This is a genomic window from Desulfofundulus sp. TPOSR, assembly GCF_011393055.1.
GTDB classification, from domain to species: Bacteria; Bacillota; Desulfotomaculia; order Desulfotomaculales; family Desulfovirgulaceae; genus Desulfofundulus; species Desulfofundulus kuznetsovii.
The window spans coordinates 1,302,975-1,392,500 of record NZ_JAAOEF010000001.1; the positions used below are offsets into that span (position 1 = coordinate 1,302,975).

Genomic DNA, 89,526 nt, shown 5'->3' on the forward strand with positions numbered 1-89,526 from the left:
GAAATACGTTCTGCCGGGCGCGGCATGGGAGTTCGCTTCATCCTCAACCTCGCGGTAAAGGTTTTCTCCACCGATCTGGTAGGCGATCTCGCCCCAGAGGGTGTAGGGCACTAAAGCCCTGCCCTTCGGCTTATGCACCGGAATTTCATCACCCGCCACGCCAACGACGGCGATCTCGCCGGGCTCGGGGAGAAGCTCCGGGTCGAGGATGTCCCGGGTGATGCTGCGCAGCTCCTTACCTTTGTGGGCGATGTGCGTACAGGCGATCAGCGTGTGGGTCTTGCCGCCGCCAAAAGCCGTCTCCAGCCGGTGGATGGCCGGAACGGTCATATCACCCGCAATCCGGCCGAAAACTTCCGCCAGGGTCAGCCGCAAGCCCTGGGTCGGGTAAGTAGCTTCCCGGAAAAAGAGCTCCGCATTGGTATAAATACTATCGATGACACCCCGGCCGCTGCGGTAAAACTCGATGACCGGGCTGAGCGACGCCGTAAAAACCTCGGGGTTGAAAGTACCGGCCAGGATCTCGGGCCGCGGCTTGCACGCATCCAGCACTGATTTCACTTTCCAATATCCTCCCGTTCTTAGCTCCCGGTTTGCCGTACGGACTTCGTTCTTATCCCCCGGCCTGATCTTTGCAGGGTTAAGCTGGTTGCCGGGCAAAGAGTGCTATATAAAGTTAATCATGTTCAATTACAGCCAGTTCTGGCATGGGAAAGTGCCGCACGTTCTTCGTAACCAGAGTCAGGGAATTTTCCACCGCCACCGCGGCAATAATGGTATCCGAAATGCTCAGGGTGATGCCTTTTTTCCCGTATTCCCTCCGGTACAAACCGGCCCGGCGGGCCGTTTTGTATCCAACAGGATAAAAAAGCAGGGCTTCGAAAAATTCTTCTATTTTAGGCAGTTCCTCGGGCCTTGCTCCCGAAAAAACCTCGGCCACTGTAACCGGACAGCATGCCAGGGGGCCTGCTTCAACCAGTCTGTTAAGCATATCTATTGCTTCTTTTCTGCCGCGTAAAAAATCTATTAAAATCGTGGTATCCAGTAAAAAACCATTAGTGGCCAAAAATCTCCCTCCTCCGGGCTTCCGCTTCCTCCCTCAACCGGCGAACCCAGGAGGAAACATCTTCCGGCCCGGCAAAACCGGGGTAATCCTCTTTCTTGAAAACTCCGGCAGCCGACTGTAAAGCCTTCTTTTGTTTTAACCGGAGCAACTCCTTTTGCGTGGCTTCAATAATAAACTTGCTCCTCTGCCCCTGACCGACAAACCTGTCCAGCTCAAGCAGCAGGTCGACCGGAAACCGGATTGGGGTTAGTCTGGTTTTTTCCAAGCCATCACCCCCTTGTATATACCCTGTGTATATTATATAAATATATATCACTGAACACAACTGCATTTTCCTGTTCCATAAAAAACTCCTTATAATGGGAATGTGCAGGTAGTCCTGTCCAACTGTTTTCTACCTCCCATAATAAGGAGATTGAGCATGGCTTTTGTATCCACCACCAGAATCCCCTGCTTCATTTAAGCGGCCCCTCTATAAGGTCAAAAAATATTCTTCAGGCTTATTACAAGATCCGGAAATATACTCACTTTTATTTCATCGCCTTCTGTGTAAATATCCGGCCTGCCGTATCTATTATTGTCGCCCTGCACAAATACGCTGACCAGCTTTTCTTCCGGCTCCACGATCCAGTATTCTTTCACACCGGCTTTCTCATATTTATAAAACTTTTCCAGCCTGTCCTTCCTCGCCGAAGATGGCGGAGTAATCTCAACTATCATATCGGGGGCGCCTATACATCCCCGCCCGTCTAATTTGGATTGGTCGCAGACAATGCTTATGTCGGGTTCCACCACTGTTTTGATATCCTCATCGCTTTTTTCATCACCATCCGGCAGCCTTACGCAAAATGGCGCCGGGTAGACTTTACATGGCTTACCCGCCAGATAATTTGCTATCTGCCTTGAAAGTTCCATCAAGATTTCCTGGTGAATCCTGGATGGAGCGGCCTGCATATACAGCACGCCATCAATGATTTCACACCTTTCTTCTTCCGGCAATGAAGCATAATCCGCATAAGTATAATAAATTTTCGTTTGCCTTTTATGCTGAAACGGCATGGAATGCACTCCCTTTCCACAACTCTAGCGCTTGCTCAATAAGCATGATATCAATTTTCAGACATTTTGTAAACAATTGCTGGAAATAAAACGGTTTTTCATTGCCGGCCAGCAGATGATGGGCACCCCTCGCCATTGTTTATGCTAACAGGAAATGGTATAATTGACTTATGCAAATTCCGAGCATTTTCCTGAACCCCGCTGTTGAACTGCAAACGGCAACTTCCCTGCAGCCGGGGCAAATGGTGCAGGTGGAGGTCCTGAGGGCGGAAAACGGTCTCGCCACGGTGCGCATAGGCGGCCAGATCTTTACGGCCACGGGGGAGATACCTTCCCCGCCGGCTACGTTCTGGGCCCTGGTGCGTGAGGTTACCCCCGAGACCCTGCACCTGCAGCACCTCATCGGCACACCGGACCAGAACGTAGCACTGACAACCATGGCCAAAGTCCTGGGCATGCCCGCCGGCCCCGAAATCACAAAGCTGCTGCAGGAAATGGTCAAGTGGCAGCTGCCCCTGGACCGCTCCCTGGTGGAGATGCTTTTCTCTGCAGCCAGGGATCTACCTCCCCGGGAGCGGGCGGCCTTCTGGGCCGCCCGGGTGTGGCTGGAAACCCTGGATTTACGCTTTGACCCGGGCAAGGTGAAGCAGGCCCTGGACTACCTCCTGGGAAGCAAAGAAGCTACACCCCGGGGGCAGGAGGTGTTGAACCAGGCGGCACCCCTTTTCCCGGACCAGGAAATGGTGAGCTTTTTCACCTTTCGCGGGAAGGGAATGCACGGCGAGCTGTATATGGTGGACAGCCGGGCCGGTAAGAAAGGTGAGCAGGACTTCCCCCTGGCCCTGGTGGTGCGGGTGGAAACCCCGGTTCTGGGGGAAACCTGGGTTTACCTGACCCGGGGCAGGGCGGGGCTTACGGCCAGGGTGGCCGTGGCAGAAGAAAACTTCGTCTCCCTTTTTAAAAAGGCCGCCGGGGAGTTAAGGGACAGGCTGGCCGCCCTGGGGTATTCCATTGATGATATTCAGGTCACCGCACGAAAGATCTCCTGTATCTGCGAACTGCTGCGCCCCCACGAACCGCCGCCCTACCGGCCCGTAAACGCGCTGGTGTAAAAGCGAAAGGAGCTGCCGCCATGTCCCAGGATAAACCAAAGGCTGCAGCCGCCCTGGCCTACGACCCGGAAAAGGATGCCGCTCCCCGGGTGGTGGCAGCCGGGCGGGGTTATCTGGCCGGGTTAATTGAAAAGCTGGCGCGGGAAAACAATGTGCCCGTTTACCGCCATGAAGAGCTGGCCCTGACCCTCACCGGCCTGGGCGCCGGCCGGGAAATACCGCCCGGGTTATACCAGGTGGTGGCTGAGATCATTGCCTGGGTATACAGGACGGAGAAGAAATTGAACCTCTCCTGACTGAAGTTATCCGGGCTTCTATTGCTAAAAATTCAGTTATATCAGGGATTCGTTGATTTCCGGCGTTTCTCGAAAAAATAAAAAGCCCGGTTCCCCCGGACAGCTCTATAAAGACTTCCAGAATTCCTCTTCGGTTATTTTTAACTGGTATTTAAGAATCTTCCTCCACAAGTTAGCGGGAATTTCCTTTGCCGTCGCATGGCTGACCCTGGTACGCAGAACTTCACCCGTTGTCAGAACCTTTTCATAGTACCAGTGGTCGGTATTCCTTATCATGTACCAGCTGTTCTTTTCGCAATATCGTTTTAACTGGCCAAACGTCGGAGGCATGACAACTTACAACTCCAAAAGAGACTTGATATCCTGGTCGTTATTGCACAACCATACCCGCAAAATGTAAGGAAAATGGGCCTTTCGGTTAGGAGCGTTTAAAAATAGTTCAGGACGCTTCATATAGTCTTCCGCGTATATCTTTATTTCCCGAACAAGCTCCCCGACTGCTTCTTCGAAAGTCGCCGCGTTGACTGCTATTCCCAGTTCATCCAGAGCCAGAGTCACGGAGCCATCTTCTTCAGGCAGAATTTCGGGTTTAAACCTGTACGCACGCAAGATGTCCTCCTGCAGATCCCGGCGAACCAGCAACACCTCTTCTGCCTGCCGGCGCTTGATCAGCGCGGGTAAAAAACGGTGCCAGACGTTATCAAATATTTCGGTTAGAGATTTGCGTGCTGCGGTAAATTGGACTTCGGCCAGCATACCCATCTCACCTTCCGCCTCCAGCATATCAGATAATGTACATTCTGTACAACCCAGTATATGCCGGACGCGAAGAAATTATAACGACAAGAACAAATTAGACTGCCGGGAGTTGCAATTTTATAGATTTTTGGATGAAAATGTGGTCAAATCAAAATCCGCCGCCCCTTCATATCATGATGTGGAGGTGCAAATTCCGGGATTACGAGGAGGGGCGACAAATATGTCAGGCAAAGGAGTCACTGCCGGTACCCACCTGCTGGTGGAAACGGCCCTCAGGCGGCTGCATCATTTCCAGGGCGATACCCTGGTGCGCACCTACCCGGTGGCCGTGGGTAAACCGGAAACTCCCACACCCACCGGGGACTACCACGTGATAAACAAAATGATCAACCCCGGCGGGGTACTGGGTACCCGCTGGATGGGACTGGATATTCCCGGCGGTAATTACGGCATTCACGGGACAAATAACCCCGGCTCCATTGGCAAGGCCGTTTCCAACGGCTGTATCCGCATGTATAACCACCACATTGAGGAACTCTTCCCCCAGGTGCAGATCGGCACCCCTGTACGCATTGTAACGGGGGCAAACGCTGCCCAGAGCAACCCCGGGGAAACATACGTGGTCCAGCCGGGGGACACCCTGTGGCAGATTGCCCGCCGCTTTGACGTACCCCTTTCCACCCTCATTGAATTGAACGGCCTGGCCAACCCCCATGAAATTTATCCGGGGCAGGTGATCGTCATCCCGGGCCGGTAAACGGCCATTTATTTCCTCTGGTATTATCCGCCTGCCAGATTTAATATAATTTAGCAGTGGAAAACTTTGGGCGGCGCTCATCCATTCTGCCCTTCCGAAATGACAGCCGCCGCCCACATTTTAAATTATACCCCAGGAACTCGATCTGGCAGGTGAACATTTTGGTCACGGTACTGTTAATGGCCCTTTTTGCCGGTTTGAGCACCTGCCTGGGTGCAGCGCTGGTGCTGATCTGGGGCCGCCCGGGGCGGCGATCCTTTTCCTTTTTTCTGGGGCTGGCGGCGGGAGTAATGCTGGCGGTGGTGCTCCTGGATTTAATCCCGGCAGCACTGGCATACGGAAGCTTACTCCAGGCCATTCTGGGATTTGCCGCCGGCCTTTTATTGATGACTGCCCTGAACCTTATTTTTAGCCCGGAAAACCGGGCCTGTGTCCACGATTACCGGTATTTAAAAATGGGCTACCTCATTGCCGCAGGCATTGCCCTGCATGATTTGCCGGAAGGGCTGGCCATTGCCGCCGGGTTTGGCGAACCTGCCCACCTGGGCCCCCTGCTGGCCCTGGCCATCGCCCTGCACAACATCCCCGAAGGCATGGCCACCGCCGCCCCCCTGTCGGCCGGGGGGCTTGCCCCGGGGCAGGTGCTGGCCTTAAACGGCCTGGTAAGCCTGGTTACTCCTTTCGGCTGCTGGCTGGGCCTGCTGTTGATTAAGGCCTCCCCGGCTTTTCTTTCTTCCCTCCTGGCCCTGGCCGCGGGGGCCATGGCCTACATCGTTAAAGCGAAACTGCTGCCAGAATGCCTGCGCCTGCACCCGCCCATGGCCTATCTGGGACTTTTTGGGGGAATTGTCCTGGTGGCCTTTTTAAATTTAAAGGCATCTATCTTCCCGCTATAACCTTTTCCGGCCAAAAATTTGCCGGCTCATTGTTGCTATCCAGTTCCAGTGAAGGTAGATATGCAGTACCACTAACACCATAATTACTACCGCTAACCACTGGTGGATCTCCGTCCAGGTATGGCGGGCGAAAATAAAGACCGCCTCTTCGCCGCGAAATCCTCCCCGACCTCCTCCGGGAAGGATTAACCACTTCACAAGCCCGGATACGGCGAGCCCCAGTCCTGCCAGGAAAAGAAGCCACCCGAGCCAATAGTTGAGCCATGCCCGCAACAAATTTAGCCCCTCCCGTCAATCCTGTGCCCGGCCCATGATACCAACTTTGTACCCTCGTTCAGGCACCCCGGCCGGCATTACGACCAGCGCTGCCGGAACGGTTTGGCCCTACCGTCGTACGGCTGACATTTGCCTTTATTCGCTCAGCCATGATCTGCTTGCACTGGTCGGCCTGCGCTTGTGTAATCCTGCCATCCTTAAGCAGTTGGTCGATTTGAGAGCTTCGCTGGCTGACTATAAAGTTGATCAGCTGTTCCTCACTTATACCTTTTTCGGCTGCAATCTCAACCAGCGACTTGCCGGAGTGACGTGCAGTAATTAACGCAGATACATCCATTCCCAGGAACTGCGCCACCGACGTATTCATCGTGCCTGCTGTCCGCCCCAGAGCCGCACCAGCCATTATGCCTGCACCGGTGGTATTTGGTCCGGCTACCTGCACATTATACTTGCCTGCCCATGCTGGCGGACCGCCCGCAGCCATTGCTTTCCCGGCAGGTAACCCCGCCAGAAGCATCCCACTGAACAACCCCGCTGCACTTACCACTGCCATCCACTTTTTAATTTTCATGATTGGTCCCCCTTTCAGGTTAGCTTTACCAGAAATTATATCAAGCAGGATTTACGAATCTGTGACTAAAATATTACGAATTTGTTACATCTGGTTCACTTTTTTAACAAAAACCACGCTCCCCCGGCCATGAGCAGGGTGCCCACCACACGGTGCCATGTGAAGGGAAGCCTTTCCAGGCCGAACAGGCCCAGGTGATCAATTAAGCTGGCGGTGAGTACCTGCCCGATAATAATCGCCGTGGTGGCCGGCGCCACTCCCACCCTGGGAATGCTGCGCATTACCAGATAGACGATCGCAACCCCAAGGATACCACCCAGGTAGTAATACCACGGCGCCTGGGCGTAGTCGGCCAGCCGGCCGTCCCCCAGGCGAAAGCCAAACAAAAGCACTGTTACCAGAGCTAAACCCACCAGATGAACCACAAAGGTGGTTTCCAGCAAGCCGAGCACTTTGCCCAGAGCCGCATTTAAAGACCCCTGCACGGCCATGGTCACCCCGGAGAGGGCGGCAATAGCCAGGGCCAGCAACCTGACGCTCAATTAAGATCCCCTCCACCTTCATATCTTTCAGGGCGGGACCGGTGGTCCTTAAACCCGCATACTTTCAGCTCCCCTGGACCGTACCGACCGTAGCATGGTTCAACGCACGTACGGTGAGTAACCCAGGGAGTCCAGGGTGCGTTCCAGGTATTCCCGGCGAATGACCTCCGGATCATAACGCACATCCACGGTGCCATTTTCCAGGAAAACGCGCACCTCTTTCACCCCGTCGAGCTGGATCAGGTTATGTTCAATTTCTTTACTACCCTGCTCGTCCCACAACCCGCCAACCCGAAAAGTGGTCATAACGGAATTCCCCATGAAATTTCGCCCCCCTTTAGATACTGTCGAATAACTATCGGGGCGGCGGTCGTCCCCCGTCGCTCCGTGCTCCGGGCCGGACGAAACATCGGCTTGCCTCGGAGCAAACCTGGCAGCGCTGCATATGCGCCGGAAGTATACTTTTCTTATGAATAGTAACAGCCTAAGTAACCCAATCATTATATCGATACTGGTACCAGCGCGATTCGCGCTGCCGGTTTGCTAACCTCGGCAGCGCCGTGTTTCGTATCCGGCCCTCCGCAATGTCGCTCCTTAAGGGACGACCGCCGCCCATCTAATTTCTGGTTTTGCAACAGTATCCTTTAAGATACTGTCGCATAACTAACCGGGGCGGCCCAGCACTATATACACCCACGTTGTTAATGTTCTTCCCCGGGGCAAAAAATATGTGCGGCCGGCACCATGTGGAGCCGGCCGACTTATCTGGATCAGGCCCGTTTTTCTTTTTCCAGATGTGAACCCCACTTCACCACTTTCTGTTTTACTTCGCCACCCCCGGCGGGAGGAGAAGCGGAAGGAGAAACGGTTTTCTTTGCATCCATGGTTGCCGGAACTGCCGGCGGTGGCCGCCGGGGTGGTGCCCCCTGAGCACCCATCATGCTGCCCAAAAGGCTGAGCAGCACGGCCGGGTCGGGCCCCTGTCCCGGCTGCTGGTTCATCAGCGCCATCAGCAGGGCCGGGTTTAACGGTAAAGGAGGGGCATTCTGCTCCGGGGTGGGCGGTTGACCCGGCGGCGGGCCGCCCGGCATGCCGCCCATCATCTGTAAAAGGGTATTGAGCATGGGATTGGGGTCCGCCATTGCCGCCCGGGAAACTACGCCGCCCATTTGCTTATTCATCAAGCTCACGATCCCCAGCAGGTTCAAAAGCCCGAGCATCAGCATGGTGTCATCGTGGGTTGCTCCCTGTTTTGATTGATAATCCAGCAAAGAAAAAAGTATATGTTCCAGGTTATGTCCCGCTGCCTTTTCTTCGGCCATTCATTAATCCCCCTTCCTCTATCAGGTATATTCACCTCCTGCGCAAAAGTTGCTGTCACCGGATAGGCTTTTACGACGTAGTATAACTTAGAAAAAGCATTGCGAAAGGAGGAAAAGAAGGTGGCAGACCAGGCGCTCCAGCCCAATAACCCCTTCACCCTGTTTCTAATTCTTATCCTTTTGATACTTTCCACCAGGCCAAACGTGGAACAACAATTAGCCCAGCTGACTTCGCTGCTCCATGCCACCCAGCAATCAGTACAGATATTCCGCAGTGGAATGGAGACCTTTCATGCAAGTCTGGTAAACCCTTCAAGCCAGGTGGGCCGGGAATAACTTTTTTGGAAAATGGTGTCAAACTTTAAGGCAGTAAACATAGAATTGGTATAAACAGGGAAAGGAGGTTTTGTAATGCCGGAATTTTACGGTGGACAGTTTCACCCGCTTTCGATCCCCTTCTTGCTCATGTTATCCACCAGATCGGACATGGAAGACCGTTTAAGCCAGCTGGCCTCTTTTCTTGAAGCCACCCGGAATGCCCTTAAAACCATGCGCGCAGGATTGGAAGCGCTGCATGTGAGCATGATGCAGCTGGCCGAAGGGGCGAGCTCAAGCCAGCCCGCCACACTTCTGCCCGCCGACATCCCGGTAGGCCCGGAACCGGCGCCCCCGGATGAGGTGCAGTTTCCGGACGTCAAACTGCCGGAAAACAAAAACCCCTAAAAATACCTGGGGGTTCCCCACGAGGAACCCCTTTTCTATTCAAGTTTGGTCTTTAGCCGGCTTTCCCCCGGAAGAGGCGGCAGGTCCTTCATTTGAGGCCGGGGCGCTTCCTTCCGTGGAAGGTGCTGCCGGGGAACGGGGAGGGTTTAATGGACCCAGCAGGCTGCCAAGGAAATTGGCCAGCTGAGGAGGCGTTTCCCGATTGCCGGACCGGGAAGACCCGGCAACACCCTTTCCGCCGGCCTCCACTTTTGCTTCCTGCCCCTGGGTCCCGAAGCGGTATCCCATGAGATTGATCAGCCCCATCAGGTTCACCAGGCTGAGTAAAATAAGGGGATCCGTTGAGTGCCCTTTTTGTTCCAGCAACTGAAAAAGGGTTGCCTCCAGACCCTGATGTTGCCCCTTTTCCCCCATTTGACCTCCCCCCTAAAACAGTCCCGGCAGGTGGGGTAAATTTATCCCCGTCATTTTGACCACTTCGTCCTTCAGCTGCCTGCGGGCCTCGGCCAGGGCCTCGTTAAAGGTATCCCGGACCACCGCCGCCAGTTCCCCCCGGTCCATTAAAGCCGGAGCAGTGGGGCCGAAACTTACCTCCAGCACCTGCTGCAGCCCGTTCACTGTCAGGCGCAATGCCCCCTGGGGTGCCTCTTTCGTAACCACAATCCGCCGGGCTTCTTCCTGTAACTCCTGCAATTGCTGGGTCAGTTTGGGCGTGTTGAAGAACACCATTTTTCCCTCCTGTGGATACCTTTGGACAAAAAGAAAAGCTGTGGTGAACAGCTCTATTTGTCGAAAATGCAAAATAGCGCTTAATTCTTTAACTTGTTTTATATCGTTGTAGAGCCGTCATTTATTTACTCCTGTTTTCAGGCCGGAAAACCTCCGATACACTCAAAGCTGGCATCATCGATCTTGACCGTGTTGGTGTTTCCGGTAGCCGGGTTAAAGGTGAAACGAATCAGAGCAGTACGGGCACCGGCTGGGGAAACAGGTATGTTCAGGGTAAACTGCTGGTAGTTGTTATCAGGAATGTTCACGCTGCCAATGCTCTGGATGGCCCCGTCAATCTGCATACCGTTGCGGTCAAAGAAGCGCACCTCCGCCACCAGGTTGAAGGCACTGACGGGGGTAACGGGAGCAACATTTTCCCGGGCCCAGAAGGTCAGCCTGTAAGCCCTGGCGGGAGCTATACCCCGGCGCACGGTCTGGAAAATGGCCGCGGTGCTTGCGGGATTCGCGACTCCCAGTTCTGCGGCAAAACTGCCAGTGCGGGCGACGGTAGTGGGAGCGACGTTGGTCGTGGCGCCCCAGAAGATGGGCACGTTGCCCGCCCATTGTTCAAACCCCGGGTCTTCCAGCAGGTTGCCGGGAGGACAGAGTTCGGGAGACGGGCAAAGTTGCACGAAGATCTGCCGCTCTTCCACCACCTTGATCCGCACGATAATCACACCGGTCTGGTGCAGGCGGCTGGCCCGTACCAGCTCCCAGGTAATATCAAACTTGGGTTTGGGAAACTGCACCATTACATCATCTTCCCGGAGCACAGCCTGGGGCTCCTTGAGCTCAATCATCTTGGTGAAAGGAACGTTTTCGGCAAAATGTTTTACTTCGTCCCGGTTATTGACGTAGAAGATTTGCTTGTGCAATACTCCGCTGACAATAACCTTTTTTACCACGGCTACAAGTCCGACAATGTCCTTGAAATGGTTTTTCCATTCGTTATTGATCTTGGGGAACCATGTGCTGATGCTCTCGTGAATGAATACCGGCTCGGCCTCCAGGTCTTCCACCCGGGCGTCGATGTGATCCACCTTCTTGGCCAGCTCGGGCAGGGTAACGGTGCTGTCCACCAGCACCTGCACCTCTTCCTCGGCCAGTACCACCGGCACCTTGATCTTAAGGCACAATACCTCTTCCGGCTCGGTATAGACATACTCGATGGGCATTAGATTTACCTCCTTTGGGATAACATGCTAAATCAACCCTTGGCAGGGGGACAGGGAACCTTGATTACATCACCGGGCTGCAGGTTTTGCGGGTCCTTGTTCGGATTGGCTTCTTCGATAGCCTTTACAGTTGTGCCGAACTGCTGTGCAATTTTCCAGTAAGTATCACCGGGCTGGACCACATAATCAATGGTTTGACCCGGCGGGCAGACCACGGGAGGGGCGGGAGCCACGGAGACAACCACATCCCGCTGCAGCGACTCGGTCACCTTGACCGTTACCTTGAGCACCACTTCCAGGGTGACGTTTGGTCCCTCGGCATCGGCAGAAACAAACTCCACCACCGGGCGGACATCCACGTCCATGCCTTCCCGGGCACCTTTAATCTCCACAAAGGTACGGAAATTCAGCCGCCGTTCCAGGGCGTGGACGGCCTGGTCCGGCTTTTTAGCCACGTAAACCACGTGCACTTCCACAAAGCCGCGGACGATCACTTTATCATTAATAATCTTTGTTTCGGTGACCTTAACTTCCTGGACGGTAACGTCGATGATTTTCTCTACATCGGGCTTGGGGTCCGGAGTCTCAAAGGTATCCCGGAGCACCACCTGGGTGCTGTCCTCTCCCACCACATGATCAATCTTGAGCCTGGTCATGGTGGCCTGGACACCGGTGATCTTCGTAATGACATTGACCTGCCTGGGCTCGGTAACAAAGGCCGTCAGCATCAAGACCACGTCGGCCCGCAGCCGGTCGCCGTCCAGGATATCCACATCGGCACTTTCCACCTTGACATCCACCCGCACATCCATATCCGGTTCGGCCCCGGTTACCTCCACAAAATCGCTGAAGCGGAAGGTCCGGTGGAGCTGGTGGACGGGCTGGTCGGGCTCGGCAGCAACGTACAGCACCTGGATGGTCACCGTGCCGTCAATGATGACTTTATTTTTAATGATCTTCTTGTCGGTAATTTCGGCGGTGGCATCCACTTCCAGGATTTTTTCTACCGGCGGCTTTTCGTCCGGTACATTAAACTCCTCGCTGACGATAACCTGCCTGGTCCCGCTGCCTACCACATGGGCCACCTTAATGGTATCCATCTCACAGGTGGCGCCGGAGGGACACATGGTAACCACGTCCACATCCTGCATCTCCGTCACTTTGACAAAAACACTGAGGATAGCGGTCACATCAAACTGCCGGGGGTCGCCGGGACTGCGGGTGATGCTGACATCTTCCACCGAAACCCTGGCCGTGACATCCATGCCCGGCCTGGCCCCGGGAAGTTCCACAAAAGCGGTGAAGGAGAGCTGCTGGTGCATGTGGTGTACCGATTGGGAGGGTTCAAAGGCCACGTAAACAATCTGCAGGGTCAGGGTCCCCTCCACAATTGCCTTGTCCGGAACCAGTTCAATTTTCTTGATCCTTGCCGATTTATCTGTGGAAAGGATTTTTTGCACGTCGGGTTTTGGGTCGGGTACGGTGATTTTGCCGCGAACCACGACCTGTTGCGTGTCTTCGCTAACCACCTGGTTGACCCGCAACCGTTCCGTGGCCGGTGCGGCGGTTCCAACCATGGGGCATACTCCTCCTTTCAAAGAGTGGTCTATAATATATATATGAGCCGTGCCAATTAATGTGCGGAATTTTGGCAATCCCCCAGAAAAAGAAAAAATCCCCCGGTTAAATGCAAACCGGGAGATTTTCTGGATAAATCCAGTTAACCAGTGAACATCTGCACAAAAATCTTGCCGTAGCGGGGACTGGGAACCACTCCGATACCGATCTCCTTAAAATTGGCGTTTAAGATGTTGGCCCGGTGGCCAGGGGAATTCATCAAGTTTTCATGGGCAATATCCACTGTAGGTGCACCCGCCAGGTTCTCGCCGGCGTAGCGATAGGTGATGCCAAACTGGCGCATCATTTCAAAGGGCCCGCCGTAGGTGGGAGAGGTGTGGCTGAAATAGTCTTTTTCCACCATATCCTTCGCTTTGAGGCGGGCCACCTTCACCAGCTCCATGTTTACCTTTAACGGAGCCAGACCGTAACGCGCCCGCTCCTGGTTGACCAGCTGGAGCATCTGCTGCTCGTCCACCGTAAGGCCGCTTACCGGCCCGGGCTGCGGTACCGGCCGTGGATCAGGCTGCGGTTGCGCAGGTTGAGGCGCGGGCTGAGGTGCAGGTTGAGATGCAGGCCCCTGCTGTGACAACCCGCCTTGTCCACCCACCAATAGCTGCACTATATACAGCCTGGAACCCTGCCGGGCCACGCCCACTCCTATGCGGTCATATTTGGTGCCCAGTATATCCTGCTGGTAGCCTGCAGACTTAATTAAAGCCCGGTAGGCGCTGTCCACCGATTGGGCCAGAACCAGGGTTTGGGCGGCATAAGTGTAACTGATCCCTTCCGCTTTTAACAGCTGGGGCAGTGAGCCGGACAATCCGCCAAAACCCCTGTCCGCCATCTCGCCGGCCCTCTGCCGGGCCAGTTCCACCAACCGGGAATCGGTCCGGAAGGCCGGCAGGCCTTTTTTGCTCCTCTGCTGGTTAACCAGGGCCAGCATACGGCTCTCTTCCGGAGTTGGGGTTGCCTCACGGGCGCCCAGGGTGGTTTCTGGAGCGGGAACTTTTTGCCCCTCACTGCCGTCTAAATAGTTAAAACCGCAGGGGACGGCGGCTTGGGCCAGGGACGGGGAAAGAAACAGCCCCAGCAAAAACAACACACCTAAAACCACACCAGCCAGCGACTTCAAGCTTTTGTTCATGATCACACTCCTTTTCTTTTTTACGCCCTGGTTGTCCTGGCGTTTTTATCTAATCTATCAAAAATCGCCACTTTACGGCAAAAGCGCTATTTCGACGCAATCTGCCATGAAATTAGCAGTAGATCCAGATTTCATCCTTTACTGGCTGATTATACATCTTATGCGTATACTGGGGGATTTTGTTATTATTTTCAGCTGGGGGTAAAAATAACCGCTCCCAGCCCCTCGGTAACGGCCAGGCATTCCATCCCCGCTTCCCCCTTAAAAAAGACGGTCAAGATGAACAACCCCCGTCGAAAGGCTTTGCGAAAACGCCAGAACAACAATTCATCTATATTAGATAATACCTTCATGACCACCCCTTCGCCCTGCAAAAACAGGGCATAGCGGCCGTCGGTCTGGCGTGCGGTCATTATCTGAAAGGACCGGGAGCGGTCAGTCAGGGCATCGAGTTTTTTCATATAGCAGCGGGCCAGGCTCACTGCTTCCTGACGGGTATCAATCAACGGTCCAATGGCCGGGATTTTTCCCCCCAGCATTACCAGGGCAACCTCCGCACCACCCGGAAAGAAATGATCAATCACCGCCGCTTCACCTCTGGCTACGACCTTTGTTCAAGGCAACAAGCTCTAAAACTCTACCTCCAGCCGGGAGAGCACCTGTTCAATGCGGTTAAAAACCGTGTATTTATCAGAACCGGCAAATAAAAGCCCCACGGCCCGCTTTTCGCGATCCAGCACCAAGGAACCGCTATCCCCGGGCCGGGAACTCATATCGGTGACCACCTGGTCGGTAAACCAGCCCTTTTCGTCATTACCTATCTCCACTTCCAGGGTCACCCCAACAGCGGTAACGGTACCCTCGGAAATCCCGGTGGTACGACCGCTTTTCATCACTCCCTGACCTGGGTCCACCCGGGCCACACCTTCCACCTTCCCAATCTCTAAAATCTCATCGTTAATTAAACCGGGGCTGTCCGGACGGGCCACGGCGGCATCGATAATATTGCCGCCCCGGTAATGCTGGAACATTTTTAACTGGTAATGGGGCCTGACCAGGCGGACCAGCAGGTTGCCCGCCCTGACCAGAGCTTCTGCCACCGGGCATTCGGCCTCCTGGATGCTGCGCAACAGGGGCGAAAAGCGCAACAGCGTGCCAATGCGGTCCCCGGCCTGGCCGCCGTCATGGGGACCGGGTTGCAGGATGGGATCCCCTACGGCCGCCCGCCCATCCTTCCCGTCGGTGGCATTGGCCAGGATGTGGTTGTTGCTTAAAATAAGCGGCTCCCTGGTGACCCGGTCCTTCACCACCGCACCAAAGGTACCGGCGCTGATTTTATAGTGGCCGATGCTCATTCCCGGCTGCGCTGGCCGCTCTTTACCTGTACGCAGGGAAAGCAGCCTGACCTCGCCGATTTCTATGATATCGGTAGGCAATCCGTCAATGTAAGCCGGCACCTGTTGTGCGCGTACCAGGCCGCCGGACGGCACCTTTTTCTTTACAAAGATAATGAGGGCGGGGCGATTGGTGGTTTCGCCGGACACCTGTTTAAGGCCAACTCCTACGCCGGTTACATTGGGCAACCGCAAGAGCTTTTCCCGGGATTTTTTCAGGACGCGAAAATACTTTTCCATAAAAAAACCCCTCCTCAAGGTCCTTGTGCCATCATATGCAAAAGGACTGGAAGGGGTGACGCAACCTGTTAGCAGTGAGATAAGCGGTACCTATCAATAGGGTGATTTTGGCAGCCCGAGGCGGTATTTTCCCCTGGTTTCCACACCGCCGATTCCGGGAAACCCGGTTATGGTCCCGGCTATAATGTCCTTTAAAGAGATCTGATCATATATTGAGGTATAAGCAATTTTTTCCACCACAAACACCGGATCAAAAGTATGAATGAGTACCCGGTGGGGTGAACTGGCAAAGTTAGCGCCCGCCTCCAGTATGGCTTCATAGTGCGACTGGCAGGCCCCGGCAAAAATAACCAGATCATCCCGGCTTTTTTCATACAAGCGTGCTTTTTTTACCGCTTCCACAAAATAACGGGAGTTGTGGTAACCGTTCAAATCAGAAAAATTTTGAGTATCCTTTTCAATACCATCGTGACCGGTAAGCACCAGTATATCGGGGCGGTGTTTTTGCAACAGATCGGCAACCATCCCGGGCTGGTTCTCCTCATCGATGTGGTAGCCGGAAGCCGGTATGCCCAACTGCCGGTAGGTAGTGAGGCAGAGGTCCAGGTAGTCACCGTCGCCATCTATATGCAATACCGAGCCCGGAACATCAAAAGTGCCTAAATTGGAAACCACGTCGTTGCTCCGGACAAAACGCTGCCGGTCCTGTTCCCGGCGCTTAAAAATGCGTTTCATGTGTTCGTGATTTTTGGTCATAAACGAATGCCAGAAAGCAGCAACCTCGGCCGGTTCAAACTTGCGCAGGTCCTCTAAAGGCGCAGTGGCACAAAGGCGCTTATCCAGCCCTTTTAAACGGGCACTTTTTTTACCATCTTCTTTCACAGTTAACTCCACCACTTTAAAAAAGATATCGCACCCGTATGAAATCCGCCCCACTATGTCTCCAACCCTGATTCCCTCCACGGCGGCTTCCTCCTCACCTTTTTATCCCCATTTTATGTTGAAGCCTCTGGAAAGGGTGAGGATATCTGGTAACGAACGCAGTATGGTTTCATAAATTAAAAATCAGTCGGGTGAAGAGAGGAGATTGCCATGCTGGTAGCTGTGGTTCCGGTAAAAAACGAAGCCTTACGGTTGGAAACGGTTTTAAAGAATTTGCTGGCCGTACCCGTGGACCTGGTGGTCCCCGTACTCAACGGTTGTAATGACTGCTCGGAACAAATTGTCCGGGACTTCCCCTCCCAGCTGGTAAAACCGCTGGTTTTTGCCGATGCCCTGGGCATTGACATACCCCGGGCGGTGGGAGCAATCCAGGCCAAAAAGCTGGGCGCCCGGGCCGTCCTCTTTGTAGACGGGGATATGGACGGGGACATCGTTGACGTGTTGCGGGAACTGGCCACGGCGGTTACCGCCAAAGAAATGGACCTGGCCTTAACCAACTGTTACCCCGCCGAAGAACTGGCCCGGCTTTCCGACCTGGCCAGCTACCTGCTGGAAATACGTCTGGCCTTAAACCGGGAACTGGGCCTGGCCCAATTAATAGGGCCGGCCTCCCCCTCCCACGGCCCCCATGCCGTTTCCCGCAGGTTCCTTAGCCAGATACCCTTACGGGAACTGGCCGTACCTCCGGTAGCTCTGGCTCTGGCCGCCCAAAAAGGCCTGAAAATTGGGGTGGAAGCCATCATTGCCCACCGGCACCTGGGTTCCCCTTTTCGCACCGCCGTGCATGCCCGGCGCATTGCCGAAACCATTATCGGCGATTGCCTCGAGGCCATCAATCTGGCCCGTGGCCTGCCCCGGGAACGCAGCCTCAACGGTGTAACATACCTGGGCTACCACTCGGAGCGGAGGTTTGATTTGCTGGAAGCTTTCAGTTTGCGGGAAGACTTGACATAATCAAAATGAAGGACCTTTGGCCACGAAGCCACTGGCGTTCTCAAAAAAAGCGGCCTTCCGGGTGATCACTGCCCCGGAAGGCCACCATTCCTGGTATTTACGCCTCTTTTTCAAACATATCCTTGCCGACGCCGCACAGGGGGCAAGCCCAGTCATCGGGCAGCTGCTCAAAGGGTGTGCCCGGGGGGATGCCTTCAGCTCCTTCCGCAGGGTCGTATACATAACCACATACCGTGCAAACCCACCTGTCCATGTTCTCACCTCGTAAGATTTTTAACCGCAACCTCTCCCGGGGGAGGCAGGGGTTCAAGCCAGAACCTTCTTCTGCCCGGCCAGCCGGAGAATGTGTTTCTGTTCTTCGCGGATTAACTTATCCACGGCTGAACGTTCCTGCTCCGGCACCAGCTGGCGCAGCTCGTAAAAGAAAAGCAGCGAATCTTTTTCAAAGCCAATGGCCATATCCAGCGCCTTTTGGGGATCACCCGCCTGGCAGGCTATTTCCCCTGGTTTAATGTCTTTGGCAAAGACGTGAGCATCCAGCAGCACCCGCACATACTCTTCGTATTCTCCGGGATAGGTTTCCGGCGGGTTATAATTCTCCAGGCCGTCGAGCATGCGGGTAAAAAGGGCTTCGTGTTCCTTTTCCTCTGCCGCCAAAGCCAGCATTATTTCCTTTACCCGGCCGTCGGCGGCCTGTTCGGCCATGGCCCGGTAGAATTGCTGACCCTTTTGTTCAATCTGCCGGGCAAATTCCACTATTTCCCTGGCCCGAAAAAACCACATGGGGCATCCCCCTTTCAATTTAATAATTTTCACAAAGCAGCTCGAAAAAGGCCTGGGGATGGTTACATACCGGGCATACTTTCGGCGCCTCGGCACCCTCATGGATGTGTCCGCAGTTGCGGCACTTCCAGCGTACCGGCCCTTCTTTCTTGAATACGTTTCCTTCCCTCAGGTTCTGCAACAGGGCCCGGAAACGCCTTTCATGCTCCTCTTCCACCCGGGCCACGCCTTCAAAAAAGGCCGCAATCTCGGTAAAGCCCTCTTCTCTGGCCACAGCGGCAAATTCTTTGTACATGGTGGTCCATTCATAGTTCTCCCCTTGAGCGGCTGCTTCCAGGTTGGCCGCCGTATCGCCAATGCCTCCCAGGAATTTCAGGATACGCTTGGCGTGTTCCTTTTCATTATCGGCCGTTTCCTGGAAAATGGCAGCGATCTGCTCGTAGCCGGCCTTTTTGGCCTCGGAAGCAAAATACGTATACTTGTTGCGGGCCTGGGATTCCCCCGCAAAAGCAGTCCATAAATTTTTTTCCGTACGGGTACCGGCAAGCGGTTTCATGCAATCATCGTCCTCCTTTTATTTTGCACTAATTTAGCAACCCAAAAAATTAAATTTCAACCCCATTTACCCTTGGAGATATGGGTCTGGATTTCGGCTTTGGCCATCTGGGCCAAAATGTGGGCCTGTTTTTTGGCCGCCTGGAACACGATGAGGCAGCCGGGGTCCAGATTATCCTTGATACCTTCATCGGCCAGAGCTTCCACCTTTTGCATGAGGGCAATCAGTTTGGCGTGGAGATTGTTGGTGTAGCGGGAGCGCTCGATGAGCCTGGCTTCTTCATCAGTCAATTGGGCGAACTTTTCCCGCGGCGCACCACATTTGGGGCATTTTTCCGGGGGCTGATCTCCGTCATGGATGTAGCCACAAACACCACAACGCCATTTCATTGATTCTTTCGCCTCCTTCGATAATTATTTTCGATAATTATTTTGAAAAACCCTGCTTATAATTCCCCTCTTTATATTATAGTAATAATTATCCTTACTATCAAGGTTTATTTTTCCATTTTGGCTGAAAAATTTTTAATAAATTTGTCGAAAAGTGTGCCGGCCCAACCGGAGAGGAACCTATTTTGTGTGTTTGTCGGCCACGCTGAAAGCACCGTAGGCTTCGGGTTTAATCTTGGCCTGGAAGCCGCTGCCCGTAACCATGCCCACCACTTCCCGGATCAGGTCTCTGGTTTCACCCTGGGTACCCACGTCTATGTGGATTTCCACCTGCAAATCATCCAGGCCGCACTCGGCAAGATACCTGGCAATTAAGCCGCCTAATTCCAGACTTAAGGCAGTTTCGTAAAAGATTTTCTGCCGTAAGCTCTTTATTTTGCGCTGGAGCTTTTTGCGGTAGTAATAGCGGGCACCCTTACCCAACCGGTGGACAATAACAGCCGTGATGAAACAGGTTTCCTGTTTCACCTGGGAATCGGAGCCAATAATAATCTTATAAGCCGAACTGGGCAGGCCGGTAATATAACCCATGATATCGGCCATCATTTGTTCAAAGGTTAACCTTCCTTTAGTAGGACTGGTAAAGTACATGGCTACCTCCCCATAGCCTCTTAATTCAGCATTCCCTCAGGCGTTGCCGGCAGGCCCTGGCCAGGGCGGCAAATTCTTTCAGGCCCAGGGTCTCGCCCCGGCAACGGGGATCAATACCGGCCCGTTTTAAAACTTCCTCCCAGGTCGCCCGGGTCCAGCCGGGAAAAATTCTGGCCCCGGCCAGGGCGTTGGCCAGCGTTTTGCGTCGCTGGCCAAAGGCCCCGCGCACCAGGGTGAAAAAAAGATCCTCATCATCAACCGCCACTTCCGGTTCTTGCCGTTTGGCCAGCCGTACCACCGCCGAATCCACTTCGGGCTGCGGAAAAAAAACCGTCCGGGGAACACGAAACAGAATCTCCGGGCGGCAGTAATATTGCACCGCAACAGTAAACGCCCCATAATCTTTGCTCCCAGGCCCGGCCACAAGCCTTTCAGCAACCTCCAGCTGGATCATGAGCACCATTCCGGCAACACCGGATTGACGTAAAAGGTGCATGATTAGAGGGGTGGTGATGTAATAGGGGAGATTGGCCACCACTTTGTAGGTTGTTGCTCCCGTGACTTCCGCCACCAGCCGGTCGAAATCTACTTTCAGGGCGTCTTTAAACACTACAGTGACATTTTGTAGTCCGCCCAAAACCTCTTCCAGCACGGGTAATAGCCTTTTGTCCAGTTCTACGGCCACCACATGGAAGCAAGTGCCGGCCAGGGCCGCCGTGAGGGTGCCGGCACCCGGGCCAATTTCCACCACTACATCCCCTGGTAAAAACCGGCTGGCTTTCACGATCTTGCGCACCATATTTCCATCCATTAAAAAGTTTTGTCCCAGTGATTTGCGCAAATGAATGTTGTGCTTTTCTAAAATGGCCCTTACCTTGCCGGGAGAAACCTGCTCGGACACACGTAAACCCTCACTCACCAGTTATTAACATATTCATATTATACCCTATTTAATTTCCGTAATAAATTAAAAAAGGGGGATTTCCCCCTTTTTTAACGAGGTTTTAACATTCACATCAGCTCTTTTGTCCGTTGAACAATTATCCGGGCTACACCACATTATTCCAGGACGTAAACGTTCACCCGGCGGACACCCCAGCGCCTGGCCTCGGCTGCACTTTCCATGAAAAGGTCAATCCGGTTCCCCCGGATGCTGGAACCCACATCAAGAGCCGTGGCATAACCATAGCCCTCCACGTAAAGGCGGGTACCCAGGGGAATTACCCGGGGATCCACTGCCACCACGCCATAACGAGGGGGTACTCCGGAGGCAGTGTTGTTACCCGAATAAGTATAGGCTGTAGCCACCATATCAATCACCCGGTTGAACCGGATGTCCCGGCCACCCCGGGAAACCTGTTGTAGCGTGCCCACCCGGACAACCCGGTCCACGGGGGGTGTAACCACCTGGCTGGCCTCCATGACCCTTTTAACCTCCCGGCCGTCATGGTAGACCAGCACCCAGCGCTGCTTTTCCTTTCCCTGCCGGCCGGCCTGGACTACCTTTACCTGCCCGCGCAACAGGTTGGGGTCCGGTTCCCGGCGGATCGAATAAGGAACGGGAACCACTATCTCCTTGGCCACCTGGCGCACCCTGATCACGCGAATGGTCATCCCCGAACGAACTTCCTCTTCGGGGCCGGGTGTAACTATGTCTTCCTTGCCCGGTAGAATCTTTGCCTCTTGAAGCGCTTCCCGGACAGTGGATGCTGCAGTGAGCAGTTTTAAAGTTTTTCCGCCGGCAGTTACCGTAACCGGCACCGCCCGTTTAACTACCACCCGCATTCCTTCGGTAACCGGCGCGGCAAGATCCGGTTCCACCCGGTCCCGGGGACCCAACTGGATACCTTGTGCTTTCAAAAAATCTCCTACTGTATCGACCCGGGTTTCGAGAGTAATTTCCTTTCCGTCCACCACCAGGGTAATATTTTTTTTCGCCCAGGCATACCCGGCAAAGACCAGGCTTCCCACTACGACCACGAGTAACAAACACAGGGACAGCAATGTGAGGCGGAAATTACGGGGATGGATACCACCACGAAAGGGATTTTGCGGGCGACCGAGGGTATACCATTCCACATTATCCCTCCTTTTGCATTTGCTGTCGCCAGTTAGCTGAATCACCGGGTATTATTCGAGGCGCCAGAAGTATTTTCCTGCCGTTAAAAAGAAAAAGTTATGTCGATAAACGGCATCAGGTTGTTGGCACATCTTAAACTTTTATGAGGTTGCTGGCAAAGCCTTTTGCTTTATCCTATGCAGGAAGGTTGCAAAAATGAACTGGAGCTTCCCTTGTTCCCTTAATTGTTCTAAATGAAAAAAGTCCCGTTTTTACGGGACGACTTTGTAACCGGGCACTGCGTCTTTAATTCCCTCACCCTAGCCATGGGCGTCAATTTTAATGATCACGTCCCTGGGAACGGCTCCGCCCAGTTCCACCTGAATGGTTTTGATGATGGCGCAGGGCACCGGGCAGTCGGGATGCTTCAGCCTTTTGCTGGCCTTCTGGTATATTACCGAATCGATCATTTTGCCGAAGACATTGCGGCTGCAGTCCACCTCGGCCAGGTCCTCGTTTAAACTGCGCAGGTCCTGGCAGGCACTGATGATTTGCACCCGCACTTTCATCTTGCCTATTTTAGTGACTTTTATCACACTGGTAAACCCACAGGCGCCAGCCATAACTTTGGCTTTGGCCATGTCGCCTACCTCTCTTCCCGGAAAAAACCTAACTTAACTAATTAATTATAAAATAAATACCCTGGTATGGCAACGGGTGAGAAGACTAGTTGTCAAGGGACAGAGAAAATGTCACCCCTCTTGATTAGTGGGTAAGATATTATTGTGAGGTAGAGGTATTGCTTTTTTAGCCGGGTTAACAGGCATACGACGCCAGGGATGGTCTGGCGCTGGCTTATGAGCCTTACTTGCCGGGGCTTTCTTAGGCTTTTCAGCCATCACCTTTGGTGGCTGGGTAAGCTCCCGCAATAAGTAGCGGTTACCTCCATATAGTGCGCTTAAAGAACCATCCAGGTGGGTAAGCACTTCCATTTTAGCTCCCGGGCGCAAGGGGACTACAGAACCTTTATTATCTACCAGTTGGTAGATACGGCCTAGATAAGATATAAGATATGGAGGAACCGCGGGAAGCCTTGCGTTCTTGCCGCAGAGACAGAATTTGCTCCAACTTGGCTGGAGGAGGGCAAGGCTCGTAAGCCGGTTCCGGGCAGGCTGGTGTAACGGCAAAACGCCGGTTAAACCTCTGGATAAAACCTGGCAGGAAGGCATTAGCCTCTTCCAGGGTGGAGACACCAGCCAAGCGGAGCTCAACTACCAGGCGGCTCTGTAGAGTACCCCAGAGGCGCTCTATGCGTCCTTTAGCCTGGGGGGAGCGAGCGGGGATATGATTAATACCCAACTCGGCAATGGCTCGGTCAAGCTGGGTTAAAGGGGCAGTTTGGCCGGCCAGCTCCTCCTCGATGGAGAGCTTGTCCTTCTTAGGCGAAAAGAAAATGGTATGGCGGTCGCTGTATAAACTTCTGGGCACTCCGAAGAATTGTAACAACACCTGAAAATAGCCGAAAAGGCTCTCATTAAGGGTGAAATACAATCCCTGAACTTTACCGGTAGCATCGTCAATAGAACCATGCAAAGTAAGTTCTGGGCCGCGATCCTCCAGCCAGGCAAAAGGACTGGCGTCAAACTGGGAAAGGAGGCCCTCCCGGGGCATACGGTCACGAGACTTTTTACGCCGCGGTGACCTGTGGGTATGGGCCAGAGGAATACCAGCCCCCTTCAGGATCCGGCCAATAGTCTTAGCAGAAAGAGTTATATCATAGAACTCCTCCAGAAGCTCGGCTACCTGCTGACAGCTAGCATCACGAAGAGGGCCCCGGGCCAACATAACAACCTTTTCTTTAGTTTCTTTAGGCACGGCATGCTTGGGAGTCCGACCCCTGTTCTTATGAGCCAGGCCCGCAACACCATCAGCTTTCATCCTCTCCTTCAAGCGGATTACCTGGCGTTCACTTAAGCCCAGGACCTCAGCAGCCTGCCTGTTGGTAATCTTGCCTTTGACGGCCTGTTCAATCACAAACACCCTGCGCGACTCTTTAGCACTCAAAAAGATTTCTCCTCCCATAGTGACATTTTCTCAGTCCGCTTACAGGGTGACAATATCATAGTCCGGTGACACGGGTGAGAAGACTAGGTCCGTGTCAAGATTCAGCTGGTATCTCTACAAAAAAATTTACCGTAATAAAACCTCACCGCTTAAAACATAAGCTTCACAGCGGCGGCCTTGACGCCCACTTCTTGGGTAGCTTGCCAGACGATCATAAGGTGGTGGATAACTAGTATGCTCCCTTTGGTCATCAGCGGGATTCCAATAACCCTACCGGCAAAAAAAGAATTTAATCATAATTTTTAGGGATTTTTATTTAAGTCCTATTAATGTGCTTAGTATCTTGCTTTTCAGTTGGGCAAAACAAGGAGTACCGGTTAACGAAAAAGAACGAGGAAAGCCAAAAGGAACCTGTATTTCCTGAATTATCCTTCCCGGGCGCCGGCTCATAATGTAGATTCGATGTGTTAAAAGCAATGCTTCTTCGACATCATGAGTAACGAATAAAACGGTTATCCTCAGCTTTTGCCAGATGTCAAGTAAAAGCTGCTGCATGGTTAAACGAGACAGGGCATCAAGAGAAGCAAAAGGTTCGTCCATCAGTAACAGTCGGGAGTTCAGTACAAGCACTCGAGCTAACGCTACCCGTTGCTGCATACCGCCGGAAAGCTGGTCGGGGTAATAATATTCAAACGAATCCAATCCAACTATCTGTATATACCTCTTCACCAACCTGGCAATATTCTTCTCCCCCCTGCGCTTGAGACCGTAAGAAATGTTATCCCATACGGTGAGCCAAGGAAAAAGAACGACTGTTTGAAAAACCACCGCCCTTTCCGGAGAAGGTTTTTGGACGTGTTTACCGCAAAAGACAACCCGACCCCGGTCCGGCGGTACAAACCCGGCAATTATGTTAAGCAATGTGGATTTTCCGCAGCCGCTGGGACCCACAATGCCTATGATTTCTCCTTCATCCGCATAAAGGTTGATTTCATCCAAAACTTTTAGCCTTTCCCGGCCAAATTGGCCGGGAAAGGTCTTGCTTACCCCGTCTATAAGCAGGTAATGCCCTGTTCCGTTCTTCATGATACCGCACCACCCGCCCGCGGTTGGTATAATTTAAACATGGTAGTAAGAACCAAATCAGTCACCCGTCCCAAAATCGCTATACAAACCATGGCAACTATAATCATATCAACATGACCCAGCATGCGGGCATCCATCATTACGGCTCCCAGACCCTGGGCAACACCGGTGAGTTCACCCAGCACCAGGTAAGCCCAGGACAGCCCCATACCCAGTCTCAGTCCAGCTACTACGGCAGGGGCTGAGGCCGGTATTATTATCGTGGTGAATAGGGATATCTTATTGGCCCCCAACATTCTTCCTGCCCATATTAGCTGTGGGGGCACCGAGGCCGCACCCTGGGCTGAGTTGACATAAATGGGGAAAAAAGCAGCCAGGGCTATAAGAAACAGAGTTGTTCTCTCTCCCACCCCAAACCAGACCATTGCCACTGGAAGCCAGCCAATTCCCGGAATGGTCCGGAAAAGATGTATCGTGGGATCAATGGTTCTCTTTACCGCAGTAATACGCCCAGTTAAAAAACCCAGGGGCAGCCCTATGGCCGCCGCTAAGCCAAACCCGGAAAAAACTCTGGAAATGCTAGCCAGGGAGTGATCCAACATGGTGCCTGAATAGGGTGTTAGTTGCAAGTTTCCCAAAGCAAAATCAAGGGCAACTTTACCAATCTCCATTGGTCTGGGCAACAAGTAGCCGGGGATATTGCCATCTACCGTTACCAGGTGCCAAACAATTAATAACAGGGCGGGCAGGGCTAACCCTAACGGGTTAAGCCTGCCGTCGATATCTGGCCAACATAAAATTTTAGTCCCCGATTCTTTAAATAACCTCATTTCCCCATATTTTTCCGTGCCTCCTCGACAAAACTTAGATCGAACAGCGCGTCCACGTCCGGCATTTGAGAAATCATTCCCAGTTCATTCATGCGCTTGGCAAGGTTTTTTGCGCGCTGGACATACTCTTTATTCAAATCCCAGGCAAGCTCCATGTTTCCGACAGCTATATCCAAAACTTTCCGGTCCGTTCCAAATCGGGAAGCCAGATTGAGCCATTCCTCCGGGTGACTTTTCAGTTGCTCCGTAGCCATGGCGTGGGCATTTACCAGTTGCTGGATAAGCCGGCGGTTGTTTTTAATTTTGTCGCGGGTGGTAATCATAACCGCGTTAATGGTCCCGATATCTTCTCCGTAATAAGGATAGGCAAGTATACGCCCGTAGCCGTTAACAACGGCCAGGGAGGGGTACGGCTCTCCACTTAAGAAAGCGTCTACAGCTCCTTGGGAAAGGGCCTGCCCCATATCGAAAAAGTCAACCCGCGTGAGATGTACGTCTTTCTCTGGATCGAGCCCCGCCCGCCTTAATACTTCCAGTAGCAGGACATGGTGCATGGTACCCGGTACATAAGCGATTTTCTTCCCTTTTAAATCCGAAGGCTTATGAATTTCTGAATCTTTTCGCACCACCAGCGCTGAACATTTGTTACAAAGACCGCAGACAGCTACCACCGGCTCACCCTTGGAAGCCGCGGTAAGGGCAAGGGCCACGGTTGAACCACACATGTCAAGACTCCCTGCCAGCAAGGCAGCCTTTTGGTCGCCCGGGTTTGTAAAAGGTAAAACCTCTACCTGATATTGATCCGCAAGATACTTTTCATATAAAAAAGGTTGAATGGTTTGAGCGGTTTTCCAAGTGCCTACCCTGGCTTTTGTCCCCGGCGCCGGGGTTTTGCCGTTACAGCTGAGCAGGACAACTAAGGAAAAAGTCAAAACTAAAAAAATTAGTATTTTTTTCATTTTTTTTAACCTCCATCCTTAAATTTTTAATGCCCAGCGCTATTCCTTCTCTATGGCTTGAACCCTAAGCCATATTCAGCATAAGGTAGTGCCAGCCTCCATTAACAGAAGTTATAACCTGCCCTGTTAAACCACTTCTTTGCAGTGTCCATGTCAAAGTTCTTCCATTCACTACGATAGTTCCTGGTATCCCGTGGAACTGCTCCGACCTCCACCACGGTAACGTTTGCTCCCCATTCCATGGCCAACTGGGATGGGGGGTGTACACATATATCCGGCGCTTTATAACCTGCGGCTAAGCGAGTTACGGCCACAATCTGGGCATGCCTGCGCTCGGAAATGACCGGAAATTTTCCCAGGGGAGTACCGGGGATAGGCACCCTTGCCATGGCCCCGGTAAGGGTTGCACCGTACCTCATAGCGGTTAGAAACACGTCCGCCAATTCTTCATTAGAATGTTCGATTCCAACGGGTTCCACCAGAAAGGCTAGCTCTAACGGCGAATTTTTTACGATTTGCAGGGTAGCCATCCTTTCTTCTGGTGCAAATTTGGTGTCGATACCCTCCCGGAGCCTGAGGGAATGGTAGACAACCTGAAATCCTGCTTCTAGTAAAACACCCGCTCTTACATTGTCAAGTTCACCGGTATTTGCCACCAGCTTGTAATTCCCGGGTACAGCGGCTCGGATCTTTTTGGCCAGTGCGGCCAGTTTTTCAATATTGTAAAACTGGGTAGTACGCAAGGTGATCCATTTTGCCCCGCCTGATACTAACTTGCGTGTAAAATCCACCACCTCGCTCGCATTCCACTCGCTTTCCTCTTTAATAATGCCCCATTTATCGCCAAAAGAGCAAAAGTGGCAGTTCATGGGACATTTTTTAAAGTCCACCCCTATAGAGGCCCAGACGCCCGCCCGGTTTTGCGTAATTTCCGCAGCTACTTCCCGGGCAACCTTGCCCAGCTTATCGGCCTCTTTAGAATCGGGATCAATATCAAGCAGTGCAATAATGCTTTTCCGGTTTAAAACTTTTCCCTGCAGCGCACTTTCCCGGGCTTGCTCAATCAGTTCTAAAGGACGCAAATTAAAAGACCTCCATTCATTAATTAAACTGTTATAAATTATAGCATCATGTGCGGTCTTCAACGGTTACTTTCTTTGCTTCCGAAAGTAGCAGGCCTATTATTCGCCTGTATTCTTCCAGGGTATCAATCCAGCGGCAGAGGCATTCCTTGCCTGCTTCCGTGATACGGTAAAATCGTTTGGCCGGCCCTGTCCGGGAGATATCCCAGGAAGAAACGACTAAGCCCCGCTTTTCCATAGTCTTAAGGGAGCGGTAAACACCGGCGGGGTCCGGCTTATAACCGCCGAACATAGGTGTTTCGGCCAGCTTTTGAACAATTTTGTAACCGTGGAGATTTGTCTCCGCCAGAATTGTCAAAATGGCAGGCTGAACCATTTTGTCCAGGTAATTGCCTTCACAGGGACAATTCTTAATTTCCAATATAAGACTCACTCCAATAATAGACTTAGTCATATAGTTTGGCAAAAAAAATATATTGAAGCAAACAAGAAATTGTTATTACAGTATGGTAAGGTTTGTCCAAAAATTTTACCGTAAAAAGATTTCACTGCTTAAAAGTCAGCTTTTCAGCGGCATCGACAACGATAAGTATTAACCGATTACCCTGATGAACCCATCCCGGGGGAGGGCCAACCCGGCGGCCACCTCGATGGCCTTCATAATCCCGGCAGGCACCAAACAGGCCGGATGGGGAATAAAGGGAGAGCTGAGGCGGTATACCTCACTCTCATGCAGCTTGCCGAACAGTTCCTTATATGCGTCGACCTTCAATTGTCCCTGCACTTTTTGCCAGTTGGGACATTCGCTTTCCACCTTCAACTCCACCATACGCCTTTGTTCTGCTGTAGCCGAAACAACGGTATTAAAACCGCAGATACCGCCAAAGATTTCTACTTTGGCCATTAAAAGAACCCCCAGCCCAACTTGATAATAGGCAAACTCAATGGTAAACCCCGTATGTCCGCACCGCCTGCATAATGGCTGCCATGTTCAGGAGCGACCCGTTTGGCGGGAATTCACAGCCCGGTGCCAGAATAAATCCTCCATCGCAGTCCTTGAAGGTTTCAATCTCCCGGCGGCACTCCTCAATAACCTGCTCCGGAGTCATGATCAGACCCAGTTCAGACGGGATCAGGTAGCCCATGGTCACCACTTTCTTACCCCATTTGGCTGCATGTTCGGCCCAATCCTTGCAATCGTCCGCCGGGTAGGCGTGGGAAATGGCCTGCGGATTCAGCCATTTGATCTGGGCGTCGAAATAGGTGGCCCCGCCGCAGTTGTGCAACGCCAAGGCAATGCCCGCATCCCGGATCACGTCACACAACTTTTTAGCGTATGGTCCCTCCATCTCCTCCCACATTTTCTTACTCATGATGGTTTTGCATGCATAAAGGGTATCAACGGCAATCGCGTGTACCCCGGTCTCAATCATGGCCCGGGCGTAATCACACAATACTTCGGTAACCACTTCCAGCCCCGCTTTCACAGCCTCGGGCCGTTTCAGGCAGTCTTTAAACAGGCGCTCATGGCCGCGCAACTGGGAGAGCACCCCCAGGGGACCGTATATAAAGCCGCAGACCACTTTTTCCTTACCCCGGGCCTTTACCACCCGCGATAGCATTTCCAGAACCATTTTCATGCGGGGTGTTTCCCGGGGATTGATTTTTTCTAAACGGTAATAGTCCTCTTCATTCTTAATAAACGGCTTGTTGGTATCGGTGTAGGGTGTGCTATGCGGTGGAAAAACCGTTGCCTGGCCCCAATCGGCCGATTCCACCGATAGGTCAACGAGCCCCACAATAACATCATAATCAAAGAGGTCCACGGACTGGATAAAGGCTTCAGCACAGGCCTCAGCATCGGTGGCCCACTTGGGATAGGTAACGCCGTTAACCCGACGGGCAGCACCGCATAACAACGGAGCTACCGGTACCCGGTCAGGTTTTTGGTAGTTTAAAGCCGCGACTACCCGTTCTACTGAGGTCATCTCTTCGCCCTTGTGCTTGAGTAACATCATAGCAAACCCCTCCTATTTAAAATTTATTACCATAATTTGCAATAATATCTTACAAGATTACTTAATTTGAATCTCTTTGAGCCAAACCTCGTGCAATCACCGATTGCACCGCCGGTTTACATCAACGACCGGCAGGGTTTCTGGTCAGGCATTCTTTACCCGTATTCGCGCCGGTATGACGCTGGATGTCGGCGAAAGACGAACAACACCCTTTTTCAATATGGGCCAGGATCTCCCGGTCGGTCACTCCACGGCAGTAGCACACAGGTACGGGTCCAGCATGCTTTTTGAACCATACCGGCACCTTTAAATCTTTTTCCTCAAATACATTACCGCTACCGTTGAAATAAACTACGGAGCATTCCGACGAGGTGCATAAATCTGAACTTTAACACCCAATCCCAATAAAACCCCGGAAAATCAAGGCTTCCGGGACATAACGAGTTGGCGTGCCACAACATTTTCCCTTATTGTGGTTGATTTGCTAATTAATGATTATTACATGATTTGGAACTCCTATTCCCAGTGCTTTAAAAGCTTGAAAAGCATTTCCTGGTAATTCAGTTCGGCACAAGTATCTTATGCCTTCCAGGGTTAACTCGACGGCTTTTAGATTTTTTAAATCTCTCATGAGATACAAGTATTCAACCTGGCTGCCGGCCAGCTTTAGATACCGGTAAAAAGCCGATTCCAACACCAGCGCCAGAAAACAAACCATGACATGTGCCCTTACCCGGCGGTCTTTCCAGTGGTAGATTGGCCTTAAATCAAGGGTGGATTTTAATTCCCGGAAGGCCCTTTCTACCCGCCAGAGTTCTTTGTATGCCAGAGCTGCCTCTGCGGTGTCCAGTTGGGAGTTGGTCCTGAGAACATACTTCCCGTCATAACGGGCATCTTCTTCCAGAGCCTTCTGATCCACGGCAACATTGGCGCCTGATATTTTCAGAAACCTGCTGTAGCCACTGTTTGATAGCATTGATTTAAGACCTTTTTCGTTGAGCTGTTTTTCCAATTTCTTGACAATCTCTTCCCGGGCTTTTCGGTCGTGTTCAGCCTCCATTGGGTTATAGCAGATAATGTAACGATTGGCATCATGCCAGACTTCTTTTACTTTCAAGTTCTCGGCCACTTCTTTATAACGGCCGCCCGTTTTCAACACTTCCGCAACCGCCTGCATCCGGCGCATTTTTACGCCGACGATATATTCGATATGTTCTTTATCCAGCTCATCCAGAAGTGTTGGGCTAACCATTCCCCGGTCGGCTACGAAGATTACCCGCCGGAGTAGAAACCGTGTTCGGGTATCATGGATGACCTTCTTGAAGGTCTCGATGTCGGCAGTATTACCGGGAAAAACCTGGTGAGCCACCGGTATTCCTTCCCGGGTCATAAGCACTCCTACAATAATCTGCACCCGGTCGGAGCGGTGGTCTTTGGAATACCCGTATTCCGCCAGACCTTCGGGACCATTTCCAGTGAAGTAGGTGGAGGTGGTGTCCCAGAAAACCAGATCCAGTTCCAGGTTAAATAGATTTTTCGTTTGCTCAAATAACTCCAGTTCAATGGTTTCCTTATGTAAGATGAGAAAATCCAATGCCCGGTAAAAATGGTGTAACTCCAGTTCCTTAAAGGCGGGCCGGTAGATCTCGTTGACCCATTCGTTGACCGCCCGCTTGGACAATGGGTCACTGATACGGTTTAGGACCATGGCGTATATGGCTTCATCAAGAGGGCTGGTTATTTCTGTTTTATCAAGAAGGTTTTTGATAATGGCAGCCAGTCCCAGCTTTTCCCACAGGTGCCGGAAGATCAGCTCGGTACCCCATTCTTTTGCCTCTAAGACCATGAGCCTGGCGGCTTCAGCTTGGACCCACCTCTTTTTGGAGAATTTAGCCAGGCTTTCAATTAAACGGTCGAGGCTACCCGACTGGGCATCTTCAATGCGGCCCAGGTTAGCAACAACTTTCTGGCGTACTTTACCGTTTTCACGAACACCTTCAACTATTTGCAAGTACGTCCTTTTGGTGCCATCTTTATTGGCGAAGGTTTTTGTCCTGACAAACATAGCATAATCATTATAACATGGCAATATTGGATATTCAAAGACAGTAAATGGTATACGTGGCACAACATTTTTTGATAATTCCAATATGCACCCTTGATTTTACTGGGTTTTCAAGAGTTGATGGAGCCTAAAACCGGCTTTTACTGTCAAAGTTGAGTAAATGGTAGTAATCTCCTCTTATCAGGGGTAGTTTTTCATCGACCACCAAACTGGATACGGTGATCACCTTTACAGGCAAGCCGGGGGTTTCGCAACGGGGGCAGGGTTCTCCTGGGCGTGCGGATAAACCGGCTCCATAGATATTGTTTTGCATAAGATGTACCTCCCCCGTTAAACGGTCAACTTTTTATAAATTAATGGCAATTTTTCCGGCAACATGGTCACATCGTCAATTACCACATACCCGCCAGGTCCAAAAATTTCCTCCAGATATTCCTTTCCCTTACGATCCACCGTAATGCAAAAGGGCGTTATGCATTTCATTCGTGCTTCCCGAAGAGCCATGCGGCAGTCTTCCCGTGCATAAAGCGTATAGTCTGCACTTAACCAAGAGCGCAGATCGCTGTTGCCTTTAGCAGCGCAGTAATCCACATCGTAGGGCCGCCCATCGCTCAAGATCAGCAGCAGTTTTACCGCTGCCTCTACCGACTGTAGCTTGTTGGTGGCATGCCGGATGGCCGCCCCCAGGCGGGTGAGGCCATCACTGACCATACCCCCGAACTTTTGCTGGACCTGCTGCCCGTATGGCTCGTTAAACTCTTTAACGATGTAAAAATTAACCTTCTGTCTCCCTTCCCCGTTAAACCCGTAGAGGGCGTAGCGGTCACCAATCACCTCCAGTGCTTCGGCCATGATAATAACCGCTTCTTTTTCAATATCCAGAATGGTCTTTCCGTTGTCCAAAACCTGGTTCGTGGAGCCGCTGAGGTCCAATAAAAAGGCCACTGTCACATCCCGCAAACGCTTATCCCGGCGGATCATGAAACCGGTAGCCGGCGCCCCCACGGCTCGCTCGGCCCAGGCCTCCACAATGGCGTCAATATCCTCCTGTTCCCCCTCCTCCTGGCGGCGGTAGCGCCGGAAGCGGTCGGGGCGCAACATGGCGAAATATCTTTTCAGAGTGCTGATCAAGCCGTAATAATCCCTTAACGTTTGTTCCACAAACCGCCGGGTGCTGGGCTGCAAAACAACTTCACCCACCCGGCACCAGTCAGGCTTGTATCCGGCCACCGTAACGTCCCACTCATCGTAGTAGTAAACGTTGCGGTAGGCTGTGTATTCTTCCTGGGAAAAGCCCTGCAAAAGGCTTTTTAAGGCACCGTAAAATTTGCCCGTCCGGTAGGCAGTGGCCGTGCCCGGCGGACCCGGCCTAACCCGAAGGCGGCTTTCAGCCCTCTGCCGGCTCTTTACCGGCGTGAATTCAGCTTCCACCTCGGCATTGACGGCAACCAGGTCCGGCCGTAACCGGCCCCGGTAGAGGGCCTGGGGGTAACGGGCTTCCCCTCCGGCAGCAGGCTTGTCTGCCAGAAAACGGTACCAGGCGGCGGCCACTTCCAGGCTGTCCTTCACGGTAGCCGACCGGTTGGCAAGTATTTTTTGCTGGAGAAGAAGACCCGGCTCGATGGCCAGATCTTCCGGGGCAGGCTGCCCCAAAGACAACCTGGCCAGGGAAGCCAGCCCGGCCTCCCGGGTACCGGAGGGAAAGGACACCGGCGCCAGCCTGCCAAACTCATGGTATTCCCGGACCAGTCCCGGATATCTCACCCGGGTAAGATGATCAACCCGGGCGTCTTCCACCAGTTCAAAAACGGTACGCATCAGGGCATAGTCCGGGAAAAGGTCCAGCCACTCTTCCAGACAGGATACTTCTCCCCGTTGCGCCTCCGGTAAACCAGTGCGCCGGGCCGCCTCCGCCAGTTCGGCTGCGGTTAACCGGTAAGTGCCTTCCGCCAGATGAGCCATTTCGTGCACCAGCATTAATCTTAACAGGGCCTGATTCTTTTCCCGGACCGGAAAAACATTCACGTTTTCCGGCAGGTAAACCCGCCGGCCATCGGTGGTGGCAAACAGGCGATCTCCTCCGGTTATTTCTACGGGGAGAATGTTACTGGGTTTTAAAACAACCGGCCGCTCAAAGAGGGCTGCCCCGTACGTAACCAGGCTGCGCTCCTCCTCCGCCAGTGTGATCCCCTGGCGTAAACCGGCCAGCAGGGCCATACTTTCACGAGTGGCCAAAGCCATCATTTCGGCCAGCTTTTCCGCGTTTTCCCCACACTCCCGGGCCGCCCGTTCAACCCAGGCCCGTACCTCCGGCCAGGTGGCCTGCTGCAAGGCCCGGTGGGTCATTTCAAAAAAGGACCGGGCCACTTTTTGATTACGGATTAAAAGTTCTCGCCCGCACTCTACCCATTCCTTAAGAGCTACCCCCGTACCTGAACCCAGCACCCCCGGGCTGCTGTTCAGAAAGGCGATTGCCGTTTCGACATCCTGTTCGGCCAGGAGCCTGGCCCAGTCGGCCCACTCTGCCAGGAAGGATGCGGAAAATTGTTCGCCCAGGGCACCAGCCAACACCGGAGTGCTGCTGAAATAAGCCTGCGCCACAACCGGAGTAATCCGGGCCAATTCCTGGCCCCAGGTAACCCAGGGAACAAAAAGGTCGCTGAAAGAAGCCTTTTGCCAAAGGCTATGGGCTGCGAAATAAGCCCGCCCCATCTCCACATCCTGTCCCGCCAGGGCTAGACCCGCCTGCACCCATCTCTTCACGGCGCCTCTATCTGGCCACTGGGCCAGCATGGGTAGACTGGCATAAAGCACCGTTGCTGCCGGCCAGTTAATCCGGGCTAAAATCGCGCAGTCCTCCAGTAAGGACTGCTGCATGTCAGGGGGTATCTGTGCTAAAATCCGGCGTCCGGAGCGGATCAACCCCACCGCCTCGGCGGGAGCATACCGAGCCACCAGGGCGCTGCAACGGGCCCATCGAACCAACGCAACTGGAGTAACGATACCGAGGGTGCCCGGGCTGCGGTGTAACCATTCCCAGATTACTTCCCAGGATGCTGCCATGAGCTCCCCCGTCCCTGCCAACCAGTGCTGGTAAAATTCTTCATCCCCGGCCGTCTCCAGAATAGCCACGGCTTGCTGCCAGGCTTCACGCAGGACGGGGTTCATTTTACCGTCCAGGACACCCTCCAGGGTGCTTTTATCTACAGCCCAAACATGTTTTGCCCGATCCTTTATTTCGGCCATTACCTTAATCCTCCGGTCTAGCCCTCCGCCAGCAGGGTGGCGGCAATCTCCTCCAGACTCTTCTGAATTACCTGATCGTCGGTAATAGGTTTAATCATGGCTGTTTTTACCGCTTCCAGCATCTCAATACCATGTTTAACCAGGGTGGCGGCATAAATCACCAGGCGGGTGCTTACTCCTTCTTCCAGACCCCGGTTTTTAAGTGTGCGCATCTTCCCCGCCACTTTAACCAGCTTGGCGGCCACATCGGAGTTTATTTCCGCCTCCCTGCGAACGATTTCTGTCTCGTAATCGGCCGGTGGAAAATCAAATTCCAGCGCTATAAACCTTTGCTTGGTGCTCTGTTTGAGGTCCTTTAAAATTGTCTGGTAACCCGGATTATATGAAATTACAAGCATAAAGGTGTCCGGCGCCTTTATTACTTCCCCCTTTTTTTCCAGTGGAAGAAAGCGCCGGTCGTCAGTGAGGGGGTGAATGACCACGATGGTATCCTTGCGGGCTTCCACCACCTCGTCCAGATAACAGATGGCACCGCGTTTTACAGCCGTGGTAAGCGGTCCGTCGACCCAAACTGTTTCTTCACCCTTTAAAAGATATCGCCCCACCAGGTCGGCAGTGGTTAAATCTTCGTGACATGCCACGGTAACCAGGGGACGGCGTAACCGGTAGGCCATATATTCCAGAAACCTGGTCTTCCCGCATCCCGTGGGTCCCTTGAGCATCACCGGCAGCCGCCCCGCCGCCGCGGCTTCAAATAACTGTATTTCCTTTCCCACCGGGAGATAAAAGGGTTCCTTTTGAGTCCAAACGTCCCCGATTTTCCATTCTACAACGGCGCCCATGCCGGGTAATCTCTCCTTCCCCGGGTTTTATGTCCTGGCCCGGGCCAGGCTTTTCTCAACCGCCTTTTTATCAAAACCTTTGCCGATAAAAATAAACTTATTGCCACTCCCACCCTTTAGTTTCTTAAAATTGATCTGGCCGTGGACCAGGTCAAAGTTGTAGTAACCCTCCCCGGTTTGAAAAATTCCTTTAGCACGATAGATATGACCAAATTTTTCTTCTTTTGCGTCCCGCAGGACCTGTTCAATGCCATCCCGCCGGTAAATACCTTCCGGAGTAATGGCGAGGGAGTCAAATTCATGATCAAAGTGTAAGTGTAGGTAATCAATTCCTTCATGTTTTTCCAGTGCCGGGATTTCGGCCCGGCAGTTTACAGTATGGAGGATGATCGCTGACTGGTTATACTTGCGAATCTCTTCCTCTACCTTCTGGAGCGTTTCCGGCGACACCAAATCCACCTTGTTGATCAGAATAATATCGGAATTGGCCAACTGGTCGGTATAGAAATCACCAAACAGGCCGGACTCAAGGTTGGGCAAAAAACCGTCGGCATCTACGATACCGATGATCGCTTCAATCTCCAAACCCAATTTTTCCTTTACGGGTTCCAGGGCCTCCAGGATACCCGAAGGTACCGCTAGGCCTGATGGTTCAATAATCAGACGCTCCGGGTTGATCCTGGTTTTTATTTCCTCTACCGCCTGCACCAAATCATTTCTCAGGGTGCAACAAATACAGCCACTAGGGAGCTCAACCATATCCACCGCTTCTCCCCGCTGGATCAGTTCAGCATCAATACCGATGTCGCCGAACTCATTTACCAGCACGCCGGTAAGGCCTTCCCTTTTTTCCAGCATGTTACATATACAGGTGGTTTTCCCGGCCCCCAAAAAGCCGCTTACAATTCGAATCTTCATCTCTAACCTGTTCCTTTCACAAAATTTCAATAATGTACTTAATATTTAAATAAATCATTATATTTAATTAATTCATTATCCGCTGGTGCCGCTAAAGGCGGCATGGGGGTCTTATAAAAACCAATTAATTCCGGGGCTAATACTAAAACTGTTATCTGCTCGCCGCAGAAGAAAAATTATGTGTTTTTACCTTAAAACCCACCTGAGGTTCCGCACTTCCTTGAGGCTGGCCTGCCCCCGGGGGCAGGCCAGGATGCAGAGGCCGCAAACATCCTCCCCCACCTGTTGCCGGTTTTTCTCCAGTTGGCGGCGGCAGGCCTCCACATCGATATGGGGCACCAGCCCTTCATCCCGCACCCACTCCCGGTCGGCAATGGCTCCGGTCGGGCAGGCTTCCACACAGCGGCGGCATTTGCCGCAGCGGCCGGAAACATATGGAGCGGCAGAGACCTCCAGGGGAGCGTTGGTCAGCACCGTAGCCCAGCTCAAGCGGGGGCCGTAGGTTTCGTTCACCAGAAGGCCGTTCTTGCCGATCCAGCCCAGGCCGGCGCAGGTGGCCGCCGTCTTGTGGGGAAAGAGGGGGTACAGGCGGGCCACAAACCTGGTGTCATGCCGGTGGGAATCGGGAGGTATGGCCAGGCATTTAAACCCGTGGCTCTTCAGCAAGGAGACCAGGCGTTTCTGCAATTGTTCCAGTTTTAAATCGATCTGCTGGTAGCGGTTAGAATAAATTGGTCCCCGGGTAGTATGGATGAGATTTCGCCCGGGAGAAGGGTGCCGGATGGCCAGGGAAATGGCTACCGGCAGGTGCCGTAATTCCCCGGCCAGGCCCTGGCTGACATCGCCAAAACCCACCAGGGTGGCCCCCAGTTCCAGCAGGTATCTTTTTATTTCAAAGGAAGTCAATGCATGTTTAAGTGCTCTTTCCATGGCCATCCTGCAAACCCCCGTTCCAACAAACCCCAAAGCCCACGCTACCCTTCCAGGCGGAGCGGGGGAAAACACCGGGGTTTTCCCCCCGCCTGGTATAAGGGTGCGCGTTTACCTGTTCTTGCGGGCCCACTTTTCCGAACCGTATTTTTTAACCGTATCCACCATAGCTCGCAGGTTCTCCAGGGGAGCGGTCGGCCAGATGTCGCAGGAGGGCCAGACGGCGTCCACTCCCCCTTCGATACTGGCCAGGACGGCTTTCTCCACGTCTTCCGGCGTACCGTTGCAGAGCACATTGTAGCCGTCCACATGACCGAAGAGCAGCGGTTCAGAACCGATGGTGGCCCGGCTCTTGGCCAGGTCGTTTTTCGTCTCCACGCTGATGGCGTCGGCGCCGCACTCGTTCATGAGGCCGATAATCAGGTTGGTATCCCCGCAGATGTGCAGGATTTTCGGCGACGGAATGTTTTTAAAGATCTTCTCCAGATGCGGTTTAATGACCTGGCGGAAGCTCCGCGGGCTGAGCACGTCGGTGGGAGCGCCCATTTCCCGGATGGTGATGTAGTCCGCCCCGGCCTCCCGGTATCTGGCGGCCATGGTGATGATCAGGTCGGCCAGCCTGTCCAGTAAAATGTTCACTTCATTGGGTTTTTTAAAGACCAGCTTGAACAGGTCGTTCAAGTCCATCAATTGACCGGCCAGGGTAAAGGGACCTAAAAACCAGGAACCGATGGCCACTTCATCGCCAATGTCTTTTTTGAGCAGGGAAATAGCCTCCATCACCAGGGGGAAACGGCCCCGCTCGGCTATATTGTCCGGAATGGTCACCCCGGTCATTTCATCGGGGGAGTGGATCAGCTTCTCCTTAATGGTCGGATACAAAAGGTGCGCCACGTCCTCATAGGTGTTCATGACGCAGCCCAGGGCCTCCGCTTCCACGCACATATCATAGGGAACGACGGCACACTCATAACCAAACAGCTTGTAGGAAGTGGCCGCCGAATTGGCCATTTTTACCGGATCCGTGTGCACTTCGGCAAACTTGTAGCCCAGTTGTTCCAGGCCCGCCGTGGTCACATTACCCATACCACTGTAACAGGCCATGCGGTCCACTTCTTTTCCTTCAAAAAGACCCAGAACCCTATCCCGCGGTTTCATGGACATGGGGTAACCTCCTTAACAAATTTTTTCACCCGGGTTGCGCACAGACAAATCGTAAATTTCTTCCACGATAATTTTGACCGCTGCCTTCGGCTTGGGCAGGCCCATTTGAGCAAACTTTTCGGCAAAACGGTCATAAAGTGGCCCTTCGGAGAGCAGCTCAGCCCGGCCCATGAACCGGTAGCCTTTCAGCGCCTGGCGGTCGGTAACCACCACCGCCACCTTAGGGTTTTCCAGCAGGTTGCGGTAGGTCTGTTTGCCTACCAGTTCCCCGTAGGCCAGTGTTTGCTCATCAAGCACCAGCATGGAGCCCTTGGGGGCAGCGGAAGGCTGCCCCGTTTTATCGGCGGTAACAATAAAACACTGCTCCTTTTCAACCATATTCCTCATTTCTTCATTAATTTTAGGCATAACCGGTAATCCTCCTTTTTTTGACATCCGGCACGCGGTACAGCCTGATCACTGCAACTGCTTCACAAAGTCTGCAAAGAATTTGTACAGGGGGTGATCCTGGTTCGGCGGCAGTTTACCCGTTTCGTCGTAAACCAGTGTTGACAGCATCAGACTGGCGGTGGTGACGGCAGGGATAATTTTCGGAATGTTGACAATTGGACCGCTGAACAGCAGGTCGCTCCAGAGCAGGGCGGCAATGGCCTGCCCGGCGGCATTCATAGCGTTGAAACCTTCACTGCCCCACATTTCCCGGGCCGCCTTCCACATGTAGGTGCCGTTGGAGGAAGCCACCCCGGCGGGCCAGCCAAACTCCTCCTTGACCAACCGGCAGGCAATACAGGAGAAAGAGGTGGAGGGCAGGTTCATTACGGCAGTATCCACCAGGATGGTTTCAAAGGTATCCTCGCCAATTATGTCCAGCATCTTCTTGAGCCCGGTTACCCGCCCTTTGGGGGTCTGGTCTTCCTGGTTGAAGGCCTGGACCACCACGTGCTTGATGCCCAGTTCCTTCAGACGGGCCACCTGGCCGGGGATGTCCTTGTCCCAGGGGGTGATGCTGTTGTACAGCACCCGGTCCTGGATGCCCAGCCGGGCAATGTATTCGGCCACTTCCAGGCGGGTTTTTTCCACCCACATGTCGATCCCGAAGGGCTGGTCGCTGATGCTCAGGAAAAAGTCAATGTAGGTCTTCATCTCATCCAAAGACGTGGCCACCATGGCCACCAGGGCCGGTACGCCCGTTTGGGCCGAAAGTTCTTCCTGCCGCTTTACGTATTCCGTGGCTTTTTCCCGGTTAAATTTCCTCTCCTTGCGGGATTCCAGAATTTTATCGCCATTATGAAACATGGAGGAAATCAGCAGGGGCGGGTTTTCCCCGGGCTGCCCGCCGATGTTCCACCGGCCGATGCGGCACACCCGCTGGGGACGGCTCAGTTTAAACATGCAAAACTCCTCCTTTTACCGTTTGGGAATGGCATCCAGGATGTGCTGGATATGCGGGAACTTATCCGTTGAGTGCGGTAACGCCATGGCGGCGGCAAAACGGGTCTGGAAGTCCGGCTCAATGGCCGTTTCCACAAATTCCACCTGCCGGGCAATCCAGGCCGCCTCTTCCCGCTTGCCCACGTCCAGCAGGGCCAGCTTGGCGCCGTCCCCGGCAGCGTTGCCCACGGCCTGCACGTTTTCCAGATCACAGTCCGGAAACATACCGATGACCATGGCGCTTTCCCGATCAATGTAACTGCCAAAGGCGCCGGCCAGGGTGACGCTGTCCACCTTATCCACGCCCAGCTTCTCCATCAGATATTTGGCCCCCACGTACAGGGCCGCCTTGGCCAGTTGCACCGCCCGGACGTCGGCCTGGGTGAAGGTGATATCCTTGCCGATGGCCGTTTCCTCGGCCCAGGCCACCACAAACTCCGGTTTACCGTCGGCACCGCGGCGGACCCGGGGGTGATTGATCTTCATGTTAAACCGGCCGGAGCGATCGATGACGCCGGAACGGAAAAGCTGAGCCACCATATCGATAATCCCGGAACCACAAATACCTTTGGCCTCAGTTTTTTGAATTTCCGGGTACCACTTCTCCTGTCCGATAACCTTGTAGGAAACCTCCAGGGTTTCGGGGTTGATGCGTATCTTTTCAATGGCTCCCGGTGCGGCACGCATGCCGAACTTGATCTGGGCCCCCTCCAGGGCCGGGCCGGTGGCGCAGGAAGTGCAGAGCAGACGCTTTTCGTTGCCCAGATCGATTTCCCCGTTGGTACCGATGTCAATGATGAGGCGGATTTTCTCCGGTTCCCGGTAAGGTTCTTCGGCAATGAGCACGGCCACGTTGTCCGGGCCGACAAAGCCCGATTCCACGGGAAGGGTATGGATGATGGCGGCGCGACAGATGTTAACGCCCAGATCGCGGGCCTTGATGTTCCTTGATTGCTTGGTCCCCGGGGCAAAAGGAGAACGGCCGAGGAATTTGGGATCAATACAGAGGGCGATATGCTGCATGGCGGTGTTGAAGACCAGGGTCATATCTACGATATCGGTGGGCAAAAGGCCGACCTTTTCGGTCATGCGCTGGGCCAGGGTGTTCAGCCCTTCGATAATGGCCTGGTGCATTTTCTCCAGACCGTCCTCATTCATCATGGAGTAGGTAATCCGGGAGAGCACATCTTCGCCGTAGCGCACCTGGGGGTTCATCATGGAGTCAACCACCAGCACCTGGCCGGTGCGTAAATCGCAGAGGTAGGCGGCCACCGTGGTGGTACCGATGTCCACCGCCAGGCCGACCAGGGTATCCTTTAAGCCCGGTTCCACCCGGATGATTTCTCTGTCACACCAGACAGTCGCCGTGACCTTCCACTGGCCTTCCCGGATCGCATTGGGCAGGTCCCGCAGCACAAAATAGTCGATTTCCAGGTCTAGCGGCAGGCCGTGCTGATCATGAAGGGCTTCCCGCAGGCGCTCGAAATCCCCCCGGTGGTCCTCCAGGGTGGCTTCCGGCATTTCCACATAATATTTGCGTACGGCGGGGTTCAGGTTGAATTTCCGTTCCTTGCCGGTTTCCAGCACCACCTGCTTGGCTCCCCTGCTTTCTTCGGGCACGAAGACCAGTACATCCCCCAGCACTTCGCAGCAGCAGGCCAGACGGTAATTGTCCGCCAGTTCCGCTTCGGTAAGGCAATCCCTTTCTTCCTCCTGGAGTGGGGAAAGATGCTCCATGCTGGAGTCGATGCCGAATTTTTCAAAAAAGCCTTCTTCTATTTTAACCTTGCATTTCCCGCAGACCTTGGCGCCGCCACAGAGGTTTTCAATGTCTACGCCCAGCTCCCTGGCCGCTTCCAGCAGGGTGATGCCGCGCTCCACCATTCCCCGGCGGCCGGAAGGCTGAAAGATTACCTGGTGCTGCACTTTTGCTTCATCCTCCCTCTACAACTCTCTCAAAGAAGCGATCATGTTTATGGCTTCCTTCAGGGCGTTGCTGGCATCTTTGGCATAACCGTCCGCGCCAAAACGGTCGGCAATCTCATCGGTTACCGGAGCGCCGCCAATCATAATCTTAGCCTTGGGGTTCTTCTCCTTAATAGCTTTAATAATATCTTTCATGCCCACCATGGTGGTGGTCATCATGGCCGAGAGGGCTACAATCTCCGAATCGGTTCTCAGTTGTTCCTCCACGAACTTCTCTAAGGGCACGTCTTTGCCCAGGTCGTGCACCTCAAAACCGGAAGCTTCAAACATGATCTTCACCAGGTTTTTGCCGATATCGTGTACGTCTCCCTGCACTACTCCCATAACCACCTGACCTTTTACCCCGCCGTCTTCTTTCGTTGACTTCATATGAGGACGGAGTATTTCCAGACCGGCGTACAAAGCATCGGCGCACATGAGAAGCTCGGGGACAAAGTACTCCTGTTTTTCATACAAGTCACCTGCTTCCTTCATACCGGCCACCAATCCATCAAAAACCGCCTTATTTGCGTCCACCCCTTCATCCAGTGCCTCCTGAGCCGCCTGGCGCACCATTTCTTCATCATAATTGAGTACGCCCTTGGCCAGCCTCTCCAGAATGTCTTTTTCCCTGTCCATTGTCATTTCCCATACTCCTTTCTTTTTGTTTAAAATAATTGTTTTCTTAACCGAACGGTTAACACTTACAATTTGGTCGGCCTGCAACGTCAGGTAGCAAGCCACTGTTTAAAGTCTCTAAAAAGTTAAACTTTTTAGTAATCTCCCCGCGTTAAGACCCAAAAGCCACGGCCGGAAATTTGCCCCTCCTTTTCGTCCGGTTGCTCTACCCCCCTTTTTTATGTAAATTTAAATTACACTTGCATGATTATAGCGTTGATAATTATTGCTCTACTACTAAACTTTTAACCACAACATACCCTACTTCCTTTAAAAATACCCTGCAGGAATTGTAAAACGGTTGCCGCCCCAGCGCAAGATTCTTTCCTTCAACGGGCAAAACAACTCCGTGAATGGTTTATTTAGCCGGTTAGCGGTTGAGAAACTTTTTGCAGCAGTTGGGCCACCCTCTCCATCCCGTCGATTAGGCGTGGCCCGGGCCGGCACAACCAGTGGCAGGGAACGGCATGGACGCATTTCTTCTCTACCGCGTCAACCCCCGTCAACAAGGGGTGGTTCAGCATGACTGCCGCATCCCGTACGCAGGGGCGTTCCGGCAGGTCGCAGCCCGGGCACCTCTTTTTTGGCGGTTCACCGGAAACCCGACCGCAGGCCAAAATTACCTCCGGGTTAAAGCGACGTACCCCGTCCCGGGAAAGCAAAAGGGCGGGTTCGTGCGCGGGGGCGGGCAAAAGTTCCGCCCCGGCCACTCTCAGGGCGTCATACTGGCAGGAAGCCGGTCCGGGCGTAACCAGGGTCTTCTCACCCATGACAAAAAGAACCCTGATACGGGAACGGCGTGCCACCTTTTCGCGGAGCCCGGCTACTCTGGCCCTGAACGTGGCCACCACCGAACGGCCCGCTTCACCGGCCCGTGTAATACGCACTATCTCTTCCATTCCCTCCAGCAGTTCCGCAACCCGGCGGGGTGCAAAGTCAAAAACCGTTACTCCCGCCCGGCGCAGCTCCTCCACGCAACCCCGGTGTATAGCTCCCCCGGCCAGGACCAGGTCGGGCCGCAACGAGATAATCCTGCCCACGTCTGGACGGTTAAAAAGACCAACCTGTTCTTTACCCGTTGCCTGTGGTGGGTAATCACAGTGGGCGGTAACCCCCACCACCTTCTCGCCAAGCCCCAGGGCGAAAAGGGTTTCCGTATGACCGGGTACCAGCGAGACAATACGCATAATTACCTCCTGCAAACTACCGTTTTTGAAAAAATTCCTGGCGGTTGATTTCCCCCGTTTTCACAAAATTAAAATCGCCCATAAGCTTATCCACTGCCGGCATGATTTGCGGCGGGGCAATAAAGACCAGTACATTGATCTGGTTCTCCTTCACCGGTACGTCCTGTATCTCAATGCTGCACTGACCCATCACATAGTTGTACAGGTGAAGCCGGCCCTCTATTTGCACAAAGCCCTTTGCCCGGAGCACTTCCCGGGGTAACCGGGCCGTCATTTCCCGGAGATCGGATGGCGCGCCTCCCTTCCAGAAAAAGGATGCAGACATTAGCAGGTCGGGGGGCGTAAGGGATTCATGAATATCGGACAACAGCTCTTCCACGTACCGTTCCAGTTCCTCTTCGCTCATTGGCCGCCCCGGTTCATACTTCGCGCCTTCAAGCGGCTGCTCCAAAGATAAAAGCTCGGCCACGTTTATATCGGCATATGTTGCCTCGTAAAAACGGGGATCGGGGTGGTACTTTTTTACGAGATTTTTTATTTCTTCAACCTGCTCCCGGGAAGCCAGGTCGATCTTGTTGATAATAAATCTGGTGGAGGAGGATATCTGCTTTTCCACCGAAGCATAGACCTGGAAGGCATCCAGGAAGTTGGCCGCATCGATAATGCAAAACTGCTCTTTAAACTGAAAACGGCCCTTAAATATGGGCAGGTTCAGGTCCTTTTTGAGGTCAACGGGATTGGCTACACCGGTAGATTCAATCAACAAAATGTCCGGCTTGATTTTTTGGGCAATCTCGTAAAGGCCCTTGATAAAATCCGTTTTTACGCAGGCGCAAAAGATGGACCCCTTGCTGATTTCCAGAATATCCAGATCTTCACCGACCACCAGCGTACCGTCAATGCCAATTTCACCAAACTCATTCATTAATATCATCAATTTCCGGTCCCTGGGGAACTGGCGGATGAGACGGTTCAAAAAAGTGGTTTTGCCGCTGCCCAAAAACCCGGTAATGAGATAAACGTCCGTGAAGTTAGCCATGGTTTCCCCCCCCTGGCTACCATTCATACAATGGTATTGCTTTTTTAGCCTCGCCCTGCAACTGCATAATGTTATGGCAAAATTTACACACGGCCAGGACGTCTTTAGGCTGCAATTCACTCCATATCCTGCGGTAGAAATCCATATCTGTCCAACCCAGATCTTCTTCGTTCAGTTCCTCCGGCGGTTCCAGCGGCCTGATGCGGTCGTTCTTGCCGCAGTAGGGGCAGATAACCCCAAACAAAACCATGTCCGTCCTGGGAAGCCCCAACTTAAGGACCAAATTCCTGAATTGTTCGATGGTTGCCAGTTCCATGTAACTCGCCCCTCTTAACAACAACATTGGTAAGCCCTTAGGATGCGTTCGTCCATGTCAAAGTAGAACTTCGCGTAGGAGGTGCCGTCACTGCGGGCGCGAATCCCGTGCAGGGTATCGGCCAGCTCAATGGTGCTTCGCAAGTGGGTGATCATGATCAGCTGCCTGTTCCGGGCCAGTTTCTTGAATAGCTGCTGCATATGGTGGTGATATATCCAATCCAGGGCGGGCTCCACTTCGTCCAACAGGTAAAAGGGGCTCTGCAATTCCTCAAAAAGGGCCAGATTGGCGGCCAGCGAACAGATTGTTTTCTCACCGCCGGAAAGAAGGAGCGGGTTCTTTCTTCCTTTTCCAGGAAAAACGACTTCAACGGCCAGGCCGGGTTCACCACCGGTATCAACCAGGAACAGCTCGCCCCCGCCCTCCGGGACAAGTATGCTCAAGAAATTCTTGAAATGGGCGTTAATCCTGCCGATTAGTTCTCCATCCACCTTTTCATTGAACAATGCTTTCACATATCTAAACCGGTCCGCGGGTCCCAGCTGCAGAAAGCTTTCCACCTGCCCCTGCCGGATCACTGTTTTTGTAACATTTTCCAGTCCCAGTTCGTTTATTTTCTGGTAATAACCGGCGGCCGCCAGCTCAACCTCGTTAAAGAAGAATTCTTCCGTTCCCTGGCGGCGGGCCTGCCGGGTCAGCTTAACCTGCGGGGCTTTTTTATCCTCACCCAGCTTAATGGTCAGGGCCACCCTGGCCGTTTCCGCCGGAGGGTATTCCTGCGACCCGCTGAAAAACAGGTCCCCATATTGCTGGCAGCGCAACCGCTGCAGATCACTCTCGCCCAGGGCCCAGGCAATGGCATCCAGTACATTTGTTTTGCCCACGCCATTATTACCGATGATCACTCCAATGCCGGACTTAAAATTAACCACCGTTTCCGTGGCGTAGGATTTAAAACCGGTCAAGGTAACTTCCTGCAGATACACCGGGCTCCCCCCTGCATCTCCCCATTGAAAATTACCTAATCAAATTACCTAATCTTTGCGTTTCAAAATGGCGGCAATCAACTCATCCTGGGGAGGAATGGTGGACTCATAAACCACTTCCTTGTTCAGGGCAAGGGCAGGTATGACCCTGGCTCCCAGCTCCAGTTTGCGGTTGATTCCCTCCAGGGTCTTCACATTCCAGATAAACACTTCAATGCCGTCCTGTATTTCCTGCGGTAAGACCCTTACCGCTTCGGCCATATATGGCCCGGACGCTCACTGGTCGGTGAGCAATACCTCCACAATAACCTTTGACATAATTTTCCCCCACCACTGCACCAGCATTAACCGGCATATCTTGCTTTAATGGCCGCGATCAAATCTTCCTGCGGCGGAATAACGGCTTCAAAGACCAGTTCGTTGTCCAGGGCTATGCTGGGCAGGGATTTCGCCTTTAACTCCAGGAAACGTTTTATCCCTTCCCGCGTCCTCATGTCCCACTCGTGGACCTCGATCATGTCCTTAATTTCCTGCGGTAAAGCCTTTACCGCTTCCGCCATGTAGACGCAGGCCGCTCATTGCCGGAAATCGGTCAGCAGCACATCCACCAGTACCCGGCGCACATCCCTTTCCCTCCCTGCTATACCTTCACCGTTTCAAAGGAAACTTGTAATTCTTCCCCTGCCCATTCCAGCAAGACGTATTTAAACTGGCCACCCTCTTTTACAGGACCCACGTTAATGAAGTCCACTTTGCCCAGGCGCACATGTTTCCACTCATTGGTGAAAGCAAAGAGGATCACATCGACAGAAAACTGTTCGGTCATGGTTTCAAGGGCGGGAAAGACGCTCTCATTGCGCAGGTAGTCGGATAGATTGCTCACCATGAGCAATTCCAGGGAATAGGGCGCAAAATCCGAAAAGCCGCTTAACTCCTGGATAAAACCGCTGTAAAACCCCAGGACACGGCACCGCCCCAGTTGAAACCGCAGATAGAGGGGTGCCCGCCGGAGAAATTCTCGATTCTCCGGTTTGGTACAGGGGAGAGTACGGTCAAATGGGCCCTGTACAAAAACCAACTTCTCCCTTCGCACCAGTTCAACCACCCCGTCGTTGTCCCCTGCCGGACCGGTAAGGTTACCCAGGCAGAAAACGGCTTCAACAGGCTGGCGCAACGCTACCCGCAATGCCTCAACATTTCCGTTTACCTCGGCAATTACCGCTACCCTTTGATAGGACGCTGGAGCTTCATAAACAGTGATCGGCTCCTCTTCCCTGAGCTTCCCCTCCCGGGCCAACTGGATGGCCTGGAATAGCTGGTCGGGGCAGGATGTGTCATTCCGGCATTGAATTCCTTTCAGGAGGGGGAGCACTTCACTTAGCTCCCGGCCCTCCAGCAGGCGGCCGATCAGCTGGGCGTTGCCCCGGCAGCCTCCACCCATAAACCGCACACCGGTCAGGACATTCCCCGACAATTGAAAGTGGATTTCAGGCGGACAAATCCCCCTCGTCTTGTATATATACATGAACTATTCACCCGCCTGTAAGAGCCCCTGCAGGGTCTGTTTTAGCTCTTCCACCGGCGGTGTGGTGCTGAAATACAACCTTCCGTTAATGAAAATGGACGGGATGGGAGCCGGCCCGCCCAGCCCTTCCGACAGCTCCTTGTAACGACGGCCGCCCCTTTCCTGCCGGAGGTAGACCAGTTCCAGCTTAACCCTGTCCCCCAAACCGCTTATAGCTTCCTCCACGGTTTCCAGCATATAAACGCAGGGAATACAATGGTCGCCCTCATACATGATTTCAATAAGGATGGGTCTCACCTTTTTCACTCCCCGGGCCTGCCTTTACAGTGCCGGCGGCAGGCTTTTACATGATCCCGCATTCCCGCAGGGCGGCCACAACCGTTTCCCTGTCGGGACACACGCCCATGATTCTGACCAGGTCACCCACAATTATAGCTGGGGTGGCGGATATTTTCAGTTCCTCCAGGCGAGGGGTCGGCCCCCTGTGAATAGTAATGGCCACCTTTTCGCCAAATTCCCTCTGGATACCCTCCAGCAACCGGGACAGGACAATGCCACCGGAACAGGGTGGGACGGACAAAAAGGCCTCAATGCTTACTTTAGACATAATCCACCCTCCCTCAATGCGTTCAAAAGGGTAAAACGGGTGGGAACAACTCCTTCGATTTTAATATAACCGTTGATCACCACCGCCGGAACGCAGAACATGTTGTATTCGTTAAACTTCTCCAGCCCCTCTTCACCCACATACTTTTTAAAATCTATTTCCCCTCCGTATTCGCCGGCCACTGCCTCACAAAGTTTGATCATCTCCAGGCACCCGGGACAGGGAGGATTACCGCTGAAGACCTCCATTTTAACGGGCACGTCAATCCCCCCTCTCTTTCTTGATCAGCTCCACCAGTTCCGGTTCCGTAAGCAACCTGCCGGCAGCCACCATCCTGCCGTTTATCACCACGGCGGGAGTGATCATGACCCCGTATTTTTGTCCTGTTTCCGAAAAGGCATCCTGTTTTTCCACCGTCACTTCTCCCGGAGGAAATTGAGCCGCCGCCTGCCGGGCCTCCTTTTCGGCCCGCAGGCATTTCTGGCATGGAGGTGAGGTGCCAAAGACCAGTATGCTCACCCTGTTTCCCATTTTCATCTTCCTTTCCGGCGTTGCTTTCTTAATATCACCCGGATTACACCCGTACCATGCTACGGGGAAAAATGATCCTTGCAACTGCAAGCGCCGTGCTTACCGCGCATCAAGGGCTCCAGCAGCTTGTGGAACAACAGGGATGCCAAAGAACCGCCTACCAAAGGGGCAAGTATATATATGGTGAAAAAACCACCCCGGGGACCGGGAATGGCCACCTTCCCCCAACCGGCCAGAAAGGCAAACAACCTGGGGCCGAAATCCCGGGCCGGGTTGAATCCAGCCATGGTCAGGGGAGCAAAAATGCTGATCAGAACAGTTATGGTCAGTCCGATTAAAATGGGCGCTACGTCGCTGGAAGGCCGACCCACATTGCATCCTTCAGTCAGGGCGAAAATAATTAACACCAGCCAGAATGTACCCAGAGCTTCCACCGCAAAAGCACCTGCTGGAGAAACAGAACAGAGCACGGGGGAAGACGGATTGGGATAATATTCGCCGAAAAGCATGGCGGTTAGCACGGATTCGGGAGCACCGCGCACAATATGCCGGGCAGCTTCCACAACGGCCATAGAAGGGGAAAAAATGGCATAAACGGCAGCACCGGCCAGAAAACCACCAGTTAACTGGGCCACCCAGTATACGGGCAGTTTTCTCACGTCCATACGACCGGCAATGACCATGGCCAGACTGACGGCCGGATTTAAATGGGCGCATGAAAGATGCCGGGTGGCATATATGGCCAGAGTCACGCTAATCCCCCAGACCACGGCCACTTGAAAAAGTCCTGTATGGGCCGAAAAAAGCACTGTTACAGCCACCGTGCTGCACCCGAAAAACACCAGCATAAAGGTGCCCAGCAATTCACCGGCGAAACTGTGCCCGTAATCCCCCGTCATTTTCCGTTCCCCCCGCGGTAAATGAAATCTTCGATGCTCTGCGCCAGTTCCTCCACCGACGGTATGCGATCAAATACCATCTCACCGTTAATAAAAATCGACGGGATGGGTGCGTGACAGTGTAGCTTTCTTACATCCTCCTCCCCGTACAGCGAAACGGAGAGCTCGTAAAACCTCCGGGCGCCTTCTTTTTGCCTGATATATACCTTTTCCCACTCAAGCAAGTTGGGGAAAAAGGGGATCACAGCCTCCACGACCTTTGCGGCATAGTAGCATGAAAGGTTGTGATCCCCCGCGTAGATTAGCTCCAGGCGCAACGACTTCATTCTACTGTAGAATCCCTTCTGGTATGCAGACCGGCGCCCGCTTTTTCCAGGTTCTCTTTAATCCGGTCGAAATCAAAGCCTTTATCACGTAAGGACAGTATTCGCTCGCGCATCTCGGGAGTGGGAGCCCTTTTGGCCAGTTCGTCAATCAGTTCTTCATACTGGGGAATAACGCTCTCGAAAACCAGATCGCCTTCAATGCAGATTGTAGGTAGTACCCGGCCATTGAGCTCTAGGAACTTCTGAATGCCGGTCTGGTTTTTAATGGACCATTCCTTGTATTCGATCATCTCCTGTACATCGGGGGGCATGGCCGCAATGGATTCCATCATGTAGCCACAGGCGGCACACTGCACGCTGTCCAGGGTAAGCACATCAATCTTGATTTTCCGCTCGGACATATTCTACCCCCCTTTACCAGGACTCGGGATACTTGGCATAGTACTTTTCAAACCACTCCCTGGCTTCCAGGATCTGCTCCATGTGTTCCAACGGAACATCATAAGGCATATCTCACCCAGGGGCGAATACATAGCCGTGCGTACCACCGGCAGCCAGGCTGACAATGGCGTCCTCCCGGGGCGAAATAATGCCCAAAGACATAGCCAGGGTCAGCTTGAGGTTGCCGCCAAAACCAACCCCGTATTTCCTGGCCAGGTCCCGCACAAAAGTCAGGTTTAACTGCTCGTCAATAGCAAATCCGTGGGTGCCAATCTGGCAAACGGACTCCAACACCTTTGTGGCGTCGCCGCAGATAAAGAAGCTGGATGTCTTTCCTCTTTCATGAATGACGGTGATGGCATCCTGGCAATAGGGGTGGACAAACTCCTTGAAAGTTTCGTTCCTGATCTGTGACGCCACCGGGTCTACGATGGCGATAATATCACAGTCCATGTCACAATACATTTCCACCGACTTCTTCACGACCTGAGCACAGAACTTTAATACATGATGTGCCTTTTCCTTGTTCTTGACCACATCGGTAAAGATACGCACACCAGCCAAGTGGCTGGCCAGGGTGAGCGGCCCGCAGGCAAGGCCCATTAAGGCACAATCCAGTTCGTCCAGCTGGGGCTTGGCAATCCTGGCGGCCTCGAAAAGCACCGGCCAGCGGCCATCGTTGGGACCGGGAACCTTCAGGCCGGCCTCTTCTACAGTCTTATCCGATAAAGGGTGAGACTGCACAGACGGTACGTTATCCTTCCAGTACTTGATTTCTAACCCCATGGATTCAGATTCCACGGAAAGATCGAAAAGCAGGGGAATCCCGTCGGCCTTATACTTCCTGGCCGTTTCAACCACACCTTTGGCAAGCAGTTGCGGGTCTTTTAGAAATTTGTCCGCCGGTTCGCCAATCACAAAGGCACAGTGGACGCCGGCATAAGGAACCCACGGTGCCCTCGGGGTTCTCTTCCCCCGGATGGCATCAATTAACATTTGCTTCGCCACATTTTACCCCCCCTACGCATAATTTCCATTAAGTCCTGCGAAGGTTTTTAGTTAATCACGAATTTTATAAATTGTCCACCTCCTTAATGTTTTAATGCTTGCCGCAGAAAGACAGCGTCACCACCTTCTTTTGGCCGTCTAGCCAGCAAAAACGGGAGTTCAATAATGTTTAAACGAAATGCTCTTTGGCTAAACAACAGGCAAAAGAAAATGCTTATACTAATTTTACTAAGCCCGGCGCTGAATGTAAATTTTTCTACCATTAATTGCAATCAGTGCCCGGCAAAAGGTCGATTTTCAGCCCCCAACGGTTACCAGGCATTTCTTTTTCGAACGTCCAGGCGTTTGTGGAGCAAAGATGCTTTTGCAGCCCCCAAGATCATCCTGCAGTACACCCGGCCAGGTGGTTTCTTACCGCCACCAGCAGGTCAATGGCCGCTTTTAAAGCCCGGGAGGCATTGGGAGCGTAACCGTCGGCTCCCCAGCGGGCAGCTACGTGTTCGGTTACCGGCGCCCCGCCCACCATAATCCGCACCTGCGGATTTTCCTCTTTTAGCCTGGCAATCAGCGGCTTCATTCTGAGCATGGTGGTGGTCATCATGGCCGAAAGACAAACCAGATCTGGTTTTAGCCTCCTGTATTCCCGGATAAAAGTTTCCAGGGGTACATCCCTCCCCAGATCATAAACCTCGAAGGAGGAAACCTCAAACATCATCTTCACGATGTTCTTGCCGATGTCATGGATATCCCCTTCCACCACCCCGATGAGCACCCTTCCCCTGACGCCCACGTCTTTTTTTACCACGTGCTCCCGGAGCAGCGCCAGGCCCCGGTAGAGGGCGTCGGCACATAAAAGCATTTCGGGGATGAAATATATCTCTTCTTCATAAAGACGGCCCACCTCTTCAATTCCCGGCACCAGCCCTTCAAAAATGGCCCTGGTGGCATCCATCCCCACTTCTATGCATTCCTTAGCCGTCTCCACCACAGCCTCCTCATCAAAACTAATTACCGCTTCCCGCAGGCGGTTGAGAAGTTCTTTCTCCTTTTGCGAACAAAGCACGCGCCATCTGCCCCCCTCCTGAAGATTTTCAACACCAGGGCTATGGAACCGGTTTAACCAGAATATTTTGAAATCATTGGCGATCCCTCAGGGTAATTCCCCGGCGCCGCTATGACTCATGACAGCTGTTTTTCACCGAAAGCATAATTTCCACTGCCTTTTTTAAAGCCTGGTGGGCGTTGGGGGCATAGCCGCTGGCTCCCCAGCGCCTGGCTATACAATCGCTTAAAGGGGCACCCCCGACCATGATTTTTACCCGGGGGTTGCGTTCCCGCAGTTCCTTGATCACTTTTTTCATTTCGGCCAGGGTGGTGGTCATCATGGTAGAAAGACAAACAATGTCGGGGCGCACTTTACGGTGTTCGGACAGGAACCGGCGCAGGGGCACGTCCCGCCCCAGATCAATTACCTCAAAACCGGCCCCCTCCAGCATCATTTTTACCAGGTTCTTGCCGATATCGTGGATATCCCCTTCCACTACCCCGATAATTACCGTACCTTTAATGCCCAAATCTTTCTTCTCGACATGTTCTTTGAAAACGGCCAGTCCCCGGTATAACACCTCGGCGCAGAGGAGCAACTCGGGAATATAGTAAACGCCCTCCTCGTAGAGCCGGCTTACCTCCTCCATCCCGGGAACCAGTCCTTCGAAGATGGCCTTGCGGGCATCCAGACCTTCACGAAAGGCATCTTCAATTGCGGCAAGCAATTCTTCCTCATCATGTTCCACCACCGCTTTTTTCAGCCTGGTCAATAAGTGCAATTTCAGTTCTTGCCATTCCCGTTCCGGCTCCAGCACCCACCCCCACCTCCGGACCTTTTAATTCTTATCCTAAAGGGGAAACCTGGAACTGACAACAGCTAATCCATGAACCGTCCTATTTTACCCTTGAAAGGTTACCGGCAAGCAACATTAGAGCAGGTGACGGTTTTGCTTAAAAAACTGGATGAAATTAAGAATATATTTTATTTCACTGGCGTCAAAATCCCGCACTGCCCGCAAAACTGCCTGAACGTTAGGATCTCCCAGGGTTTCTAAAATATCGGAATTCAATGTGGCCAGGAGGTCCTCCACGTCCTCCTGTTTCATCAGAAAGTAACTAACTGAGGTATTGAGCACCCTGGCAATCTTTTCAAGGGTATCCAGCAGGGGGGTGGTTTGCCCGTTTTCAATCTGGCTTAACAAACCCGGGGAAACTCCCGCTTTCTCGGCCAGGGCGGCCACTGTCAATCCCTGCTTTTGCCGCAACTTGCGCAAGCGGTAGCCCAGGCTATCGGGACGATCCGTCTGATCAAGAAAATAGCGAAGGGTTACATTCAGGGCCTCGGAAAGTTTCTTTAAATCCTCTAAATCCGGGGTAGCCTGCCCGTTTTCAAACTTTTCCAGCATGGACGCGGGCAGCTCGCTGATTTCGGCCAGGTCCTGGATGGAAAGGCCGCGGCTTTCCCGCATAAAGCGCAGTTTTTCCCCGGTGACCGTATCGTCGGTATCACCTACCAGGTAACTCACTGAAACATTGAGAGCTTCGCTAATCCTCTTTAACATGGGGATGGACGGCTTGCGGATTTCCCTTTCCACCGCGCTGAGGTAAGAAGGGGATATTTTTAACTGGCTGGCCAGTTCGGTCAGCGTAATGCCCCTTTCCTTCCGGAAGTCCCTGATTTTTTGCCCCAAACTCATACCGTCCACCCTTTCATCCCGTTAAAATCTACGACTTCCCACCAGCTACTTTGATCGAAATCTTAGCACAGGCCGCCTGGAGATTCAAGCAAACTTTCATAACTGGAGAAATAAACCCCCCGGGGGGGATTTTTTACGAGCTCAATTCCTTTTTGTCATGGCCCAACCGCAAGGAGGAGCCGGCATAATTGCCCGGTGCAGTGCAAGCCGGGGAACGCCGGCGGTTTAAGCCGGCCGGGCGGGAAACCCTGCGCCGCTGGTCACCACCATCTTCATAAAAACCTTGCGGATCTTTGTGAAGACAATCCAAAAGGGCAGCGGTAAGCTTACCGGCAGCCAGGGTAGAACCAATAACCAGCACCTTGCTCTCGTAAAAGCGGCCCGTTACAGGCTCAAGGGAAACGCCGGAAGGGAGAAAATCCAGGCGCACCCACCCTTCTTCGCAGCAAAAGATGCCCTTGGCCCGTACCACTTCGCCGATACTTGACCCGGACAGGTTTTCAAACAACCTGGCGAGCTGTGTTCTGGAAAAGGTGCCCTGAAACTTGCGTGAAAAACTGTAATAACTGGGGATATCCACGGCACTCTGGGGCCTCCGGCAAACCTTTCTCTCCCTGGGAGTGGAAAACCCGGTTTGAGAGGCCACTTGCAAATCCGCCGGGCTTACCTGCCCATAGTGCGTAGAAACAAAGCGTGCCCGGGGATTGAGCTCCTTGATTTTTTTCGTCAACGATTGCACCTTTTTCTCCGGGACCAGGTCACACTTGTTCAACACCAGCACATTGGCCCGGCAAATTTGGGATTCGGCAAAAAGCGGGGACCGGGCGTAGAGTTCGTCAAAGGAACAGGCGTCAATAACGTGAATGATGCTGAAGCGGTGGTCCATTAAATGCAGGCCCATTACCTTTGCCGCCGCCAGCAAACCCTGAACGGCCGCCACACCGGGGTATTCTATGATCAACCTGTCCGGCGAGAGGGAACCTGCCACATAGGGAATCTGCCTGGCCAGGTCGGCGCTTAAGGTGCAGTAAATGCATTCACAGCCCAATTCCAGCACATCAGGTGCATCCTGGGCCAAAAGGGCACCGTCAATACCTACCTCTCCAAACTCTCCTACTAAAACAGCCACCCGTTCCCCGGGAGCCAGTTGCCTTACCAGATGCTGAATAAGAGTGGTTTTCCCACTGCCAAGGTAGCCTGTTACAATATTCACGATCATGGTCAACGCACCTTGTTTCTACGGTAACAAAAAGTTTGCTTTTTATTTTACTTTAAAATCTTCCTACCTGTAAAGCAATTTTCCGCAAACCGTTATATTTTCACCAATGATTAAAAGCTTGTCCTGAATATGCAGCTCTTGCTAAAATAAGACAAGGAATGCCATAACCGGACGGGCCTCACCTGCCGGGGGAGTTTTTCTCCGAAGGGGGGTCGGCGCAAGTAGTTGAAAACCCTTGGAAACCGATGCGGCGGTTCCAAGGGTTTTACAAAAAAGCCCCGGCAGTATGAGGCACTCACGCCGTCCTCGCTGTGGCATTCCTACTTTAAATCTAACTTAAATTTAACTTAAGAAAGCCTTGCTGTCAAGTGTGGGAGGACCAAAGGCTTGCTTAATTTAAAAACTAAAACTCAATCCCCCGCTGGGCTTTAATCCCCTTTTGATAATGGTGCTTGATTTCCTTCATTTCCGTAACCAGGTCCGCCCGGTCAATAATTTCCGGGGGAGCGTCCCGGCCGGTAAGCGCTATGTGCAGCCGGGGTAGCTTTTTGTCCAGCAGGGCGAGTACTTCTTCAAGGCTAATGAGCCCGAACTTCAAGGCGTACAGGATTTCATCCAGGATAATCAGGTCAAAGTTCCCCGCCGCTACTTCCTTTTCTGCCTCATTAAGGGCAGCCCGGGCTGCCGCCCGGTGTTCCTCCAGGCTTTTACCGTTCCCCACCCGGGTAAATCCTTCCCCCAGCTGGCGGATTTCAAAGCCGGGACCCAGCCGGGCGGGAGCATTCAATTCACCGTATTTCCACCCACCCTTAATAAACTGCAGCACCAGCACCTTCATCCCCTGGCCCCAGGCCCGCAGGCCCATGCCCAGGGCGGCGGTGGTTTTGCCCTTGCCGTTGCCGGTGAAAACCAGGATCAGCCCCTTTGTTTCACTCATTTTTCCCCTCTCCCCCCAGGTAAAGTCCGCAACCGCAATGTATCCCCTCTTTTCGTTTGATTTCGGGACAAGCTGTTAACATCCTCTATTTTTGATTTAATCAACGGCGTTATTTTCGTACACTCCCCGGGACCCGCGAAAGATATTCACCTGTCAACCCAGCGGACCGGAATTTCCCGGAGCTATAAAGGCGGAATGTCACGGGCCGGCGGCTTTCAGGCGCCGCCGGCTTAAGCACCGGCTTCGGGAAGTCCGAACAGGCGCCGGGCATTCGCCGTGGTCGCCCGGGCCAGCTCCTCCAGGGTCACGCCCTTTAACGCGGCTATTTCCTCCGCTACATAGCGCACATAGGCCGGCTCGTTGCGATTTCCCCGCCGGGCCTGGGGGGTGAGGTAAGGAGCGTCGGTTTCCACCAGCAGGCGCGAAAGATCCACCCGGGCGGCCACCTCTCTGGGCCGGCGGGCATTGGGATAGGTCACCGGCCCGGCAAAGGAGATGTAAAGGCCCATGGCCATACATTCCCTGGCCATTTCCCAGCTGCCGGCAAAACAGTGCATTACTCCCCCGGCCGGCCCGACGCCGTCCCTGCGCAGGATGTCCAAAATGTCCCCGTGGGCGTCCCGGTCGTGGATGATCACCGGGAGGCCCAGCTCCCGGGCCAGGGCCAGCTGCTCCCGGAAAACCTTTTGCTGCACGTCCCGCGGACTCAAGTCCCGGTAATAGTCCAGGCCGATTTCCCCGATGGCCACCACACCCCGCCGGCGGCACATTTCCTGCAGCCGGCCCAGGTAATCCTCTGGGACCCCCCCGGCATCGTGGGGATGGATGCCCACGGCGGCAAATATAAAGGGATATTTTGCAGCCAGATTTATGGATCGGGCGGAGGAAGGCAGATCGTAACCGGCATTGATTATCTGCACCACGCCGGCCTTTTGGGCCCGGTCCAGCATTTCTTCCCGGTCGGCCTCAAATTTGCGGTCGTCCAGGTGGGCGTGGCTGTCAATCAGGTGAATCATGCTAACCCCCTGTCCTTTTCCAGGGTCTTCAGATCAATGCGCGGGAAGAGGGCTTCGCCCCGCCGCACCTTTAATCCCGCCGGCAGACGCCCCCAGCTCAAGGACTCCCAGGTATGGAGCCCGGGTTGGTCGGCAATGCCCAGCTGGGACCAGATCCGGCCGGGAGTATTGGGCATAAAGGCGGTGATCAACACGCCGATAAAGCGCACGCTTTCCGCCAGGTTGTAGAGCACGGTGTTCAGGCGCTCCCGGCGGGCGGGATCCCGGTTCAAAACCCAGGGCTCCGTTTCGTCGACGTACTTATTGGCCCGGTTGACCAGTTTCCAGATGGCGCCCAGGGCGCTGGACAGCTCCCGGCGGTCTATCAGCTCCTCCACCGCCGCAGGGGTTTGTTCGGCCAGTTCAATTAGTTCCCGGTCCACGCCTTCCGCCGGCCCGGGCTGTGGCAGCACGCCGCCGGAATACTTTTCAATCATACCCAGGGTGCGGCTGACCAGGTTGCCCAGGTCGTTGGCCAGGTCGATGTTAATGCGCTGCACCAGGGATTCCTCGGAGTAATAGGCGTCGGCCCCAAAGGGCATCTCCCGGAGCAGGTAGTAGCGGATGGCATCCACTCCGTACCTGTCAATCAGGACCAGGGGATCCACCACGTTGCCCTTGGATTTGCTCATCTTCCCGCTCTCCAGCAGGAGCCACCCGTGTCCCACCACCTGCCGGGGCAGCTCAATGCCGGCGGCCATAAGGATAATGGGCCAGATGATGCTGTGGAAGCGTACGATGTCCTTTCCCACCAGGTGGACGTCGGCCGGCCAGAACTTGCGGAAAAGGCTGTCGTCCTCGCTGCCGTAGCCCAGGGCCGAGATGTAGTTGGTCAGGGCGTCCACCCAGACGTAGATCACGTGTCTGGGGTCGAAGGGCACCGGGATGCCCCAGTCGAAGGTGGTGCGGGAAACACACAAATCTTCCAGACCGCTTTTAATAAAGCTGATCATTTCGTTACGCCGGGAGACGGGCTGGATGAAATGAGGATTTTCCTCGATGTACTGCAGCAACCGGTCGGCATATCTGGACAGGCGGAAGAAGTAACTCTCCTCCCGCACCAGCTCCACCGGACGGCCGCAGTCCGGGCAGTTGCCCTCCTCCAGCCGGCTTTCCGTCCAGAAGGTTTCGCAGGGAGTGCAGTACCAGCCCTCGTAGCTGGCCTTGTAAATGTCCCCCTGGTCGTAAAGCTTCTGGAAAATGGCCTGGACTACCCGCTTGTGCCTTTCCTCGGTGGTGCGGATGAAGTCGTCATAGCTGATGTCCAGTTTTTTCCACAGGTGTTTGAACCCGGCCACAATCCTGTCCACATATTCCCGGGGAGTCATACCTTTTGCCCGGGCGGTGCGTTCAATTTTCTGGCCGTGCTCGTCGGAGCCGGTTAAAAACCAGACGTCGTAGCCGGTGAGGCGTTTGAACCGGGCCATGGCATCGGCGGCCACGGTGGTGTAGGCATGGCCGATATGCAGGTTGTCGCTGGGATAGTAAATGGGTGTGGTGATATAAAACGTTTTGCGCAAAAACAGATCCCTCCTAGCAGCCGGATATTTAAGTTCCATTGCAGGCTGAAATACTGGTAAGAGCGGCAGTCGTCCCGGAGCACTGGAGCGGCGAGGGACGGCCGTCACCGTAGGGAAAAAACAGAAAATGGCCGCCGTTTTGCACGAAGCGAGCGACTTTGAGCCGAGCAGATGCCAAACTTAGCGAGGCCGAGGGCGGAGGCGGGGCCGAGGGCATGGATGCCCGAGGCCGGCCCCTGAAGCATGGATGCTGAATGGGCCGGGAACCCCGCCGGAGCCCGAGGTCGAGCGCTAGTTTGGCCTGCGAGGCGAACGGAGCGAGCGCGTGCAAACGGCAGGCAAGGATAGGTAAGCCGATGTTTCGCCTGGCCCGGAGCACTGGAGCGAGCGGGGATCAGTGCACCGTTGCCCCGCTCCGCCATAAAAAAACTCCGCCCAGTTTACCGGGACGGAGATCTTTCCGTGGTACCACCCAGATTCACCCCGGCCTCACGGTCCGGGGCCTTGCCCAGTACGGCCGCAAGGGCAAAACCTTTACGGCGATACTGCAAGCATGGATAACGGGCGCTCAACCCGGCCCCACCTACTGACCCTTCACTGAAAAAGTGTGCCCCTTTGGGCCTTGAGGGCGTTCAGCGGGCAGCTCCGGGGCCATGTTCAAACTGTCTTCCCCGGCGGGTTTTCACCTGACCCCCGCTCTCTGTACGGGTACTGGCAGCTCTACTCTTCCCCTTCATCACCTGTTCCCAACATCTAGATTGTATTGAAAAAAGCCTTGACTTGTCAAGTTTTCCCTTCAGGCGAAAAATTTATACAAAAAAAGCCAAAAACATATTGACTTTAACTGGGTAACTTGGTACCATTTACTTGTATGATAAACTAGTTTCTTGTCGATCTATGTAAATTTTAAGGGGAGGGAAAGACTTTGAAGTCAACGGGTGTTGTTAGAAAGGTGGACGAGCTGGGGAGGGTGGTTATTCCAATCGAGTTACGGAGAACTCTGGGGATTGACGAAAAGGACGCCCTGGAGATCTACGTAGACAACGAAAAAATTATCCTCAAGAAGTACGAGCCCGGCTGCGTCTTCTGCGGCAACGCGGCGGAGGTACAGCTTTACCGCGGCAAGCTGGTATGCCGGAACTGTGCCGTGGAAATGTTTGAAAATGCCAAGGCCATGTAAGGAATCATAAAATTATCATAACCTTAAATGACCATGGCGAAGGGCCGGGTGGGAGGGGATTTTGATCACCAACCGGCCCTTAAGAGTTTCCTTCACCGTCCCGAACCACCTGGTTGTAAACGTCCCGCCGGGACATTCCCCGCAGCCGGGCCACCTCCCGGATAGCTGCCTTTTTATCCATACCCTGCACCTGGAGGAGAGCAACGTGCTCCTGCAGTGAAAGCCCCCGCCAGGATTCATCCCGTGTACCCGCGGCCTCTTCTTCCCGGGCGCCGGCCACCACCAGGGTAAACTCGCCCCGGGGAGAGTGGAGGCGAAAGTGTTCCACTGCCTGGGGTAATGTACCCCGCCAGATTTCTTCATATTTTTTGGTCAGCTCCCGGGCAACGGCAATCTGCCGCTCTCCCAGGATTTCAACCATATCAGAAAGGCTTTCCAAAAGACGGTGGGGGGCTTCGTAAAAAATAATGGTCCGCCTCTCTCCCTTTAACTCCTGCAGCTTTCGGCGCCGGGCACCGGCTGCCGCCGGAAGGAAGCCCTCAAAACAAAAAGAAGAGGTGGGCAGACCAGAGGCCACCAGGGCGGCCAGGGCCGCGCTGGGCCCGGGCAGGGGCACCACTGGAATACCCTGGCTTATGGACAGGGAAACCAGTTCCTCCCCGGGGTCGGATATACCCGGCATGCCGGCATCGGAAACCAGGGCGATCCTCCGGCCGGCCGCCAGCAGGCTTAAAAGATACCGGCCCATTTGCCGGCGGTTTTGTTCGCGGTAGCTGACCACCGGTGTGTGTATGTCGTAATGGGCCAGGAGCTTTCTGGTGTGGCGGGTATCCTCGGCCGCAATCAGGTCCACTTCCCGCAATATCCGCAGAACCCGCAGGGTAATATCCTCCAGGTTGCCAATGGGGGTGGCGCAGAGAAAGAGGATTCCCTGTTGACTCACCTTCCCCCCTCCCGTTCCCTGTCCCAAAATGCTTCACAAAACAGGCATTCCGTCGTCCGGATGCGGCCGAAGTGTACGTTGCAAATATGAAAACCCTGCTGGTAGAGGTCCCACAGGTTTTTTAGCCCTCCCCTGGCAGGGGTGCTGTCGCCGGCCTGCCCGTAGGCCCTGGCTAACTCCTCCCGCAACTTGTCATTTTCCTCCATCAAAAGGCGGATCTGCTTTTTGATTTTCTGCATGTCGCTCCCGAGTGCCTGGATCCTGGCTTCCATTTCCTTGAGCATTGCGGTCAGAGCTTGCACACTGGTCACCTCTCGTCTTGGTGATTACCTCGCTAAAAGAATACTCCTTGTTAAGCCTGGTTTCCTTTAATTCCACCGTCACGGTTTTACGAAAAATGTTTACGGCTGTAACCCTGCCCTCTCCCTGGGGCGTCAACACCCGGGCGCCAATTTCGGGATGTTCCTCCTTGGCCTGTTCGTAAATCTCGTTTTCATACTTGAGGCAGCACATCAACCTCCCGCAAATACCGGAAATCTTGGTAGGATTCAGGGAAAGATTCTGGTCCTTGGCCATGCGGATGGAAACGGAGGCAAAGTCGCACAACCAGGTGCTGCAGCATAATTCCCGCCCGCAGCAACCCAGGCCGCCCATCATCTTGGCTTCATCCCGCACCCCAATTTGCCGCAGCTCGATGCGGGTGCGGAAAACCGAAGCCAGATCCCTCACCAGTTCCCGGAAATCAACCCGCCCCTCGGCGGTAAAGTAAAAAATGATCTTGTTTCCGTCATAGGTCTGCTCCACGTCCACCAGCTTCATGGGTAAACCGTGGGCGGCAATCTTTTCCAGGCAGATTTGAAAAGCCCGTCTTTCCTTTTTTTTGTTGGCGGCAATTTTTTCCAGGTCTTCCCCGGTCGCCGGGCGGATGACCTTTTTTAAAGGCGCGACCACCTCTTCGTCCGGCACTTCGGTGGGCCCGATCACCACCTGCCCGTTTTCTATACCGCGGGCCGTTTCTACAATAACCGTATCGCCGGGTTTAAGCTGGTATTCCCCCGGGTCAAAGTAGTAGATTTTACCCGCCCGCCTGAACCTGACCCCTACAACCCGGTAGGGCATGTCTTTCCCTCCATTCAGCCTCCCTGGCCCGGTCGCCACCGTTCAATCAGGCGGCGCCAGCCAGACGCATAAAAAGCATTTCCAGTGCCAGTCTGGTATTAACATTTGCCAGAAGGGAATCCCTGGTTCTTTCAATTTCTTTGATGATCTCCAGGAGCCGGGTGCAGTTGTACAAACGGGCCTCCCGGTCTACCAGGGAAAGGTGATCCTGGTTGAAAAGCAACCCGGGTGCCCCGGTTTCCTTCCACACCAGCAAATCCCGGTACCACAGCAGGAAAAGCTCCAGGTAGGCTAAAGCCAGCTCTTTATCTTCAGCCACGATAGCTGCCAGCCGGAAGGCCTCCATAACGGAAGCCCGGCCTAACCCGGTGGCCAGATCCACCACCTTTTGCCGCAAGCCAAAATAGCCGCCATTCATACCGGCCAGCCGCACGGCCCGCCCGGGGCACCCCCCGGTAAGCCGGGCCAGCAGCTCCAGTTCTTCCCGGGAAGCGTCCGTTCCCCTTTTCAGGATACCGGCCACCTGTTCCGGGGGCAGCGGGTGAAAGGTGAAGATCTGGCAGCGGGAAAGGATTGTAGGCAGCAAAGCCTGGGGACGGTCGGAAATTAAAATAAGCACCGTACCGGCCGGTGGTTCTTCCAGGGTTTTTAAAAGGCAGTTGGCCGCCTCATGGGTCATCAGGTCCGCCTGTTCCACGAGAAAAATCTGCCGCTGCCCCTGGTAGGGGGACAGGGTAATGCGGCGCAGCATCTCCCGCATTTGCCCGATCTTGATAGACGCCCCCTGGGGAGCAATCCGGTGCAGGTCGGGGTGGTTTTGTGCGGCTGCCTGCCGGCAATCCCGGCACTGACCGCAGGCATCCCCGGAGTCGGGCTGCCGGCACAGCAGGGCGGCCCCAAAGGCCAGGGCCGTGGTGGTCTTGCCCACGCCTTCCGGCCCGGCAAATAAATAGGCATGGCTGACCCTGTCTTGTTCCACCGCCCGGCACAGGGCGCGGATTATTTCGCCATGTCCTACAATGTTCGCCAGTTTCATCTAAAGCCTCTCCTCCACAGCCTTTAAGATCTGCCGGTGGAGTTCCCGGCAGTCCAGGCGTCCGTCCAGCACCAGGTAACGCTCGGGGGCCCTTTTTACGAGCTGGAGGTATCCCCGGCGCACACGGTCAAAAAAATCCTGCCGTTCCCGTTCGATGCGATCTGCCCTGCCCGCCAGCCGGGCCAGAGCCCCGGCAGCCGGCATGTCCAGCAGCACCGTCAAGTCCGCCACAAGCTTTCCCGTGGCCAGGGCGTTAAGTTGTTCCAATTCTTTTAAGTCGAGGCAGCGCCCGTAGCCCTGATAGGCCAGGCTGGAATCCACAAAGCGATCGCTGATTACCACCCGGCCCTGGGCTAAAGCGGGGCGGATGATGCGGGCCACCAGCTCGGCCCGGGCACCGGCGTAAAGCAGGGCCTCGGCCAGGGGGTTTAAACCGGCCAGTACCGGATCGAGTAAAAGGCTGCGAATCTTTTCCCCCACCGGAGTCCCCCCGGGTTCCCGGGTGAGCACCACGGGGTGCCCCCGCCGGATCAGGGCCGCCGCCAAAAGCCGGGCCTGGGTAGTTTTGCCGGCACCATCAATGCCTTCAAAAACAATAAACAAACCTTTCAACAGACCACCACCCGCAGGCTCGCCAGCCCGGGATCTTCAGGGCCCTGTACGAAAAGTGACAGGTTCCTCACCCATTGTAGATATTCGACCATCTCCGGGCCAATCTCCTCCCCGGGATAGAGCAGGGGAATGCCCGGCGGGGAAACGTTCACCCATTCGGCACAGATATGGCCGGCGCACTCCCGCAACGGCAGGGGGCGGCTGGGAGCCAGCCAGGCCTGGCGGGGCGTAAGTCGCGCCAATGGAAGCGGCGGCAGTTCGGGGCAGGCCCCAAGTGGTTGTCTCCCTCCCTCCCGGCGAACCAGCTCCTGCAGACCGCGGACGAGGAGATGGCAGTCCCGGCGGGTGGTGCCTATGCCAACAACCACCACCAGGTTATAGTAATCGGCCATTTCCACCTGTACCCGGTACTCCCGGGCCAGGATGCGGGCCGCCTGGTACCCCGTCAAACCCAGGGACCGTACGGAAACCACCAGCCGGGTGGGATCCAGGCCGTGTGCTCCCGGCCGGCCCAGGTGTTCTTCTCCCAGCAGGGTAATGCCGGGCAACCGGGAGAGGATCTGCCTCACCTCCCGGGCCAAACTCACCGCCCGTTCCAGCATTTCCCTGCCCTTGGTAGCCAGCTGCCTGCGGGCACCGTCCAGGGAGGCCAGCAGAAGATAAGAAGGGCTGCTGCTCTGCAAAAGACTCAAAGCACGGGCTGTTTTCTGGACATCTACCCGGTTTCCTTTGAGATGCAGCAACGAGGATTGGGTAAGGGAACCACCCATCTTGTGCATACTCTGCACTGCGGCGTCCACGCCGCACTGCAATGCCGGCGGCGGCAGCCCCTCATGAAAAGGGAAGTGCACCCCGTGGGCCTCATCGGCCACTACAGGCTTGTTCACCCTGTGGGCCAGCCCCACCAGCCGCGGCAGGTCGCCCGTAATTCCATAATAGGTGGGGTGGATAACCAAAAGCCCCTTCGCCAGCGGGTGTTTTTCCAGGGCTCCGGCAACTGCCCGGGGGGTCAATCCGGCAGCTATACCGAACTCCTCCAGAACCACAGGTTCAAGGAAGACGGGTTTGGCCCCGGAAAAAATCAACCCCCCCAGCACGGCCCGGTGGGCGTTGCGGGGAAGCAAGATTTCCTCCCCCGGGCGGCACAGGGCCAGCAACAGCGCCGTTATACCCACCGTGCTCCCGTTAACCAGAAAAAAGGTTTGCCCGGCACCAAAAAGCTCTGCCGCCAGGGCCTGGGCCCGGGCGATCACCCCTTCGGGACGGTGCAGGTCATCCAGACCGGGCAATTCGGTAAGATCCAGCTGGAGGATTTCTTTGACCCCCTGCCACTCGGGAAAAACGGCTTCTCCCTGGCGGTGTGCGGGCACGTGCAGGTGGGCGTAATCCCGGGCACAATGGGCATAGAGTGCGGCCAACAGGGGCGCTTCCTGCTGGTTCATAAACCGTTTTCACCTATTGACAAGTCAAAATTTTGGTTCAACAGCTTTATTTTAACATGAGTGCCCTGTGTCATAAAGCATTGCCATTACTTTAATCTTATATCCGGTCAAGGCGGCGGTCAAAATAAGTTTAAAGACAAAGAGAAAGGAGAGGCAACGGATGAGAGGTGATAAAATTGACGAAAAAAGCCTTTCCCGCAAGTATAAAACCAATGTTTCCCGCCTGATCCGGGCCTGGAAAAGGGGCCTTTCGGATATGGAAATTGCCGCCAGCACCGGTATCGACCCCGCTACCTTGAACAGGATCCGGGGCGATATCGAAATGGCCCACCGGCGCCTGCGCCTGGCCCGGAAAAAGGAATTGAACCGCCCGGTTTATCTTTAACCGTATCCACAAAACCCCATCCAGAACCATTGCCTGCATTCCTTCATAGTGTATAGCAACTTTTACTTGTTCAGGTGTCCGGGGTATCCTGAAAAATTTTTTGACCAGCTCCGCCGTAAGGCGGTGCTGTTAAGATAAAGGCCCTTTCCCCATGGGGAAAGGGCCCTTGACTATTAACCGGCTTTCTTTTCCTCTTTCTTCTTGGTGACGTTAATGGCACAGTCAGGGCAAACTATCTGGCAGATGCCGCAGGCGATGCACTCATCGTTGGGTTCCACCGAAGGGGTGCCGTATACCCCCAGGACATCCGACCAGGAAAGGCACTTCTTGGGGCACTTTTGCATACACAACCCGCAGCCTTTGCACAGGCCGGGGAAGATCGTCCAGAAGCTTTTGGTGGTTTCTATGGTCCGGGCCTTAAAGTGCTGTGTCATTGCTTACCCCCCCTTAGATGGCTTGGGCCACAAGCTCCATGCCCCGCTCCAGGGCACGGAAGTTCAGTTCCCGCAACTTGGGGTTCTTTTCAAACTTGTAGCCGAGTTTTTTCTCAATAGCATTCTTAGCCTCTTCTACGGAAATTACCCCGGTGGCCTTGATTACCGCTCCCATGATGACAATGTTGAACACCCGGGGGTGCAGTTCCTTCTTGGAAACCTCAATGGCTGGAATGGGCAAAATCTTTTTCGCCTGGGTGGGCAGAGCGTCCTCTACACCTTCAATGCTGGAATCGTAAACAAACAGGGTTTGGGAGCCCACATACTGCCGGGTCCGGTGCACGGCCCGGTCGCTCAAGGCAATGACAATATCCCCGGTCTGGAACTTAGGTGCGCCAATAGGTTCATCCCCGATTTGCAAATAGGCAATGGAAACGCCGCCGCGCTGCTCCACGCCGAAGTTGGGGATGTACAGGGCCTCACGGCCTTCCTCGTTGGCCGCCTCGGCAATGATTTCCGCTACCGATTGAACCCCCTGACCGCCTTCCCCGGCCAGAAGGATCTTCACCGCCTTAGCCATTTGCCTCGCCCTCCTTCTGGCCGCCGGGCACTTTAATTTCGCCCACCTTGAAGTACTTGGGAAGTTCCTGTTCTACCATTTTCCAGGTCTCCTCGGCGTTGGTCCGCCAGTTTGTCGGGCAGGTGGAGAGGACCTCCACAAAGGAAAAACCGTTGCCGGCCATCTGGTTTTCCAGGGCCTTTTTCAGGTAATTCTTTAACTGCCGCAGGTTAGCCACCGTACCCCGGGCCACGTACGCCCCCTCCCGGGTAATGGCGGCCACCATTTCCGGACCCTGGGTGGGATAACCGGTTTTTTCCGGATCCCGGCCGTAGGGTGTGGTTTCGGTCTTCTGCCCGGGCAGGGTGGTTGGCGCCATCTGGCCGCCGGTCATGCCGTACTGGGTATTGTTCACCAGGATCACGGTGATCTTTTCATTTCTTGACGCGGCATTTACCAGGTGCTGCGAACCAATGGCATAGCCGCCGCCGTCACCCATGTAGGCAATGCCGATGAGGTTGGGATTGACCCGCTTTAAACCCGTGATCACGGGCGTGGTGCGGCCGTGGTGGGTTTGAATGGTATCCACGTTGAAGAAGTCCCAGGCAAGCAGGGAACAGCCAATATCACAGCCAAAAACGGCCCGGTCCTGGATCCCCAATTCGTCAATGGCCTGCCCCAGCGCCTTCAGCACCAGGCCGTGGCCGCAACCGGGACAAAACTTGTGGGGCTTGGTATCTACACGCCAGCTCTTGGGCATGGCAGGTTGCACAGACATCAAAAATGGCCTCCTTTCCTTGTTTCGCCATTAACCGGCGATCTCTTTCACGCGGCTGACCACATCTTCGGCAGTGATGCCTACACCGGGCTTGAAAAGATCCAGCATTTCCACGGGGCATCCGAAAGCCGCTTCCTTCAAAAGCCTGGCCAGCTGCCCCTGGGCCGATTCCACCACCAGGAACCGCCTGACCTTGTTGGCCGTTTCCCGGATGGCCTCCACCGGAAGGGGACGCAGGGTGATGGGACGGAAGTAACCAACCTTGATACCTTCTTCCCGCAGTTCTTTAACGGCGGCCTTACATGCCCGGGATACAACGCCGTGGGAAATCACCACCAGGTCGGAATCCTCAAGACCAAAGGCCTCATGCTCCGCTACTTCCGGAGCGATTTTCGCATAATCCTTGAAGTATCCTTCCAGCACCTCGTAGAGTTCTTCTTCCACGTTGTAGGTATTGCGCAGCTGCGTGGGAGGCCTGTCCACCCCGGGAACGCCGGGCTTACCAAAGTAAGGCTCGGCTTCTACCAGCTCAATGCCCCGGCTGGCGGGGTCGTAGATGGTCAGGGATTCCCTCATTTTCGCCTGGTAGCCGTCGCCCAGGATAAAGGTGGGGAAACGATATTTCCAGGCCGTGTTGAAGGCCTTGATGGTATAATCAAAGAGCTCCTGGTGGTTGGCGGTGGAATAGACGATACGCAGACCCTCGCCGTTGCCGCCCAGGGTGGTCATGGTCACTTCCTGCTGGGAGTAAATTACAGTGGCCGTGGAGGGGCCGCCCCGCTGCTGGATTACCACCACGGTGGGCAGGCGCATGGCCTCAGCCATGGACATGGGTTCCTGCATTAAGGTGTTACCCGGTCCTGCCGTGGCGGTGAAGGCTTTGCGTCCCGCCAGCACTCCGCCGATGGTGGTAAAACCGGCGGAAAGCTCATCCTCCGTTTGCAGGAACTCGCGGCCATATTTGGGTGCCAGGCGGGTCCAGTAGTGCATGATTTCATTCTGAGGGGTAATCGGGTAACCGTACATGATCTCGGCGCCGGCCACCAGCGCAGCCCAGGCAACCACCTCATTACCGGTCATAAAGACCCGCTTTTCACCCTCAATTGGTTTGTCAGGCATAAAGACCTACACCTCCTGAAATCTTATCCCGTTAATGTTCAGTGAACCCGCTCGGGTGCGGCGCTGTCCTTGCTCACTCTAGTGCTTCGCGCCGACAGCACCACGGTTCGCTTCGGGCCGGCTCTGGCTCTCTGCGGATTACCATCGACACTGTTACCTCCCGACCATAATTACTGCCCGATGTGTCACCAATAGGTGTTCTTCCATTTGTTTTCATTTGGCGTCCTCGAGAGCCGAGCCGGCGGCCTCGCTTCACCGGGTGCTGTTACCGGCGCTTCGCAAGTCGTTCGCTCCGGACAGTGCCGCACCCTCGTCAGTACGGTTTTGCTGAACATTCACTCTTACCCTTAAGAGAAGCGCAAAAAGAGCTTTTCTTTTTCACCACAGGGTTTGGGGCATATAACGCTTGATGGGCCACACCGGGTGGCCTGCCGCATCATGGGTGCCGATGACCCGGGCCAGCTCTTCCAGGACGGTAGTGGCCACCACGGGAATGCCCAGTTGCCTGGCAGCCTCGTCCACAATCCTTGCCCCTTCCTGGACAAATTCCACGGTGGTTTCGTCACCCAGGTGGCTGTTGTTAATCAGGCCATCCACTCTCCCCAGGGACCGGACATACTCCACAATTTCTTCCACGGTACCGGTCATGGGCCGGCCTACGTTTACCACCGCGAAAATTTTTAAGTCAGGGTCGGTGGCCGCACCCTCCACCAGGTTTAAGGTTTTGGCTCCTTCCACGCCGTAGCCGATATCAAGGATTACGTCCCCGGGAAGCCTTAGGGCCCAGCGATTGGCGGGGTGAAGGATGCTTCCCGTTTCTCCCAAACCCATCATCTCCCTGGTTTCCCAGGCTACTACATTCATCCCCATGGCAGTTAATTTTTTCTTGATCGGCCGCAGGGTATAGCAGGGCTCCACGATGTCCAGATCAACCAGGTTAACCCGCCGGCCGCTGGAGGCTAGAAATATAGCCCGGTTGACTGCCACTTCACTCTTGCCACTGGCATACTCTCCAATATAGGCTTCTACTATCCGGCCGGAAATACACCTCACCTCCGCCAGGGCGACGCGAAAATAAAAATTTTAAAATCCCTGTATATTTTCTAAAAAGATTATAACAACAATAAGAATGAAAACCGGGACAGTTGGGGCTACTGTCCCTAATTTTATTAATCTTTACTAATTTTATTTATTTTATCACGCCCTTTCAATCCGTATTTAGTATATTGCAAAAAGGACTCCACGTCAACACAAGCCCAAAATTGCAGAATTTACGTTAATCTAAATAAACTGATCTAAATAAAAAAGTAGTGCAGCAGGATTAACAGGAGTACCCCGGGTACCTGGAGCAATCCAGCGGTGAGGAGAGTAACCGGGTTAACAGCGATCCTTAAGCCCAACTGTCCGAGGAAAATATTGAACAAAAGCAACAGGACTCCCCCCAGCAGGACGTGCAGGATCAACTGCAAGCTAAATTTAAAAACTTTAAACAAAACACCGCCCATGAGAAATAATCCCAAAAGCCCGAGGCCTATTAAAAAAACTAATTTTAATTCCATCAGTCCCACCCCTTTTGCCGGCAATCTTGTCCCACGGCATGTATATGGGGTGGAATGGAAAAATATGCTCTCTTCTTATGTTAATTCCCGGCGACCTTCCAGGGCCCTGGCCAGGGTCATCTCATCGGCATATTCCAGGTGGGCGCCCACGGGCAAACCGTGGGCAATGCGGGTAACCTTCAAACCCAGGGGTTTGATTAGCTGGGCAAGGTAAAGGGCGGTGGCATCACCTTCAACGTCCGGATTGGTGGCCAGAATTACCTCTTTAATCTTTCCTTCGCCCAACCTGGCCAGAAGCTGCTTGATGGTCAGGTCGTCCGGACCAACCCCGGCCAGGGGGGAGATGGCCCCCTGGAGGACGTGGTAGAGCCCCCGGTAGCCCCGGGTTTTTTCCATAGCCACCACGTCCCGCGGCTCCTGGACCACGCAGACAAGGGTGGGGTCCCGCTCCGGGTCGGAGCAAATCTGGCAGACCTCCCGGTCGGTGAGGTTGGCGCAGACCGAACAATAGCGGACGTTATCGCGGGCGAAAACCAGCGCCCGGGCCAGGTTGTGGGCTACTTCCGGCGGAGCGTTCAAAAGGTGGAAGGCCAGGCGCTGGGCCGTTTTGGGACCGATGCCGGGCAGCTTGGACAGCTCCTCAATCAGGCGGTTTGCAGGGCCGGAAAGATACCTCACCGGTTTCCACCCCTAAAAGAGGCCGGGCAGGTTCAGTCCGCCAGTCAGCTTGCCCATTTCCCTGGTCACCATTTCCCGGGATTGATTGAGTGCGCTGTTTACGGCAGTGAGAACAAGCTCCGTCAACATTTCCACATCTTCCGGGTCCACTGCCTCGGGCTTTATTTCCAGGGCCACCAGTTCCTGCTTCCCGTTCACCACGGCCTTTACGGCTCCCCCCCCGGCGGTGGCCTCCACCGTCCGGTTGCCCAGTTCCTCCTGCAGGCGCATCATTTCCGCCTGCATTTTCTGGACCTGCTTCAGCATTTTGTTCATATTGCCCATCATGATTTGATCTCTCCTCTTGATTAATTTTTTTCTTCTATCTCTTCTCCCCCGAACAGCTGGATGGCCGTTGCGGCGTCAAGCTGTTCACTTGCATCCTCCGGTTGCCTTTTCTCCGGGGGCGCTTTCCCGTACACTATGTTTACCCGCCAGGTTCCCGGGAATAAAACGGCCAGCGCCTCTTCCAGCACCCGGCGGTTTACCGCCGTGTCCAGCAACTCCTTGAACATGTCATCGGGGCCGAAGGCTATGGTTAAGCAACCCTCCTCAACCTGTTCCGGCCAGCTGTGGGTAAGATAATTGTATACTGGAACGCTCTTGCTGCGGACCAGATCCAGCACCTGCGGCCAGCGCTGCCTGATTTTGTCCAGAGTGACCCCGCCGTTGGCGCAAACATTCCCGTTTCCGGGGGCGACTTTTTCGGCTTCATTTAACTGAACTTCTTTTGTAACGTTTCGTTTTTTCCCCCTCTCGCCTGCGGCGGTGTTTTTGCTTGCCTGGGACCGTTTTGTGCTTGTGTCACCCCTGTGTCTGGCTTCCATTCTTTCCTCTGGAGGGTGGATCTCTTCTTCGATAATATCTTTTTCCCCCCCGGAACCTTGCAAGCCGCCGGCCACCAACTGCTCCAGGCGAGACTCCAGCTGTTCCAGCCGCCGGGCAAGGGCGGCCAGGGAATCACCACCTTCGGGACGGGTAGCTTCCACCAGGGCTACCTCCAGCAAAATGCGGGGCTGGCTGGCCCATTTCATATCCTGTTCCACCCGGGTCAGCACCTGTAAAATGTACAGCAATTGTTCCCGGGTGAATTCACCGGCCCGTTCCAGCAAACGCTCCCTTTCCCCGGGAGCCAGGACCAGCTCTTCCTGGTGTGAAACACGGACCAGCATGAGGTTGCGCAAATAAGCTGCCAGCCCCTGGACAAAGAGGCGCAGGTCCTTTCCTTCTGCCACCAGGGCGGCCACCAGGTGCAGCAAGCGGTCGACCCGGCCGGCCGCCAGGTCCCGGGCTGCCCCATCCAGCAGGTCGTCCCGGACGGTACCCATAATCCGGTGCACATGGTCTACGGTAACAACCATGTTGCCATAGGCCGCCGCTTGATCCAGGATGCCCAGAGCGTCCCGCAGGCCGCCATCGGCAGCCCGGGCAATCAGGTATAAAGCCTCCTCTTCCACTTGAAAACCTGATCCGGTGGCCACCTCCCGCAAGCGGGCCAGCATATCCCCAAGACCAATGGGATGAAAATCAAAACGCTGGCACCGGGACAGGATGGTCAGGGGAACTTTATGGGGCTCGGTGGTGGCCAGAACAAAAACCACATGGGCGGGCGGCTCCTCTAAAGTTTTCAACAGGGCATTAAAGGCTTCACTGGTCAGCATATGCACTTCGTCTATAATATAAACCCGGTAGCCGGCCAGGGCCGGCGAAAATCTCACTTTTTCCCGCAGCTCCCGGATTTCATCAATGCCCCGGTGGGAGGCGGCATCTATTTCCACCACATCCATGGACGTGCCCGCGTTAATCTCCCGGCATACGGCACATTCATTGCAGGGCTCGGATCCCTGGCGGGCAAGGCAATTCAATGCCTTGGCCAGTACCTTGGCCGTAGTTGTTTTGCCCGTGCCCCGGGGACCGCAAAAAAGGTAGGCGTGGGCAACTCTCCCGGCCAGCAGGGCATTCTGCAACGTAAGGGTAACGTGCTCCTGACCGACAATTTCTTTAAAACGACTGGGGCGCCACTTGCGGTAAAGGGCCTGGTAGGACATGGTAATTCACTCCACGGAGCTCATTTAAATTGCCATACGGCACGGCAGTTGTTGGATGCGCACACGCTTGGTACAAAAGCCTTACAACAAATTCGTCACCTTTTAATTAATTTCCTCTTTATAGAAAAAAAAGAACTGCTTTTACGCAGTTCGCGAAATTTTATTGGCCGTGCACCTGTCGTTGAATGGTGACTTCCGGGCGTTACCCCTGCAGGTAGCTCGGGTCAGGCACCCTTGCGGCACCCGGAGGGGCTTCCTTAGTGCTGCTTCCGCCAGGACCTGACACGGTTCAGAAGTCTCCGTCGCGCAAGACCCAACCGTCGTCACCCCTTACAGGGGCCAGACCCCACAAGCCACACCCGCGGACAGGAATTCGACCCCGCTACAGCGGCTTGCGGGTACAGGGCACCGCTACCTCCCCGTCTAGCACGGCCAATGCTTCCACCGGCCGTAGGCCGGCCATGCCAAACCTGCGGCCAAAAACTTGTCACTGGCGGAGAGAGTGGGATTCGAACCCACGAGACAGGCTTTGTACCCGTCTACTCGCTCTCCAGGCGAGCGCCTTCAACCACTCAGCCATCTCTCCACGCTATGGCCGTAGCCTACTGCCGCTGGTACGCTATTCTTTTGTATAATTTATTATATCCATGCCGCACAAAAAACTCAAGAGGGGGGGTATCTGGCAAAGGGTTTAAGGGTGCCAGCCGCCGGCTCCCCGTCTTTATATTTTACAACTAACTCCGGGTTTTTGCAAGCATTTCCCGTTGCGGACAACAGAGCGCATATTCTCTGGGAAGAAAACCGGTAGGCGTTACTTTCCCGTTGTCTTCCCGTTATGGTACTATAACATAAATGATAAATAGCATCAAGCTGCCAGCAAATTGCGAAAGTCACTTATATTTTGAAAGGAGACGGGATTTTGCAACGGAAGCAGCTACAGGCCTTAGAGGACTGGTTTAACCAATACGTTAAGGGTTTTTACCATGACGACCCCGACGTTCAGGCAGGAATCAGGCTCAAGGAGGAACACACCAAAAGGGTCCGCGAGAAAATATTGCGTATCGGAAGCTCTTTAAACCTGGGGCCTGAAGACCTTTACCTGGCCGAAACCATCGCCCTTTTACACGATATCGGGCGCTTCAAACAGTTTGCCCTCTACCATACTTTTAACGACCGCCGTTCGGAAAACCATGCCCTCCTGGGCATACGCGAACTGGAACGGACCGGGGTGCTTGCGGCTCTGGCCGAAGAGGAAAGGAAACTGATTACCAGGTCCATTGAGTATCACAACCTGTGTACACTGCCCCCGGATTTACCGGACCGCCTCTCTTTATTGGCCCGCCTGATCCGGGATGCGGATAAACTGGACATCCTGGAGATGTTCACCGCTTCCCTGGACCGTAAGAACGATAAGCCAGAAGCGCAGCAGATTTCCGGCCTCCCCGATACGCCGGGCTATTCGCCGGTCCTGGTTCGAAACCTGCTTCAAGAACAACTCTGTTACTACGATGACATGAAAAATTTTAACGACCGCAAACTGCTCATGCTCTCATGGATATATGACATCAATTTCCCCCGCTCCCTCTCGGAGATTGCCAGGAACGGCTACGTGGAAAAGATTGTCGCCCGGCTGCCAAAGACGGAGGAGGTCCAGAAGGTTTACGAACATTTGCAGGCCTACATAGTCCGCCGGCTGGCCCGCTGAGCGTTCGGGCTTCTTTCGGCCGGACATGCCGGGCGGATACGTTGACCCGGGCATTTGCCCGGGCCTACCCCGCCCCCCAGCCACCAACGACACAGCGGCGGCCAAAGGAAGAATTTTTTGCTGATCCAGCGGTCCCTATTTCTCCCTGTCCGCCAGCAAAACTCCCCCGACACCTACGTTTTCACGTTCCATTTCCTCAATGAGAATTGTAAAAGCCTGGGTGGGGATATTCATGATTTTGCCGGCGATCTCGGTAAAAGATTTCACCAGTTCTGCCTTTTGTTCCTTGCTCATTTTCGGGCCGTGAACCGTAATTACGGGCATCCTGTCACCTCCTTTTCTTTAAGTTATTGCAGTGATTGCCATTTTAAGCATATTTTAGCCTTTCTTATTTCGGAAAATTAAGAGTCGCTCACCGGGCGAGCCAAACCGGTATGGGACGGCTTGGTTGACGCCCAGAAGGAAAACAGGCTGCAAGTGGTACTGACCTGAGCCATAGAAAAAACTAAGGGGTCTAGTTCTTTTTAAGGTTTTTTCCAGCCTGCTGGCAGCCGCGCTCTGTTTCAGGGAGTGTACCCCCTCCCCAGTTTGCGGTATATCTTTTCCTTGTAAAAGTTCACGGCGGCATTCATGCCCCTTCTTTCCATCAGCAGGTTGAATCTCAATATCTTCTCGTTTAGTTTTCTGGTCAGGTCCTGCCTTTCTTCTTCTTGGTAACAAAAATCAATCAGCTTTTTCAGGGACATGATCTCCCTGTGCAGCTCGAGCTCCGGGGGCAGCACCCCGGCATTTTTCAGGATCAGGTAGGAGGCCCGGAGTTCCTCGGGAACGCCGGAAAGATCCTCCAGTTGCAGGGGCTTGCCCTTACCGGGCAGGTTGTCGAATTCTCCCTTCTCCATGGCCTCCCGGATCTTGTTCTCAGCAATGACCGCCACAATATCCATTTTCCCACCTCCCGTCAGCCATTGCGCTAAAAAAACCTCCCAACGGTTTAAACTTAGTTTAAAAATTCCGTTACCAAACAATATTTTGGAAAGCTAATAATCTTTTCGATAACAAAATTACAAGTCCTGCCAAAGATTAAGCTCGCTTGGGAATCCGCCCCTTTTGTTGAATTAAAAAAATTTCATCATCCTGCCGGTTTTGGTGGCTAGACCGGCCTGTTACGGTGCCTTTTGTCCCGCAAAAAAGGCGAGGGGTTTTCACCTTCCCCGGTGAAAACCCCTTCTTATCAAGAAACCTGGCGGAGAGAGTGGGATTCGAACCCACGAGGCGAGTTTTGGCCCGCCTACTCGATTTCGAGTCGAGCGCCTTCAACCACTCGGCCATCTCTCCGTCAAATTAACCTTCCTTAATGCCTGTCTTTGTACCTCAACTCCCGGAAGAAACGCTGTATAATTGACGCACATTCCTCAGCCAGAACGCCCGAGATAACCTCCACCTGGTGGTTAAACCGGGGTTCCCGCACCACATCCATAATGGAATCTACAGCTCCCGCCTTTGGATCCCGGGCTCCGTAAACCAGCGTCCGCACCCGAAACTGCACCAGAGCACCGGCACACATGGGACAGGGCTCGATGGTGCTGTAAAGGACGGTATCCACCAGGCGCCAGTCCCCCAGGTAGCGGGCTGCTTCCCGCATCGCCAGGATTTCCGCGTGGGCCGTACTATCTTTAAGCGTTTCCCGGAGGTTGTGTCCCCGGCCGATAATTTGATCTCCCAGCACCACTACCGCGCCGATGGGTACTTCACCCATCTCGTAGGCCTTTTGTGCTTCGGCCAGGGCTTCCAGCATGTAGCGGCGGTGATCCGTCAAATGCCCCCTCCCCACCAGAGATATCTATCGACACGTGTTATTTTAACATAGAAGAACCGTTTCTGGCAACCCATGCCCCCAAAGGCCTGTCAATCAACAGCTGATATGCCTCAGATGTTTTTTTGCCCCTGTATTGTCTATTTCGGGAAGACGGCTCAAAGGTCCACTTTGTACTTCAGGGATAGATAACAGGGAATCACCGCCGGGTTATGATGATTTGTGAACACCGTGGTATAATTGGGTGGAATCAGCACTCTTAATACCACTACAAAGTATTTGGAGGGAGCCTTTTTGCCTTACACTTTCAAGGTTAAAACCCTTGGTTGCCCGGTCAACCAGTACGAGGGCCGGGCATTGGAGCTGGCCATGGAAGAAGCCGGCTTTGTCCCAACTGGAGACATTGCCGATATTTATATCATCAACAGCTGCGTGGTAACCCAGGCCGCGGCCGCGGAAGCCCGCCGCCTGGCCAGCCAGGCCAAAAAGGAAAATCCCCGCTCCCTGGTGGTTTTAGCCGGCTGCTACCCCCAGGTGTACTGGGAGGAAATAAAGGAAAAACTGCCCCAGGTAGACATTATCATCGGCACCACCGGCAGATCCCGGCTGCCGGCCATCATAGCCCGGCAACTGGCTGAAACTCACCGGGAGCAAAAGGCAATTATCGTGGAGCACGGACCAGGTGAAGAGTTTGAGGAGTTTCCCTTGACCGGCAATTACGGACGCACCCGGCCGGTAATTAAGATCCAGGAAGGCTGCGACGAAGCCTGTACCTACTGCATTGTCCGGAAGGCGCGGGGATTGCCCCGAAGCCTGGCTCCAGATAAGGTGGTCGCTCAGGTCAAACATTTCGTAACTATGGGCTGCCGGGAGATAGTCCTGGCCGGTACCCACCTGGGAGCTTATGGGAAAGATCTGCCCGGGTGGAATCTGGCCCGCCTCATAAAAGAACTGGACGCCCTCCCCCATTCCTTCCGCCTGCGCTTAAGCTATATCGAGCCCATGGATCTATGCCTTGAGTTTTTACAAACCCTGGCCCGGGCGCGAAAAGTTTGCCCCTTTTTGTACCTCCCCCTCCAGAGCGGCTCGGACCGCATTCTCCAAAGGATGGGGCGCCGGTATACAAGCGCAGAGTTTGCCCGGCTGGTACAAAAGGCAAGGGAATTGATCCCCGGCCTTTCCATTTGGACCGATCTGATCGTGGGCTTTCCCGGGGAAACGGAGGACGACCACCAGCAGACCATGAAACTGGTCGAGGAGCTGGCTTTAAGCCACCTGCACGTGTTCCCCTACTCGCCCCGCCCGGGAACGGAAGCCGCCGGTTTTCCCGATCAGGTCGCACCCGACGTAAAAAAAAGAAGAGTTCAGGAGTTGCGCGCCCTTGACGAAAAGCTGTCCCTGCGTTTTCACCGGCAGCTGGTGGGTAAACGGGTGCAGGTGCTGGTGGAAAAGGTAGAGGAGAACCTGGGGGAAGGTTTTTCGGAACATTACGTAAAAGTGCGGTTCCGGGCCGGCAACCCGGAATTGAAGGGTTCCCTGGTACCGGTGCAGGTTCTGGCCGCCGCACCGCGGGGAGTGGAAGGTTGCCTGATCAAAAGTGAAGGAGCCTCAAATTATTGAGGCTCCCGGTTTTTCTGGTGCGCCCGGAGGGACTCGAACCCCCGACACGCGGTTTAGGAAACCGCTGCTCTATCCTCCTGAGCTACGGGCGCCCGTCGTAAAATGCAAGAATTATTATTGCCGGGAAAACCCCGGCAAAAAATTGTGCACTTACTGTTTGTCTAGCATACAGTAAGTGGAAAATATATCAGGGCTTTATATGCTTTGCGCGTCTTTAATTTTTTAACTGGCGTGCCTGGAGGGACTCGAACCCCCAACCTTCTGATCCGTAGTCAGATGCTCTATCCAATTGAGCTACAGGCACAAGACAACATCGCCCTGAACACTGGCAAATGTAATTCTATCAAAGGAGGCGGCAAAAGTCAAGACCGTTGCTTTGACCAAACACAAGAAAAGGGTGTGCCCCAAGGCACACCTAGTGTTGTTGGCGGAGAGCGAGGGATTCGAACCCTCGAGACAGTTTTATAACCGTCTACTCGCTTAGCAGGCGAGCGCCTTCGACCTACTCGGCCAGCTCTCCACGCAAGCACAATCAAACTGGCGGAGGGAGTGGGATTCGAACCCACGGGACCGGTAAACGGTCCAACGGTTTTCAAGACCGCCTCCTTAAACCACTCGGACACCCCTCCAGATTATGCCCGATGCAAGTAAAAGTATAACACAGGAGTTCTTGCCTGTCAACCAAATTAAAGGGGAGGCTGTGATCCGTCTGTGATATTGTCAGGGTAAAATCCGTCAGTGAAAATGTCAGTATGAAGGAGACGGTTACCCTGTCACAGACGGAACTGAAGCGGATGCTGGTTTTGCAGCGGGTTCTGGAAGGCCAGGTTGGTGCGCTTCCGCTCATGACCCCCGGCACGCCCGGCGATCCAGTCGGCTATCCCGCTGGCCGAATTCGATTTTGTCCCTGGGTTTATAGTTTTTCATTGTTTGAACATTTTCAGGAACAATTAAGCCACCTCGCTCTGGAATTGACCTTTTCTTTACGTTATGATAACATGATCATATAACAGGAGGTGTTACAAAATGGATAACACCCGTATGGTGCACATCAGGTTACCAAAAAGCATCGTCACGCAAATGGAACAACTCTTGAAACTTCTCGGCGTGAGCCGCAACGAATTCATCGTCCAGGCGGTCGCGGAAAAAGTGGCCCGCGAAATACGGCTCAGGGGATTGCGGGAAACCCGGGGAATTCTCGGATCGGAGGACGCACCGGAGTGGGCGGAAGTTCCGGGGGCGGATTGGGTCCGAAAAGTGCGCGGTGAGGATGGTGAGCCGCCGGCATGGGCTACCTGATAGATACCTGCGTTTTGATCGACCATCTGACCGGGAGGCTGTCCCCCGATGCGGACGCCTGGCTGGAACAGGTGGTGGCGTCCGGTTCAGCGGCCACCAGCGTGATCGTCTACCACGAACTCCTGTACGGGGCTCGTACTGAAAAAGCAAGAGCCGCCGTCGAAAAGCTGTTGGAAGCGTGGGAAATACTTCCCGTGGACCGCAGAGTTGCCGGGCGCGCCGCCGAAATCCGGCGGGATCAGGCCGCGAAAGGCAGGACCCTGGGAATGGCCGACTGCCTGATCGCGGCGACGGCCGAGTTGAGGAACCTGAAGGTGGTCACCTCAAACGTCAAAGATTTTCCCACTGTCGAAACTGTGCTTCCCGAAAAAACAGCCACTACAGGACTGTAGCTCCGCAACTGCAGATTGGAATCTGGTTCCATCTGGTATTATCTGTAAAGAAAATGCCCCCGGGTTATCCCGGAGCCCATCATCCACCTGCGGACTGCCCCCTAAGATTGGACAATTAATTCTTCCTCCTCACAATTTCAGCGAATTTCAATTCAGGGGGGCGGTCTGGAAAATTCGTGCCTGGAAAGGCATTCTTCCTCTAAAATCGAGTCGTCCCAGCTCTATTTTCCGCACCTTATGGGGGCGTAATCCTGGTGACTCCGCCCATGTAGGGCACCAGCACTTCCGGGATAACCACACTGCCGTCGGCCTGCTGGTAGTTTTCCAGGATGGCGGCCACCGTCCGGCCCACCGCCAGGCCCGAGCCGTTTAAAGTGTGCACGAACCGGGGCTTACCCCGCCCATCCTTGAACCGGATATTGGCCCGCCGGGCCTGGAAGTCTTCAAAGTTGCTGCAGGAGGAAATCTCCTTGTAATCCTGGTAGCTGGGCAGCCACACCTCCAGGTCATAGGTCTTGGCCGCTGCAAAGCCCAGGTCGCCGGTGCACAGGCAGACCACCCGGTAGGGCAGGCCCAAAAGCTGCAGCACCCGCTCAGCGTCGGCGGTTAGTTTTTCCAGCTCCGCGTAGGAATCTTCCGGGCGGGTAAATTTCACCAGCTCCACCTTGTTGAACTGGTGCTGCCGGATCAAACCCCGTGTGTCCCGGCCTGCCGCCCCGGCCTCGGCCCGGAAACAGGCGCTGTAGGCGCAGTGATAAATGGGCAGGCGCTCGCCGGGGAGAATTTCTTCCCGGTAAAGGTTGGTTACCGGTACCTCGGCAGTAGGGATCAGGTAAAAGTTTTTTCCCTCCAGCTTGAACATGTCCTCGGCAAATTTGGGCAGCTGGCCCGTGCCAATCATGCTGTCGCCGTTTACGATGAAGGGCGGGAAGACCTCCATGTAACCGTGCTCCCTGGTATGCAGGTCCAGCATGAAGTTGATGACCGCCCGCTCGAGCCGGGCGCCGGTCCCTTTGTAGAAGGAAAAGCGGGCGCCGGCCACTTTCGCTCCCCGTTCAAAATCAATGACGTCAAGGTTCTCCCCCAGTTCCCAGTGGGCCCTGGGGGGAAAGTCAAACGGGCGGGGTTCACCCCAACGGCGCACTTCCACGTTGTCTGCCGCATCCTTGCCCACCGGCACGCTCTCGTGGGGGATATTGGGGATATTCAGTAACGTAACCTGAATCTGTTCCTCCAGGTCCCGGATTTCCTCGTCCAGCTCTTTAATGCGCGCGGATACCTGGCGCATTTCCTGCACCATTTCCTCCGCATCTTCCCCGGCCTTTTTGCGCCGTCCGATTTCCTCGGAAACCACATTGCGCTTGTTTTTTAACTGCTCCGCTACCACCAGCTTTTCCCGGCGCTTTCGCTCCAGTTCCAGAAAAGGCTCCAGACTCACACCGGCGCCGCGCTTTTCCAGTGCCTCTTTGACCAGTTCCGGGTTGCTCCGCACAAATTTTAAATCAAGCATCAGCTTTTACCCCCAAACGACCTCTACACTGATAGTATTTCCCTTTTTTGCCTTTAATCTCATTTCAGTTTTTAGGGATTTTTGAAGAAGATTATAAAGCCAACTGCTCCCCGGCCTTCAACCATCCTCCCAGGTGGCAGGTATCGTTAACGGCAATCACCCGCCAGCGCCCCTGGCGGCAGCCAAGGACATTGATGCCCGTATTGTCCAGTTTAATCTGCCAGAAGACCGCCTGGTCCAGGTTGAGAATACGCCGCAGGATGGTGCGGATGGGCGTATCGTGGGTTACGGCCAGGCTGATCTCCCCGGGATGCGCCGCGGCCATGAACTCCAGTGCCGCCCAGGACCGCTCCTCCACCTCGGCCAGGGATTCCCCTTTAGGCATCCGCACCGTATAGGGATAGGTGCGCCACTGCCTGATTAAACCGGCGTAGCGCACCTCCACCTCGGAAAGCAGCATTCCTTCCCATTCCCCATGGCAAATCTCAATGAGACCGGGCAAAGGAGTCACCGCCAGGCCATGCTGCGCGGCCACCATTTCGGCACAGATCCGGGCCCGGGAAAGGGGGCTGGTATAAACCGCCTTGAGGGGCAGCGCCGCCAGGGCGCCGGCCAGGGCCCGGGACTGTTCCAGGCCTTCCCGGCTTAAAGGGGCGTCCAGCTGACCCTGGTAGCGGGAAATGCGGTTCCATTCGGTCGCTCCATGTCTGGCCAGGATAATAAAGGTTTCCTTCAACCACCACCTACCCCCCTTGCCAAAGGGCCTTAAAACGCGGGATTACAGGTGCACCATTTTTACATCCAGCACCCCGTCAACTTTGGCAATCTCGGCCAGGGTTTCTTCGGGCACCGGCGCATCCACCGAAAGCATCATCACCGCCCGGCCGCCGATCTGTTTACGCCCCACTTGCATGGCGGCAATGTTGATGTTATGCTCGCCGATAAGCAGCCCCACGGGGCCGATGATGCGGGGCTTGTCGATGTGGGGTACATAAAGAATATAGCCGTTGGGGATGACGTCAATCCGGTAGCCGTCTACCATTACAATACGCGGATCTTCCTTGCCAAAGAGCGTACCGGCCACGCTTTTTTCCACTTTATCCGAGTAAACCTTCACGGTGATCAGGCTCGAATAGCCTTCCGCCTCCCCGTCTACCGCCTGGAAAACCTGGATGCCGCGGTTCTTGGCCAGGACGGGGGCATTTACAAAGTTCACGGTTTGCTGCAGGATGGGATCAAGAAGCCCTTTGACCACGGCGGTGGTAATGGGGCTTACTTCCTGTTTGGCCAGCTCCCCGCTGTAAATCACCTCTATCTTGCGGATGCGCCCGGTAACCAGCTGGGCCTGCAGTTTGCCAAGTTTTTCCGCCAGCCCCAGGTAGGGACGTACGGCTGAAAGCACCTGCGGGTTGATGGAAGGAATGTTGACCGTGTTTTTCACCAGTTTCCCCCGCAGCGCCGCCACAATCTCTTCGGCAACATCCAGGGCCACGTGCAGCTGCGCCTCCCGGGTGGATGCTCCCAGGTGCGGGGTGGCGATGAAGTTTGGCAGGGAAAACAGGGGGCTGTCGGTACAGGGTTCCTTTTCAAAAACGTCCAGGGCCGCCCCGGCCACTTTACCGGAAAGCATGGCCTGGTACAGGGCGTTCTCATCGATGATCCCGCCCCGGGCGCAGTTGATGATCCGCACCCCGTCTTTCATCATGGCAAAGGCCCGCTCATCAATCATGTGGTAAGATTCTTTGGTCTTCGGCAGGTGCACGGTAATAAAATCGGAGCGGCGGAACAGCTCTTCCAGGGACACCAGTTCCACGGCCAAAGTGGAAGCCTTTTCTTCGGTGATATAAGGGTCGTAGGCTATGACGTTCATTTCCAGGGCCTGGGCCCTTTTGGCCACTGCCGAGCCAATCCTTCCCAGGCCGATGATGCCCAGGGTCTTATCCCGCAGTTCTACACCCAAAAAGGCCTTTTTGTCCCAGACCCCTTCCTTCAGCTTGGCCACGGCCTGGGGAATATTGCGGGCCAGGGCCAGCATCATGGCAATGGTATGCTCCGTGGCGGCAATAGTATTGCCGTCGGGAGCGTTGACCACCAGGATACCCTGGGTGGTGGCGGCCTCCAGGTCAATATTATCCACCCCTACGCCCGCACGGCCGATAACCTGGAGATTTACGCCGGCTTCGATGACCCGGCGGGTAACCCTGGTGGCGCTGCGCACGATCAGGGCGTCATATTCGGGAATGATCTCCACCAGCTCGTCTTCGGTCATCTTCCGGCCTATAACCACTTCTATATCTTCTTCCCGGCGCAGCGGCGCCAGCCCTTCCTCTGCCACGCCGTCCATAACCAGTACTTTGTACACTACAGATCCCTCCCCAGAAAGACTTCCTGCGCCGCCCGCACGCCCTTGCCCAGTTCCACCGGGTAACCCAGCCGGGCCAGGGCCATTTCCAGCCCGCTGATGGCAATAAGCACGTCCATCTTGCCGGCGTAACCCATATGGGCAATGCGGAATATCTTTCCTTTGAGAATCCCCTGTCCCCCGGCAAAGGTGATACCAAACTCCTCCTTCAGGACTTTGCGCAGGTCGTCGGCTGCAATTCCCTCCGGGCTTTGCACGGCGGTCACCGTGGGGGATGCGCAGTGATCCGCCGCCAGGAGCGACAGTCCCAGAGCCCTGACAGCCGCCCGGGTAGCTTTGGCCAGCAGGAGATGGCGGCGGTAAACATTTTCCAGCCCCTCGGCCAGCATCATGTCCAGGGCCGCGTCCAACCCAAAGAACAGGGCCACGTTGGGTGTGTAGGCCGTATTCCACTTGGCCAGAGCTTTTTTGGCCGCCGGGAGACTGAAGTAAAAGCGCGGCGAACGGTTCTCTTCAATCACTGCCCATGCCTTGGGGCTTGCTCCAATCATGGCCAGGCCGGGGGGCAGCATCATGGCCTTTTGTGACGCGGTAACCAGAATGTCTACCTGCCATTCGTCCATCTTGATTTCGATGCCGCCCACGCCGCTGACCCCGTCCACCAGCAACAGGGCCGGTGTCTCGGCCACCAGGGCGCCGATGCCGGCAATGTCATTGAGCACCCCGGTGGATGTTTCGTTTTGAGTCGCCAGGACGGCCTTATAGCCGGGGTTCTGGGCCAGCTTTTCCCTAACTACCGAGAGGTCCACAGGATTGCCCCAGCCGAAGTTCACTTCGTCCACTTCGGCCCCGTAGGCCCTGGCGATATTGGCGAACCTTTCTCCAAAGTTACCGGTAACTAAAGCCAGAACCCGGTCCCCGGGGGATATTACGTTGGCAACGGCCGCTTCCAGACCACCCGTACCGGAATTGGTCAGGATGAAAACTTCCTGGGAGGTCTGAAATACCTGCCGGATTTTCTCCTGGATGCGCCGGTGCAGCGCGGCAAAGTCTTCACTGCGGTGACCGATCATGGGACGGGACATGGCCGCGACCACTGACGGCGGTACCGGTGTCGGTCCCGGAATCATCAAGTATTGTTTTTCCTGCATAGCCTACCTCTCCCTTGACTTAAAATTTAGCCTAAAAAATTAAACCCCCCATCCCATGCTGGCTGATAACCAACAGGGACGAGAGGTTACTCCCGCGGTGCCACCCTATTTGACAGGCAAGATTGATCCACTTGCCTGCCCTCTCGAACGTGATAACGGGAACCGCCCGTACCTGCCTACTGCTGTTTTCAGCAGGTCCCCTTCGGGGAGCTCTTTCACCGGACACCTTACCGGTTCGCAGCAACCACCGGCTCTCTGCAAAGGCCCTTCCGGCTACTCTACCCCTGCATCGGGTTTGCTACTTTTAGAACCTGCTTTACATAATACTATAAGCCATGGTTTTTGGCAACCCTTAATTGGCCGTTTTACAAAACATTAACATTGTTGCAGGAACAAACGGTGCAGGCGGGTATCGTCGGTCAGTTCGGGGTGAAAGGCACAGGCCAGAAAGTTGCCCTGCCGGGCCAGTACAATTTTGTCGCCGTATCTGGCCAGCACTTCCACGCCCGGGCCTACGGATACAATATAGGGGGCGCGGATAAAAACCGCCCGCAGGGGCTTTTCCCCCAGGACAGGTACATCCAGGTCCACCTCAAAGCTTTCCACCTGCCGGCCAAAGGCATTTCTTTCCACCACCATATCCACCAACCCCAGCCGGGGCTGGGCGGAACCCACAATCTCCCGGGCCAGCAAAATAAGGCCGGCACAGGTGCCGAAAACAGGCATTCCCTGCAGGGCTTTTTGGCGGACTGGTTCAAACAAATGATAATCATGAAGCAGTTTGCCCATGGTGGTGCTTTCGCCACCCGGGATGATCAAGCCATTGATTCCTTCCAGTTGTTCCGGTTTGCGCACCTGGCGGGACTCCACCCCCAGAGCGGCAAGCATTTCCTGGTGTTCCCGGAAGGCTCCTTGCAGGGCTAGTACTCCGATTAACATGGTAGATAAACTTCCTTCCCCTGTTGCTTAATTACCAGCCGCGATCCTGCATCCTCTGTTCGGGAGCAATGGTGGCGATCTCCAGTCCGGGCATGGCTTCGCCCAGATCCTTGGACACCTCGGCCAGGACCTGCGGGTCGTTGTAGTGGGTGGTGGCCGCCACGATGGCCCGGGCCCGGGCCGAGGGGTTCTTGGATTTGAAAATGCCCGAACCCACAAAAATGCCGTCGGCACCCAGCTGCATCATCAGGGCGGCGTCTGCCGGGGTGGCGATGCCGCCGGCAGCAAAGTTCACCACCGGCAGGCGCCCCTGCTCGGCCACCTGCAGCAACAGCTCATATGGGGCGCCCATCTCCTTGGCCAGGGCCATCAGTTCCTCCCGGGGCATATTCTGCACCCGGCGAATTTCGGCCATCATCATGCGCATGTGGCGCACGGCCTCCACCACGTTTCCGGTGCCCGGTTCCCCTTTGGTCCGGATCATCGCGGCGCCTTCAGCAATGCGCCGCAGGGCTTCACCCAGGTTGCGGGCACCGCAGACAAAAGGCACCTTGAACTTGTGCTTGTCAATGTGATGCTGTTCGTCCGCCGGGGTAAGCACTTCACTTTCATCTATGTAATCCACACCCAGTTGCTCTAAAATCTGCGCCTCCACAAAATGACCAATGCGAACCTTGGCCATTACCGGAATGGTTACGGCATCCATGATGCGCAAAATCACAGTCGGGTCGGCCATGCGGGCCACACCGCCTGCTGCCCGGATATCGGCAGGCACCCGCTCCAGGGCCATTACGGCACAGGCACCGGCTTCTTCGGCGATCTTAGCCTGTTCCGGTGTGGTAACGTCCATAATCACGCCGCCTTTAAGCATTTCCGCCAGGCCTTTTTTTACGGTCCAGGTTCCCTTCTCCGCCACTTCCACTTCCCCCAATCGCCACTTTTCATTTTTATACCCCATTATTTTAACTGACTTTTGTTTTAAAGACAAGTGGAGCGGGGGTGCGGAAAAACAAAACCCCCGGGAGGAATATCCGGATAACTATAAAATTGCGCATTCCTTCGTCCCATGGCACGGCCAAGAACAGGGATGAATCCAGCCCTTAGCTTCTCAAAAAATAAAGCCCCTGGATACAATTCCAGGGACTTTAAATAATTTTCCGGCAGCGACCTACTCTCCCAGGGGTCGACCCCCAAGTACCATCGGCCCTGGAGGGCTTAACTTCCGTGTTCGGGATGGGAACGGGTGTTTCCCCTCCGGTATAGCCACCGGAAATTTTTTATTCCCTCAAAACTTCACAGCGGAGTTTAGTTCGCCTTTTCAGCCGGAAACCGGATCTCTTCACTCGAATTTACCCGGAAATCGCGTAAGCGATTTCCTTCTTAAATCCGACCTCTGACTTCCGACCTCCGACTTCTTTTCTGGTCAAGCCCTCGACCTATTAGTACCGGTCCGCTCAACCGGTTACCCGGCTTACACGCCCGGCCTATCTACCTGGTAGTCTTCCAGGGGTCTTACTGGATTGACTCCATGGGAAACCTTATCTTGAGGAGGGCTTCGCGCTTAGATGCTTTCAGCGCTTATCCCCACCAGACTTGGGTACCCAGCGCTGCCCCTGGCGGGACAACTGGTACGCCAGCGGTCTGTCCATCCCGGTCCTCTCGTACTAGGGACAGCTCCTCTCAAGTTTCCTGCGCCTGCGACGGATAGGGACCGAACTGTCTCACGACGTTCTGAACCCAGCTCACGTACCGCTTTAATGGGCGAACAGCCCAACCCTTGGGACCTACTCCAGCCCCAGGATGCGATGAGCCGACATCGAGGTGCCAAACCTCCCCGTCGATGTGAACTCTTGGGGGAGATAAGCCTGTTATCCCCGGGGTAGCTTTTATCCGTTGAGCGACGGCGCTTCCACTCGCTACCGCCGGATCACTAAGCCCGACTTTCGTCCCAGCTCGACCAGTCAGTCTCGCTGTCAAGCTCCCTTCTGCCTTTGCACTCTTACGCGCGATTTCCAACCGCGCTGAGGGAACCTTTGGGCGCCTCCGTTACCTTTTAGGAGGCGACCGCCCCAGTCAAACTGCCCACCTGACACTGTCCATGTACCGGCTCCACGGTACCCTGTTAGAACTCCAATACCACAAGGGTGGTATCCCAAGGTCGGCTCCACCAGGGCTGGCGCCCCGGCTTCCCTGCCTCCCACCTATCCTGTACATGCAATACCGAAGTCCAATGTCAGGCTGCAGTAAAGCTCCACGGGGTCTTTCTGTCCCGTCGCAGGTAACCCGCATCTTCACGGGTACTACAAGTTCGCCGAGCCCCTCGTTGAGACAGCGCCCAAGTCGTTACGCCTTTCGTGCGGGTCGGAACTTACCCGACAAGGAATTTCGCTACCTTAGGACCGTTATAGTTACGGCCGCCGTTTACTGGGGCTTCGGTTCAGAGCTTGCACCCTTCCCCTTAACCTTCCAGCACCGGGCAGGCGTCAGCCCCTATACTTCATCTTTCGATTTCGCAGGGACCTGTGTTTTTGGTAAACAGTCGCTTGGGCCTCTTCTCTGCGGCCCCCTCGCGCTCCAGCAGTTTATACCTTCACGCTACCGGGGCACCCCTTCTCCCGAAGTTACGGGGTCAGTTTGCCGAGTTCCTTAACGAGGGTTCTCTCGCGCGCCTGAGGATTCTCTCCTCGCCTACCTGTGTCGGTTTGCGGTACGGGCACCGGTATTCCTCGTTAGAGGTTTTTCTCGGCAGTTTGGGTTCAGCCACTTCGGTACTTTTATTTCCCTCCCCATCACCTCTCGGGCTTTTGAGTGGGACGGATTTGCCTGTCCCACACCCTACCGGCTTGGACGCGCCTTTCCAGCCGCGCGCTTGGCCTACCCTCCTGCGTCACCCCATCCTCAATCGGCCTACCGGTGGCATCGGATTGTCAACCGATTCCCCATCACCTACGCCTTTCGGCCTCGGCTTAGGCCCCGGCTTACCCTGGGCGGACGAGCCTTCCCCAGGAACCCTTAGGCTTTCGGCGGGCAGGATTCTCACCTGCCTTTTCGCTTACTTATACCGGCATTCTCACTTCCCACCAGTCCACCACACCTCCCAGTGTGACTTCTACCCGGTGGGAACGCTCC

Annotated in this window: 104 protein-coding genes, 6 tRNA genes, 2 rRNA genes, 1 other RNA gene, 2 pseudogenes and 2 other annotated features (2 of these 117 running past the window's edge); of the genes and pseudogenes, 14 read left to right on the forward strand and 101 right to left on the reverse strand. The window is 54.4% G+C overall.

Annotated features, from left to right (window positions below; all coding sequences use genetic code 11):
• The 4 genes from G7K71_RS06320 to G7K71_RS06335 all read right to left on the reverse strand — a co-directional run.
• Positions 1-561: the beginning of an ATP-binding protein gene (locus G7K71_RS06320; RefSeq protein WP_166344334.1), read on the reverse strand. 2,661 nt of this gene lie to the left of the window's left edge; only the first 561 of its 3,222 coding nucleotides appear in the window; it begins with the start codon at positions 559-561; its stop codon lies beyond the left edge, outside the window.
• A 115-nt stretch (positions 562-676) separates the two neighbouring features.
• A complete protein-coding gene (locus tag G7K71_RS06325; RefSeq protein WP_166344336.1) occupies positions 677-1,066 on the reverse strand; it encodes a type II toxin-antitoxin system VapC family toxin in 390 nt (129 codons plus the stop codon).
• Positions 1,056-1,331, reverse strand: coding sequence for a hypothetical protein (locus tag G7K71_RS06330; RefSeq protein ID WP_073162468.1), 276 nt, complete (start codon positions 1,329-1,331; stop codon positions 1,056-1,058). Before G7K71_RS06330 ends, G7K71_RS06325 begins: the two co-directional genes overlap by 11 nt.
• Positions 1,332-1,546: 215 nt before the next feature.
• Positions 1,547-2,125 (reverse strand): Uma2 family endonuclease, encoded by a 579-nt coding sequence (locus G7K71_RS06335; RefSeq protein WP_166344338.1) that lies wholly within the window; start codon positions 2,123-2,125, stop codon positions 1,547-1,549.
• Positions 2,126-2,295: 170 nt separating this feature from the next.
• On the opposite strand from G7K71_RS06335, the gene G7K71_RS19810 reads away from it, so the two are divergent.
• Positions 2,296-3,237, forward strand: a complete 942-nt coding sequence (locus G7K71_RS19810; protein ID WP_166344340.1) for a flagellar hook-length control protein FliK — start codon at positions 2,296-2,298, stop codon at positions 3,235-3,237.
• A gap of 20 nt (positions 3,238-3,257) precedes the next feature.
• Positions 3,258-3,533 carry an EscU/YscU/HrcU family type III secretion system export apparatus switch protein gene (locus tag G7K71_RS06345; protein WP_166344342.1) on the forward strand — a complete coding sequence of 92 codons (276 nt, stop codon included), beginning with the start codon at positions 3,258-3,260 and terminating at the stop codon, positions 3,531-3,533.
• A 336-nt stretch (positions 3,534-3,869) separates the two neighbouring features.
• Here G7K71_RS06345 and G7K71_RS06355 read toward each other — a convergent pair whose 3' ends face one another.
• A complete protein-coding gene (locus tag G7K71_RS06355) occupies positions 3,870-4,289 on the reverse strand; it encodes an exoribonuclease R (protein ID WP_166344346.1) in 420 nt (139 codons plus the stop codon).
• 223 nt (positions 4,290-4,512) lie between these two features.
• Between G7K71_RS06355 and G7K71_RS06360 the strand changes: the two genes are divergently transcribed.
• Positions 4,513-5,049, forward strand: a complete 537-nt coding sequence (locus tag G7K71_RS06360) for a L,D-transpeptidase family protein (RefSeq protein ID WP_166344348.1) — start codon at positions 4,513-4,515, stop codon at positions 5,047-5,049.
• A 161-nt stretch (positions 5,050-5,210) separates the two neighbouring features.
• Entirely contained in the window at positions 5,211-5,945 is a 735-nt protein-coding gene (locus tag G7K71_RS06365; protein ID WP_166344350.1) for a ZIP family metal transporter, read from the forward strand.
• Here the strand turns inward: G7K71_RS06365 and G7K71_RS06370 are convergent.
• From G7K71_RS06370 to G7K71_RS06390, 5 genes are all read right to left on the reverse strand, one after another.
• Entirely contained in the window at positions 5,940-6,221 is a 282-nt protein-coding gene (locus G7K71_RS06370) for a DUF4405 domain-containing protein (protein WP_166344352.1), read from the reverse strand. The genes G7K71_RS06365 and G7K71_RS06370 overlap by 6 nt on opposite strands.
• Positions 6,222-6,279: 58 nt before the next feature.
• Complete coding sequence (locus G7K71_RS06375) at positions 6,280-6,792, reverse strand: hypothetical protein (RefSeq protein ID WP_166344354.1); 513 nt, start codon at positions 6,790-6,792, stop codon at positions 6,280-6,282.
• 95 nt (positions 6,793-6,887) lie between these two features.
• Positions 6,888-7,334: a DMT family transporter gene (locus G7K71_RS06380; RefSeq protein ID WP_013821247.1), complete on the reverse strand. Its 447-nt coding sequence runs from the start codon at positions 7,332-7,334 to the stop codon at positions 6,888-6,890.
• Positions 7,335-7,433: 99 nt separating this feature from the next.
• Positions 7,434-7,655: a heavy-metal-associated domain-containing protein gene (locus tag G7K71_RS06385; RefSeq protein ID WP_166344356.1), complete on the reverse strand. Its 222-nt coding sequence runs from the start codon at positions 7,653-7,655 to the stop codon at positions 7,434-7,436.
• A 449-nt stretch (positions 7,656-8,104) separates the two neighbouring features.
• On the reverse strand, positions 8,105-8,656 hold the full coding sequence (locus G7K71_RS06390; RefSeq protein ID WP_166344358.1) for a hypothetical protein: 552 nt from the start codon (positions 8,654-8,656) through the stop codon (positions 8,105-8,107).
• A gap of 120 nt (positions 8,657-8,776) precedes the next feature.
• Here G7K71_RS06390 and G7K71_RS06395 point away from each other — a divergent pair, with 120 nt between their 5' ends.
• On the forward strand, positions 8,777-8,992 hold the full coding sequence (locus tag G7K71_RS06395) for a hypothetical protein (RefSeq protein WP_013821244.1): 216 nt from the start codon (positions 8,777-8,779) through the stop codon (positions 8,990-8,992).
• A gap of 75 nt (positions 8,993-9,067) precedes the next feature.
• A complete protein-coding gene (locus G7K71_RS06400) occupies positions 9,068-9,379 on the forward strand; it encodes a hypothetical protein (protein ID WP_013821243.1) in 312 nt (103 codons plus the stop codon).
• A gap of 39 nt (positions 9,380-9,418) precedes the next feature.
• Here G7K71_RS06400 and G7K71_RS06405 read toward each other — a convergent pair whose 3' ends face one another.
• From G7K71_RS06405 to yabG, 8 genes are all read right to left on the reverse strand, one after another.
• Positions 9,419-9,793 carry a hypothetical protein gene (locus tag G7K71_RS06405; protein WP_166344360.1) on the reverse strand — a complete coding sequence of 125 codons (375 nt, stop codon included), beginning with the start codon at positions 9,791-9,793 and terminating at the stop codon, positions 9,419-9,421.
• A 12-nt stretch (positions 9,794-9,805) separates the two neighbouring features.
• Positions 9,806-10,108, reverse strand: coding sequence for a YbaB/EbfC family nucleoid-associated protein (locus tag G7K71_RS06410; RefSeq protein WP_013821241.1), 303 nt, complete (start codon positions 10,106-10,108; stop codon positions 9,806-9,808).
• A 137-nt stretch (positions 10,109-10,245) separates the two neighbouring features.
• On the reverse strand, positions 10,246-11,325 hold the full coding sequence (locus G7K71_RS06415) for an SPOCS domain-containing protein (protein WP_166344362.1): 1,080 nt from the start codon (positions 11,323-11,325) through the stop codon (positions 10,246-10,248).
• 32 nt (positions 11,326-11,357) lie between these two features.
• Positions 11,358-12,902, reverse strand: a complete 1,545-nt coding sequence (locus G7K71_RS06420; RefSeq protein WP_166344364.1) for an SPOCS domain-containing protein — start codon at positions 12,900-12,902, stop codon at positions 11,358-11,360.
• A gap of 143 nt (positions 12,903-13,045) precedes the next feature.
• Entirely contained in the window at positions 13,046-14,089 is a 1,044-nt protein-coding gene (locus tag G7K71_RS06425) for a CAP domain-containing protein (protein WP_166344366.1), read from the reverse strand.
• Positions 14,090-14,280: 191 nt separating this feature from the next.
• On the reverse strand, positions 14,281-14,673 hold the full coding sequence (locus G7K71_RS06430; protein WP_013821237.1) for a hypothetical protein: 393 nt from the start codon (positions 14,671-14,673) through the stop codon (positions 14,281-14,283).
• Positions 14,674-14,718: 45 nt separating this feature from the next.
• Positions 14,719-15,723: a hypothetical protein gene (locus G7K71_RS06435; protein ID WP_166344368.1), complete on the reverse strand. Its 1,005-nt coding sequence runs from the start codon at positions 15,721-15,723 to the stop codon at positions 14,719-14,721.
• Between the two features lie 93 nt (positions 15,724-15,816).
• The gene (gene yabG, locus G7K71_RS06440) at positions 15,817-16,686 is read right to left on the reverse strand and encodes a sporulation peptidase YabG (RefSeq protein WP_166344370.1); all 870 of its coding nucleotides are present in this window, start codon (positions 16,684-16,686) and stop codon (positions 15,817-15,819) included.
• Between the two features lie 129 nt (positions 16,687-16,815).
• Between yabG and G7K71_RS06445 the strand changes: the two genes are divergently transcribed.
• Complete coding sequence (locus tag G7K71_RS06445; protein ID WP_166344372.1) at positions 16,816-17,619, forward strand: glycosyltransferase family 2 protein; 804 nt, start codon at positions 16,816-16,818, stop codon at positions 17,617-17,619.
• A 97-nt stretch (positions 17,620-17,716) separates the two neighbouring features.
• Here the strand turns inward: G7K71_RS06445 and G7K71_RS06450 are convergent, their stop codons facing one another.
• The 50 genes and pseudogenes from G7K71_RS06450 to metG form a co-directional block, all read right to left on the reverse strand.
• Positions 17,717-17,872 (reverse strand): rubredoxin, encoded by a 156-nt coding sequence (locus tag G7K71_RS06450; protein WP_166344374.1) that lies wholly within the window; start codon positions 17,870-17,872, stop codon positions 17,717-17,719.
• A gap of 53 nt (positions 17,873-17,925) precedes the next feature.
• Entirely contained in the window at positions 17,926-18,402 is a 477-nt protein-coding gene (locus G7K71_RS06455; RefSeq protein ID WP_166344376.1) for a ferritin family protein, read from the reverse strand.
• Between the two features lie 19 nt (positions 18,403-18,421).
• Positions 18,422-18,958, reverse strand: coding sequence for a rubrerythrin (gene rbr / locus G7K71_RS06460; protein ID WP_166344378.1), 537 nt, complete (start codon positions 18,956-18,958; stop codon positions 18,422-18,424).
• 56 nt (positions 18,959-19,014) lie between these two features.
• A complete protein-coding gene (locus G7K71_RS06465) occupies positions 19,015-19,347 on the reverse strand; it encodes a rubredoxin-like domain-containing protein (protein ID WP_013821232.1) in 333 nt (110 codons plus the stop codon).
• A gap of 180 nt (positions 19,348-19,527) precedes the next feature.
• Positions 19,528-19,998, reverse strand: a complete 471-nt coding sequence (locus tag G7K71_RS06470; RefSeq protein WP_013821231.1) for a ribonuclease H-like YkuK family protein — start codon at positions 19,996-19,998, stop codon at positions 19,528-19,530.
• 25 nt (positions 19,999-20,023) lie between these two features.
• Positions 20,024-20,899, reverse strand: coding sequence for a 16S rRNA (adenine(1518)-N(6)/adenine(1519)-N(6))-dimethyltransferase RsmA (gene rsmA / locus G7K71_RS06475; protein ID WP_166344380.1), 876 nt, complete (start codon positions 20,897-20,899; stop codon positions 20,024-20,026).
• Between the two features lie 158 nt (positions 20,900-21,057).
• Positions 21,058-22,077 carry a ubiquitin-like domain-containing protein gene (locus G7K71_RS06480; RefSeq protein WP_166344382.1) on the reverse strand — a complete coding sequence of 340 codons (1,020 nt, stop codon included), beginning with the start codon at positions 22,075-22,077 and terminating at the stop codon, positions 21,058-21,060.
• A 300-nt stretch (positions 22,078-22,377) separates the two neighbouring features.
• Positions 22,378-22,698 carry a DUF6951 family protein gene (locus tag G7K71_RS06485; protein ID WP_013821228.1) on the reverse strand — a complete coding sequence of 107 codons (321 nt, stop codon included), beginning with the start codon at positions 22,696-22,698 and terminating at the stop codon, positions 22,378-22,380.
• 388 nt (positions 22,699-23,086) lie between these two features.
• Positions 23,087-24,121 (reverse strand): ISNCY family transposase, encoded by a 1,035-nt coding sequence (locus tag G7K71_RS06490; RefSeq protein WP_243174585.1) that lies wholly within the window; start codon positions 24,119-24,121, stop codon positions 23,087-23,089.
• A gap of 312 nt (positions 24,122-24,433) precedes the next feature.
• The gene (locus tag G7K71_RS06495) at positions 24,434-25,207 is read right to left on the reverse strand and encodes an ABC transporter ATP-binding protein (RefSeq protein ID WP_166344384.1); all 774 of its coding nucleotides are present in this window, start codon (positions 25,205-25,207) and stop codon (positions 24,434-24,436) included.
• Complete coding sequence (locus G7K71_RS06500; RefSeq protein WP_166344386.1) at positions 25,204-26,037, reverse strand: ABC transporter permease; 834 nt, start codon at positions 26,035-26,037, stop codon at positions 25,204-25,206. Before G7K71_RS06500 ends, G7K71_RS06495 begins: the two co-directional genes overlap by 4 nt.
• On the reverse strand, positions 26,034-26,996 hold the full coding sequence (locus tag G7K71_RS06505) for an ABC transporter substrate-binding protein (RefSeq protein WP_166344388.1): 963 nt from the start codon (positions 26,994-26,996) through the stop codon (positions 26,034-26,036). The genes G7K71_RS06500 and G7K71_RS06505 overlap by 4 nt, the downstream gene beginning before the upstream one ends.
• A 101-nt stretch (positions 26,997-27,097) precedes the next feature.
• On the reverse strand, positions 27,098-28,078 hold the full coding sequence (locus G7K71_RS06510; protein ID WP_166344390.1) for a radical SAM protein: 981 nt from the start codon (positions 28,076-28,078) through the stop codon (positions 27,098-27,100).
• 46 nt (positions 28,079-28,124) lie between these two features.
• Positions 28,125-28,499, reverse strand: a complete 375-nt coding sequence (locus G7K71_RS06515) for a PadR family transcriptional regulator (RefSeq protein WP_243174587.1) — start codon at positions 28,497-28,499, stop codon at positions 28,125-28,127.
• A gap of 171 nt (positions 28,500-28,670) precedes the next feature.
• On the reverse strand, positions 28,671-28,982 hold the full coding sequence (locus tag G7K71_RS06520; RefSeq protein ID WP_072869538.1) for a DUF6951 family protein: 312 nt from the start codon (positions 28,980-28,982) through the stop codon (positions 28,671-28,673).
• Between the two features lie 37 nt (positions 28,983-29,019).
• A complete protein-coding gene (locus G7K71_RS06525; RefSeq protein ID WP_207712682.1) occupies positions 29,020-30,096 on the reverse strand; it encodes a uroporphyrinogen decarboxylase family protein in 1,077 nt (358 codons plus the stop codon).
• 121 nt (positions 30,097-30,217) lie between these two features.
• Positions 30,218-30,484 (reverse strand): annotated as a pseudogene (locus G7K71_RS06530) ((2Fe-2S)-binding protein); the annotation flags it as partial.
• Between the two features lie 96 nt (positions 30,485-30,580).
• Positions 30,581-32,161: an IS1634 family transposase gene (locus tag G7K71_RS06535; RefSeq protein WP_166344394.1), complete on the reverse strand. Its 1,581-nt coding sequence runs from the start codon at positions 32,159-32,161 to the stop codon at positions 30,581-30,583.
• Positions 32,162-32,318: 157 nt separating this feature from the next.
• Positions 32,319-32,474 (reverse strand): annotated as a pseudogene (locus G7K71_RS20190) ((2Fe-2S)-binding protein); the annotation flags it as partial.
• 17 nt (positions 32,475-32,491) lie between these two features.
• Positions 32,492-35,407: a nitric oxide reductase activation protein NorD gene (locus G7K71_RS06540; RefSeq protein WP_166344396.1), complete on the reverse strand. Its 2,916-nt coding sequence runs from the start codon at positions 35,405-35,407 to the stop codon at positions 32,492-32,494.
• A 17-nt stretch (positions 35,408-35,424) separates the two neighbouring features.
• Positions 35,425-36,249: a CbbQ/NirQ/NorQ/GpvN family protein gene (locus G7K71_RS06545; protein WP_166344398.1), complete on the reverse strand. Its 825-nt coding sequence runs from the start codon at positions 36,247-36,249 to the stop codon at positions 35,425-35,427.
• A 27-nt stretch (positions 36,250-36,276) separates the two neighbouring features.
• A complete protein-coding gene (locus G7K71_RS06550) occupies positions 36,277-37,167 on the reverse strand; it encodes a GTP-binding protein (RefSeq protein ID WP_166344400.1) in 891 nt (296 codons plus the stop codon).
• A 186-nt stretch (positions 37,168-37,353) separates the two neighbouring features.
• Positions 37,354-38,103: a 4Fe-4S double cluster binding domain-containing protein gene (locus G7K71_RS06555; RefSeq protein ID WP_166344402.1), complete on the reverse strand. Its 750-nt coding sequence runs from the start codon at positions 38,101-38,103 to the stop codon at positions 37,354-37,356.
• Positions 38,104-38,208: 105 nt separating this feature from the next.
• Complete coding sequence (locus G7K71_RS06560; RefSeq protein ID WP_166344403.1) at positions 38,209-39,261, reverse strand: MtaA/CmuA family methyltransferase; 1,053 nt, start codon at positions 39,259-39,261, stop codon at positions 38,209-38,211.
• A gap of 12 nt (positions 39,262-39,273) precedes the next feature.
• Positions 39,274-39,669, reverse strand: a complete 396-nt coding sequence (locus G7K71_RS06565) for a pyridoxamine 5'-phosphate oxidase family protein (RefSeq protein ID WP_166344405.1) — start codon at positions 39,667-39,669, stop codon at positions 39,274-39,276.
• Between the two features lie 48 nt (positions 39,670-39,717).
• Positions 39,718-40,653, reverse strand: a complete 936-nt coding sequence (locus tag G7K71_RS06570; RefSeq protein WP_166344407.1) for a tetrahydromethanopterin S-methyltransferase subunit H — start codon at positions 40,651-40,653, stop codon at positions 39,718-39,720.
• Between the two features lie 15 nt (positions 40,654-40,668).
• Positions 40,669-42,618, reverse strand: a complete 1,950-nt coding sequence (locus tag G7K71_RS06575) for an ASKHA domain-containing protein (protein ID WP_166344409.1) — start codon at positions 42,616-42,618, stop codon at positions 40,669-40,671.
• Positions 42,619-42,636: 18 nt separating this feature from the next.
• Positions 42,637-43,302, reverse strand: a complete 666-nt coding sequence (locus G7K71_RS06580; protein ID WP_166344411.1) for a corrinoid protein — start codon at positions 43,300-43,302, stop codon at positions 42,637-42,639.
• 395 nt (positions 43,303-43,697) lie between these two features.
• A complete protein-coding gene (locus G7K71_RS06585; RefSeq protein ID WP_166344413.1) occupies positions 43,698-44,522 on the reverse strand; it encodes an ABC transporter substrate-binding protein in 825 nt (274 codons plus the stop codon).
• A gap of 16 nt (positions 44,523-44,538) precedes the next feature.
• Positions 44,539-45,561 (reverse strand): GTP-binding protein, encoded by a 1,023-nt coding sequence (locus G7K71_RS06590; RefSeq protein WP_166344415.1) that lies wholly within the window; start codon positions 45,559-45,561, stop codon positions 44,539-44,541.
• Positions 45,562-45,577: 16 nt separating this feature from the next.
• Positions 45,578-45,877 (reverse strand): hypothetical protein, encoded by a 300-nt coding sequence (locus G7K71_RS06595; RefSeq protein WP_166344417.1) that lies wholly within the window; start codon positions 45,875-45,877, stop codon positions 45,578-45,580.
• Positions 45,878-45,891: 14 nt separating this feature from the next.
• Positions 45,892-46,863, reverse strand: coding sequence for an AAA family ATPase (locus G7K71_RS06600; protein ID WP_166344419.1), 972 nt, complete (start codon positions 46,861-46,863; stop codon positions 45,892-45,894).
• A 48-nt stretch (positions 46,864-46,911) separates the two neighbouring features.
• Positions 46,912-47,124 (reverse strand): hypothetical protein, encoded by a 213-nt coding sequence (locus tag G7K71_RS06605; RefSeq protein WP_166344421.1) that lies wholly within the window; start codon positions 47,122-47,124, stop codon positions 46,912-46,914.
• Positions 47,125-47,207: 83 nt separating this feature from the next.
• Positions 47,208-47,423, reverse strand: coding sequence for a hypothetical protein (locus tag G7K71_RS06610; RefSeq protein ID WP_166344423.1), 216 nt, complete (start codon positions 47,421-47,423; stop codon positions 47,208-47,210).
• An 80-nt stretch (positions 47,424-47,503) separates the two neighbouring features.
• Positions 47,504-48,388: a TIGR03905 family TSCPD domain-containing protein gene (locus G7K71_RS06615; protein ID WP_166344425.1), complete on the reverse strand. Its 885-nt coding sequence runs from the start codon at positions 48,386-48,388 to the stop codon at positions 47,504-47,506.
• 3 nt (positions 48,389-48,391) lie between these two features.
• A complete protein-coding gene (locus tag G7K71_RS06620; protein ID WP_166344427.1) occupies positions 48,392-48,694 on the reverse strand; it encodes an HUIPC motif thioredoxin-like (seleno)protein in 303 nt (100 codons plus the stop codon).
• A gap of 37 nt (positions 48,695-48,731) precedes the next feature.
• Positions 48,732-48,995 carry a hypothetical protein gene (locus tag G7K71_RS06625; RefSeq protein WP_166344429.1) on the reverse strand — a complete coding sequence of 88 codons (264 nt, stop codon included), beginning with the start codon at positions 48,993-48,995 and terminating at the stop codon, positions 48,732-48,734.
• Positions 48,983-49,255, reverse strand: a complete 273-nt coding sequence (locus G7K71_RS06630) for a thioredoxin family protein (RefSeq protein ID WP_072869504.1) — start codon at positions 49,253-49,255, stop codon at positions 48,983-48,985. The genes G7K71_RS06625 and G7K71_RS06630 overlap by 13 nt, the downstream gene beginning before the upstream one ends.
• A gap of 1 nt (position 49,256) precedes the next feature.
• On the reverse strand, positions 49,257-49,526 hold the full coding sequence (locus tag G7K71_RS06635) for a thioredoxin family protein (RefSeq protein ID WP_166344431.1): 270 nt from the start codon (positions 49,524-49,526) through the stop codon (positions 49,257-49,259).
• A 59-nt stretch (positions 49,527-49,585) separates the two neighbouring features.
• On the reverse strand, positions 49,586-50,425 hold the full coding sequence (locus tag G7K71_RS06640) for an MIP/aquaporin family protein (RefSeq protein WP_166344433.1): 840 nt from the start codon (positions 50,423-50,425) through the stop codon (positions 49,586-49,588).
• Positions 50,422-50,751: a hypothetical protein gene (locus G7K71_RS06645; protein ID WP_166344435.1), complete on the reverse strand. Its 330-nt coding sequence runs from the start codon at positions 50,749-50,751 to the stop codon at positions 50,422-50,424. Before G7K71_RS06645 ends, G7K71_RS06640 begins: the two co-directional genes overlap by 4 nt.
• Positions 50,748-51,152 (reverse strand): hypothetical protein, encoded by a 405-nt coding sequence (locus tag G7K71_RS06650; protein WP_166344437.1) that lies wholly within the window; start codon positions 51,150-51,152, stop codon positions 50,748-50,750. Before G7K71_RS06650 ends, G7K71_RS06645 begins: the two co-directional genes overlap by 4 nt.
• Before the next feature lie 112 nt (positions 51,153-51,264).
• Positions 51,265-52,200 (reverse strand): uroporphyrinogen decarboxylase family protein, encoded by a 936-nt coding sequence (locus tag G7K71_RS06655; RefSeq protein ID WP_166344439.1) that lies wholly within the window; start codon positions 52,198-52,200, stop codon positions 51,265-51,267.
• 379 nt (positions 52,201-52,579) lie between these two features.
• A complete protein-coding gene (locus G7K71_RS06660) occupies positions 52,580-53,263 on the reverse strand; it encodes a B12-binding domain-containing protein (protein ID WP_166344441.1) in 684 nt (227 codons plus the stop codon).
• A gap of 109 nt (positions 53,264-53,372) precedes the next feature.
• Positions 53,373-54,062, reverse strand: a complete 690-nt coding sequence (locus G7K71_RS06665) for a B12-binding domain-containing protein (protein ID WP_166344443.1) — start codon at positions 54,060-54,062, stop codon at positions 53,373-53,375.
• Between the two features lie 114 nt (positions 54,063-54,176).
• Positions 54,177-54,944 (reverse strand): helix-turn-helix domain-containing protein, encoded by a 768-nt coding sequence (locus G7K71_RS06670; RefSeq protein WP_013821212.1) that lies wholly within the window; start codon positions 54,942-54,944, stop codon positions 54,177-54,179.
• A gap of 133 nt (positions 54,945-55,077) precedes the next feature.
• Positions 55,078-56,163 (reverse strand): GTP-binding protein, encoded by a 1,086-nt coding sequence (locus G7K71_RS06675; RefSeq protein ID WP_166344445.1) that lies wholly within the window; start codon positions 56,161-56,163, stop codon positions 55,078-55,080.
• A gap of 403 nt (positions 56,164-56,566) precedes the next feature.
• Entirely contained in the window at positions 56,567-57,100 is a 534-nt protein-coding gene (gene cobO / locus G7K71_RS06680) for a cob(I)yrinic acid a,c-diamide adenosyltransferase (RefSeq protein WP_166344447.1), read from the reverse strand.
• Between the two features lie 230 nt (positions 57,101-57,330).
• On the reverse strand, positions 57,331-58,116 hold the full coding sequence (locus G7K71_RS06685) for a TatD family hydrolase (protein WP_166344449.1): 786 nt from the start codon (positions 58,114-58,116) through the stop codon (positions 57,331-57,333).
• Entirely contained in the window at positions 58,113-59,714 is a 1,602-nt protein-coding gene (metG, locus tag G7K71_RS06690) for a methionine--tRNA ligase (RefSeq protein WP_166344451.1), read from the reverse strand. The genes G7K71_RS06685 and metG overlap by 4 nt, the downstream gene beginning before the upstream one ends.
• A gap of 402 nt (positions 59,715-60,116) precedes the next feature.
• Positions 60,117-60,421: a binding site (T-box leader), on the reverse strand.
• A 179-nt stretch (positions 60,422-60,600) separates the two neighbouring features.
• Between metG and G7K71_RS06695 the strand changes: the two genes are divergently transcribed.
• Positions 60,601-60,855 carry an AbrB/MazE/SpoVT family DNA-binding domain-containing protein gene (locus G7K71_RS06695; protein ID WP_013821206.1) on the forward strand — a complete coding sequence of 85 codons (255 nt, stop codon included), beginning with the start codon at positions 60,601-60,603 and terminating at the stop codon, positions 60,853-60,855.
• Between the two features lie 79 nt (positions 60,856-60,934).
• Here G7K71_RS06695 and rsmI read toward each other — a convergent pair whose 3' ends face one another.
• Genes rsmI through G7K71_RS06725 form a run of 6 tightly spaced genes read right to left on the reverse strand, consistent with a single transcriptional unit; the run spans position 60,935 to position 66,007 of the window.
• On the reverse strand, positions 60,935-61,798 hold the full coding sequence (gene rsmI / locus G7K71_RS06700; RefSeq protein WP_166344453.1) for a 16S rRNA (cytidine(1402)-2'-O)-methyltransferase: 864 nt from the start codon (positions 61,796-61,798) through the stop codon (positions 60,935-60,937).
• A complete protein-coding gene (locus tag G7K71_RS06705; protein ID WP_041282694.1) occupies positions 61,795-62,082 on the reverse strand; it encodes an initiation control protein YabA in 288 nt (95 codons plus the stop codon). Before G7K71_RS06705 ends, rsmI begins: the two co-directional genes overlap by 4 nt.
• A complete protein-coding gene (locus tag G7K71_RS06710) occupies positions 61,991-62,917 on the reverse strand; it encodes a stage 0 sporulation family protein (RefSeq protein ID WP_166344456.1) in 927 nt (308 codons plus the stop codon). The genes G7K71_RS06705 and G7K71_RS06710 overlap by 92 nt, the downstream gene beginning before the upstream one ends.
• A gap of 46 nt (positions 62,918-62,963) precedes the next feature.
• On the reverse strand, positions 62,964-63,953 hold the full coding sequence (gene holB, locus G7K71_RS06715) for a DNA polymerase III subunit delta' (protein ID WP_166344458.1): 990 nt from the start codon (positions 63,951-63,953) through the stop codon (positions 62,964-62,966).
• Complete coding sequence (tmk, locus tag G7K71_RS06720) at positions 63,954-64,565, reverse strand: dTMP kinase (protein ID WP_166344460.1); 612 nt, start codon at positions 64,563-64,565, stop codon at positions 63,954-63,956. It lies immediately after the preceding gene.
• Positions 64,562-66,007: an aminotransferase class I/II-fold pyridoxal phosphate-dependent enzyme gene (locus G7K71_RS06725; RefSeq protein ID WP_166344462.1), complete on the reverse strand. Its 1,446-nt coding sequence runs from the start codon at positions 66,005-66,007 to the stop codon at positions 64,562-64,564. Before G7K71_RS06725 ends, tmk begins: the two co-directional genes overlap by 4 nt.
• A 160-nt stretch (positions 66,008-66,167) precedes the next feature.
• Here G7K71_RS06725 and G7K71_RS06730 point away from each other — a divergent pair, with 160 nt between their 5' ends.
• Positions 66,168-66,392: a hypothetical protein gene (locus G7K71_RS06730; protein ID WP_013821199.1), complete on the forward strand. Its 225-nt coding sequence runs from the start codon at positions 66,168-66,170 to the stop codon at positions 66,390-66,392.
• A 173-nt stretch (positions 66,393-66,565) separates the two neighbouring features.
• Here G7K71_RS06730 and G7K71_RS06735 read toward each other — a convergent pair whose 3' ends face one another.
• From G7K71_RS06735 to G7K71_RS06785, 11 genes are all read right to left on the reverse strand, one after another.
• Positions 66,566-66,826: a ferredoxin family protein gene (locus G7K71_RS06735; RefSeq protein WP_013821198.1), complete on the reverse strand. Its 261-nt coding sequence runs from the start codon at positions 66,824-66,826 to the stop codon at positions 66,566-66,568.
• Positions 66,827-66,839: 13 nt separating this feature from the next.
• Complete coding sequence (locus G7K71_RS06740; protein ID WP_166344464.1) at positions 66,840-67,406, reverse strand: 2-oxoacid:acceptor oxidoreductase family protein; 567 nt, start codon at positions 67,404-67,406, stop codon at positions 66,840-66,842.
• Positions 67,399-68,163, reverse strand: coding sequence for a thiamine pyrophosphate-dependent enzyme (locus G7K71_RS06745; protein ID WP_166344466.1), 765 nt, complete (start codon positions 68,161-68,163; stop codon positions 67,399-67,401). Before G7K71_RS06745 ends, G7K71_RS06740 begins: the two co-directional genes overlap by 8 nt.
• Positions 68,164-68,193: 30 nt before the next feature.
• Positions 68,194-69,282, reverse strand: coding sequence for a transketolase C-terminal domain-containing protein (locus G7K71_RS06750; RefSeq protein ID WP_013821195.1), 1,089 nt, complete (start codon positions 69,280-69,282; stop codon positions 68,194-68,196).
• 378 nt (positions 69,283-69,660) lie between these two features.
• Positions 69,661-70,335, reverse strand: coding sequence for a hypothetical protein (locus G7K71_RS06755; protein ID WP_013821194.1), 675 nt, complete (start codon positions 70,333-70,335; stop codon positions 69,661-69,663).
• A gap of 242 nt (positions 70,336-70,577) precedes the next feature.
• Positions 70,578-70,841: a pro-sigmaK processing inhibitor BofA family protein gene (locus G7K71_RS06760; RefSeq protein ID WP_166344468.1), complete on the reverse strand. Its 264-nt coding sequence runs from the start codon at positions 70,839-70,841 to the stop codon at positions 70,578-70,580.
• 75 nt (positions 70,842-70,916) lie between these two features.
• Positions 70,917-71,519: a recombination mediator RecR gene (gene recR / locus G7K71_RS06765; RefSeq protein WP_166344470.1), complete on the reverse strand. Its 603-nt coding sequence runs from the start codon at positions 71,517-71,519 to the stop codon at positions 70,917-70,919.
• A gap of 12 nt (positions 71,520-71,531) precedes the next feature.
• A complete protein-coding gene (locus tag G7K71_RS06770) occupies positions 71,532-71,846 on the reverse strand; it encodes a YbaB/EbfC family nucleoid-associated protein (protein ID WP_013821191.1) in 315 nt (104 codons plus the stop codon).
• A gap of 20 nt (positions 71,847-71,866) precedes the next feature.
• A complete protein-coding gene (gene dnaX, locus G7K71_RS06775; protein ID WP_166344472.1) occupies positions 71,867-73,606 on the reverse strand; it encodes a DNA polymerase III subunit gamma/tau in 1,740 nt (579 codons plus the stop codon).
• 167 nt (positions 73,607-73,773) lie between these two features.
• Positions 73,774-74,038: signal recognition particle sRNA large type (gene ffs, locus G7K71_RS06780), an RNA gene on the reverse strand.
• A 59-nt stretch (positions 74,039-74,097) separates the two neighbouring features.
• Positions 74,098-74,192 (reverse strand) — tRNA-Ser (locus tag G7K71_RS06785).
• Between the two features lie 333 nt (positions 74,193-74,525).
• On the opposite strand from G7K71_RS06785, the gene G7K71_RS06790 reads away from it, so the two are divergent.
• A complete protein-coding gene (locus tag G7K71_RS06790; protein ID WP_166344474.1) occupies positions 74,526-75,311 on the forward strand; it encodes an HD domain-containing protein in 786 nt (261 codons plus the stop codon).
• 135 nt (positions 75,312-75,446) lie between these two features.
• On the opposite strand, the gene dmpI is transcribed toward G7K71_RS06790, so the two are convergent.
• The 4 genes from dmpI to tadA all read right to left on the reverse strand — a co-directional run bounded on the left by dmpI (position 75,447) and on the right by tadA (position 77,127).
• Positions 75,447-75,635: a 4-oxalocrotonate tautomerase DmpI gene (gene dmpI, locus G7K71_RS06795; RefSeq protein WP_013821188.1), complete on the reverse strand. Its 189-nt coding sequence runs from the start codon at positions 75,633-75,635 to the stop codon at positions 75,447-75,449.
• Between the two features lie 239 nt (positions 75,636-75,874).
• Positions 75,875-76,255 carry a DnaJ family domain-containing protein gene (locus G7K71_RS06800; RefSeq protein WP_166344476.1) on the reverse strand — a complete coding sequence of 127 codons (381 nt, stop codon included), beginning with the start codon at positions 76,253-76,255 and terminating at the stop codon, positions 75,875-75,877.
• 297 nt (positions 76,256-76,552) lie between these two features.
• Positions 76,553-76,646 (reverse strand) — tRNA-Ser (locus G7K71_RS06805).
• Positions 76,647-76,662: 16 nt separating this feature from the next.
• Complete coding sequence (tadA, locus tag G7K71_RS06810) at positions 76,663-77,127, reverse strand: tRNA adenosine(34) deaminase TadA (RefSeq protein WP_166344478.1); 465 nt, start codon at positions 77,125-77,127, stop codon at positions 76,663-76,665.
• A 291-nt stretch (positions 77,128-77,418) separates the two neighbouring features.
• Here tadA and mtaB point away from each other — a divergent pair, with 291 nt between their 5' ends.
• On the forward strand, positions 77,419-78,744 hold the full coding sequence (mtaB, locus tag G7K71_RS06815) for a tRNA (N(6)-L-threonylcarbamoyladenosine(37)-C(2))-methylthiotransferase MtaB (RefSeq protein WP_166344480.1): 1,326 nt from the start codon (positions 77,419-77,421) through the stop codon (positions 78,742-78,744).
• 15 nt (positions 78,745-78,759) lie between these two features.
• Here the strand turns inward: mtaB and G7K71_RS06820 are convergent.
• The 4 genes from G7K71_RS06820 to G7K71_RS06835 form a co-directional block, all read right to left on the reverse strand.
• Positions 78,760-78,836: transfer RNA gene (locus G7K71_RS06820), tRNA-Arg, on the reverse strand.
• 135 nt (positions 78,837-78,971) lie between these two features.
• Positions 78,972-79,048: transfer RNA gene (locus G7K71_RS06825), tRNA-Arg, on the reverse strand.
• A 121-nt stretch (positions 79,049-79,169) separates the two neighbouring features.
• A tRNA-Ser gene (locus tag G7K71_RS06830) sits at positions 79,170-79,264 on the reverse strand.
• 18 nt (positions 79,265-79,282) lie between these two features.
• Positions 79,283-79,373, reverse strand: a tRNA-Ser gene (locus G7K71_RS06835).
• Positions 79,374-79,496: 123 nt separating this feature from the next.
• Between G7K71_RS06835 and G7K71_RS06840 the strand changes: the two genes are divergently transcribed.
• Genes G7K71_RS06840 through G7K71_RS06850 form a run of 3 tightly spaced genes read left to right on the forward strand, consistent with a single transcriptional unit; the run spans position 79,497 to position 80,435 of the window.
• Positions 79,497-79,754 (forward strand): hypothetical protein, encoded by a 258-nt coding sequence (locus G7K71_RS06840; protein ID WP_166344482.1) that lies wholly within the window; start codon positions 79,497-79,499, stop codon positions 79,752-79,754.
• A gap of 16 nt (positions 79,755-79,770) precedes the next feature.
• A complete protein-coding gene (locus G7K71_RS06845) occupies positions 79,771-80,043 on the forward strand; it encodes a YlcI/YnfO family protein (protein ID WP_166344483.1) in 273 nt (90 codons plus the stop codon).
• The gene (locus G7K71_RS06850) at positions 80,031-80,435 is read left to right on the forward strand and encodes a type II toxin-antitoxin system VapC family toxin (RefSeq protein WP_166344485.1); all 405 of its coding nucleotides are present in this window, start codon (positions 80,031-80,033) and stop codon (positions 80,433-80,435) included. Before G7K71_RS06845 ends, G7K71_RS06850 begins: the two co-directional genes overlap by 13 nt.
• A gap of 235 nt (positions 80,436-80,670) precedes the next feature.
• On the opposite strand, the gene serS is transcribed toward G7K71_RS06850, so the two are convergent.
• The 8 genes from serS to G7K71_RS06890 form a co-directional block, all read right to left on the reverse strand.
• Entirely contained in the window at positions 80,671-81,945 is a 1,275-nt protein-coding gene (gene serS, locus G7K71_RS06855; protein WP_166344487.1) for a serine--tRNA ligase, read from the reverse strand.
• Positions 81,946-82,036: 91 nt separating this feature from the next.
• The gene (locus tag G7K71_RS06860) at positions 82,037-82,681 is read right to left on the reverse strand and encodes a histidine phosphatase family protein (RefSeq protein ID WP_013821176.1); all 645 of its coding nucleotides are present in this window, start codon (positions 82,679-82,681) and stop codon (positions 82,037-82,039) included.
• A 42-nt stretch (positions 82,682-82,723) separates the two neighbouring features.
• Positions 82,724-84,307, reverse strand: a complete 1,584-nt coding sequence (gene serA, locus G7K71_RS06865) for a phosphoglycerate dehydrogenase (RefSeq protein ID WP_166344489.1) — start codon at positions 84,305-84,307, stop codon at positions 82,724-82,726.
• A complete protein-coding gene (locus tag G7K71_RS06870; protein ID WP_166344491.1) occupies positions 84,307-85,458 on the reverse strand; it encodes an alanine--glyoxylate aminotransferase family protein in 1,152 nt (383 codons plus the stop codon). Before G7K71_RS06870 ends, serA begins: the two co-directional genes overlap by 1 nt.
• A 71-nt stretch (positions 85,459-85,529) precedes the next feature.
• Positions 85,530-85,757: a binding site (T-box leader), on the reverse strand.
• Positions 85,758-85,833: 76 nt separating this feature from the next.
• Positions 85,834-86,397, reverse strand: coding sequence for a pyridoxal 5'-phosphate synthase glutaminase subunit PdxT (gene pdxT / locus G7K71_RS06875; RefSeq protein ID WP_166344493.1), 564 nt, complete (start codon positions 86,395-86,397; stop codon positions 85,834-85,836).
• Positions 86,398-86,428: 31 nt separating this feature from the next.
• A complete protein-coding gene (pdxS, locus tag G7K71_RS06880) occupies positions 86,429-87,313 on the reverse strand; it encodes a pyridoxal 5'-phosphate synthase lyase subunit PdxS (protein WP_013821172.1) in 885 nt (294 codons plus the stop codon).
• Positions 87,314-87,552: 239 nt separating this feature from the next.
• Positions 87,553-87,668, reverse strand: a 5S ribosomal RNA gene (gene rrf, locus G7K71_RS06885).
• A gap of 148 nt (positions 87,669-87,816) precedes the next feature.
• Positions 87,817-89,526, reverse strand: a 23S ribosomal RNA gene (locus tag G7K71_RS06890); it runs 1,461 nt beyond the window's last position.

Excerpts from the sequence above, each read along its gene's own strand:
- G7K71_RS06435 (WP_166344368.1), bottom strand. The coding sequence starts at position 15,723 with ATGGAAAAGTATTTTCGCGTCCTGAAAAAATCCCGGGAAAAGCTCTTG.
- G7K71_RS06540 (WP_166344396.1), bottom strand. The coding sequence starts at position 35,407 with ATGGCCGAAATAAAGGATCGGGCAAAACATGTTTGGGCTGTAGATAAA.
- G7K71_RS06590 (WP_166344415.1), bottom strand. The coding sequence starts at position 45,561 with ATGGCTAACTTCACGGACGTTTATCTCATTACCGGGTTTTTGGGCAGC.
- G7K71_RS06520 (WP_072869538.1), bottom strand. The coding sequence starts at position 28,982 with ATGGCCAAAGTAGAAATCTTTGGCGGTATCTGCGGTTTTAATACCGTT.
- G7K71_RS06505 (WP_166344388.1), bottom strand. The coding sequence starts at position 26,996 with ATGAAAAAAATACTAATTTTTTTAGTTTTGACTTTTTCCTTAGTTGTC.
- G7K71_RS06705 (WP_041282694.1), bottom strand. The coding sequence starts at position 62,082 with ATGCTCAAGGAAATGGAAGCCAGGATCCAGGCACTCGGGAGCGACATG.
- G7K71_RS06840 (WP_166344482.1), top strand. The coding sequence starts at position 79,497 with ATGAAGGAGACGGTTACCCTGTCACAGACGGAACTGAAGCGGATGCTG.
- G7K71_RS06580 (WP_166344411.1), bottom strand. The coding sequence starts at position 43,302 with ATGACAATGGACAGGGAAAAAGACATTCTGGAGAGGCTGGCCAAGGGC.
- G7K71_RS06635 (WP_166344431.1), bottom strand. The coding sequence starts at position 49,526 with ATGGGAAACAGGGTGAGCATACTGGTCTTTGGCACCTCACCTCCATGC.
- G7K71_RS06410 (WP_013821241.1), bottom strand. The coding sequence starts at position 10,108 with ATGGTGTTCTTCAACACGCCCAAACTGACCCAGCAATTGCAGGAGTTA.
- G7K71_RS06360 (WP_166344348.1), top strand. The coding sequence starts at position 4,513 with ATGTCAGGCAAAGGAGTCACTGCCGGTACCCACCTGCTGGTGGAAACG.
- pdxT (WP_166344493.1), bottom strand. The coding sequence starts at position 86,397 with ATGTTAATCGGAGTACTAGCCCTGCAAGGAGCCTTCCGGGAACACCAG.
- G7K71_RS06525 (WP_207712682.1), bottom strand. The coding sequence starts at position 30,096 with ATGATGTTACTCAAGCACAAGGGCGAAGAGATGACCTCAGTAGAACGG.
- holB (WP_166344458.1), bottom strand. The coding sequence starts at position 63,953 with ATGAAACTGGCGAACATTGTAGGACATGGCGAAATAATCCGCGCCCTG.
- G7K71_RS06450 (WP_166344374.1), bottom strand. The coding sequence starts at position 17,872 with ATGGACAGGTGGGTTTGCACGGTATGTGGTTATGTATACGACCCTGCG.
- G7K71_RS06545 (WP_166344398.1), bottom strand. The coding sequence starts at position 36,249 with ATGGGCGCCGTTGTAGAATGGAAAATCGGGGACGTTTGGACTCAAAAG.
- G7K71_RS06425 (WP_166344366.1), bottom strand. The coding sequence starts at position 14,089 with ATGAACAAAAGCTTGAAGTCGCTGGCTGGTGTGGTTTTAGGTGTGTTG.
- G7K71_RS06760 (WP_166344468.1), bottom strand. The coding sequence starts at position 70,841 with ATGGAATTAAAATTAGTTTTTTTAATAGGCCTCGGGCTTTTGGGATTA.
- dmpI (WP_013821188.1), bottom strand. The coding sequence starts at position 75,635 with ATGCCCGTAATTACGGTTCACGGCCCGAAAATGAGCAAGGAACAAAAG.
- G7K71_RS06675 (WP_166344445.1), bottom strand. The coding sequence starts at position 56,163 with ATGATCGTGAATATTGTAACAGGCTACCTTGGCAGTGGGAAAACCACT.
- G7K71_RS06645 (WP_166344435.1), bottom strand. The coding sequence starts at position 50,751 with ATGAAGTCGTTGCGCCTGGAGCTAATCTACGCGGGGGATCACAACCTT.
- G7K71_RS06595 (WP_166344417.1), bottom strand. The coding sequence starts at position 45,877 with ATGGAACTGGCAACCATCGAACAATTCAGGAATTTGGTCCTTAAGTTG.
- G7K71_RS06375 (WP_166344354.1), bottom strand. The coding sequence starts at position 6,792 with ATGAAAATTAAAAAGTGGATGGCAGTGGTAAGTGCAGCGGGGTTGTTC.
- G7K71_RS06470 (WP_013821231.1), bottom strand. The coding sequence starts at position 19,998 with ATGTACTTTACCAGTCCTACTAAAGGAAGGTTAACCTTTGAACAAATG.
- G7K71_RS06850 (WP_166344485.1), top strand. The coding sequence starts at position 80,031 with ATGGGCTACCTGATAGATACCTGCGTTTTGATCGACCATCTGACCGGG.
- G7K71_RS06725 (WP_166344462.1), bottom strand. The coding sequence starts at position 66,007 with ATGAACCAGCAGGAAGCGCCCCTGTTGGCCGCACTCTATGCCCATTGT.
- G7K71_RS06420 (WP_166344364.1), bottom strand. The coding sequence starts at position 12,902 with ATGGTTGGAACCGCCGCACCGGCCACGGAACGGTTGCGGGTCAACCAG.
- G7K71_RS06605 (WP_166344421.1), bottom strand. The coding sequence starts at position 47,124 with ATGGCCGAAGCGGTAAGGGTCTTACCGCAGGAAATACAGGACGGCATT.
- serS (WP_166344487.1), bottom strand. The coding sequence starts at position 81,945 with ATGCTTGATTTAAAATTTGTGCGGAGCAACCCGGAACTGGTCAAAGAG.
- G7K71_RS06670 (WP_013821212.1), bottom strand. The coding sequence starts at position 54,944 with ATGAGTTTGGGGCAAAAAATCAGGGACTTCCGGAAGGAAAGGGGCATT.
- G7K71_RS06640 (WP_166344433.1), bottom strand. The coding sequence starts at position 50,425 with ATGACGGGGGATTACGGGCACAGTTTCGCCGGTGAATTGCTGGGCACC.
- G7K71_RS06585 (WP_166344413.1), bottom strand. The coding sequence starts at position 44,522 with ATGCGTATTGTCTCGCTGGTACCCGGTCATACGGAAACCCTTTTCGCC.
- G7K71_RS06740 (WP_166344464.1), bottom strand. The coding sequence starts at position 67,406 with ATGGCTAAGGCGGTGAAGATCCTTCTGGCCGGGGAAGGCGGTCAGGGG.
- G7K71_RS06415 (WP_166344362.1), bottom strand. The coding sequence starts at position 11,325 with ATGCCCATCGAGTATGTCTATACCGAGCCGGAAGAGGTATTGTGCCTT.
- G7K71_RS06385 (WP_166344356.1), bottom strand. The coding sequence starts at position 7,655 with ATGGGGAATTCCGTTATGACCACTTTTCGGGTTGGCGGGTTGTGGGAC.
- G7K71_RS06800 (WP_166344476.1), bottom strand. The coding sequence starts at position 76,255 with ATGGATATTGTGGCGGTCATTGCTGAGAACAAGATCCGGGAGGCCATG.
- G7K71_RS06615 (WP_166344425.1), bottom strand. The coding sequence starts at position 48,388 with ATGTATATATACAAGACGAGGGGGATTTGTCCGCCTGAAATCCACTTT.
- G7K71_RS06570 (WP_166344407.1), bottom strand. The coding sequence starts at position 40,653 with ATGTTTAAACTGAGCCGTCCCCAGCGGGTGTGCCGCATCGGCCGGTGG.
- G7K71_RS06550 (WP_166344400.1), bottom strand. The coding sequence starts at position 37,167 with ATGAAGATTCGAATTGTAAGCGGCTTTTTGGGGGCCGGGAAAACCACC.
- G7K71_RS06650 (WP_166344437.1), bottom strand. The coding sequence starts at position 51,152 with ATGTCCGAGCGGAAAATCAAGATTGATGTGCTTACCCTGGACAGCGTG.
- G7K71_RS06555 (WP_166344402.1), bottom strand. The coding sequence starts at position 38,103 with ATGGCCATGGAAAGAGCACTTAAACATGCATTGACTTCCTTTGAAATA.
- G7K71_RS06560 (WP_166344403.1), bottom strand. The coding sequence starts at position 39,261 with ATGTCCATGAAACCGCGGGATAGGGTTCTGGGTCTTTTTGAAGGAAAA.
- G7K71_RS06405 (WP_166344360.1), bottom strand. The coding sequence starts at position 9,793 with ATGGGGGAAAAGGGGCAACATCAGGGTCTGGAGGCAACCCTTTTTCAG.
- G7K71_RS06445 (WP_166344372.1), top strand. The coding sequence starts at position 16,816 with ATGCTGGTAGCTGTGGTTCCGGTAAAAAACGAAGCCTTACGGTTGGAA.
- G7K71_RS06730 (WP_013821199.1), top strand. The coding sequence starts at position 66,168 with ATGAGAGGTGATAAAATTGACGAAAAAAGCCTTTCCCGCAAGTATAAA.
- dnaX (WP_166344472.1), bottom strand. The coding sequence starts at position 73,606 with ATGTCCTACCAGGCCCTTTACCGCAAGTGGCGCCCCAGTCGTTTTAAA.
- G7K71_RS06565 (WP_166344405.1), bottom strand. The coding sequence starts at position 39,669 with ATGCCTAAAATTAATGAAGAAATGAGGAATATGGTTGAAAAGGAGCAG.
- G7K71_RS19810 (WP_166344340.1), top strand. The coding sequence starts at position 2,296 with ATGCAAATTCCGAGCATTTTCCTGAACCCCGCTGTTGAACTGCAAACG.
- G7K71_RS06735 (WP_013821198.1), bottom strand. The coding sequence starts at position 66,826 with ATGACACAGCACTTTAAGGCCCGGACCATAGAAACCACCAAAAGCTTC.
- G7K71_RS06400 (WP_013821243.1), top strand. The coding sequence starts at position 9,068 with ATGCCGGAATTTTACGGTGGACAGTTTCACCCGCTTTCGATCCCCTTC.
- G7K71_RS06390 (WP_166344358.1), bottom strand. The coding sequence starts at position 8,656 with ATGGCCGAAGAAAAGGCAGCGGGACATAACCTGGAACATATACTTTTT.
- G7K71_RS06495 (WP_166344384.1), bottom strand. The coding sequence starts at position 25,207 with ATGAAGAACGGAACAGGGCATTACCTGCTTATAGACGGGGTAAGCAAG.
- G7K71_RS06335 (WP_166344338.1), bottom strand. The coding sequence starts at position 2,125 with ATGCCGTTTCAGCATAAAAGGCAAACGAAAATTTATTATACTTATGCG.
- cobO (WP_166344447.1), bottom strand. The coding sequence starts at position 57,100 with ATGAGTGAAACAAAGGGGCTGATCCTGGTTTTCACCGGCAACGGCAAG.
- G7K71_RS06770 (WP_013821191.1), bottom strand. The coding sequence starts at position 71,846 with ATGATGGGCAATATGAACAAAATGCTGAAGCAGGTCCAGAAAATGCAG.
- G7K71_RS06535 (WP_166344394.1), bottom strand. The coding sequence starts at position 32,161 with ATGTTTGTCAGGACAAAAACCTTCGCCAATAAAGATGGCACCAAAAGG.
- G7K71_RS06610 (WP_166344423.1), bottom strand. The coding sequence starts at position 47,423 with ATGGCGGAAGCGGTAAAGGCTTTACCGCAGGAAATTAAGGACATGATC.
- metG (WP_166344451.1), bottom strand. The coding sequence starts at position 59,714 with ATGGAACTTAAATATCCGGCTGCTAGGAGGGATCTGTTTTTGCGCAAA.
- G7K71_RS06355 (WP_166344346.1), bottom strand. The coding sequence starts at position 4,289 with ATGCTGGCCGAAGTCCAATTTACCGCAGCACGCAAATCTCTAACCGAA.
- G7K71_RS06345 (WP_166344342.1), top strand. The coding sequence starts at position 3,258 with ATGTCCCAGGATAAACCAAAGGCTGCAGCCGCCCTGGCCTACGACCCG.
- rbr (WP_166344378.1), bottom strand. The coding sequence starts at position 18,958 with ATGAAACCGCTTGCCGGTACCCGTACGGAAAAAAATTTATGGACTGCT.
- G7K71_RS06845 (WP_166344483.1), top strand. The coding sequence starts at position 79,771 with ATGGATAACACCCGTATGGTGCACATCAGGTTACCAAAAAGCATCGTC.
- G7K71_RS06485 (WP_013821228.1), bottom strand. The coding sequence starts at position 22,698 with ATGGCCAAAGCCAAAGTTATGGCTGGCGCCTGTGGGTTTACCAGTGTG.
- G7K71_RS06455 (WP_166344376.1), bottom strand. The coding sequence starts at position 18,402 with ATGTGGTTTTTTCGGGCCAGGGAAATAGTGGAATTTGCCCGGCAGATT.
- G7K71_RS06870 (WP_166344491.1), bottom strand. The coding sequence starts at position 85,458 with ATGCAGGAAAAACAATACTTGATGATTCCGGGACCGACACCGGTACCG.
- G7K71_RS06625 (WP_166344429.1), bottom strand. The coding sequence starts at position 48,995 with ATGTCTAAAGTAAGCATTGAGGCCTTTTTGTCCGTCCCACCCTGTTCC.
- G7K71_RS06465 (WP_013821232.1), bottom strand. The coding sequence starts at position 19,347 with ATGAAATGGCGTTGTGGTGTTTGTGGCTACATCCATGACGGAGATCAG.
- G7K71_RS06710 (WP_166344456.1), bottom strand. The coding sequence starts at position 62,917 with ATGCCCTACCGGGTTGTAGGGGTCAGGTTCAGGCGGGCGGGTAAAATC.
- G7K71_RS06750 (WP_013821195.1), bottom strand. The coding sequence starts at position 69,282 with ATGCCTGACAAACCAATTGAGGGTGAAAAGCGGGTCTTTATGACCGGT.
- G7K71_RS06685 (WP_166344449.1), bottom strand. The coding sequence starts at position 58,116 with ATGATTCACCTGATTGACAGCCACGCCCACCTGGACGACCGCAAATTT.
- G7K71_RS06500 (WP_166344386.1), bottom strand. The coding sequence starts at position 26,037 with ATGAGGTTATTTAAAGAATCGGGGACTAAAATTTTATGTTGGCCAGAT.
- G7K71_RS06745 (WP_166344466.1), bottom strand. The coding sequence starts at position 68,163 with ATGTCTGTGCAACCTGCCATGCCCAAGAGCTGGCGTGTAGATACCAAG.